The organism is Desertibaculum subflavum, assembly GCA_003576705.1.
Lineage (GTDB): Bacteria > Pseudomonadota > Alphaproteobacteria > Ferrovibrionales > Ferrovibrionaceae > Desertibaculum > Desertibaculum subflavum.
Genome location: QOZS01000016.1, coordinates 1 through 108,028, shown reverse-complemented (window position 1 = coordinate 108,028; position 108,028 = coordinate 1). Strand labels below are relative to the sequence as shown.

The following is a 108,028-nucleotide window of genomic DNA, read 5'->3' as shown; positions in this document are numbered from 1 at the left end:
GGCGGCGGCGCAGGGGCCGGCTCCGGCACCACGACCGGCTCGGGCTTGGGCGGCGGCGGCGCGGGCTCCGGCGGTGTCGGCTGAACCTTCGGCGGCTCCGGCGGCGGCGGCTCCGGCTTGGGCTCCGGCTTCGGCGCCTCGGCCTTGGGCGGCGGCGCCGGCTGCGGCTTCGGCGCCTCCACCTTCTCGGGCTCCGGCCGCGGATTGGTTTTCTCCGCCACCGGGGCGAGCTCGACCACCATCACCTGCGGCTCCGGCAACGGCGGATCGGGCGCCAGGAAGGGCAGCCCGACGAGGGCGAGAGCGATGACGACGACATGCAGCGCCGTGGAGGCGCCGAGTGCCGTTTTCATGCCCTGCTCGTCGAACATTGCCCGATCGCTCCTTGGCCTAGCGCGAACCCGTCTTGCGCGGCGCCGGCGTCGCGCCGGCAGGCCCGCCCGACGGACCGCCCTGGGGCAGCTGGTTAATCAGGGCGACCTTGTTGAAGCCGCCCTCGTTCAACGCGCCCATCACCTCCATCACGCGGCCATAGGCGATGCCTTTGTCGCCACGCACGAAAATCCGTCGCTCCAGGTCGTTCTTGGCGATCGCCTGCAGCCGGGCGGCCAGCTCGTCTAGCTCGACCTTGGTTTCCATCAGGTAGATTTGTCCCTGAAGGTCGATCGAGACGGTGATCGGCTCGTCGCTGCCCTTGATGTTGGGGGTGGCTGCTTTCGGCAGGTCGACGGTGACGCCGACCGTGAGCAGCGGCGCCGTCACCATGAACACGATCAGCAGCACCAGCATGACGTCGACGAACGGCGTCACGTTGATCTCGGCCATCGGCGGCCTTCGGCGGCCGTGGCGCGTCGGTTTCTGGATCGCCGCCGCCATGTCAGGCCGCCTCCTCGTCGATCTGACGGGAGAGGATGGCCTGGAACTCGCCGGCAAAGCCTTCCAGCCGCGTCGAATAGCGCCCGAGATCGGCGGTGATCTTGTTGTAGGCGATCACCGCCGGGATGGCGGCGACCAGGCCGAGCGCGGTAGCGAACAGCGCCTCGGCGATGCCCGGCGCGACCACGGCGAGCGAGGTGTTCTTCGACTGCGCGATCGAGTGGAAGCTGTTCATGATGCCCCAGACGGTGCCGAACAGGCCGACGAAGGGCGCGGTGGAGCCCACCGTCGCGAGGAAGCCGACATAGCGCTCGAGCCGCTCCATCTCGCGGTCGATGGTGACGCGCATGACCTGGGCGACGCGCTGCTGCACGCCGCCCATCATCGCTTCGGCGCGGGCGATGCCGCGCTCCGACGAGCGGCGCCATTCCCGCATGGCGGAGACGAACAGCACCGCCATCGGGTGGTCGGCGCGCACGCCGACCCGGTCGGCCAGCTGGTCGAGCGAGCCGCCCGACCAGAAGTCGTTCTCGAACTTGTCGGCGGCCTGGGCGACGCGGCGCAGCTTCAGCATCTTCTCGATGATGATGGCCCACGACCAGACCGAAGCGACGAACAGCATAACCATGACGATCTTCACGATGATGTCGGCCTGCAGGAACAGGCTCCAGATCGACAGATCGGCGCTGATCGGCATTGATCCCGCGAGCGGCGTCGCGGCAACTTCCCTATCCATTTCTCAACTGTCCCCGGATTGAGTTTCGATGAGCGGGTTGAGCGAAGCGCGCACCTCGGCGGGCAACCGCCGCGGCCGACCCGCGCGATCGATGCAGGCGATGCGAACCATGGCCCGGGCGAGGTCCTCCCCCTCGCGGCGGACGGTCTGCAGCGCTGACATGCTGGCGCCTCGAAGCTCGGTGAGGCGGGAGCGGACCTCGATCTCGTCGTCGAGACGGGCCGGCTTCAGATAGTCGAGATTGAGCGTGCGCACGGTGAGCGCGACGCCATCGCGGTCCCACATATCCTGCTGGCGCAGGCCCGCTAGGCGCAGGAGGTCGCTACGGCCGCGCTCGATGAAGCGCAGGTAGTTGGCGTAGTAGACGATGCCGGAGGCGTCCGTGTCCTCCCAATGCACGCGCATGGGCAGCACGTGCTCGCCACCTTCGATATGCCCCATAGTCGGCCGTTCACGCATCGGCCGCTTCCTCGTCCTCGAGCAGGCCGAGCTGCTCCGGCCCCCGCTTCGGCGCAGCAAGGCCGAGATGGCCGAAGGCACCGGCCGCCAGCACCCGCCCGCGCGGCGTCCGCTGCACCAGGGCGAGCTGGATCAGATAGGGCTCGATGATGTCTTCGATGGCGTCGCGCGGCTCCGACAGAGCCGCGGCGATGGTCTCGATGCCGACCGGACCGCCGCCGTAATTCTCGGCGATGCAGCGGAGATAGCGCCGGTCCATGGCGTCAAGGCCGAGGCGGTCGACTTCCAGCCGCTCCAGCGCCGCATCGGCCTTCGCCCGGTCGATCTCGGCGGCGCCGGCGACCAGTCCGAAATCGCGCACCCGGCGCAGCAGCCGGCCCGCCACGCGCGGCGTGCCGCGGGCGCGGCGCGCGATCTCGCTGGCGCCGTCCGGCGTCAGGCTCAGTCCGAAGATGCGGGCGCCGCGGCGCACGATGCTTTCCAATTCCTCCGGTGCGTAGAATTCCAGCCGGCAGGGAATGCCGAACCGCTCGCGCAAGGGCGTCGTGATCAACCCCGACCGCGTGGTCGCCCCGACCAGGGTGAAGGGCGGCAGGTCGATGCGCACCGAGCGCGCGGCCGGGCCCTCGCCGATGATCAGGTCGAGCTGGAAGTCCTCCATGGCAGGATAAAGAATCTCTTCTACGGCAGGATTAAGGCGGTGAATCTCGTCGATGAAGAGAACGTCGCGCGGCTCCAGATTGGTCAGCAGAGCGGCCAGATCGCCGGCTTTGGCGATCACCGGGCCGGAAGTCGCCCGGAAGCCGGCGCCCATTTCGCGGGCGACGATCTGCGCAAGCGTGGTCTTGCCGAGGCCCGGCGGCCCGTGGAACAGCACATGGTCCAGCGCTTCGCCGCGCTGTTTCGCGGCGTCGATGAAAACCCTGAGGTTCTCCCGCACGCGGCGCTGGCCGACGAAATCCTCCAGCACCTGCGGGCGGACCTGGGCTTCCAGCTCGTCGCCCTCACGCTTCTTTGAAGTGAGCAGCCGCTCCGCGCTCATCGGCCGAGCTCCCGGAGGCCGGCGCGGATCAGCTCGGCCACGCTGGCATTGCCGTTCGACTGTGTCGCTTTTGCCACGGCGGCGAAGGCCTCGGCACGGCGATAGCCGAGATTGACCAGGGCGGAGACGGCATCGCCCGCCGCGCCGGGCACCGCCACCACGTCCGCCGCGGCGGGTCCGAGCGCGACCTGGCCTGCCTTGTCCTTCAGCTCGGCCGCGATGCGCTGGGCCAGCTTCTGGCCGACGCCGGGCGCGCGGGCCAGCATCGCCTTGTCCTGCGCCGCGACCGCGCGCGCCAGCTCGTCCGGCGCGAAGGCCGAGAGCACGCCGAGCGCGAGCTTGGCGCCCACCCCCTGCACGCTCTGCAGATGTCCGAACCAGGCTTTCTCCCCCGCGTCACGGAAGCCGTAGAGCCGGATCGCGTCTTCCCGCATCTGCGTCTCGATCAGCAGCCGCGCCGGCTCGCCCGGCCGCATGTCGCGGAGTGTGCGGGCCGAGCAGGCGACGACATAGCCGACGCCGCCGACATCGACGATCGCCTCGGTCTCGCCGACGCTGTCGACGACACCGGAGAGCTTGCCGATCATGCCGAGGCTCCCGTCTTGGCTCCGGCGAGGACGGGCGCCGCATGCCAGCGGCTGAGGCTCGCCGCATGATGCGCATGGCAGATCGCCACCGCCAGCGCGTCGGCCGCATCGGCGCCGTTGATGCCGACACCCGGCAGCAGCCGGCGCACCATGGCGTGGATCTGGTCCTTGTCGGCATGGCCGGTGCCGACCACCGACTTCTTGATCAGGTTCGGCGAATATTCGTGCACCGGCAGTCCGGCCTGGGCCGGCGCCAGCAGCACCACGCCGCGCACCTGGCCGAGCTTGAGCGTGGAGCCGGGATTGCGGTTGACGAAGGTCTCCTCCACCGCCGCCGTGTCGGGTTTCTGCGCGCGCAGCACCGCGACCACGCCGGTATGGATCTGCAGCAGCCGCTCGGCGAGGGTTGCCGAGCCGTCCGAGGTGACGGCGCCGTTGGCCACATGGCGCAGCCGGTTCCCCTGCGCCTCGATCACGCCCCAGCCGGTCGAGCGCAAGCCGGGATCGAGGCCGATCAGGAGCATGACGTGGCACTCCCTCCCTCGCCTTGCGCAGCAAGGTGGGGGAGGGCTGGGGTGGGGGTGGTTGCCGCGAAAGTGGCCTTGCGCCAAGCCGGCGCCGCCCCCACCCAAACCCTCCCCCACGCCACTTGGTAGCGCGGGGGAGGGCTTATTGGGCGGAGGCGCATCGTCACGCCGAGAGCTTCCGCATGACGTCGTCGGCAATCTCGAAATTGGCGTAGACGTTCTGCACGTCGTCGCTGTCTTCCAGCACCTCCAGCATTTTGATGAGCGACTGGGCGCGCTCCTCGTCCACCGCGACCTGGTTCTGCGGCCGCCACACGACCTTGGCCTCGCCCGCCTCGCCGAAGCGCTTCTCCAGCGCGTCCTTCACGGCGAAGAAATCCTCTGCCTTGCAGGCGACGCGGTGGGTCTCGGTCTCGCTCACGCAATCGTCGGCGCCGGCTTCGATCGCCGCCTCCAGCACATCGTCGGCGGAGCCGACCTTGGCCGGATAGATGATCTCGCCCACACGGTCGAACATGAAGGCGACCGAGCCGGTCTCGCCGAGCGACCCGCCATGCTTGGAGAAAGCGGCCCGCACCTCGCCTGCGGTGCGGTTGCGATTGTCGGTCAGCGCCTCGACGATGACGGCGACGCCGCCCGGGCCATAGCCCTCGTAGCGGATCTCCTCGTAGTTATCGCCTTCGGTGCCGCCGGCGCCGCGCTTCACCGCCCGGTCGATGGTGTCCTTGGTCATGTTGGCCGCGCGCGCGGCAATGATGGCGGCGCGCAGCCGCGGATTGGCCGCCGGATCGGGCAGGCCGCTCCGCGCCGCGGTGGTGAGCTCGCGGATCAGCTTGGTGAACACCTTGGCGCGCTTGGCATCCTGCGCGCCTTTGCGGTGCATGATGTTCTTGAACTGCGAATGGCCTGCCATGGGGCGTGTCTGTCCTGCTGGTCGAGAGGCTCCCAGGGCACGAGTCGTCGACGGGATCTGGCCCGAAACCGGCGATCTATACCACATTTAGTAGCGCGCGAGCTTGGATCGCTAGCAGTGCTTTGTGGCAACAATTCGACTGGCGGGCCACGCCGGCGCTTCCGCCGCGGGTTGGCGGCGTTATAGCCGGGGCGGCGGGCCGGGCAAGGCCCGCGCGCGACGTCCCGCCCTCGCGGCCGACAATGTGACGTCTTTGCAGGCAATTGCTGTCGAGCGGGCAACCGCCCGCCGACATGGCCCGGCCATCGGCACCAATCCGGGCATGGCATGCCCCTTGCTGCATCGCGCCGGGAGATCCCGGTCGGGGGGCGCGTTGACGGCAACGGCGATGATCACCGGCGACAGGCTGGCTGCCAGTACAGCGGCGGGCAGCCGCGCGCGCGGCAATACCGTCGACCTGGAAGGCATCGTGCACCGCTATGGCGGGCTGAAAGCCGTCGACGACGTGTCGCTCAACATCGAGGCGGGGGAGATCGCCGCCCTGCTCGGCCCGTCCGGCTGCGGCAAGACCACCCTGCTCCGGGTCATCGCCGGCTTCGTGCGGCAGAGCGCCGGGCGCGTGCTGGTCGACGGGCGCAGCATCGACGACCTGCCGGCCAACCGGCGCAATGTCGGCATCGTGTTCCAGAACTATGCCCTGTTCCCGCACATGACGGTGGCGGAGAACGTGGCCTACGGCCTGGCGGCACGCGGCATCGGCCGGGCCGCGCGGGCGCCGCTGGTCGACCGCTTCCTCGATGTGGTCCAACTCAAGGCGCTGAAGGACCGGCTGCCGAAGCAGATCTCCGGCGGGCAGCAGCAGCGCGTGGCGCTGGCCCGCGCGCTGGCGGTGGAGCCGAGCGTGCTGTTGCTCGACGAGCCGTTCAGCGCGCTGGACAAGGGGCTGCGCCTCGACATGCAGATCGAGATCAAGCGGCTGCAGCGCCAGTTCGGCCTGACCGCGATCCTGGTCACCCACGATCAGGAGGAGGCGATGAGCGTCGCCGACCGCATCGCGGTGATGCACAAGGGCCGGGTCGAGCAATACGACACGCCGAGCGCGGTCTACGACCGCCCCGCCACGCCCTTCGTCAATAGCTTCATCGGCACCACCAACCTGCTGCCGGGCCGCGTGATCGGCCGCGAGGGCGGCAGCGCCTTGATCGAGCTGGATGCCGGTGCCGTGCTCGCCGTACCGGTGGAGGCAAGCATCGCGCACGGTATGCGGGTTCAGGTCTCGGCCCGACCGGAGCATCTGGAGCTGCACGCGACCGCGGCGCCGGATCGCCTGCCGGTGCAGGTCGGCCTGGTGGTGCCGCTCGGCCCGACCGCGGTGCTGGATCTGCGCATGCGCGACGGCGCCGGCATCAAACTGTCCGACCGCCGGACCGACAGCCTGCCGGCGGTCGGCGCGGCGCTCCATTGCGGCTTCCGGGCCGATGCCAGGCCCTCCGTCTTTCCGCTCGCAACCAACTGAACAAGGGGATGCCGATATGACCTTCTCTGCTTTCGATCGCCGCGCCTTCCTCGGCGCGATGGCTGCCGGGGGCAGCCTCGTGCTGGCGGGGCGGCCCGCCTTTGCCAAGGGCTCCGTCACCGCCGCGATGTATCCGGGATCCTGGGAGGAGGCTTTCCGCAAGATCGTGGTGCCGGCGCTGAAGACGTCCAAGGATGTCGAGCTGGAGATGCAGCCGCTCTATGCCGTGGACCAGATCGCCAAGGCCTCGGCCGCGCGCGGCGCGCCGCCCTTCGACACCTTCGTGCTGGATCCGGGGCCGCGCGTCTCGGGCCTCGACAAGGGCCTCTACGAGAAGTTCGACGCCAAGAAGCTGACCAATCTCGGCAAGCTGCCGGAAGGCCTCGTCGACGAGTGGGGCGCGACGGTCGCCGCCCAGGTGGTGGGCATGGCCTATAACCCGAAGAAGCTGCCGCCGCCGAAGAACTGGACCGACCTGTTGAAGGAGCCCTGGGTCTCCCGGCTCGGCCTGACCGGGTTCCAGACCACCTTCGGCACCGTCTCCATCATCGAGATCGCCAAGATGTATGGCGGCTCCGAGACCAACGTCGAGCCGTTCTTCACCGAGATCAAGAAGGTGCTGCCGAAGATCGCCACCATCGGCGCGCCGGCGGCGATGGCCGGCCTGTTCCAGCAGGGCCAGTGCGATGTGATCTATGCCAACACGCAGACCGTCTCGACCCTGAAGAGCCGCGGCGTCGACATCGCCTTCGCCAAGCCGGAGACCGGCGCGGTCGCCTTCTTCACCACCATGCACATCGCCAAGGGCGCGACCGAGGTGGAGAACGTCTACAAGTACATCGACACGGTGATCAGCGCCGGTGTGCAGACCGAGCTCGCCAAGTCGCCCTACAACTTCGTGCCGGTCAACAAGGATGTGGCGCTCGGGTCCGACCTGCCGATGAAGAACCTGGACGAGATGTCCAAGTTCGTGCGGCACGACTGGGCCAAGATCAATCCGCTGCGCGCCGGCTGGATCGAGCGCTTCAACAAGGAAGTGGCGAAGTGACCATTGCCATCGCCGGCGGCGCGCTCGACGCCGCCGGCACGGGCGGCCGGCGATGGCTCGCCGAGTGGCAGCTCGCGCTGCCGCTCGGCCTCGCCTTCACCGGCTTCTTCCTGGCACCGCTGCTGATCCTGGCGGTGGTCAGCGCCTTCGACGACGAGCAGATCACCCGGATCGGCTTCGCCCAGTGGATCAAGTTCCTGGGCGATCCGTTCTACTGGAAGGTGATCTTCGACACGCTCAAGCTCGGCCTGCTCACCGTCGGCGCCACGGTGCTGGTCGGCTATCCGCTGGCGCTGGTCTATCTCGGCGCACGGCCCGCCTTGCAGCGCATCCTGCTCTTCATCGTGGTGCTGCCGCTGCTCACCTCGGTCGTGGTGCGCACTTTCGCCTGGATCGTGATCCTGGGCCGCGAGGGCGTGATCAATGGCGTGGTCATGGCGCTCGGCCTCGCGCCGGCGCCGCTCCGCCTGCTGCAGACCGAGTTCGGCCTGGTGCTGGCGCTGACCCAGATCGAGATGCCGCTGATGCTGCTACCGCTGCTCAGCGTGATGAGCCGGATCGACCCCAACCTGATGAGCGCCTCGGCCGCGCTCGGCGCCTTGCGCTGGCGCACGCTGTTCCGCGTCATCCTGCCGCTCAGCGTTCCGGGCCTGATGGGGGGCTGCCTGCTGGTCTTCGCCAGCTCCACCACCGCCTTCATCTCGCAATCGGTGATCGGCGGCGCGCGGCTGGTCTATCTGCCGCTCCTGATCTGGCAGCAATCGCTGGTGGTCTACAACTGGCCGCTCGCCTCGGTCGCGGCGCTGACCCTGCTGATCTCGGTCACCGCCTGCATCGCGGCGATCTCGCTCATCGGCCGCAAGATCGCGAGGCATGTCGATGGGTAGGCGGATGAGCGTCGCCGACATTTCCTATGTGCTGGCGATCGGCGGCCTCGCCACCGTCGCGCTCACCATCCTGGTCGGGCCGGTCGTGATCGTGCTGCTGACCTCGTTCGGCGACAGCCAGAGCCTGAAATTCCCGCCGCCCGGCCTGACCACCAAGTGGTACGAGGCGCTGTTCGACGCGTCGCAATCGCGCCAGATCCACCGCGCCGCCGGCAACACGCTATGGGTGGCGGGCTGCGCCACCGCCGGTGCCATCCTGTTCGGCACGCTCGCCGCGCTCGGCCTGGCGCGCAGCCGCTCGCGCCTCGCCCGCATCGCCGACACCGCCTTCATGTCGCCGCTGGTGCTGCCCGGCCTCGCCTTCGGCCTGGCGGCGTTGATGTACTTCACCTTCCTCGGGCTCCGCCCCTCGCTCGAGCTGATCATGCTGGGCCATGCCGTCGTCATCGTGCCATTCGTGCTGCGCACCGCCTCGGCGAGCCTGAGCCAGCTCGACCCCGCCTTGCTCGAAAGCTCGGCCAGCCTCGGCGCCAGCTGGCTCTACACGCTTCGGCGCGTCACCCTGCCGATCATTGCGCCCGGCATCGTGGCCGGCGGCTTCCTCGCCTTCATCGCCTCGATGGACAACGTACCGGTCTCGCTGTTCCTGGCCGGGCCGCGCAGCGACATGCTGCCGATCCGGCTTTGGGGCATGATGGAGAGCACACTGGACGTCCGCGTCGCCGCGGTTTCGGGCATCATGGTGGCGAGCGTGCTGGGCCTGATGCTGATCATGGAGCGCTTGGTCGGCCTGACCCGGCGCATGCGGGACTGACGGGGCAGACAATGCGGATCGTGGCGGAACCCTTGAACGCGGCGGCCTTCGCGCCCTTCGGCGACGTGCTGGCGCCGCCGGCGGAACGTGGCCGCGACTATTTCGATGCCGGCCTCGGCAATGCCCGCGCGGGCGCGCGGCCGAGCCTGTCGATGAGCCGGGTCGCGCCGCTGGCGGCGCTGCCGCTCAAGGCGACCATGCTGGAGCGGCACGAATTCTCCTCCCAGAGCTTCGTGCCGCTCGACGTGGCGCGCTGGCTGGTGATCGTCGCGCCGGCGGCGCCTGGGGGCGGCCCGGATGCCGCCAGGGCGCGCGCCTTCGTCGCCGGCCCAGGCCAGGGCATCACCTATCATGTCGGCACCTGGCATCACGGCCTGACCGTGCTGGACCGCGAGGCACGCTTCGCCGTGTTCATGTGGCGCGACGGCAGCCACGGCGACGAGGAATTCGTGCCGCTGTCGACGCCGTTCGACGTCGTGCTGCCGGACTGAAGAGGAGCGCCGCATGCTGCCCGGCTATGACCGCGACCTGATCGGCTATGCCGGCAACCCGCCGGACCCGAAATGGCCGAACGGCGCCCGCCTCGCCGTCAACTTCGTGATGAACTACGAGGAAGGCTCCGAGCCCTCGGTGCAGGACGGCGAGGACCACAGCGAATGGGGCCTGACCGAAGGCGCCATGGCACAGATCCCGAAGGGCCGCGACCTCGCCGCCGAGAGCATGTTCGAATATGGCAGCCGGGTCGGCTTCTGGCGGCTCACCCGGCTGTTCCGCGAGCGCGGCCTGCCGATGACGGTGTTCGGCTGCGCGCTGGCGCTGGAGCGCAATCCCTCCGCCGCGCAGGCGATCCGCGATGCCGGTTTCGATGTGTGCAGCCATGGCTGGCGCTGGATCAAGCACTGGGAGCTCAGCGAAGAAGAGGAGCGCGACCATATCCGCAAGGCGGTGCAGAGCATCCAGCGCACCACGGGCGAGCGCCCGCTCGGCTGGTATTGCCGCTATGGGCCGAGCGTGAACACGCGGCGGCTGGTCGCCGAGGAAGGCGGCTTCCTCTACGATTCGGACGCCTATAACGACGAGCTGCCCTATTGGCGCACGGTGTCGGGCAAGCCGCATCTGGTGGTGCCGTATTCGCTGACCAACAACGACGGCAAGATGATGACCCAGGCCGGCACGGGCGAGCAGTGGTTCGGCTTCGTGCGCGACGCCTTCGACATGCTCTATGCCGAAGGTGCTGCGCAGCCGACGATGATGTCGGTCGGCCTGCACATGCGGCTGATCGGCCATCCGGCGCGCGCCAGCGGTCTGCAGCGCCTGCTCGATCACGTGATGAAGCATGACGGCGTCTGGATCACCCGCCGCCTCGACATCGCCCGCCACTGGATCGCGACGCATCCCTATCCGGGCAAGGGGCTGAACGAGTAGCGACGGCGTTTACTGCCGCGCCATCTCCGCCTTGCCGACGCCCTCGCCGTCGAGCGACTGGTCGTCGTCCATCGTCACCGTCACCTTGCGCAAGCGGCCGGTGAAGGCGAAGGGCGCGGGGTAGTCGGCGACCGGGCTGCCGCGGTCGAGGCCGATATCGAGGCCGGACCACGATATCAGCATGTTGAAGCCGATCTCGCTCTCGACGGTGCCGGCGGCGACGCCGTCGATCAACAGCGTGCCGATGCGCCTGCCCTTGACGTTGCGCATGCGGAAGCCGAGCCGGCGGTCGCCCGCCTCGACCTTGCGGTCCGAGACCACCGTCACATGCTTGCCGCCGATATTCATGTCGTGCGCCAGGCGGCCGTCGCGCAGGTAGAGGCTATAGCCCGATGTCGCATCGCCATGCGCGATCAGCACGCCCTCGCTGCCGGCATCGACCCGCGCGTCGGCCTCGATCGTGTAGCTGCGGCTGCGCACGTCGGGCGCCACATCGGTCGGCACATGGCCCATGCCGCGATGGAAGACGAACTTCTTGCGGTCGCCGTGGAAGCGCGCCGCGTTCTCGGCGAAGCGCGGGCCGAAGCGGTCGTCGAGCGGCAGCACCCGGCATTTCGCCGCCACCTCCCACCAGAGATCGATCATCGCCTTGAGCCGCTCCGGCTCGCGCTCGGCAAGATCGTCGACCTCGTTGAAATCGCGGTCGAGATGGAACAGCTCCCACTTGTCGCCCTCGAACGGGCTGCCGGAGGGATGGAAGGCGACCAGCTTCCAGCCCTGGTGCCAGAGCCCGCGATGGCCGAACATCTCGAAATACTGCGGACCCTTCCGCGGCGGCGCCTTGGCGTCCTTCAGCGAGGCGGCGAAGCTTTCGCCTTCGAGCGGCATCTGCCCGACGCCGGCAATCTGTGTCGGCGGCGCGACGCCGATGACATCGAGCAGGGTCGGCACCAGGTCGGAAGCATGGGCGAACTGGTGGCGCAGCTCGCCGCGCGCCGGCACGCCGCTTTTCCACGAGACCACCAGCGGGTCGCGGATGCCGCCGCCATGGGTGTTCTGCTTGTAGCGGCGGAGCGGCGTGTTCGCGGCCATGGCCCAGCCGAGCGGGAAGTTCGAATGCGTATCGGGCCCGCCGATATCGTCGATGCGGCGGATCTTCTCGTCCATGGGCTCCGGCTTGCCGTTGAACGGGCCCATGGCGTTGACGAAGCCGTTCGGGCCGCCTTCCTGGCTGGCGCCGTTATCGGACATGACGATGACCAGCGTGTCGTCGCGCAGCCCCGCGCTTTCCAGGAATCCGATCAGCCGCGCAAGATGCCGGTCGGCGTGATCGAGCATGGCCGCATAGGCGCCTTGCAGCCGCGCGAACAGGCGCCGCTCGTCGGCGCTGTGCTCGCTCCAGGCCTTCACGAAGTCGTTGCGCGGCGGCACCTTGGTTCCGGCCGGCACAATGCCGAGCTCGATCTGGCGCGCGAGGCGCTGCTCGCGCTCCGCGTCCCAGCCGTGCTGGAACAGCGCATCGTATTTCAGGATCAGCTCGCGCGGCGCTTGATGCGGCGCATGCGCCGCGCCGAAGGCGAGCCAGGTGAGCCAGGGCATGTCCGGGCGGTCGGCATTGTGGTCGGCGATGAAGCGGATCGCCTGGTCGACCAGATCCTCGGTCAGGTGATAGCCGGTCTCGTAGGTGCCGGGCGGCGTGACCGGGGTGTTGTCGCGCACGAGTTCCGGCGCGTATTGGTCGGTCTCCGCATCCATGAAGCCGTAGAAGCGGTCGAAGCCACGGCCGAGCGGCCAGCCGTCGAACGGCCCGGTCGAGCCGGTCTCGGTCAAGGGCGTCACATGCCACTTGCCGACCATGTAGCTCGTATAGCCGTGCGGCTTCAGCATTTCGGCAACGGTACCCGCCTCGCGCGCGATCTTGCCGCGATAGCCGGGAAAGCCGCTGTCGAAATTGGCCAGGCAGCCCATGCCGACGGAATGGTGGTTGCGCCCGGTCAGCAGTGCCGCGCGTGTGGTGGAGCACATCGCGGTGGTGTGGAAGCTGGTATAGCGGAGCCCTTCGGCGGCGAGCCGGTCGATGGTCGGCGTTGCGATCGGCGAGCCGTAGCAGCCGAAATCTGAGAACCCGACATCGTCGAACAACACCACCAGGATATTGGGCGCGCCCTGGGGCGGCTTCGCGCGCTCCGGCCACCAGCCGGTCGACTCGCGATAGGTGTTGCCGATCTTGCCTTTGAACTCGCCCATCGGTCGTTTCCCCCGGACCACTTTGTCGCGGTTCTAGCACGATGGCCGGCTCAGCCGTCCACCTCGCGCTCGCGCCAGATCAGGCCGGACAGGCCGACCGCCGCGATCAGCGCACCGCAGCCTGTCACCGTCGCGGCCGAGCCGATGCCGGCGAAGAGCCAGGTGCCAGCCGCGCTGCCCAGCATCATCGACCCTGCGATCAGCGAGATGCGCAGCCGCAGCACGCCGGCGAGGTCGATGCCGGCGAAGCGGGTCTGCACCAGGGTCGACATCGGCAGGAAAAAGATCGGCCCGCCGAAACCCGCCACCGCCGCCGCCAGCATCGCCAGCGGCAGGGCGAAGGGCTCCGGCGGCAGCAGCAAGGCCGGCGGCAGCAGCGCCAGCCCAATGCCCATGCCGACATAGCCCGCATGCATGAACGTCCAGGGCCGGCGCGGGCGGCGCGCCGAAACGATCAGGTTGGACAGGAGATCGGCGCCGCCATAGGCGCCGAGCAGCAGACCGACCGCGACGAGCCCGCCGGCGCCTTCGCTGCGGTGCTCCGCCACCAGCATCGGGATGCCGAGCGTGACGCCGAGCGCCCAGGCCATCACCGCCAGCGTATTGGCGGCGAGGATCCGGCGCATCAGCCGGTCGCGCCGGACCACGCCGAAGCCGTGCAGCATGCGGGCGATGGGCGAGGCCGGCAGCGCGACCGGCGCCACCGGGTCGAGCGCATTGCCCAACCTGAACAACGCGGCTGCCGATGCCAGGAAGGACAGCGCATTCAAGGTCAGGAGATGGATCACCGGCAGCACCGGCGCCAGCGCCCCGGCCAGCACCGGCGCGGCGAAGCGCGACAGGCGCACGGTCGCGTCGATCAGCCCGTTGGTCGCCTGGATGCGCTCCGGCGTGCGGGCGAGCCGGGGCACGCCGGCATAGAGCAGCGGATCGAAGATCGAATGCAGCGCCGACAGCACGACGACCGAGAGGACCAGTACCGGCATGGTGAGCCCGACGGTCAGCGCCAGCACCACCGGCGTGAGCGTCACCACGGCACGGGCGAGATCGGTCGCGATCATCGTCGCCCGGGGCGGCAGGCGGTCGACGAACAGGCCGGCGGTCAGGCTCATCAACACCACGGCGGCCTGGCCCGCCGCGGGCACGAAACCCGCATCGGTGCCGGCGATATCGATCGCCAGCCAGACGATGCCGATACCATAGAGCTGGCTGCCCAGCGCCGAGGTCGCGAGCCCCACCCATAATGTCCGCACCGGCCCGTCGCGGAGCAGGTCGATGAACGGGTGGCGCATCAATCAAACGGATGAGACATTGAATCCCCGGGATTAAGCATAACGGGCCGGGCCCTCCGGCGTGTGCGCCAATTCCCTCGGCCGGTGCTACGGTGTGACGCCCCGATCGCGAAGGGACAGCCGATGCGCCCGACTGCCTGTTTGCCGATCCTCGCCGCCCTTGTGCTGGCGGCGTCCGCCAATGCCCAGGTCAAGCTGAAGGAGATCGGCGACGAAGCGGGCGTCGGCCGCAACCTGTCGGGCGAGGAATGCAAGCTGCGCCTGACCGAGCGGCTGACCGTGGCCAACGTGCCGATCGAGCGGTTCGGCCTGTTCTGCGGCACCTGGCGGCAGCCGAGCGCGCTGGCGCAGAGCTTTCGCGGCAGCGACCGCTTCAATCCCATGGCCTTCATCGTCGACGGCAACTGGGCCCGCGCCTATCAGCAGCGGCTGGCCGATTGCGATCCGGCCCAGCCGGGCACGGTGCTGAGCGGCAACCCGGCCGCCTTCCGCACTTGCCGGAACCGCGATCTGGGATTTCCGGTCGTCGCCTTCACCACGCGGTTCGAAGGCAACATCTGGACCATGGAGACCCTGCCGACCAATCTCGCGGTCGCCGAGCGCGCCATCGCCGTGATGAGCGGCAAGCAACCGCCCAGCGAGGCCAGGGAAGGCTCGCGCACCGCTTTGATCCGCAGCTGGGAGACCATCCACAAGACCGAGGCCGCGCGCATCACCGCCTCCGACGCCAATGCCGTGCTGGAGCTGCGCGAGCTGGGTCTGTCGCAGGTCTATGCCCGACGGCTGGGCGATGCCGAGAAGACCTTCCGTCAACTGCTCGACGCCTGGGGCCGGTTGATCGGCAACGATCATCCCTCGCTCGGGCGCATCTATGGCGATCTGGGCCTGACCTATTACCTGATGAATCGCCTCGAAGATTCCGAGCGCGTGTTGGTCGAAGCCTCCAAGCGCGCGCGGCTGTCGCCCCGGGCCGACGACGAAGGCCTGGTGCTCACCTATCGCGGCGGCCTGGCGTTGCGCACGGGCGACAAGGAGGCTGCGCTGGCGCTGGTGCGCGAGGGCCTGCAGGTACGCCGCGACCGCAAGCTGAACGCGCGCGCACTCGGCCAGTCGGTGCTGTTCGAGCTGGAGGCGCTGAACGCGCTCGGCCGCTACGAGGAGGCGGTGACGGCCGGTGAGGAAACCCTGCGTCTGCTCATTCCGGGCTATGGCAATGCACATCCCCTGGTCGGCAATACGCATGTCGCGCTCGGCATCGCCAAGCTGCGCCTGGGCCGCCTGGCCGAGGCGCGAGCGGAGATGGAAAGGGCGGTGGCGCTGCGCGAGAAGCTGTTCGGCGACGGCAGCCGGCTCGGCCAGTCGCTGCTCGAACTGGCCCGCGTGGTTCGCGAGGAGCGGGGCGCCGCAGCCGCCTATCCGATCATCGATCGCGCCATCGCCGTCACCGCGAAGGAGAGCCCGGGCGGGCTCGGCATCACCGTCGAGCAGGCCGGCATGGCGATCGCAACCCTGCTGAAGGCGTCGGCCGAAGCGCCAGGCCAGACGCCGCACGCGCTGGAGCTCGCCGCCATCGTGGCCCAGCAGCCCGGCGCCGGCGTCACCTCCGACGCCATCAACAAGATGGCGGCGCGCCTCGAAGCCAGCGACGCCGCGACCGGCAATGCCGCCCGCGCCCTGCAGGATGCGATCAAGCGCGAGATCGAGATCCGCACCCGTCTTGCCCGGCTGCAGAACCCCGAGCAGGACGAAAAGCGCGACACGGTTCGGGAGAAGCAGCTGCAGGGCGAGTTGGAGAAGGCGGTGGCGCAGGTGGCGAATGCGGAGCAGCGCCTGCAGGCCGGCTTCCCGCGCTATGCCGCGCTGGTCGCAACCCAGCCGGCACAGCCGGCCGAGCTCGGCCAGCTGCTGAAGCCGGACGAGGCACTGGTGCAGATCCTGCCAACGCGGTTCGGCACCTACACGATCGTGATCCGCGCCGGCGGCAAGGTGACGGTGGGCGCCAGCCCGAGCCGCGACCAGGCGATCGAGGAGCAGGTGGCGCAGCTGCGCGCCGGGCTCGACTGGCAGGGTGGGCGCGAGCGGCCGTTCGATCTCGCGCTCGCCCATCGGCTCTACAAGGATCTGTTCGGCAGCGTGCAGCCGGCACTGGCGGGCGCCACGCGGCTGATCGTGGTGCCGGGCGGCGCGCTGCAGAGCCTGCCGCCCGGGGTGCTGCTGACCGAGCCGTCGAAGGGCACCGGCTATGCCGGCCAGCCATGGCTGGCACGGCGCCATGTCATCTCGGTCGCGACGTCGCTGCGGTCGTTCGCCCAGCTGCGCCGCGCCGGCGCGAAGCCGCCGGCGCCGGAGCCCTATATCGGCATCGGTGATCCGAGCTTTGCCGGCGCCGCCGGCGACCAGCGCGGCCTGGGCGAGGTGCTCGCCGCCTGCCGCATGGACGAGGGCATCGATGCGGCGGTGCTGCGCAAGCTGCCGCGCCTGCCGGAAACGCGCGACGAGGTGCAGGCGGTGGCGCGCGCCCTCGGCGCGCAATCCACGGCCACGATCACCGGCGCCAAGGCGACCGAAGCGGCGATCGTCACCACCGACCTCTCGCGCTATCGCGTGGTGCATTTCGCCACGCACGGCCTGCTGGCCGGCGAGGCGCGCTGCCTGAACGAACCGGCCCTGGCGCTGGCGCCGCCGGAACGGCGGGTCGGCCGGGTCGACGGCCTGCTGGAGGCGAGCGAGGTGGCCAATCTGCGCCTGGATGCAGATTGGGTGGTGCTGTCGGCCTGCAACACGGCGGGTCCCGGCGGCGATTTGGCCGGCGAGGCGCTGTCGGGCCTGGCCCGCGCGTTCTTCTACGCCGGCGCCCGCGCCGTGCTGGCATCGCACTGGCCGGTCTTCTCCAAGCCGACGACGGCCCTGATGGCCCGCACTTTCGATGCCTATGCGGGCAAGCGCGAGGCCGGCCGGGCGGCGGCGCTCCGCGCGGGCATGCTGACGCTGATGGACCAGCCGGCCACCGCCCATCCCGCGGTGTGGGCAGCTTTCGTCGTCGTCGCCGACAGCTGAGCGGCGACACCCCGACCGGCACGAGGCGACTTGGGCGCCGCGCCGATTGCTGTTAGGCTCAACAAATTCGCGACGGGTTCGGACAACAAATTGCCCGCGCGTACGAACCTTGGGGAGGTCTCGGATATGCAGCGGAAATCCGTCGCATTGTTGTTGGCCGCCTGCGCGGCGGCCACGTTGAGCATCGGCACCGCCTGGGCGCAGAAGCAGACCCTGCGGATGGCGCACTGGGCCGGGCCCAGCCATCACATGGTCAAGACCCAGGAAGCCTGGATCAAGACGATCGAGGAAGCCTCCGGCGGCAATCTCACCGTCGTGCTGGACAAGGCGCCGCTCGCCAAGCCGGACGGTCAGTACGACTTGGTGAAGAACGGCGTGCGCGACATGGTCTGGCACATCCCGGGCTACACGCCGGGCCGCCAGGAACTGATCCGCGCCGGCGAGATGCCGTTCCTGTGCCTGAACGCCACCACCTGCAGCCCGGCGCTGTGGAAGTGGTATGCGAAGAACAAGCTGGCGGAGAAGGAGTTCACCGACACCAGGCTGCTGACGGTGTTCATGCACGGCCCGGGCACCATCCACAGCCTGAAGCCGGCGGTGACGCTGGAGCAGCTGAAGGACCTGAAGATGCGGGTCGGCGGCTCCGGCGTGCCGATCGCCAAGGCGCTCGGCATGTCGGTTGTGTCGATGCCGGCGACCGAGGCGCATGAGGCGCTGCAGCGCGGCACGGTGGACGGCGTGTTCTTCCCCTGGGAGGCGATGGACAGCTTCCGCCTGACCGAGATGGTGAAGCACCACCTGGAGATCCCGGGCGGCCTCTATACTTCCGTCTTCGCCATCATCATCAACCCGGCCGCGCTCGGCAAATTGACGCCGGCGAACCAGGCGGCGCTGATGAAGGCGAGCGGCGAGGCCGGCTCGCGCTTCTTCGGCAAGGCCTGGGACGCCGCCGACACGGTGAGCCGCGACAGCGCCAAGAAGCGCGGCAACAAGATCGATACGCTGTCCGCCGCCGAGCTTGCGCGGTGGAAGCCGCTGCTCGAATTCGTGCGCAAGGACTGGCTGAAAAAGGCCAAGGAGTTGGGCGTCGACGGCGAGAAGCTGCTCGGCGACCTGGAGGCGGAGGTCAAGGCGGCTTCGAGCTGACCTGACGATGACGCCGGAGGGCGACGGGCCGACGTCCGACGAAGGATGGGCCCGCCGGTGCAACCGGCGGGCCTCTTCCCTGCTCGCCCATATCGCAGCGGCGGTTCTCGCCGCGCTTGCCGTGATGACGTTCTGCGATGTCGTCGCCCGCTATTTCTTCAACAAGCCGTTCATCTTCTCGGTGGAGATCACCGAGTTCGCGATGGGCCTGATCGTCTATCTCGGCCTCGGGCTGACCACGCATGAGAAGGGGCATGTCACCGTCGACATCGTCACCTTGCGCGTCGGCGAGCGCCTGCGCGCGGCGCTCGAGGCGACGACCGGCCTGCTCGCGCTCGGCTTCCTCACCCTGATGGTGTGGCAGATCTGGCTGCGCGCCGGGAGCCTCTATGCCAAGGGCGACTACACGCCGGTCTTCGCTATCCCGCTCTGGCCGGTCGCCTTCGCCATCGCGGCGGCATCGCTCTTGCTGCTGACCGGGCTCGCCGTGCACGCGCTCGGCGCGCTCAGGCGCACTCTCCACCGCTGACGAAAGCCGCATCGGAACAAGGCCGCCCGCATGGATCCGACGCTGCTCTCGATCCTGGTATTCGCTCTGCTGTTCGTGCTGCTCGCCGCCGGCATGCCGATCGGCTTCGCCATGGGGCTTTCCGCCTTCACCGGCATGGCGCTCCTGATCGACCTCAACGCGGCCCTCGCGCTGCTCGGCCAGACCGCCTACGAGACCGGCATCACCTACAACCTCTCCGTCGTGCCGATGTTCCTGCTGATGGGATTCATCGCCGGCGGCGCGGGCTTAAGCGAAGGCCTCTACCGCGCCTGCAACGCCTGGCTCGGCCATCGCCGCGGCGGGCTCGCGCTCGCCACCATCGGCGCCTGCGGCGCGTTCGCGGCGATCTGCGGCTCCAGCCTCGCCACCGCCGCGACCATGTGCCAGATCGCGTTGCCGGAGATGCGCCGGCACGGCTATGACGACCGGCTCGCCACCGGCGCCATCGCCGCCGGCGGCACCATCGGCATCCTGATTCCGCCGAGCGTGCTGATGGTGCTCTACGGCCTGCTCACCGAGACCAGCATCTCGCGCCTGTTCCTGGCCGGCATGCTGCCCGGCCTGCTGACGGTGGTCGTGTTCATGATCACCATCTCGATCACCATGCGCATCAATCCGGCGCTGGGCCCGCGGGGCCCTCGCGTCGCCCTGCGCCAGCGCGTCACCGTGCTGCGCGACGTGTGGGGCACCGTCGCGCTGTTCCTGCTGGTGATCGGCGGCATCTATACCGGCATCTTTTCGCCGACCGAGGCGGCGAGCGTCGGTGCCATCGGCGCCCTCGCCCTCGCGGTGATCAATCGCCGGTTCAGCCGCGGCCTGCTGCTCGGCTCGCTGATCGATACGGTGAAGACGACGGCGATGATCTTCACCATCCTGATCGGCGCCATCCTGCTCAACAACTTCCTGATCCTGGCGGCGATCCCCAACCTGGTCAGCGACTGGATCACCACCCTGCCGCTCGGGCCGACGGCGATCCTGGTGGTGATCCTGCTGCTCTACGTGGTGCTCGGCTGCGCGCTGGACTCGCTCGCCATGGTGTTGCTGACCATCCCGATCTTCTTCCCGATCATCAAGGAGCTCGGCTACGACCCGGTCTGGTTCGGCATCATCGTGGTGATGGTGGTCGAGCTCGGCCTGATCACGCCGCCGATCGGCATGAACGTCTTCGTCATCAAGGGCATTGCCGGCAACGTGCCACTGGAGCGGATTTTCGCCGGCGTCGCGCCCTTCGTGGTGGCGCAGGTCGTGCTGATCACGATCCTGGTGATCTTCCCCGAGATCGCGCTCTGGCTGCCCTCGACGATGGGGCGCTAGCTACTCCGCCGCGATCGCGAGCGGCGCGGCTTCGCCGACGGTCTCGTCCACCGGCACCGCCTGCAGGCGCGGCAGCACCTTCTCGGCGAACAGCTTCATATTGGCCCGCGCCATGTCGTGCGGCATGCCGCCATAGGAAAAGGCGGCCATGCAGCCCGAGGTGCCGGCCATTTTATGGTGCGCCAGCATCTTCTCGTAGACCTGGTCGGGCGTGCCCCAGACCTGCAGCTCGGACAGGAAGTTCACGAACGCGTCCATGCCGTGCTTTTTGATGTTCTGCGCGAGCTTGCCGTAATACTCGTACCCCTTGATGTCGGCGAGGCCCTCGTTGTGGAACTCGTAATGTTCCAGCGCCGAGCGGCTGTAGCCCTTGATGTAATTCTCGAACATCTGCCGCGCCACGTTCTCGTCCTCATGGACGGCGACGAAGCTGGCGATCAGGGGCTTCGGCGGCGCCGTGCCGTTCACTTCCCTGTAGCGCGCGCGGTACTCGCCGAGCTCCTTCACCGTGGTCTCCCACGGCTTCTGCGCGATGATCAGCAGGCCGACGCCGAGCTTGCACATGATCTCGAGCGATTGCGGCGAGACCGACGCGGCATAGGTGCGGCCGCGGAAGCTCTTGATCGGACGCGGCCGGATGCCGGCACGCGGCTGCTTGTAGAAGGTGCCGTCGGATTCGATCCAGCCGGTCTCGAGCCCACCCAGCAGCGCCGCGGCATATTCGGTGAAGCGCTCGCGGCTCTCGTTCATGGCGAGGCGGAAATTCTGGAACTCGATCCGCCCGAGCCCGCGGCCGATACCGAGGATGACGCGCCCGCCGGAGAGATGGTCGAGCACCGAGACCTCCTCGGCGACCCGCACCGGATCGTGCCAGGGCAGCACCATCACCATGGAGCCGAGCTTGACCTTCCTCGTCTTGGCGGCCATCCAGGTCAGGAACTGCGCCACGTTCGGGCACATCGTGTAGTGGTCGAAGTGATGCTCGGCCGACCACACGGAATCGAAGCCCATCGGCTCCGCCAGCTCGGCCAGCGACATCTCGTGCGCATAGACTTGCGCGTCGGAATGCCCGCCCAGGTTCTGGAAGAAGGTCGTCATTCCAACATGCATGGGGCGTTCCCTCCGGACTTTTCGCTCTGCTTCAGGCGGCCATCGCGTCGCGCAGCGCGCGGTGGAAGCCGATCAACGCCGGCTCGTTGCGGCCGAACACCACATGCGTCTGCGCGCCCGAAGTGGCGCCGGTCTGGATGCCGCGCGAGGTGGGGATGTCCTCGTCCTTCACCGTCGCCAGCACCAGGTCCATGTTGCGCCGCCAATGCTCATGCGCGCTTGGAGTCATGGCGGGCTCGGGCACGTAGAAGCCGAGATGGAAGGTGCATTCGTCGACCTTGCCGCCCGACGGATAGCAGTGCCAGGTCTCGATATGGTCGCCCTGCACGACGATCACCGTGTTGGGGAACAGCACGTAGATGATGGCGGTGTGGCGGACCAGGTCCCAGCTCTGTTCCGGCTGGCCCTGCATCTCCGGGAAGGAACGGCGCGGGATGATCATGCGCACGTTCGGGCCGTAGACCTCGGCCGAGCAATGCCGCGACAGGAAGATCGGCTCCACCGTCTTCTTGTGCAGCGAGCGCAGGTGATAGCCTTCGAGGAAGCCGTCGACGACCAGCTTCCAGTTGATCGGCACCGTCATGGTGCGGCGCTCGTGGAAGTGATAGCCGGCGAAGTTGTAGGCAGCGAGTTCGGCGTCGAGCGGGCCGAGCACGGCCTCCGCATCAAACGACGCCTTCGGATCGAACTGCACCCAGATGATGCCGTGCCGCTCGGCGACCGGCAGCGGCGTCAGGCCATGCGTCGCGCAATCGACGCCCTCGAACGCCTCCTGCTCCGGGATGCCGACCAGGCGGCCTTCGTTGTCGTAGGTCCAGGCGTGATAGGGGCAGATGAAGCGCCGCTTGTTCGAGCCCTTGCCTTCCGCCACGCGGGCGCCGCGATGGCGGCAGACATTGAGGAAGGCCTTCACCTCCCCCGCCACCGTGCGGGTGAGGATGAGCGGCGCGGGACCGAGATCGTCGGTCAGGAAATCGCCGGGCCGCGGCAGTTCGGCCGACATCGCAACGGCGAGCGGCCGGCCGCGGAACAGGATTTCCTGCTCGCGCGCCGCATGGGCGGGGTCGGCATAAACCGCCACCGGCTCGCGCCAGATTTCGGGCGCGAAATCGGTGGTGCCGCGCGCCATCAGGTCGAACAGCCGCCGGGTTTCCGCCACCTGTTTCTGGTGCTGCACCGTCGCCTCCCGCATCGGGGCTTGATTTCTATCTAATTTTAGTTAGAAAATAGGCCACGTCAAGGCGAGGAAGCGCTCAAGGCCGCCCGTCCCGGGGTCGCAGAATGCCTCGGGACAGGTGGCCGTCGGTAGAACGGGCGAGCGGAGAACCGGCGTGAACGAAGCATCGCCCGTCTTGCGGAAATCGGCGGCGACCCGGCAGCGGGTGCTGGACGCGGCGGCCCGCATTTTCCGCGAGCGCGGCTATGCCGCCACCACGCTCGGCGACATCGCCGAGGCGGCCGGCCTGAGAACTGCGAGCCTGTACTACCATTTCGAGTCGAAGGAAGAGCTGGTCGAGGAGGTGCTGCGCATCGGCACCACGCTCGTCTCCGACGCGGTGCGCCGGGCGGTCGAGGATCTGCCGGCGGAGGCGGATTTCCGCACGCGCCTCACTGTCGCCATCGCCACCCATCTCGACGCCCTGCTCCGCCTCACCGACTACACCTCGGCCGATATCCGCATCATCGGCCATGTGCCGCCGGAGGTGCGGGCCAAGGTCTGGCCCTTGCGCGAAGCCTACGGCGAGTTCTGGCAGGAATTGCTGCGGTCGGGCCGCGCGAACGGCGCGATCCGCGCCGGCGCCGATCTCGGCCTGCTCCGCGTGCTGATCCTCGGCACGCTGAACTACGCCAGCGAGTGGTACAAGCCCGGCCTCAAGCCGGTCGGCGCCATCGCCGCGGAAGCAACCGCGATGGTTCTGGACGGCATCCTCGCCCCCTCAGCCATGCATCGTCAGCCCGCCTGACACGCTGATCGTCTGGCCGGTGATGAAGCCGGCATCGTCGGACAGCAGGAAGGCGATGATGCCGGGATAGTCGGAGGGCTGGGCGAGGCGCCGCATCGGGATCGCCGCCTTCAGCGCTTCCGGCAGCTTGCCGGAAGGATCGAAGCTCGCCAGCAGCGGCGTATCGGTCGGGCCGGGGCAGACCGTGTTCAGCGTGATGCCGGCCTTGGCATGCTCGCGCGCCAGGGTCTTGGTGAAGGCGATGATGCCGCCCTTGCAGGCGGAATAGACGCCTTCGCCGGAGGAGCCGACCCGGCCCGCATCCGACGACACGCTGACGATGCGGCCGCGGCCGCGGCTCGCCATGCCCTGCAGCACCGCATGCGTCATGTTGAGCGGGCCGTAGAGGTTGATGTCGATGATCTTCTTCCAGTCGGCCGGCGCGGATTTGGCGAACGGACCGGCCTTGTCCCAGCCGGCATTGTTGACCAGCCCCTCGACCGGCCCCGCCGCCGCCTCGAACGCAGCCACCGCCTTCGCCACCGCGGCGTAGTCGGTGATGTCGACGGCATAGGGTGCCGCCTTCAGCCCGGCCTGACGGATCGAGCCCGCGGCCGCTTCGGCGCCCTGGGCGTTGAGATCGAAGATGCCGACCGCGGCGCCCTCCTCCGCCAGCCGCTCCGCCACCGCGCGGCCGATGCCGCTGGCCGCGCCGGTCACGATGATCGTCTTGCCGCGCAATCCGCGCATATCGGTTTCCTCCCGTGATTTTCTACGCCTCCGGCAGCGCCGCCTTCAGCCGGCCGCCGAGGCGGATCGGCTCGATGCGGCGGGCAAGGCCGGTCGCATCGTCGCTGTCGATCAGCACGCCGCACACGGTGGCGGGCCCCAGCGCCGCCTCGAACTTGCCGCCCGGCACCTTGCGCACGAAGCGGTTCATCGGCTCCGCCGGGTCCATACCGATCACCGAGTTGTAGTCGCCGCACATGCCGGCATCGGTCTGATAGGCGGTGCCGCCCGGCAGGATCTGCGCATCCGCGGTCGGGATATGGCTGTGGGTGCCGATCACGGCGGTGGCCTTGCCGTCGCAGAAATGCGCCATCGCCATCTTTTCCGACGTCGCCTCGGCATGGATGTCGACCAGCAGGAAATCGACCGACCCACCAAGCGTCATCTTCGGCAGCTCGCCGGCGACGGAAGCAAACGGATCGTCGAGCGGGTCCATGAACACCCGGCCCATAACATGGATGATGCCGAGCCGCTTGCCCTTGCCGTTCTTGAAGATCGCCGCGCCGCGCCCCGGCACTGCCTTGGGGAAGTTGTGCGGCCTGAGCAGCTTCGAGTCGCCGCCGATATAGCCGAGCGTCTCGCGCTGGTCGAAGGCGTGGTTGCCGAGCAGGATGACGTCGATCCCGGCGGCGTAGAGTTCCTCGCAGATCTTGCCCGTGATGCCGAAGCCGCCAGCGGCATTCTCGCCATTGGCGATGATGAAATCGGGCTTGAGCCGCGCGCGCAGATCGGATTGCGCCGCCAGCAGGGCGTCGCGCCCGGCCCGGCCCACCACATCGCCGAAATAGAGAACTCTCACGCCCGTATCGCCTCGCGTTCGGTCACGATCCAGTCGAGCCGCCGGTCCCAGGGCTCGACCGGCAGAACCTCGACCTCCTGAGCGGCGTAGGCAAGGCCTATGGCCAGCATGGTGCCCGCGGCCAATGTCCGGTCGTAGTAGCCGCCGCCCTGGCCGAGGCGATGGCCGCGCCGGTCGAAACCGAGCAGCGGCACCAGCGCGACCGAGGGCAGCACGCTCGGCGCTTCCGGCCGCGGCTCCTCGATGCCGAGGGCGCCTTTGACCAGCGGGTCGCCCGGCTGCCAGCTGCGGAACACCAGCACGGTCCCGAGCGGCCCGGTACAGGGCAGCGCTAACGGATGGCCGCCGGCCGCCAGGGCCGTCATCAGCGGCGCAGGGTCGAGTTCCGGCGGCACGGCGCTATAGCCGGCCACCACCGCGCCGGCGGCCAGCGAAAGGTGCGAGAGGAAAATCTGCGCCAGCCGCTCCGCCGCCGCCGGATCGGCCGCAGCGGCCGCCTTGCGGCGCACCCGCAAGCTCGCCCGCAGGGCCCGCTTCGTGGCCGCGCTCTCGTTCATCGGGAAGGGATAGGTGTGGACGGTGCCGGTACAACCGTCGGCCGATTCATCCCTCGCGGCCTGGTAAACCAGGTGGGCGCCACGTAACGAGACCAGGGCCTCGACAGAGGCAGCTCCCAGGAGAGATTCATTGGCCCCGGGGATTGATGGCCTAACGCGGGGACCAGCAAGCCGTCCACGCCATAGAACCTAGGTACCCTCCAGCCGTTCCGCAACCGTCTCCAGCCGACGGGCCAGGGCCTCCAATTCCGCCTTGGCATCGCCGACCGGGCCGTCCTTGGCCTTTTTCAGGGCGGCGCGGAGCTGATCGACCTCCTGCTGGGCCTCGGCCAGGTCGTCCGCCATGGTCAGGGAGGCCAGCAGCAGAAGCCGGGCCTCGCCCACCTGGCCGACCGCCTGGGCGATGCCGTGCACCCGCTCGTCGAGCAGCCGGCCGAGATCGCGGACCTTGTCTTCCTCGCCATCGTCGCAGCCGACCTCGTAGCTGCGGCCGTTGACGTTGATCTGGACCTGGCCCATTCGCACCCCTCGGCTTTGGCGGGCGGCTCAGCGACCGAGCAGCAGCTTGAGCTGCTCGATGGCGCGGTCGAGCCGCGCCGTCACCTGGTCCGCCACGGCGCGGAGCGCCGCGTTATCGGACTTCGCATGCACCAGGGCACGACCGAGACGGTCGCGCTCGGCCTGCAGCGCGGCGAGCTCGCCCCGGGCGGCAGCGGCGGTGGCGCCGGCAATGTCCGGCCGGGCCACGGCTTGCTCAACGCGCTCCACGGCGCGGCGCAGGCGATCCTGCACGGTCTCCATCTCGGTCATGCTACCCCAAGGCGCGCGGCGACGCTTCCTCCCCCATCGGGCGCGCCACAGCAGCCGAACATATAGAGACGCCTGTGAATGCGCGTCAACGAAGCGGTTGACGGGGGCGGCCGGCACCGTCATTTAGGCGCCGCCTGCGCATTTGAGAAATCCCCGATATGCCCGATTCCGCTGTGAAGACCCAGGTCGCCCACCGCGACATGGCCAATGCCATCGCCGCGCTCGCGATGGACGCGGTTCAGAAGGCCAATTCCGGCCATCCCGGCATGCCGATGGGCATGGCCGACGTGGCGACGGTCCTGTTCACCCGATTCCTGAAATTCGACCCCGCCGACCCTGCCTGGCCGGATCGCGACCGGTTCGTGCTCTCGGCCGGGCACGGCTCGATGCTGCTCTATGCGCTGCTGCACCTGACCGGCTATCCCGGCTGGGATATCGGCGTCCTGAAGAACTTCCGCCAGCTCGGCTCGCCCGCCGCCGGCCATCCGGAATTCGGCCATGGCGCCGGCATCGAGACGACGACCGGCCCGCTCGGCCAGGGCCTCGGCAACGCCGTCGGCATGGCGATCGCCGAACGGGTGCTGAACGCGCGCTTCGGCGACGCGCTGGTCGACCACCGCACCTATGCGATCGCCGGCGATGGCTGCCTGATGGAAGGCATCAGCCACGAGGCGATCGGCCTGGCCGGGCATCTGCGCTTGTCGAAGCTGATCGTGCTGTTCGACGACAACGGCATCTCGATCGACGGCCCGACCTCGCTCTCGACCAGCGAGGACCAGATCGGCCGCTTCAAGGCGGCCGGCTGGGCGACCTGGGCGGTCGACGGCCACGACCCGGAGGCGGTCGCCCAGGCGATCGCGGCGGCGCAGAAGAGCGATCGCCCCAACCTGATCGCCTGCAAGACGGTGATCGGTCGCGGCGCGCCGAAGAAGCAGGGCACCGCGGCGACGCATGGCTCGCCGCTCGGCGCCGACGAGGTGGCCGGGGCGCGGACCACGCTCGGCTGGAACGCGGCACCGTTCGAGATTCCGGCCGCCATCGCCGAAGCCTGGGCAACCGCCGGCCGCCGCGGCGCGCCGGCACGGGCAGACTGGACTCGCCGCCTGGCGGCATCGGAAGCCCGCGAGGCCTTCAATGCCGCCATGTCGGGCACGCTGCCGGCGGGCCTGGACACCGCGATCGAGGCCTACAAGGCCAAGCTCGCCACCGACAAGCCGGCCTGGGCGACCCGCAAATCGTCGCAGATGGCGCTGGAGGTGATCAACCCGGCGCTGCCCGAGACGCTCGGCGGCTCGGCCGACCTGACCGGCTCGAACAACACCAAGACCGGCAGCTTCAAGCCGATCACGGCGGCCGATTTCACCGGTCGCTACATCCATTACGGCATCCGCGAGCACGGCATGGCGGCGGCCATGAACGGCATGGCGCTGCATGGCGGCGTCATTCCTTATGGCGGCACGTTTCTGGTGTTCACCGATTATTGCCGCCCGTCGATCCGGCTGTCGGCGCTGATGGGCCAGCGTGTCGTCTATGTCATGACGCATGATTCGATCGGCCTCGGCGAGGACGGCCCGACGCACCAGCCGGTCGAGCACCTGGCGGCGCTGCGCGCCATCCCGAACCTGAACGTCTATCGGCCGGCCGATGCGGTTGAGACGGCGGAATGCTGGCAGCTCGCGCTGCAATCGGCGAAGACGCCCTCGATCCTGGCGCTGACCCGGCAGGACCTGCCCGCGGTCCGTCTCACCCACGCGGCCGAGAACCTCTGCGCCCGCGGCGCCTATGAGCTGAAGCCGGCCGAGGGCAAGGCGCGCGTGACCCTGCTCGCCACCGGTTCGGAGATCGCCATTGCACTCGCCGCGCGCGACCTGCTGCAGAAGGACGGCATCGGCACGCGCGTCGTCTCGGTGCCCTGCTTCGAGCTGTTCGATGCGCAGAGCGAGGACTACCAGCTGAAGACGCTCGGCGCCGACACGGTGCGCATCGCCGTCGAGGCCGGCGTGGCGCAGGGCTGGGAGCGCTATCTCCGCAAGAAGGACGGTTTCGTCGGCATGACGGGCTTCGGCGCCAGCGCGCCGCATCAGGACCTCTACCGCCATTTCGGCATCACGCCGGAGGCGGTGGCCGCGACGGCGAAAGCGCGGCTCGGTTGACGGCACCGTGATAAGGCCGGGACAATTCGTTCCGCGCCTCGTGCCGGTCGACCCGGAAGTTTGTGCAATTTCAGGGTAAACGGGCGGTTGCGCCGGAAACTTTTCGATTAACGCAACGCTTATATCCCGCGGCGACATTGCTCGCGCGAAGTCGAGCGACTAAAACCCGCCCCAACCGGGTCTCGGACCCTGAACCCTTGTTTCTCGGAGGAATCACCATGGCTGTGCGCGTTGGGATCAACGGTTTCGGACGCATCGGCCGGCTCGTCTTCCGCGCGCTCGCGGAAAGCCGCCGGACCGACCTCCAGGTTGTCGGCATCAACGACCTCGGCCCGGTCGAGACCAATGCCCATCTGCTGCGCTACGACAGCGTGCACGGCCGCTTCCCGCACGAGGTGAAGGTCAAGGGCGACAGCATGGATGTTGGCTATGGCCCGATCAAGGTGACCGCCGAGCGCGATCCGGCGAAGCTGCCGTGGAAGGAGCTCAAGGTCGACATCGCGATGGAATGCGTCGGCATCTTCACCGAGCGCGCCAAGGCGGCGGCGCATCTCGAGGCCGGCGCCAAGCGGGTGCTGATCTCAGGCCCGTCGGGCGATGCCGATCTCACCGTCGTCTACGGCGTGAACCACCAGAAGCTGACCAAGGATCACGTCGTCGTCTCCAACGCCTCCTGCACCACCAACTGCCTCGCCCCGGTCGCCTATGTGCTGAACAACGGCATCGGCATCGAGCAGGGCTTCATGACCACGGTGCATTCCTATACCGGCGACCAGCCGGTGCATGACATCCTGCACAAGGACCTGCACCGCGCCCGCGCTGCCAACGTCTCGATGATCCCGACCACCACCGGTGCGGCGAAGGCGGTCGGCCTGGTGTTGCCCGAACTGAAGGGCAAGCTGGACGGCACTTCGATCCGCGTGCCGACGCCGAACGTGTCGCTGATCGACTTCAAGTTCATCCCCAAACGCCCGACCAGCGTGGAGGAGGTGAACAAGCTGATCACCGAAGCGGCGAACGGCCCGCTGAAGGGCATCCTGGCCACCAACAGCGAGCCGCTTGTCTCGATCGACTTCAACCATAATCCCGCCAGCTCCACCTTCGACCTGAAGCAGACCCAGGTAATCGAGGGCAAGCTGGTGCGCGTGCTCTCCTGGTACGACAACGAGTGGGGCTTCTCCAATCGCATGTCGGACACCGCCATGGTGATGGCGAAGTTCCTCTGAGCCAGGAAACCTGAGGTACAGGCCATGCCGGGCTTCCGCACGCTCGACAGCGTCGACGTCAAGGGCAAACGGGCGCTGACCCGCGTCGACCTCAACCTGCCGATGAAGGACGGCAAGGTGACCGATGCGACGCGCATCGATCGCGTGCTGCCGACCATCCGGGAGCTGGCCGACAAGGGCGCCAAGGTGATCCTGCTCGCCCATTTCGGCCGGCCCGACGGCAAGCGGGACCCGAAACAGTCGCTGAAGCCGGTGGCCGAGGCGGTGGCGGGCCGGCTCGGGCGCCCGGTCGGCTTCGCCGAGGACTGCGTCGGCCCGGCGGCGGAGGGCGCGGTCGCCAAGCTGAAGGCGGGCGACATCCTGTTGCTCGAGAACACCCGCTTCCATGCCGGCGAGGAGAAGAACGAGCCCGCCTTCATCGACGGCCTCGCCAGGCTCGGCGACCTCTATGTCAACGACGCCTTCTCCTGCGCACACCGCGCGCATGCCTCGACCGAAGGACTGGCGCGCAAGCTGCCGGCGCTGGCCGGCCGCAACATGCAGGCCGAGCTCGATGCGCTCGCCAAGGCATTGGACAAGCCGGCGCGGCCCGTTGCCGCCATCGTCGGCGGCGCCAAGGTCTCGACCAAGCTCGACCTGCTCGGCAACCTGGTCGCCAGGGTCGACCGCCTGATCATCGGCGGCGGCATGGCCAACACCTTCCTGTTCGCGCAAGGGAAAGAGGTCGGCAAATCGCTCTGCGAGCGCGACCTCGCCGGCACCGCGCGCGAGATCCTGCAGAAGGCGAAGGCGAAGGGTTGCGAGGTGCTGTTGCCGGAGGACGCGGTGGTGGCGAACGAGTTCAAGGCGGGGGCCGCAAGCCGCGTCGTCGCCGCCGATGCGGTGCCGGCCGACGCGATGATCCTGGATATCGGGCCGAAATCCGTCGCCGCGCTGACCAGGGCGCTGGAAGGCTGCAAGACGCTGGTCTGGAACGGCCCGGTCGGCGCCTTCGAGACCCAGCCGTTCGATGCCGGCACCATGGCGCTCGCCAAGGCTGCCGCGGCGCTGACGCGGCAGGGCAAGCTGCTGACCGTCGCCGGCGGCGGCGACACCGTCGCGGCGCTGGCCGCTGCCGGCGTCACCGACGACTTCACCTACATATCGACCGCCGGCGGCGCCTTCCTCGAATGGATGGAGGGCAAGGTTCTGCCCGGCGTCAAGGCGCTGGAGCAGCCGTGACCATCTACTGGAACGCCAGCCATTCCGGACGAAAGAGCAGCAGCACACCGATACCGAGCAGCACAACGCCGCCGACGAGGCTCGCATATCGCGTGTAGCCGATACTTGCCGTGCTCAGGCTGAGCGTCGTCATCGCGGAGGCGAAAATCACCAGATCGTCCGCCATGAACACGATGATGTAGAGCGCGAGATACGCGTAGTACTGCCAGAGCGGCAGCCGGCTCTGCGCCAGCACCTCGGTATAGACGGCCGGCAACCCCGCCGAGCAAAGAAGGTCGATCAGGTTGACCGCCACCGCGAGGACGGCAACCGCGACCAGGGCAAGGCCGAGCTGGCGCTGTTGCGTCACCTCCTTCACGCGATCGATCAGTCGCCGGCGGGTTGCCGGCGCAGTCACCCTGCATGAAGGGTCACCGCGCGCGAACTCGCGCAGGTAATAGGCGCCGCCGGCCAGCGCGACCACGCCGACACCCACGCGGATCCAGAGCAACGCGCCGAGCAGCAGCAGAAGATTGAGCCAAGCGGCCATCATCGCGAAATAGACCAGCGCCGACACGGCCACGAAGACGCTGCCGAGCAGCCAAGCCCGTCGCCGGTCCGTCATCCCGATTAGCAGTCCGATCAGGAAGACCAGTCCCCACATGGCGCAGGGGTTGAAGCCGTCCACCGCCCCCATCGCCACGGTCAGCAAAGGCAGCGACAGACCCGCCGTCTCGATCTCCCCGACCAGCGGCAGGCGGATCGTCTTCGGTATCGGCGGGCGTTCGATCCGGGGCCCGGGTTTCCGGCGCTGCGGCTCGATCAATGGCTGGACGATATCGACGCATGCCCGGCCGCGGCATGCCCGCACATGGGCTGCAATGGATCTTCCGGTCGTGTCGTCGCTCCCATAACCGATCAGGACCGCATCGCCGACGATGATCATCGGCACCGCCGGCGCCGCGACACCGAGCTTCTCGTTGACGCGGCGGAACAGCGCCGCGCCGTCGTCGTCCTCATCGACTTCGAATGTGTGCAGGCGGAGCGCCGCCTGCTCCTCCTTCAGGCGGCCGAGGAAGTCGAGCGCCCGCTCACAATGTGGGCAGGCGCGGCTCCAGAAGACATAGATGTCGACCGGACCTGCGGGGTCACGCGGCTGCGCCGCGCCCCCCATGACGGTCGCGATCAACAGCATCGCCGCCAGGAGCAGCCGGCGCGCCGGCATCACGGCGCGCCGGCGGGCTTGACGGCGGCAAGCGCCAGAAATGCGGCCCCAATGCTGGTGAAACGACCGAAGGTTCGATCCCACGGCGTGAGGATCCGCGCCGCGAAGCCGCAACGGGGATAGTAGACCGCGCCGCGCACGATCTCCGTCTGCAAGCCAGCCATCGAGGCGAGCGCCCGAAGCTCGCCCGGCGTGCGAAACCTGGCCGCCCGCCACAGCGGCGACCCCAGCCACGCGCGGATGCGCCGCGCGGCGGCCCAGGAACTCCACTTTCCGAGCTCGCCGATGACCAGGCGGCCACCGGGCCGAAGAACCCGCGCGATTTCGCGGAAGACCGGCTGCGCATCCTCGATGAAGCAGAGGATGGTGATCGCCGTCACGACATCGAAACTGGCGTCCGGGAACGGCAGCTTGCGGGCATCCGCGATTTCGAAGGCGATATCGCCTCGCAGCCCGGCGGCGCGTCGCTTCGCCGCTTCGATCATGGCGGAGGATACGTCGATGCCCGTGACCTCCGCGCCACGCCGGAGCAGGTCCACGGCCAATGCCCCGTCACCACAGCCGACATCGAGAACACGGCGCCCGCCGACCTCACCAATGAGATCCAGGATCACGCCACGCTCGATCCGTTCGGTAATCTCGCCGATCGTCGATGCCCGCCACCGCGCGTATGCCGGCGGGCCCAGGGCTGGCAGTGGATTGTCCTGCGCCACTGCGCCCCCCCGATCGTTATTCGTGGGCGATCTGCTTCTCCGTAAAGAGATAGTCCTTCAGCTCCTTGGAGAAGGAATCGTCATTGCGTCGAATCCACTCCAGCAGCATGGCGGCATGCTCCTTCTCCTCGTCCCGGTTATGCGCGAGGATCGCCTTGAGCTCCTTGTTCCTGCACGCGTCGGCTCGCTGGTGATACCAGTCCACCGCCTCCAACTCTTCGATCAGGGACATGATCGCGCGGTGCATGTCGCGCGTTTCCTCGCTCAGCTCGCTCGCCGCTTCGTGCAGTCCTTCGTGTGCCACAGCAAATCTCCTTGTGTAGTAGGCGGTGTGCGTCGCCTTCGTTCGACCGGCGCTTGGATCAATGCCCGCCGGTCAACAGAGCAATCGTCGCAATGCCCGCGGCCAGCAGCGCAAGCTGACCTAGCGCAGCAGCTGCGCTCGCCCTGCGGTGCAGGGTCGGAATCAGGTCCGCCGCCGCGATATAGATGAAGCTGGCCGCGGAAGCGGCCAGCACATAGGGCAGGGCCTCCAGCGCCTCGACCAGCCAGTAGTAGGCGATGACGGCGCCCGGAAGTGTTGCGCTGGCGGACAGGCCGTTCAGCAGGAACGCCTTCCAAGGGCTATAGCCGCTTTCCAGCAGGATGGCGAAATCGCCCACCTCCTGGGGCAGCTCGTGTGCGACCACGGCGAGGGCGGTAGCTATGCCGACCGGAACGGAAATCAGAAATGCTGCGGCGATCACCACGCCATCGACGAAATTGTGCAAGGCATCGCCGATCAAGATCAGCGGACCGGCGGCGCCATGCACTTCGCAACGGTCTTCGTGGCAGTGACGCCAGATGACCAGCTTCTCCAGTGCAAAAAAGGCGACGATCCCCGCGAGAAGCGTGGCCGCCACGTCCCGCGCCGGTGCTTCGGCAAATGCTTTCGGGATCATGCCGAGAAAGGCTGCGCCAAGCAGCGTCCCCGTCGCATAGGCGAGCAGCCACGGCACGACGTTCCGGCGCGTCGATTTGGGCAGCGTCATAACCGCCGCCGATCCAGCCGTGGCGCCGGCGCTGCCGAGCGTGCCGAATATGAGGACCCACCAGATCACGCCTGCCCCGCTCCGATCCGCTGGAGAGTGGTCGCTGCCAGCGCACAGATGATGGCGTCTGGCCGGCGGGCGACATTGATGCACCGCAAGGCAGCCGGGCGGCACTTGCCTAACTTGGCTTCAGGAAGCGTATCCCGCTCGGTTGCCGATCACGGCTGACCGAGGCATGGCGCCGGTGCGGGAGGTCAACTCGCGAAGGAGGGACTGCATATGGCGCAGGCGAGCAAGCGGCAACCCCTGCTCCCGTGGATCATCGGCGTTGCTGTCGTCATTCTTGCCGACATATGGGTGGTGCAACGCATGTTTGCCACCGACTGCCCGGCACCCGGTATCGTCGAGGCGATCGTGGTGATCGTCATCCCGGTTGTGTACCTCGCGCTGATGTTCCTGACGTTCAAGAGCCAGGGTTAGCGCCTGGCGGCTGGACCGCGCTTCGCCCAGCCAGCAGCGCATAACCGATCACCGCGGCGATGACCGAGCCGGTGAGCACGCCGAGGCGGACCTGCGCCGCATGTTCCGGCGTGGTGAAGGCGAGCCCGCCGATGAACAGGCTCATGGTGAAGCCGATACCGCAGAGCACCGCGAGGCCGAGCAACTGGCGCGCCGATACTCCCTCCGGCATGCGGCCGAATCCGGTCATGACGGCAAGCTGAATAGCCCCGAACACGCCGATCGGCTTGCCGATCAAAAGGCCGAGCGCGATGCCGAGCGTCACCGTGTCGGTGAAGGCGCCGAAGCCGAGCCCCACGAAGGACACGCCGGCATTGGCGAAGGCGAAAGCCGGCAGCACCAGGAACGCCACCCAGGGGTGCAGCAGGTGCTCGAGATAGCGGAGCGGCGAATCATGCTGGTCGTCCGAGAGCCGGCCCTGCTCGTCGAAGCCCTTGAGCGGGATGGCGAGCGCCGTCGCCACGCCGGCCAAGGTCGCATGCACGCCGGATTTCAGCACGCAGACCCAGAGCAGTGCGCCCAGCAGCAGATAGGGCACGATCTGGCGCACGCCGGCCAGGTTGAGCGCGACCAGGCCGATCAGCGCCAACGCGGCGAATCCGAGCGACACCAGCGACAGGTCATAGGTGTAGAAGGCGGCGATGATCACGATGGCGCCGAGATCGTCGATGATGGCGATGGCGGTGAGCAGCACCTTCAGGCTGGCCGGCACGCGCGAGCCGAGCAGGCTCATCACCCCGAGCGCGAAGGCGATGTCGGTCGCGGTCGGGATGGCCCAGCCGCGCAGGTCGACGCCGCTTCCCAGGTTGAACAGCGCATAGATCAGGGCCGGCACCACCATGCCGCCGATCGCGCCGATGATGGGAAGGCCGGCCGCCTTGAGGTTGGAGAGCTCGCCATCGGCGAACTCGCGCTTGATCTCCAGGCCGACCAGGAAGAAGAACACCGCCATCCAGCCGTCGTTCAGCCAGAGCAGCAGCGGCTTCCGGATCTCGAAGGTGCCGATCTGCACCGCGCCGGGGATGGACAGGAAGGCATCGTAGAGCCAGACCAGCGGCGAGTTCGCCAGGATCAGCGCGACGACGGCGGCGATCACCAGCACGATGCCGCCGGCCGCCTCCAGCCGCATGAAATCCCGGATCGTCGATGCCAGGGCCATGGCCTGCTCCGAAGGTTCCGCTTGTCCGCGCGATCAGACGAAGAAGATCAGCGTGACCAGCACGAAGACGGGAATCAACACCACGCTCGACCAGGCCATATAGCCGAAGAAGGACGGCATTTTCACGCCGTTCTCCTCGGCGATGGCCTTGACCATGAAGTTTGGCGCGTTGCCGATATAGGTATTGGCGCCCATGAACACGGCGCCGGCGGAGATTGCCGTAAGCGTGGCGGCAAGCGGCCCCATCAGCGCCTGCGGATCGCCGCCGGCCATGTTGAAGAAGACGAGATAGGTCGGCGCGTTGTCGAGGAAGCTCGACAATGTGCCGGTCAGCCAGAAATACCAGATGTTGTTCGGCTCGCCGCCCGGACCGCTGACCAGCGAGACCAGCGGGCCGAGCGCGCCGCCGGTCCCGGCCTTCAGGATGGCGATCGCCGGGATGATGGTGAGGAAGATGCCCGCGAACAGCTTGGCGACTTCCAGGATCGGGCCCCAGGTGAAACCGTTGGCGGCCCGGATGTCGCGCCGCGTCAGCACCATCGAGGCGCCGGCGATGCCGAGCAGCAGCAGGTCGCGCACCAGGTTCTGCAGCTCGACCGTCACGTGGTAGACGGCGAAGCCGATGCCGGGCTTCCAGGCGCCGCTGAGCAGCACGGCGCCGACGATGCCGCCGAGCAGCAGGATATTGATGCCGCCTTCGATGCCGACGCGGTTGTCCGGCGTCGGGTCGGGCCGCGGCGGCAGGTTCTCCTCCCTGGCGTAGTACCAGCGGTCGAGCAGATAAAAGATCGCCAGCACGATGCTGCCGGCCACCAGCATCGGCAGGAAGAGATGCACGGTGGGCCAGAAGAAATCGACGCCCTTGAGGAAGCCGAGGAAGAGCGGCGGATCGCCGAGCGGCGTCAGCGAGCCGCCGATATTGGCGACCAGGAAGATGAAGAAGATCACCACATGCGCGTTGTGGCGCCGCGCGTCGTTCGCGCGCATCAGCGGCCGGATCAGCAGCATCGCGGCGCCGGTCGTCCCGGTCCAGCTCGCGATCACCGTGCCGACGGCGAGAAAGCCGGTATTGAGGCCCGGCGAGCCGTGCAGGTTGCCGCGCACATAGATGCCGCCCGCCACCGTGAACAGCGCAAACAGCAGGATGATGAACGGGATGTATTCCAGCAGCAGCGTGTGCAGCACCTCGTACAGCGCGAGATCGAAGCCGTAGATCAGCGCGAAGGGCAAAACGAAGGCGAGCGCCCAGGCGGCCGCGGCCTTGCCGTAATGGTGATGCCAGAAATGCGCCGCCGCCAGCGGCATGACGGCGATGGAGAGCAGTATGCCGACGAAGGGCAGCGTCCAGACGATGCCGAGCGTCGCGCCGTCGAGATGCGGGGCACCCTCCGCCGCGGCGAAAGCCGGCACAGCCGCGAAACCGAGCGCCAGACCGAGGATCGTCGGAATCAGGTGCTGCTTTATCGACAATTTATGCGCTCCCCGTGAAGCCGCCGCGCCGCGGGGGCGCTTGGATCTTGTGGTTGGGCGCGCACTGTAGAAAGCGGGGCGCGCAACGGCAACCCGCCGCGCACGTGACTTCGCCGGCCGGCAGCGCTAATTCACTGACGGCAGCAGGAGTGACCGGCATGGCAAGCAGGCTGACGGGCGAAGGGCGGCAGGCCGCCTTGGCGGGATTGCCCGGTTGGGCCGAGGTCCAGGGCCGCGACGCCATCGCCAAGAGCTTCAGGTTCGCGGATTTCAACGCCGCTTTCGGATTCATGGCGCGCGTGGCGCTGATGGCCGAGAAACTCGACCATCACCCGGAATGGTTCAACGTCTACAACAAGGTGGACGTGACGCTCTCGACCCACGATGCCGGCGGCGTGACCGAGAAGGACGTGACCCTGGCCGGCTTCATCGACAAGGCAGCCCGCGGCGCATGAGCTCGCCGCCCGTTCTCGCCCCCAGCCTGGAAGACATCGAGCGCCTGGCGCGGGATGCGCTCGCCACCATCCCCGAGGCGCTCCGCAGGCTGACCCAGGGCGTGGTGGTGCGCGTCGAGGAGTTTCCCGACGAGGAGACCGAGCGCGAGATGGAGATTGAGAGTCCGTTCGACCTGCTCGGCCTCTACCGCGGCGTCGGTATCGAAGGGCGCGACAATCCCCGCACCGGCACCGAGCCCGACATGGTTTTCCTGTATCGCCGGCCGCTGCTCGACTACTGGTGCGAGACCGGCGAGGATCTGGCTCATCTGGTGCGCCACGTGATGATCCACGAGATCGGCCATCATTTTGGCTTCTCCGACGACGACATGGAAGCGCTGGAGGCGGAGACCGAGTAGCGGCCTTTACCGGTTGACTCCCCGCATCGCCCGGTTCCAACCTTCGCAGGCGAGAAGAACGAGCGCGTGCAATCGCGCCACCACGCCCGAGGCGGGCAGCCACGCAGGAGGAAACCATGAAGCTCGGTTATTTCACCATGCCCTCGCATCCGCCCGAGAGACCGTTGAAGGCGGGACATGAATGGGATCTCCAGGTGATCCGCTGGCTCGACGAGCTGGGCTACGAGGAATGCTGGATCGGCGAGCACCACACCGCGCCGTGGGAGCCGCATCCCTCGCCCGACCTGCTGGTCGCGCAGGCGCTGATGCAGACCAAGAACATCCGCCTCGGTCCCGGCGGCTTCCTCTTGCCCTATCATCACCCGGCGGAGCTCGCCAACCGCGTCGCCATGCTAGATCACATCTCCGGCGGGCGGCTCAATTTCGGCGTCGCCGCGAGCGGACTGCCCTCCGATTGGGCGATGTTCAATGTCGACGGCATGTCGGGCGTGAACCGCGACATGACTCGCGAGGCGCTCGACATCATCCTGAAGCTGTGGTCGTCGAACGAGCCGTTCGACTACAAGGGCAAGTTCTGGCACGTGACCAAGCCGGACACGATGTTTGGCTTCCTGAAGCCGCACATCAAGCCGCTGCAGGCGCCGCACCCGCCGATCGGCGTCGCCGGCCTCTCCAAGGGCTCCGACACCTTGAAGCTCGCCGGCGAGCGCGGCTTCATCCCGATGAGCCTGAACCTCAACCCGGCCTATGTCGGCAGCCATTGGGAATCGGTCGAGATCGGCGCCGCCAGGACCGGGCGCACGCCCGATCGCGGCGAATGGCGCATGGTGCGCGAGGTGTTCGTCGCCGATACCGATGCCGAGGCGATGAAGCTCTCCGTCGGCTCGCATATGGGCCGGATGATGCGGGAATATTTCCTGCCGCTGCTGCAGCAATTCGGCTTCTTCGAATACCTGAAGCACGACCAATCGGTGCCCGACAGCGACGTGACGCCGGAATACTGCGCCCGGCACAACTGGATCGTCGGCTCGCCCGCGACCGTCGCCGAGAAGATCGCCGGCATCTACGACGAAGTGGGCGGCTTCGGCCAGCTGCTCGTCTTCGGCTTCGACTACTCGGAGACACCGGGCGCCTGGCGCCATTCGCTGGAGCTGCTGTCGAAGGAGGTTCTGCCCAAGGTGAAGCACCTCAAGCCGAAGGCAGCCGCGCGGGCAGCGGCGGAGTAATAAGGACTTACCGCCAAGGACACGACGAGCGCCAAGGTACGCGAAGCCGACATCCTTCTTTGCGTTCTTGGCGCTCTTCCCGGTGAGAAGGACTCTATTTCGCCAGCCGCTTCAGCTCGGCTTGGGCACTGTTCCATTCGACCAGCCAGGTCGCGTCCGTCGCGGCGGCCTTGCGCAGCAAGGCCTCGCCGGCTTCCACCCGGCCGGCGGCAAGCTCCGCCTCGGCGAGATAGAAATAGGCCTCGCAAAGCTGCTCGTTGCGCACGGCGCCTGCGGGCGCGGCTTCGGCGGCCACGAGTACGGATTCCGGGCTCGCCTCGCCCAGGAAATGGCGCAGGATCGGCCCCGGCCAGGCGCGAAGGTCGGCATCGCCCAGGCGCTTGCGCAGGTCGCCCGGTTCGGCGGCGCCGGCGCGCAGACGGGCCATGTGCAGCCACAGCGCCAGATAGGGATCGCGCCTTGCCTTCAGCGCCGCAGCGGCATCGGCAGCGACCAGATCGCTGACGGCGGCCGCGTAGTCGCCCTGCTCGAACCGCACCCGGCCGCGCAGCCGGAACGGTGCCGCCTCGGCCGGCACCAGGGCCTTGGCGCGCTCGATATCGGCCAGCGCCTCGGCATAGTCGCCGGCGCTGGCGCGCAGCGCGGCGCGGTCGAGCAACACTTCCGGCCGGTCGGCCGCCAGCCCGAGCGCCGCGTCGAAATCGCGCAGGGCCTGCACGCGGTCGCCGGCGGCGCTGTGGGACGCGCCGCGCTGGTGCAGCGCGACCGCGTCGTTCGGATGCAGGGCCACCACGCGCCCCCAGGTCTCCGCCGCATCGGCAAAGCGGCGCAGCTCGCCCAGCACGCGCGCGCGCGCCACGATGGCCGGCAGGAAGTCGGAGCGCACCGCCAGCACGCGGTCGAGATCCGGCAGCGCGCCCTGGAAATCCCGCAGCTCCGCCCGCAAGGCGGCGCGCGAGAGATAGGCGATCGCGTTGTCGGGCACGAGCGCGATGGCGGCGTCGTAATCGGCGGCGGCGCCCTTGAGGTCGCGCTTCTGGTAGCGCGCGCGGCCACGCATCAGCAGCGCGCCGGCGCGCTGATCCGGCTCGAGCTTGGTCTCGTCCGCCAGCAGCTTGTTGTAGATCTTCAAGGCCTGGTCGAGCTTGCCGGCCTGGTGCAGCTTGGCCGCCTCCTGCAGCTCGGGACTCACCTCCTGCCCGGAAGCGGGCGTGAACAGACCCAGCGCGAGAACGACGACCAGCAGGAAACGCAGCTTCATGATCTAAGGCTTCCCTCGGCAAGCTGCCGGCGATGGACGGATATGGCGGGCCGCGCGGCAGCGCGCGCTTCCAGCACGCGGCGCACCGCATTCCCCTGCCCGGAACGCAGGGCCGCGTCGAGCCAGGTCTGAACGAAGAGATCGCGCTGGGCATGGCTGCCGCCGATCTCGCCCCAGCGCGCGGCGAGCGGATCGAGCTTGGCGAAGGCGCCGCGCATATCGCCTTGCGCATGCGCCACCACGCCTTCCGCCGCCGGCAGCGCCACCTCGCGCCAGCGCGGCGGCGCCGCGACGGCATACCGGCGGAGTGACTCCATGAATGTCGCGAACGCCTCGCGCCGTTCCCCGCGCGCCAGCGCATAGACATAGTGCAGGTCGAGGAACGGCTCGACATGCTCCGCCCCGCGCGCCTCGACATGATCGGCAAGGTCGCGCCAGCGCTCGCCCACATCGGCGCCGCGGAGCTCGAGCCGCCAGAGCAGGCTCGCGGCGTTCACCTGGTCCTGGCTGTATTGCTTCCACACGCCCCAGACATGGCGATCGTAGATGTCGAGCGCCGCGCCCGGCTCCTCGCGATCGATGCGGAAGAGCGCGAGGTGCCACCAATTGTGCGTCAGCATGAAGGAATTGCAGCGCTGCCAGAGCGGCGCGAAGCCTTCGAGCCAGGCGATGCCCTCGTCCAGCCGTCCCTGCGTCTCCATCACATGCGCGACCGCGTGATGCGCCCAGGGCTCGTCGGCCATCATCTCGACGGCGCGGCGGCCGGCCCGCTCCGCCTCGGGCAGCCGATGGCATTGCTCCAGCCCGAAGGCCAGCATGCCGTGCGACCAGGCGACATCGCCGTTCGCCGCCGCCGCAATCTCGGCCACCGCGAGATGCTCGTCCAGGCGGCCGAGATTGAAGAAGTGGTACTGCGCGAACTTGGCGGCGAGCAGGTCGCGCGGATGCGCGCGGGCGACGGCCGCGTAGCGCTCGGCCGCCGTCGCCGTGTCGCCCGCCGCCCAGGCCCTAGCCGCGGCGAGATGTTCCCGCTCGCGCGCCGTCACATCCGCCGCCCCCGACTCGGCCGCCGCCAGGAACGGCGCGGCGAGCCGGGGCGCCTCGGCATTCTCCAGGAACAGATGCAAGGCACCGGCGAGCGTCTGCGCCAGGGCGCAACCGGGATCCGCCGATGCGGCCGGCACGATCACCCCGGCCTCCTGGCCGTAGCCCAGGAATTCCGCGGTGAAACGATCGATCGCCTCGACCGTTTCCGCGCGCCCTGTGGTTACCGGCAATCCCCGCCAGTCCTGCCGCATACCAGCTTTCAGCCCCCGTGGCCGGTTGACGAGCCCCCGTCCGGAGGCGTTCAATTCACGTGACAGACAGGTTACCTTGAGGAGGCGCGATGAGCGATATCGTCGACATCGAAGAGTGGCGCGGCGCCCGGTCGGCCGCCCCGCAGCGGCCGGCCCGGGCGCCGGATGTGTTCTTCGAGAGGCGCGAGCTCGACCTCATCCTCAACCTCTATTCCTTCATGGTGGCGCGCGGCGAGTGGCGCGACTATGCCATCGGCCGCGACCAGGAAAGCTGCTGCTTCGCGGTGTTCCGGCGCGCCGCCGACCAGCCGCTCTACCGCATCGTCAAGGCGCCGAAGCTGGCCAGAAAGCAGGGCGCCTATGCCGTCGTCGGCCTGGGCGGCCGGGTGCTGAAGCGCGGCAAGTCGCTCGCCCAATGCCTCGGCTTCTTCGACCGGCTGCGGCTGCAAGTCGTTTGATCGACTGCGCGATGTGAGAGCTCCCCGGACGGGGGCTCTCACATCGATACCTCCATCTATCGAAGCCATAGGGCATCGGCATTTCTCCGGGTGAACGGATCGGCGGAAGCTGCGCCGCATCCGAGACCCGGGGGAACCCGCCATGAACGCAGAGACCCAGGCGGTGCCGATCGTCGCGCGCCGCGTCGCCGCCCGCTCGCGTCTGATCGAGGCCGCGAGCCTGTTGCGCGACCTGTTCCGCTTCGCCGATCGCGGGCTCGGCCCCGTGCTCGATCTCGTGATCCGGATCGGGCTCGCGCAGATGTTCTGGATCTCCGGCATCCTCAAGGTTGCCAACTGGGACAACGCGCTGGAGCTCGCGCGCAGCGAATACCCGGTCGGCTGGATGGATCCGGTGAGCGCCGCCTATACCGGCGCGGCGATCGAGCTGATCGCGCCGGTGCTGCTGGCGGTCGGCCTGGCGACGCGGCTTGCCGCCATCCCGCTCCTCGTGCTCTCGCTGGTCATCCAGTTCGCCTACAAGGAGCTGCCGGAGCATCTGTTCTGGGCCATCCTGCTCGGCTGGTTCGTGGTCAAGGGGCCGGGCCGGCTCTCGCTCGACGCGCTGATCGCGCCGCATCTGGAGCGGCTGGCGCTGCCGCTAGCCGGAGTGGCCAAGCGCCTGGTCGGCTTGGTCACGACCTATGGCGGGCCGCTCTACCAGCTCTTCATCCGGCTGTGGATGGCGGAGATCTTCTTCGCCTCCGGGCTGACCAAGATTGCGAGCTGGGAAACCACCGTCGCGCTGTTCGAGGACGAGTACCAGGTGCCGCTCTTGCCGCCGGAGCTGGCGGCCTGGCTCGGCACCGCGGCGGAGCTTGCCTGCCCGGTGCTGCTCGCCATCGGCTTCGCCTCGCGCTTCGCCGCGCTGCCGCTGATCGTGATGACCCTGGTCATCCAGTTCACCTATCTCGACAAGGCGGAGCATTTCTTCTGGATCATGCTGCTGGCGCAGATCGCATTGCGCGGGCCCGGCGCGCTCTCCATCGACGCGCTGATCCACCGCTTCGCCGGCCGCTTCTTCGCCGGGCTGGACGGCCAGCCGCTCTTCCCGCTCGACCTCGCGCCCAAGGTGGTCATCGTCGGCGCCGGCTTCGGCGGCCTCGCCTGCGCCAAGGCATTGCGGCGTGTCGCCGCCAACGTCACGGTGATCGACCGCCGCAACTACCACCTGTTCCAGCCGCTGCTCTATCAGGTGGCGACGGCGAGCCTGTCGCCCGCCGATATCGCGGTACCGATCCGCGAGTTGCTGCGTGAGCAGCGCAACACGCGGGTGCTGATGGGCCGCGTCACCGGCATCGACACGGAAGCGCGCGAAGTCGTGCTCGGCGAGAAGCGCGTGGCTTACGACTACCTCGTGCTCGCCACCGGCGCGCGGCACAGCTATTTCGGCCGCGACGACTGGGCTGATCTCGCGCCGGGCCTGAAGAAGATCGACGACGCGACGGCGATCCGCGGCCGCATCCTCGCCGCCTTCGAAGCCGCCGAGGCGACCGAAGATCCGGCCGAGCGCCGCCGCCTGCTCACCTTCGTCCTGGTCGGCGCCGGACCGACCGGCGTCGAGCTGGCCGGCGCCATCGTCGAACTGGCGCGCTTCGGCATGGACCGCGACTTCCGCAATTTCGATCCGCGCCAGGCCCGCGTCATCCTGGTGCAGTCGGGCGGCCGCGTGCTGCCGGCCTTCGGCGAGGATCTCTCGGCCAAGGCGCTGGCCCAGCTCGAGGCGCTCGGCGTCGAGGTGCGGCTCAACGGCCGTGTCAAGGAGATCGACGCGCGCGGCGTCACGGTGAACGGCGAGCGCATCGACGCCGGCACCGTGCTGTGGTCGGCCGGCGTGATGGCCTCGCCGGCCGCCAAGTGGCTCGGCACGATCGCCGACAAGGCCGGCCGCGTCATCGTCGGCGCCGACCTGACGATCAAGGATCACCCGGAGGTGTTCGCGATCGGCGACACGGCGGCCGTGACCGGGCCCAACGGCGAGTCGGTGCCCGGCCTCGCCCCGGCGGCGAAGCAGGGCGGCGAATACGCGGCGCGCGTGATCCGCGCCCGCATCGAGGGCCGCGCGGCGTCAACGCCGTTCCGCTACCGCCATGTGGGCAGCATGGCGACGATCGGCCGCAAGGCGGCGATCGCCCAGCTCGGGCCAGTGAAGCTCTCCGGCATGCTCGCCTGGTGGTTCTGGGGCCTGGTCCATGTGGCGTTCCTCGCCGGCACGCGGAACCGCATCGGCGTGATACTCGACTGGGCCTGGGCCTATGTCACCTATCGCCGCGGCACGCGCCTGATCACCGGCGGGCCGTAGCAGGTTTCACGAGATCGCTGCCGCTCTGGCTCTCGCGCGGCAGTGATGGAGGGCGGCGGTCCGCGTCTCTTCCCCTTGGACGCACTTCCCCTGAAGCAGCCCCCTCCACTCACCCCCGCGCCTCACGGCGCGGGGGCTTTTTTTCGTTCCCTTCTCCCGTACCGCGGGAGAAGGGCCGGGGATGAGGGTTCGAGTTCAAAACTTGCGTTGCCCACACCAGCGTCGCGCGAGCGGATAGGAAACCCTCACCCGGTCGCTTCGCGACCACCCTCTCCCGCGATGCGGGCGAGGGTTACCCCACCGCCTTGAGCGCCACCGCCTTCTCGCCGAAGCGCATCTGGTAGCCGTCGGTCGCGAGCTCCTCGAGTTGGATGTCGCCGGCCAGCACCTGGCGCTTCCATTCGTCCTGCGCGGGGATGTTGGCGTGGAATTCGGGCATCACCTCTTGCGCGAACAGCTCCAGGCTGTCGCAGATGTCCTGGTGCGTGTTGCGGCCGGCCTGGTTGAGCAGGATGACCTGGTCGATATGCGAGCTCTCGAACTTGCGGAGCTTCTTGCGCAAGGTCTCGGGCGAGCCGATCAGGCCGCCGGACATCGCCTTCTCGGCCGCGTCCGGGTTCTCGCGCTTCCACTTCTCGTACTCGTCCCACATGTTCACCGTGCCGGGCGCCGGCCGCTGGCGGCCGGAGCTCGCGCCATAGAAGCGCAGGCAGAACTGGAAGAAGGTGGCGCCGTCGGCCTTGATGCGCGCCTCCTCGTCGGTGCGGCAGCACATGAACATGCTGACCAGCGCCATGTTCGGATTGGCCTGGTAGGCGGCCAGCTTCTGCTGGTGCCGGGTGAAGTTGTTGTAATAGGCATGCACCCAGGCATGCGCCGCATCGGCGCTGACGAACTGGAAGCCGAGCGCGCCGAAGCCGCAGCGCCCGGCATAGGCGATGGTCTCGAGCTGCGAGCAGGCGACCCACATCGGCGGATGCGGCTTCTGCCGCGATTTCGGCAAGACGTTGCGGAGCGGAAAATCGAAATGCGTGCCGTGATACTCGCAGCCGCCGTCGTTGAACATCGGCGTCAGGCAACGCACCGCATCCTCGAAATGCGCGCGCTTGCCTTCCATGGTCACGTTGTAGGGCTCGAGCTCGGTGATCGACGCGCTCTCGCCCATGCCGAACTCGACCCGGCCGTTGGAGAGCAGGTCGAGCACCGCGATGCGCTCGACGACGCGGGACGGATGGGCGGTCGTCAGCTGCATGATGCCGTGGCCGAGGCGGATGTTCTTGGTCCGCTGGCTGGCGGCGCCGAGAAAGACTTCCGGCGCCGGCGAGTGCGAATACTCCTCGAGGAAGTGGTGCTCGACCTCCCAGGCATAGTCGTAGCCGAGGCGGTCGGCGAGCTCGAGCTGGCCCAGCGCGTTGTTGTAGAGCTGCCATTCGCTGTCCGGCCCCCAGGGGCGCGGCAGCTGCAGCTCATAGAAGATCCCGAACTTCATCGGCGGGCCCCTTCGCTCGTTCCCTCGGGGCCATCATCACCGCAATTCAACGGGCGGCAAAGCCCCGCCCGCCATCATCATCAGCGTGATGGCTGCCCGGCCAAGGCCGGCGCCGTGCGGCGCGGTGGCAGGCCGAGCAAGGCGAGGCTCGTCCAGGGCGAGAGCAGGATCAGCCGGTCGAGCAGGATCGGCCCGAGGATGCCGGCCGCGAGGCCGAGCGGAAACAGCACCCATTCCGAGACCGGGCCGAGGAGGCGCGTCACCGCGATGCGCGTGCCCGCCGTGAAGAAGACGTGGAACAGGAAGATCGTGTAGGAGCGCGGCCCGATCCAGGCGAGCAGGCGGCTTTCCCAGCGCAGGCAGAACAGGCCGGCGCAGGTGGCAAGTGCCACGATCAGGCCGAGCGGCGTCTGCCGGCCGAAGGCCTCGCGCAGCCAGGGCTCCGGCCACGCCACCTGCACGGCGAGCACCGGCAGCACGACGGCGAAGCAGAAGAGCGCGATGGCGAGCCGCGCCCGCGGCATTTCGTTCAGTCGCTCGTCCAGCCGGTGGATGCGCGCGATCAGGCCGAGCAGGAGGAACGGCGCGAGATAGAAGGCGCGGCTGACCGAGAAGATGTCGTGGCCGAACTGCGCGTCCATCACGAAGAGAGCCAGCGCGGCGCCGAACAGGACGAAGACGGTGTAGCGGAAATCGGATCCCGCGATGAGGCTCATCGCGAAGACGAAGCACATCAGCAGGAAGGTCGCCTGCAGGAACCAGAAATGCTCATAGGGGTAGAGGTAGATCATCCAGAACGGATAGGCATTGCCGCCATAGACCGCGGTCTGCATCGCGTAGTGCAGGGCGGCGACGAAGATGAGCGGCAGCAAGAGGCGGCGCGCTTTCTTCTCCACCGCCTCGCGCAAGCCGCCGAGATCGCGGATGAAGGCCTGCAGCACAAAGCCCGAGATCAGGGAGAAGAGCGGCATCCGCACCGTGTCGAGGATGCCGTTCAGGATCGCCAGGACGTGGTCGTCCGGCAGGCGCAGGCCCTTCTCCGGCGAATTGCCGACCACGTGATAGGCGACCAGCAGAATGCAGGCGAGACCGCGAATGGTCTCGATATGGGCCAGACGACGGGGCGGAGAAACGGGCATACGGGCGCCATCCAATCAGCGCCTCACAAGTCCCTTCTGTCGGACCGAGGTGACGAAAATGTGGCGCCGGTCAGAACACCCGGTCGCCGTCCACCGTCACGCGGTGCATTTCGCGGCGGTAGCCGTGATAGTCGTTCAGCGCGTAGTGCTGGGTGCAGCGGTTGTCCCAGAACGCGAGGCTGTCCTTGGCCCAGCGGAACCGGCAGGTGAATTCCGGCTTGACGGCGTGCTTGTAGAGGAAGCTCAGGAGTGGCCGGCTCTCCTCCTTGGTCCAGCCCTCGAACCGGTCGGTGAAGGCGCCGTTGACGAACAGGGCCTTGCGCCCGGTCTCGGGATGCGTGCGCACCACCGGCTGAGCGAGCTCGGCCTTGGCGCTCTCCGACACGTTCGGCTTCATGCTGCGCTTCTCGTTGTTGCGCGCCGCCTCGCTGCCATCGATGCCGTATTGCTTGTTGGCCGAATGCACCGCCTTCAGGCCGTCGAGAATCTTCTTCAGGCCGTCGGACAGCGTCTCGTAGGCGAGGTACATGTTGGTCCACATGGTGTCGCCGCCGTGGGGCGGCACCTCGCGGGCATAGAGGATGGAGCCGAGCGGCGGCTTCTCCAGGAAGGTCAGGTCGGAATGCCAGCCGCCGCCGAAATTCACCCGGTCCTCCTTCTCCTTGAAGATGCGGAGAACCTCCGGATAGCCCTCGAGCGAGGGCGCATAGGGATGCACGTTGAGCGTGCCGAAGCGGCGCGCGAAGGCGAGCTGCTGCTCCGGCGTGATCCGCTGGTCGCGGAAGAAGATTACCTGATGGTCGAGGAAGGCCTGGTGCACCTCCGAGAAGATCTGGTTGTCGAGCGGCCTGGCGAGATCGACCCCCTCGATCTCGGCGCCGAGCGCGCCGGCGATCGGCTTCACCCCGATGCGGCTGTATTGGCCAGCCATAGGTTTCCTCCTGAATTCTCCTGCCGCTAGAGTGCCACGCCGCCGCGGCGTCCGACAACCTCGAGCCTCAAGCCGATGAACCGCCTCGACCAGATCAGCCTTAACAAACGTATCGACGCCCTGTTCGCCCGCTGGGCGACGCCCGGATCGCCGGGCGCGGTGGTCGCCGTGGCGCAGGGCGGCGAGGTGCTGCATCTCGCCGGCTACGGCCTCGCCAGCATCGAGCACGGCGTGCCGATCGGGCCGCGGACGCGGTTCCGCATCGCCTCGGTGACCAAGCAGTTCGTCGTCTCCGCCGCGCTGATGCTGGTGGCGGAAGGCCGGCTCGACCTTGGCGCACGGCCCTCGCGCTATCTGCGCGAACTGCCCGAGTTGCCGGTCAGCATCGACCAGATGATGCGCAATTGCAGCGGCCTGCCGGATTTCCTGGAGCTCTGCCGGCTCGGCGGAATCGGCCTCGACCATCCGCTGCGGCCGGCCGATATCGACGCCGTAGTCGCCCGCTCGCGCCATCTCAACTTCGAGCCGGGATCGCGCTTCCTCTATTCCAACACCAACTTCCTGCTGCTCGGCCGCATCATCGAGCAGATCGAGGATGCGCCGCTGCCCGAGGTGCTGGCGCGGCGCCTCTTCCGGCCGCTCGGCATGAGCGCGACCGAGCTCACGCCGACCGTCGACCAGGTAGTGGCGGACCTCGCCATCGGTTATCTCGGCGACGCGGCGCAGGGCTTTCGCCGCGCCATGCACGGATTTCCGCTGGCGGGCGAGGGCGGCCTCGTCTCCAATATCGAGGACCTGCTGATCTGGTCGCGCCATTACGACCGGCCGCGGCTCTCACCAGCCGACCTGCCAAAGCGACTCGCCGACCGGGCCCCGCTGAACGGCGGCACCGCCAATCCCTATGCCCGCGGTGTGGAGCATGGAACCCTGCGCGGTCTCGCCACGCTCGGTCATGGCGGGCTCTGGCCCGGCTATCGCACCGAGTTCCTGCGCATCGCCGAGACCGATCTCACCGTCATCGTGATCGCCAATCTCGGCAGCCTCGATCCCTATCGCCTGGCACGCGCCGCGGCCGTCGAGGCGCTGCAGGGCGACGAGCGCCTGGCGCCGGCTCTGCCGCCGGCCGACAAGTCCGTTGTCGAGGGCATTGCCGGCACCTGGTTCAACGATGGCGAGCTGGTCCTGTTCGATCTTGCCTGGAAGGATGGCGAGCCCGTGGTGACTCGGAACGGCGTGCCCTTCGCACTGGTCCCCGCCGCCGACGGATGGTTTGCCGCCGATCGCGGTGCCTATGAGATGGCCTTGCGCCCCGCCGGCAGGGACCAGCTCGACATCGATCTCGGCGCCGGCCGGATCGCGCGCTGCCGTCGCGTGGCCGCGCGCACGCCCTTGCCGGATGGGCTGGCCGGCACCTATGTCTCGGCCGATAGCGGGGTCACCTGGACCTTCGCCCCGGCATCCGGCGGCATGCGGATCGACATCGCCGGCCCGCTGCGCGCCGGCGGCCCCGGCGGGATGGCTCACGGCATCGCCGGCGACGCGATCGAAATCGAGATCACCACGTCATGGCTGCCCTTCGAGGCCGTCGCGCGGCTGGAGCGCGACCGCGTCGGCAAAGCGGTCGCGCTCACGGTCTCCAGCAGCCGGATCAAGAACCTGCGCTTCGAACGCGTCGCCACGTGATGGAAATCTATATCGATGCCGATGCCTGCCCGGTGAAGGAGGAGGTCTACCGCGTGGCGCGGCGCTATGCGCTGACCGTGCACGTCGTCTCCAATGGCGGCGTGCGGGTGCCGGCGGAGCCGGGCTTGCGCAACGTCATCGTGGAAGGCGGGCTCGACCGCGCCGATGATTGGATCGCCGAGCACATCGCGGCCGGCGACATCGCCGTCACGGCCGATATTCCACTCGCCGACCGCTGCGTGAAGCGCGGTGCCCGCGCGATCGCGCCCGATGGCCGGGTCTATACCGAGGCGACGATCGGCGCCGCGCTGGCGACGCGCAACCTGATGACCTCGTTGCGCGAGACCGGCACCATTACCGGCGGCGGCAGGCCGTTCGCCAAGCAGGACCGCTCGCGCTTCCTCAACGCGCTGGACGCGGCGGTGCAGGCAAGCCGAAGACAGGGAGGCGCCACATGACGAAGCCGCTGCAAGGCAAGGTCGCGCTGGTCACCGGCGCGGGCAAGAATATCGGCCGCGCCATCGCACTCGCATTGGCCCGCGACGGCGCCGCCGTCATCGTCAACGGCCGCAGCGACCGCGCCGCCATCGAGGCGGTGGCAACCGAGATCGTCGCCGCCGGCGGCCGCGCCACCGCGCATATCGCCGATGTCTCCGACCCGCGCGCCACGGCGCAGATGGTGGAGGCGGCGGCCGGCCAGATGGGCGGGCTCGACATCGTGGTGTCCAATGCCGGGCTGCGCCGACAGACGCCCTTCCTCGATATCAGCGCCGCGGAATGGCGCGAGATTCTCTCGGTCGCGCTCGACGGCGCCTTCCATCTCGCCCAGGCGGCGGTGCCGCATCTGATCCGCCGCGGCGGCGGCGCCATCGTCGCGCTCTCCGGCATCTCCAACCATGTCGGCACGCCGAACCGCGCGCATGTCTCGGCCTCCAAGGCCGGCCTCGAAGGCCTGATGCGGGCGCTGGCGATCGAGCTGGCGCCGCACCGGATCACCTGCAACTGCATCGCGCCCGGCGCCATCGACACGGCGCGCGGCGCCTCCGCCGGCGCCGCGCCCGGCACCATCACCGATCAGACGATCCCGCTGCGCCGCAAGGGCACGGTCGACGAGATCGCCGCCATGGTGCGGATGCTCGCCGGGCCGGAAGGCGCCTACACCACGGGTCAGACCATCCACGTCAACGGCGGCGCCTACCTCACCTGACGGTATCGCCGATAACCGCACGGTAACCCGCTCCCGACACGATCGCCCCATCCGGCCGGCTGGGAGACGACGCGGTGGAGAAAGTGCCGAATATCGAGGGCAGGCTCAGGCTGCTCGGCATCGACATGAGCGCGCGCATGGACGCGAAGCGCTTCCTTCCGGTATTCGAGGCGCATGTCGATCGCATCGTCGCACATTTCTACGACCACATGTATTCCTTCGCCGAGGCGCGCCGCCTGTTCGGCGACCCGCAGAACGTCTCTCGCCTGAGCGAGCGCCAGAAGCAGCACTGGCTGCGGCTGTTCTCCTGCCGGTTCGACGCCGAGTATGTCCGCGGCGCGTTGCATATCGGCGAGGTGCATTATGCGCGGCGTGTGCCGCCTTATCTCTACCTCGCCGGCTACAACTTCTTCCATTGCGAGCTGATCCGCCTTGCCTCGGCGACGATCACGGGCATCGAGGTGCCGCCGCTGCTCGCCGCCATCACCCGGCTGGTCACGCTCGACATGGACCTCGCGCTTTCCGCCTATACCCGCGAGCATTGGCGCGCCGTCGCGTCGGCGCCGGAAGACAAGGTCGAGGTGCTGAGCGGCTGAGGCCGATCAGGCCGGCGGTCGCCAATCCGCGGCGACGGTCGGCCCGATATCGCTCACCGTCGCCCGCCGCATCGAGCGGCGGGACCGCTCGTCGAAAGGCCGGCCGCGATGCATGGTGCAGCGGTTGTCCCACATCACCACATCGTCGGCTTTCCACTTGTGCTGATGCACGAAGCGCGGCTCGGTCGCCAAAGCCATCAGCTCGTCGATCAAGGCCCGGCTCGCGACCTCGTCCATGCCGTAGATGCGCTTGATATGCGCCGCCAGGTAGAGCGACTTGCGCCCCGTCACCGGGTGGGTGCGCACCAGAACCTGCGGCACCGGCGGGGTCAGCGCGCGGCGCTCCGGCGGGATCGTCGAGGCATCGAAGCCGGTGAGGCTGCGCGAATAGTAATAGTCATGCTCGGCGACCAGGCCTTCCAGGGCGCGCTGGCGCGCCGCCGGCAGCGCATCCCAGACGGCTCGCATGTCGGCAAACTCGGTTTCGCCGCCCTCCGGCGGGACCTCCTGTGCCGACAGCATCGACATCTTGGCGGGCGTCTTCTTGAACGAGCTGTCGGTGTGCCAGAGCTGGTTCGAGATGTTGATCAGCCGCCGCTCGTCGTCACGTGCGATGACGGCGCCGTCCTCGTCGAGATTGGAGATGTCGGACAGCTCCGGCCGCTCGAGGCGGCGCCGCTTGCCGACGCCATAGACATAGGTGCCGATCGAGCGCTCGAGCGGCCCGAAACGCTCGGCGAAGGCGAGTTGCTGTGCTTCCGTCAGTTTCTGGCCGTGGAATACCAGTACGGCATAGCGATCGAAGGCCTGTTCGACCGCCTGCCATTCGGCGGGGGCGAGCGGGCGCGAGATGTCCACCCCGCCGATCTCGGCGACGAAATCGGCATGGATGGGTGTCACGGTAACCATCGGCGTTCTTCCCCAAACTGTTCTTGGTTGGCCTGCGGCATCCGCGTCAGCCTAAGGCGGGGCGCCCGTCGTCGCGAGTGCACCCGGTGTCGCAGCGCGGTCAACCGAGCGCAAGGCGCTTCACAAATGCCTCGTCGCGCATCGAGGCCTCCTCGCCGATCAGGTCGTCCGCCGCGGCGGTGCAGAGGTAGACCACCGCCCGAGCGGGCCGGTCCACCGGCTGCAGGTCGCCGCGCGGGATCTTGCTGACCGGGTTGATACCGGAAGCGCGGATCTTGACCTGCATCTCGGTATCCACCGTGCCGGGCGAGAAGCCGAAGATGCGGATGCCGCGCCCTTTCGTTTCCTGCGCGATCGACCGGGTCAGCATCGCGAGCCCGGCCTTGGCCGAGCAATAGGCGCTCCAGCCTTCGAGCGGCCGGTGCGCCGCGCCGGAGGAGACGTTGATGATGGTGCCGCCGCCCGCCGCAACCATTGCCGGCAGCACGGCGCGCACGCCGTGGAAGGCGCCGGTCAGGTTGATGTCGATGTTGCGGGCCCAGTCCTGCGGATCGGCTTCCCAGACTGGCCCGATCGGCTGAATCACCCCGGCATTGTTGACCAGGATGTCGAGCCCGCCGAAGCGCTCGCGCGTCGCCGCGACGAGGCGGGTGACCGACGCGAAGTCCGACACGTCGCCGGCGAGGCCCGCGGCCCTGCCGCCAGCCGCCGCGATGCCGTCCGCCACTTTCGCCGCCAGCGCGCCGTCGCGCGCGGCCAGCATGACCGCGGCACCGGCTTGCGCCAAGGCTTCCGCGGCGGCCTGACCGATGCCCCGGCTGGCGCCGGTCACCAGCGCGATCTGTCCCTGCAACTTGACCATGCCACCGCACCCCGCGTCGATCCGATCGTCACGACGCGGAACTTAGCCGGGCACCGCCAGCTTGCGAACCGCCGAGGTCTTAGCGACGGGAGCGATCGGGATAGAGGACGATCGCCGCGAGCCCGAGACCAAGCAACAGGAGGCCGCTCGCCGGCTCCGGCACGGCACTGAAATTGCCGCGGATCTCGCCGCTGCCGACAAAGCTGGTGTGGACGTTGAAGTAGGCGGCTCCCGCCAGAAGATGGGTCAGAAGCGCCGCCTCCGCGCCGAGCGGCGTGCCGCCGTTGGCGGTGATGAAGGCGGCATTCCATGTCGAGGCCATCGTCGTGTCGAAGGTCATGTCGTAGCTGCCGGACGTGACGCCGGCCGGGAACCCGACGAAGGTCGGCAGCTGGGTCGTGACCCCAGCATTTACCCCCGGCAATCCCGGCGCGTGGATATGCGCGACAGTGACGGTGCCTGTCAGGCCGCTGAAGGTGGCAACCACCCGCATCGTGTGCGCAACCACGTCCAGTTCCACCAGCGCGTCGCCGGTACCGGAACTGCCGAGGACCGCCGGAACTTCGTTTTCAGGACCCAGAACGGCGGTGAAGGCAATCGGCGCCGCTTCCGCCCGCGGCAGGCTTGCCAGGAGGAAACCAGTGAGCACGCATGCCATGGCGAGTTTCATCGTTGCGGCCCTCCGCTGTTGTCCTCTGCTTGAAGAATCGGCATGCAAGAATCAGGGTAACAACGCCAAGTCGTTGATCTCTATTCCCGCGTTCGAGCGCGCTTCGGCGCGCTTGTATGTTTTCCTGACATCGCGCTTCGCGGAACCGCGCTTGGCCACTGGGCGTTGAACAGCGGCTCCGGGCAGCGGCGCCCGCCGGTGGAACTTGCGATGTCGATCAGCACGACCTTCACCCGCTTCGCCGCCGCCATCGCGCGCGCAGCCGGCAAACCGGTCACTTTCGCCATCTGTTGCCTGCTCGTCGTCCTGTGGGCGGTGAGCGGGCCGCTATTCGGCTTCTCCGATACCTGGCAGCTGGTCATCAACACCTCGACCACCATCGTCACCTTCCTGATGGTGTTCCTGATCCAGAACACGCAGAACCGCGACGGCGCCGCCCTGCAGGCCAAGCTCGACGAGCTGATCCGTACCACCGCGGAGGCGCGCAACTTCTTCGTCGGCCTGGAGCACATGGACGAGGAGGAGGTCGAGGCGGTGCGCCGCCAGTGCGAGGCGGATGCCGAGCGGGCGGAAGCGCGCGAAGGCGCGCGGCGCGGCCCGCCGCAGGAGACTCTGGCGCGCCTGTCGCGCAGCATCCGGACCCGCTAGCGCCGCCTCCCGGCGGCATCGGGCCTTGTCACGGCGGCTACAGGTTCTATTGCCATTTGGCGCAAAGTCATATATTCTCTCATAGAGCAAACTATTTGGGAAATCCGTCATGCATGAGAAGCCCGCCGCATTCGGGTCACAACCCGCCGTGCCCGCCCGCCGTACCATTCCCCAGCCGACATCGTCTCGGGACGTTCCCCTCAAGCCGTTGGACGAAATGACCGATGCCGAGCAGCAAGCGTTCTGGCGCCGACGGGTGCGCTGGCGCGAAGTGGCGGCGGAGCTGGCCTCCGGCAAGGGAATCAACGAGATTGCGCGCGAGCTCCAGATCGAACCCTATCGCATCCGGCGCAACCTGGTGCGGTCGGCGCGCTTCCGCCGCTGGATCTACGAAGAGCAGAGCGCCCTGATGGAAATGGCCCGCCGGCGCATGGCGGCGCTGCAGACCGGCCTGCCGGAGGCGCTGGCCCGGGCGCTGGCCGAAGGCAATCCGCGCCTCTTGGCCTGGTTCGCCGAACAGCTGGCGCGCGGCAATCTCGGCCTCGATACCGCCCGATGGAGTACCGCCCCGGGATGGGGCCCGGATTGCCGGCCGAACGCGCCCTCCAATTTCGATACCGGCCTGACCCATCTCGGCGGCGGCGTCGCCCATGGCCGGCGCCGCTGGTCCGGCCTGGAGGCGCTGCTCGCCAGCGCCGTGCCGGCCGAAACCGGGACGCGCAATCCGAAGCCGGATGGCAGTTGATGTGCTCCCCATTGGCCGGAATTGGTCTCGAACTGGCAACTCGACCGGCAAATCTGGCCAAAGCTGGCGGCGACCTGGCGGAATCCGGCGCCAAACGGTGCGGAGCCGGCTTGAATTCCGGGCTCCACCTCCTTCAAAATCAATTACTTAGCTGCTGGAACCCGCACGGATTCCCAACCGCTCCCGGGCCTCCGTTTCGGCTTGCGGCTTGGTTGACGGCCGGCCCCTGCCTGCCTATAAGCGCGGCCCTGTCCGCGGCGCGAACTATGGCGCCGCCACCTCGGAGTTACCGCCGTGAAACGCACCTATCAGCCGAGCCGCCTTGTGCGGAAGCGCCGCCATGGGTTCCGCGCGCGCATGGCGACCGCGGGCGGCCGCAAGGTCATCGCGGCGCGCCGCGCCCGCGGGCGCAAGCGCCTCTCGGCCTGAATCCGATGCCCGGCCGCGTCGGACGCCTGGTCCGGCGCGCGGAATATCTCCGCGTGGCGGCGGCACGGCGGCGGGCGGCGATGCCCGGCCTGATCCTGCAGGCCGCGCCGAGCGAGCTGGGGCCCGAGGCCGCGCCGCGCATCGGCTTCACCGCCAGCAAGCGGGTCGGCAACGCGGTACGGCGCAACCGGGCGCGCCGGCGGCTCAAGGCCGCGGCGGCGCTGGTCATGCCGGCGCAGGCGGCGGCGGGCCGCGATTATGTGGTGATCGCGCGCGAGGCGACGGCGGATCTGCCGTGGGCCGCGCTGGTGGAAGACTTCCGCAAGGCGCTCGGCCGGCTGGGCGCCTTGGCCGAAGGGCGCTAGGTAGCATTCGATGAACCTGCTCGCCCGAGCCGCCGTCCTCTTCCTGCGAGGCCTGATCCAGGCCTATCGCTGGTTCGTCTCGCCGATTCTTGGCGTCAACTGTCGCTTTGCGCCCAGTTGCAGCGAATACGCGCTGGAGGCGGTGACGCGCCACGGCGCGCTCGGCGGCGGCGCGCTGGCCGCCCGGCGGCTCTGCCGCTGCCATCCTTGGGGCGGATCGGGCTTCGACCCTGTCCCCGAGACTTTTTCCTTCACACCTTCTTCCGCGCGCCGGACGAGGGCCAAGATCTCCTGCGACCCTGCCCGATGACCGATCAGAGAAACCTCGTCCTCGCCATCGCGCTCAGCATCGCCATCCTGCTGGGCTTCCAGTACTTCGTGCCCTCGGCACCGCAAAAGCCGCCGCCCGAGGCACAGAAGGCCGGGGAGACCACCGCGCCGGGCCAACAGGCCGCCCCGGCGCAGGTCCCGGGAACCGTGCCGGGCGCGCCGATCGCGCCCGTGATCACGGTGCGCGAACGCGCCGCCGTGCTGGCCGAAAGCCCGCGCGTCGCGATCGACGGCAAGCGCGTCGCCGGCTCGATCAACCTGAAGGGCGCGCGGATCGATGACGTGGTGCTGAAGGACTATCACGTCACCGTCGACAAGAAGAGCGCCAACATCACCCTGTTCTCGCCGCCGGGCACCGAGCATCCCTATTACGCCGAGGCCGGCATCGCCCAGACGAACGGCCTGAAGACGCCGGGACCCGACACGGTATGGACCGCCGACAAGCAAAAGCTCACGTCGGGCGACAGGGTCACGCTCAGCTGGGACAACGGGGAAGGACAGGTGTTCAAGCGCACCATCGCGCTCGACGACAACTACATGTTCACCATCACCCAGAGCGTCGAGAACAAGGGCGCGGCGCCGATCGCGGTGACGCCCTATGCGCTGGTCTCGCGCCACGGCACGCCGGTGACACGTGGCTTCTACATCCTGCACGAGGGGCCGATCGGCGTGATCGGCGGCTCGCTGCAGGAGCCGAGCTATTCCGACATCGCCGAGGCGCGCGAGAAGGCGGTGAAGAGCACCGGCGGCTGGATCGGCATCACGGACGATTACTGGCTGGCCGCGCTGGTGCCGCCGCAAGATGCCGAAGTGACAGCTTCGTTCAAGCATTTCGCCGGCGGCGCCAAGAAAGACATCTACCAGTCGGACATCCTGGCACAGACCCGCGAAGTGGCGCCGGGCGCAAGCACCGAGAGCGTGGTGCGCCTGTTCGCCGGCGCCAAGGAGACCTACACGATCGACGCCTATGCCGAGAAGCTCGGCATCGACCGCTTTGACCGTGCCATCGACTGGGGCTGGTTCTACTGGCTGACCAAGCCGATCTTCCAGGCGATGCACTGGCTGAACGGCGTGCTCGGCAATTTCGGCCTCGCCATCCTCGCCCTCACCGTCGTCATCAAGCTGATCTTCTTCCCGCTCGCCCAGACCTCGTACAAGGCGATGAGCAAGATGAAGATCCTGCAGCCCGAGCTGATGAAGCTGCGCGAGCGCTACAAGGACGACACCCAGCGCATCAACCAGGAGATGATGGCGCTGTACAAGAAGCACAAGGTCAACCCGGCGGCGGGCTGCCTGCCGATCGTGGTGCAGATCCCGGTCTTCTTCGCGCTCTACAAGGTGATCTTCACCACCATCGAGATGCGGCACGCGCCGTTCTACGGCTGGATCAAGGATCTCTCGGCACCCGATCCGACCAGCTGGATCAACCTGTTCGGCCTGCTGCCCTACGACGTGCCCAATCTCGGGCCGCTCTACTTCTTCTCGCTCGGCGTGTGGCCGATCCTGATGGGCATCTCGATGTTCCTGCAGCAGAAGCTGAACCCGCAGCCGGCCGACCCCGTGCAGGCCAAGATGTTCATGCTGATGCCGATCTTCTTCACCTTCCTGCTCGGCAGCTTCGCGGCGGGCCTGGTCATCTATTGGACCTGGAACAACCTGCTGTCGATCGCCCAGCAATGGACGATCATGCGCCGCATCCCGCAGCCGAAGACGACGTGACGGAGACGGCCGCGGATATCTCGGCGGGGGCCATTGAGGCCGGCCGCAAGCTGTTCGCGCAGGAATGCCGCTTCATCTTCGGCGCCACGCGGCTGGACGCGCTGCCGCCCGACGACCTGCCGGAGGTCGCTTTCGTCGGCCGTTCCAACGTGGGCAAGTCGAGCCTGGTCAACGCCCTGACCGGGCGCCACATGCTGGCCCGCACCTCCGACACGCCGGGCCGCACGCAGCAGCTCAACTTCTTCGATCTCGGCGGCCGGCTGATCCTGGTCGACCTGCCGGGCTATGGCTATGCCAAGGCGCCGAAGGACAAGGTCGAGGCCTGGAACCGCCTGGTGCGCGCCTTCCTGCGCGGGCGCGCGCCGATCCGCCGCGTGCTCGTGCTGGTCGACGCGCGGCACGGCGTCAAGGATGTCGACCGCGAGGTGATGAAGCTGCTCGACCAGGCCGCGGTCGTCTTTCAGGTCGTGCTGACCAAGGCCGACAAGGTGAAGCCGGCCGCGCTCGAGGCCGTGCTTGCCGCGACGGTCGCCGAGACGCGCAAGCATGTCGCCGGGCATCCGGATATCGCCGTTACCTCGTCGGAGACAGGGGCCGGCATTCCGGCCCTGCGCGCCGTGCTGGCCGAACTCGCCGCGCCCGCTATGGTGGCGGCTCAAGCCTGATTGCTCTATAAGCCCGCCGCCATGACCGAGCCTCAGCATCCGAGCCTGCCGAGCCAGAAGATCCTGGACACCGCCAAGACCCTGTCGGAGGCGCTGCCCTATATGCGCCGCTTCGCCGGGCAGACCTTCGTGGTCAAGTACGGCGGCCATGCCATGGGCGAGGATGCGGCGGCCGAGCTCTTCGCCCGCGACGTGGTGCTGCTGAAGCAGGTCGGCATCAATCCTGTCGTGGTGCACGGCGGCGGCCCGCAGATCGGCGCCATGCTCGATCGTCTCAAGATCAAGACCGCCTTCATCGACGGATTGCGCGTCACCGACCGCGACACGATGGACGTGGTCGAGATGGTGCTGGCCGGGTCGATCAACAAGCAGATCGTCTCCGCCATCAACCAGCAGGGCGGCATGGCGATCGGCCTCTCCGGCAAGGACGGCAAGCTGATCGAGGCGCGCAAGCTGCGCCGCGCCAAGAGGGACGAGAATTCCAATGTCGAGAAGATCCTCGACCTCGGCTATGTCGGCGAGCCGTCGAAGATCAATACCGACATCCTGAAGCCGTTCCAGAATTCCAACGTCATCCCGGTGATTGCGCCGATCGGGGTCGGCGATCACGGCGAGAGCTACAACATCAATGCCGACACCGTGGCCGGCGCCATCGCCGCGGCGCTCGGCGCCTCGAAGATGATCATGATGACCGACGTCGCCGGCGTGCTGGACAAGGAGAAGCGGCTGATCGCCAGTCTCTCGCCCAAGGACGCCTATATCCTGCTCGGCGACGGCACCATTTCGGGCGGCATGATTCCGAAGGTCGAATGCTGCCTCAATGCGGTGCGCGACGGGGTCGGCGCGGCCCATATCCTGGATGGCCGGCTGCCGCACGTGCTGCTGCTCGAGATCTTCACCGAGCACGGCATCGGCACGATGATCAGCCGCTCTAAGCAGCCCTGAAGAAGTCGAGCTGCTGGGTCAGCTCCTCCGGTGCGAAGGGATAATCCGTGCCGTTCCGGGCATAGACCATCTCGCGCGGGCCGATGCCGGCGATCTCCGACTGCAGGCGCAGCGCCAGCCGCATCGACAGCTTCGCCGACCAGGCCAGCGCCACGATGCCGCGCGGGCTGCGCAGCGCGAAGACGCGCTCCACGCCCGGCACCGGCAGGCCGGATTTCTGCGAGAGATAGTTCATGACGAAGGAACGGTCGCCGCGATCGAGCGCCGCCGCGACCTCGTCGCCGTCGCCGCCCACCGGCAGGTCCGGCTCCTCCTCGGCGAGCTTGCGCTTGGTCTGCGCGCGCAGCTCGCCCTGTACCGTCTCGTCGAGGCCGTGCCGCTCGCTCAGGCGCTCGAGCAGCGCCGCCGAGACGAACTCGGCGATGCGGCGGATCGCCCGTATGGAAAGCTCGGGGCGGAATACCAGCGGCCGGTGCAGCGCATCCACGCCCTTGGCCGTCTCGATGATGCGGTCGAGGGTCTCCTCCCGCACCTGGGCCGAGCGGTTGGCGAGCAGCGTGGCGATCGCCGGCACGTCGATGGTGGCGACGATGGCGTCGGAAAGATCGGCCGAGAGCTCGCGCCGACGCGCGATGGCCGAGAGTGCGGCGCTGGCGATGCCGCTCGCGATGATCTCCCGCAGGTCGGCATCGCCGAGCAGCGGCGAGAATTCCAGGATCGGGGCCGCGACCTCGGCCTCGATGTCGCGCGCCAGCTTCAGCGCGATCGATTTGGGGATGTACGGACTTTCCTTGATCGCCTCGGCCAGGATGGCGCGCACGCGGGGCAGCTGGTCGCGCGCCAGGGTGTCGATCGTCCTAACCGTCAGGTCGCGCAGGCGCTCGGTCTGGGACGGCGCCAGGTCGGGCAGCAGCTTCTGGATCTTGCCGGCGAGCTCGATCCTGACATCGTCATCGCCGTCGGCGGTCAGCAGCAGGTCGGCCTGCCGCGGCGCCGCCGCGTTGCCGGCCACCGCGCGGCGGACCGCCGGATCGGCGTCCTCGGCGAGGTAGTAGAGGATCTCCGGCTTGGTATCCTCGCGTCGTGCGAGGTCGCGCTTCGCCTTCGCGCCGCCGACTTCCGCCGCCTGCTTCTGCTTCTCGTAATCGGGCGTCGGCGCGCTGCCGAACATGCCCCTGATCACCCTGCCCAGCATCAGCCCCCTCCCTGCTCCTTCCTGGCACGCTTCGCCGCGTACATCGCGGCATCCGCCGCCACGATCAGCTCCTCCGGATCGACCTCGCCATCGGTCCCGACCACGCCGATCGAGGCTCCGAAGCCTCCGGCCGCCGGATAGTCGCATCCGGCTCCGGCGATCGCCGTCTTCAGCGCCGCGATCCGCTCGCCCTGGTCGACCGTGCCGACACGGTCGAGCCAGACGACGAACTCGTCGCCGCCGATGCGGCCGACCAGGTCCGTCTCGCGCACGTTCTCGCGCAGGACCTCGGCAACCTGGCGCAGCACGGCATCGCCGGCGGCATGGCCATAGCCGTCGTTGACCGCCTTGAAGCTGTCGAGGTCGAGGTAGAGCAGAAGGCCGCGGTCGCCGTGCCGACGCGCCTGGGCCAGGCGGACGGAAAGATCCTCGAAGAAGGCGCGACGGTTCAACGCACCGGTCAGCGGATCGATGCGCGCCATCTCCTGCAGCCGATCGGTCGCCCGGCGCAGCGCCTCCGCCTGACGGCGCGCCTCGGTGACGTCGCGGCAGACCCCACGCGCGCCTTGCCAGAGCCCGGCTTCGTCGTAGCAGGGCACGGCGGACACCTCGAAGATGCCGATCTCGTCGGCGGCCAGGGCAAGCCTGACCTCGACCGCCTCGCAGGGAGAGCGGCTCTCGAACGGCGAGGCCTCGCCGCCGCGCCAGTGGCGCAGGAAGTCGAGCACGGGCCGACCGGCCACTTCGCGCGCCGGACGGCCGAGCGCGCCCTTGGGCGAGACATAGGCGAACCGACCGCTGGCGTCGGTCTCCCAGGCGAAATCGACCGAGCAGCGCACGAAATCGTTGAGCCGGCTGCGCGATTCCGCGAGCGCGTTGATTAGGCTGCGTTCCGCCGTGACGTCGTGCAGAAGCACCAGCGCGCCGCCATCGTCGACATTGCGAAACACCTGGACCACGCGCTCGACGCCGCCGGACCGTAGCCGCACCGAGGACGGCCCGGCGGCATCGCCGAGCAGCGACGGCAGGCCGGCGGTTGCCAGCAGCGCATCGAGCAGCCCTTCGGCCAGCCGGTTGACGGCCATGACCGCCGTTCCCTGCACGCGCAGCGCCGGCAGCGGCAGATCGTTCAAGCCGACGGCCACATCGTCGGCCGGCAGCTCGCGATGGGCAACGGTTCGGGGGATGATGACGGCGCTCACGGCTGGCGTACGATCAATGGCGGCCCTGCCCGCCTGGACATCAAGCGGGCCTTGGTGGACGATCACGCAGCCGAGTTAACATTTGTTGTAGCAAATGCCGCCAAGACCGCCCGACGGAAATGACAGGATCGATCCCGCGGCGATCGATACCTGGATCTTCGATCTGGACAACACGCTCTATCCGGCGCGCTGCAACCTGTTCGCGCAGATCGACCAGCGCATGGGCGAGTTCATCCAGGCCCTGCTCGGGCTCGACGCGGTCGCCGCCAAGGCCTTGCAGAAGCAGTATTTCCGCCAACACGGCACCACCATGCGCGGCCTGATGAACGAGCACGGTGTCGACCCGCATGCGTTCATGGAACATGTGCACGCGATCGACCTGGAGCCGGTGCCGCCCTCGCCCGCGCTGGCCGCGGCTTTGGTCCGCCTGCCGGGCCGCAAGATTGTGTTTACCAACGGCTCGGTCGCCCATGCCGAGCGTGTGCTGGCCCGGCGCGGCATCGCCGAGGCCTTCGGCGGGGTGTTCGACATCGTCGCATCCGAGTTCCGGCCGAAGCCGGATCCGGAGCCCTATCGCGTGCTGTGCGCCCACTACGGCGTGACGCCGGCCCGTGCGGTGATGGTGGAGGACATGGTGCGCAACCTGCTGCCGGCGCATGCCATGGGCATGCGCACGGTGTGGGTGCCGACCGCGGCCGAGTGGAGCCGCGACGGCGCCGATCTCGACCACGTGCACCACATCGCCGAGGATCTGGAAGCCTGGCTGATCGCGCTGGCGGAGGGCGCTGCCGTCACACCGTGATCAGCAGGTTGCCAAGCCTGTCGATTTCGACCCGGCAACCCGGCTCGACCACGGTGGTCGCATCGAGCTGCTCGACGATGGCCGGGCCGTCGAAGCGGGCGGCGCGCGGCATCCTCTCGCGGCGGTAGATCGGCGTCGTCACGAATCCACCTTCGAACCAGACCTCGCGCAGGCCGGTCTGGGCCGCTTCCAGGCTCGCGCCCGCCTCGATCAGCCGCTCGAGATCGACCGCCGGACGCAGCCCGATCACCGCCGTGTGCAGGTTGACCAGGACCGGGCGAAGCTCCGCCAGCTCCACCTCGAAGCGGCGCCAATAGGCGCTCGCGAAGGCCTCGGCGAGGCCGGCCCGCGTGACCGTCGCATCGGCGAGGTCGACCGACAGAATGTGACTCTGGCCCTGGAACTGCATGTCGGCACGGTGCACCACGCGAACGCCCTCGATCGGCACCGCCTCGCGCTGCAGCAGCGCGCGGCCTTCCGCCACCTGCTCGGCGAGGATGCCGCGCGCGAGGCTTTCGTCGAGTTCCGGCAGAGGCTGGTTCACTGTGCGCACGAAATCGTGGCGCAGATCGGCGACCACGCAGCCGAGCGCATTGGTGATGCCGGGCCGCGCCGGAATCAGGACGTGCGGAATGCCGAGTTCGCGCGCCAGCGCCACCGCGTGCAAGGGCCCGGCGCCGCCGAACGCGAACAGCGCGAAGTCGCGCGGGTCGTGGCCGCGGGCGAGCGACACCATGCGGATCGCGCCGGCCATCCGGTCGTTGGCGATGCGCAGGATCGCGGCCGCCGTCGCCTCCGCGTCGAGGCCGAGCGTTGCGCCCGGCTCGGCCGCCAGCCGATCGCGCACATGCGCCACCGTCACCTTCCGGCCGACCGCCAGCAGGCCGTCCGGATTGAGGCGGCCGAGCACCAGATTGGCGTCGGTGATGGTGGGACGCGTGCCGCCGCGGCCATAGGCGATCGGGCCGGGCACGGCGCCGGCGCTTTCCGGGCCGACCTGCAGCAGCCCCGCCTCGTTCAGATGAGCGATGGAGCCGCCGCCGGCGCCGATTGTGTGCACGTCGACCATCGGCACGTGAATCGGCATCGCATATTCGAGCTCGAGCTCGGCCGAGAGCGAGGGCAAGCCGCCCATGATCAGCCCGACATCGGAGGACGTGCCGCCCATGTCGTAGGTGATGACATTGGGGAAGCCGGCGGCGGTGGCGACCCGCGCCGCCGCCATGACGCCGCTGGCCGGCCCGGACATCACCGTGTTGACCGCCGATTCCGCGACCAGTCCGGCGGCGACGGTGCCGCCATTGCCCTGCATCACCAGCAGGTCGCGTGCGAAGCCGCGGGCGGCAAGCTCGCCCCGCAGCCGCGCGATGTAGCGATGCAGCACCGGCTGGATGGCGGCATTCACCATCGCGGTCACGCCGCGTTCGTATTCGCGGTACTCGGACAGGACGGCGTGGCCCGCCGTGACATGCCCGTCCGGCCACAGGCTTTCGACGATCTCGACCGCACGTTTCTCGTGCGCGGGATTGCGATAGGCGTGCAGGAAATGGATGACGATGGCCTCGCAGCCCGCCGCGATCAGCGCTTTCGCCGCCGTCGCAACGCCGGCCTCATCCAGGGGGCGCACCACTTCCCCATCCGCATCCATGCGCTCAGCCACTTCGAGGCGCAGCTCGCGCGGCACCAGCGGCTCGAAATGCCCGGTCATGCCATAGGGCTTGGGCCGGGTGCGGCGGCCCAGCTCCAGCACGTCGCGGAAGCCCTTGGTGGTGATCAGGCCGACGCGCGCGATCTTGCGCTCCAGCAGCGCGTTGGTCGTCGCCGTGGTCCCGTGCACGATCGCCGCGACATCGGCGAGCGCGAGACCGGCGGCCTCGATGGCGTGGAGTACGCCGAAGGCCTGGTTCTCCACCGTGGTCGGCACCTTGGCGATGCGAGTCTCGCCGCCGCCGACCGCGATCAGGTCGGTGAAGGTGCCACCCACATCGATACCGACCACCAGCGCCATCAGCTCACCACGCCATGTCGAGAATCTGCAGCACGTCGTCCTCGCTCTTGATCGGGCGCGGGTTGGTGCGCACCCACATATTGCCGAGCGCGCCCTTGGCGATGTCGGGGAACTGGTCGCGTGTCACCCCGCAATCGCGCAGGCGGCGCGGCTGGCCCAGCGCCTCGACCAGTCCCGCTACGGCCGCCGCCGCGTCGCCGTCCTTGCGGCCGAAGGCCTCGGCGATCCAGCGCTGCCGCTCGGTGGTGTGGTCGCGATTCCAGGCCAGCACCGCCGGCAGCATGATGCAGGAAGTGTGCCCGTGGCCGATGCCGGTGACCGCGCCGAGCGAATGCCCGATGCCGTGGCTGGCGCCATATTGCGCGCGGCCGATGCCGAGGCCGGACAGCCAGGCCGCTTCCTGGCAGGCCAGCCGCGCTTCGAGGTCATTCGGCCCGGATTTCGTGCGCGGCAGGGCTTCCTTGAACAGGCGCAGCGCATGCAGCGACGTGCCGTCGACGATGGCCGAGGGCGTGATCGAGCAGATGCCTTCCACCGCATGGTCGACGCCGCGGATGCCGGTGGAGAACCAGAGATCGCCCGGCGTGTAGAGCGTCGCCGCCGGGTCCATGATCACCGCGAGCGGCCCGATCTCGCGCGCGGTGAAGGCGTCCTTCACCTTGCGCTTGGGATCGGTGCAGCCGCCGATATTGCTGAACTCCGCCGCCGAGAGCGTGGTGGGCACGGCGATCTGGCGATAGGGCGGCGGCTTGATCGCGGGCACGAAGCGACTGCCATCGGGATTGAGCCTTGGATGCCACTCGCCCATCGCGTCGACATCGCGCACATCCTGGGCGAGGCAGACCAGCATCACTTTCACGGTGTCGATCACCGTGCCGCCGCCGAGGCTGACGATCAGGTCAGGCCTGGCAGCCCGCGCCGCCTCGGCCGCGGCGATGACCGTGGCGCGCGGCGTATGCTCCTGGCATTCGTCGAACGTGCCGGCGCAGCGCGGCCCGAGCGCATCGCGCACGGCGGCGACCACCGGCGTCTTCCGGTTGAGGCTGCGGCTCGCCACCAGGAAAACGCGTTGCGCGCCCAGGCGATCGGCCTCCGCCACGGCGGCCTCCGCCGCCGGCTTGCCCCAGATGATCCGTTCCTGCGCGAGGAAATCGTAGGTTCCGCTGCGCATGCGTGCCTCCCTGCTCACACGCTGAGATAGGCGGCCCTAACCGCCTCGTCGGCGGCGAGCTCGGCCATGCTACCCGAATATCGGATACCGCCCTTCTCGATCACATAGGCGCGGTCGGCGACCAGGCCGGCGAAATGCAGGTTCTGCTCGGCCAGCAGCACGGCGACGCCATGTGCCTTGAGGTCGCGGATGGTCGCCGCCATCTGTTCGATGATCACCGGGGCCAGGCCCTCGGACGGCTCGTCGAGCAGGATGCAGGCGGGGTTGCCCATCAGGGTGCGGGCGATGGTCAGCATCTGCTGCTCGCCGCCCGACATGCGCCCGCCGGGCCGGCCGCGCATCTCGCCGAGATTGGGGAACAGGCGGAACAGCCGCTCCGGTGTCCAGGGCTCAAGACCCTGGCGCGGCGGCCGGCGGCCGACCTCCAGGTTCTCCGCGACGGTCAGGTCGGTGAAGATGCGCCGCTCCTCCGGCACGTAGCCGAGGCCGAGACGCGCGATGGCATGCGGCGCGAGCCTCTCGGTCCTGTACCCGGCGAACTCGATCTCGCCGGCGGCAGGCCGCACCAACCCGATCAGGCATTTCATCGTGGTCGACTTGCCGGCCCCGTTGCGGCCGATCAGCACCACGACTTCGCCCGCGCCCACCTCCAGCGCCACATCGGCCAGGATATGCGCGCGCCCGTAATAGGCGTGCAGGCCGCGCGCGATGAGCATAGCCTCAGCCATGTCCGAACGTCGTCCCGCCGCCGAGATAGACCTGCTGCACGCGCGGGTCGGCGCGCACCTGGGCGGGCACGCCGTCGGCGATCAGCTCGCCCCGGTTCAGCACGATGATACGGTCGGCATGGGCGAAGACGACATCCATGTCGTGTTCGGTGAACAGCACCGCGATGCCCTCGACGCGGACGATGCCGGCGACCAGCGCCATCAGCTCGACCCGCTCCCGCGGCGCCATGCCGGCGGTCGGCTCGTCCATCAGCAGGAGGCGTGGCGTGTTGGCAAGCGCGACGGCGAGCTCCAGCCGCTTGAGGTCGCCATAGGCGAGCACCGCGGCGGCACGCTCCGCCTGGTCGGCCATACCGACCCGGGCGAGCAGTGCCTCCGCCTCCGCGCGGTAGAGATCGCGGGCGCGCGGCCACAGGCCGAGCGTGCGGCGGTGATGCGAGATCAGCGCCACCTGCACGTTCTCACGCACCGTCATCGAGCCGAAGGTGGCGGTGATCTGGAAGGTGCGACCGACGCCGAGGCGCCAGATCTGCCGCGGCTTGAGGCCCACGATCTCGCGCCCGTCGAGGCGCACGCTGCCGCGGTCGGGCGCCAACTGGCCGTTCAGCATGTTGAAGCAGGTGGTCTTGCCGGCGCCGTTGGGGCCGATCAGGGCGAGCAGGTGGCCGGCCTCGACGGCGAAGGAGACGCCCTGCACCGCGGCGACGCCGCCGAACGACTTGGCGAGACCCTCGACCTGCAGCACCGTCATGTGACTTCGCGCATGAAGCGGCCGCGGATGAAGCCGACGATGCCCTGCGGGAAGGCAATCACCAGCAGAATGATCACGCCGCCGAGGATGGCGCGCCAGAACTCGACCCGGCGGGCGATCTCGTCCTGCAGCCAGGTGAGAACGGCGGCGCCGACCACCGGGCCCGTAAGAGTCTGCACGCCGCCGAGCAGCACCATGACCAGGCCGTCGACCGAGCGGGCGATGGCGAGCGTTTCCGGCGAGATCGAGCCCTTGGAGAAGGCGTGCAGCACGCCGGCCAGGCCGGCGAAGCCGCCGATCAGGGCAAAGGCGAACCACTGATGCCGGCGCACGTCGATGCCGATGGCGTCAGCGCGCAGCGGCGAATCGCGGCCCGCGCGCAACACCGCGCCGAACGGCGCGAAAACGAGATGGCGAAGCGCGACGATCGCCACGACGCAGAGGATCAGCGTCACGTGATAGAAGGCCGATTTCGAGGCGAGCCAGGCAGGCGGCCAGAGCCCGATCAGGCCGTTGGAGCCGCCGGTGAAGCTGTCCCACTGGAAGGCGACCGACCAGACGATTTGCGCGAAGGCGAGCGTCAGCATGGCGAGATAGACGCCGGACAGGCGGACCACGAACCAGCCGAACAGCAGACCGCCGGCAAGCGCAACCAGCGGCCCCAGCACGATCGTCGTCTCCATCGGCAGGCCGGCACGCAGCACCAGCAGCGCCGCCCCATAGGCGCCGAGCCCGAAATAGGCGGCATGGCCGAACGACACCATGCCGCCCGGCCCCATCAGGAAATGCAGGCTGACGGCGAACAGCGCGAAGACGAAGATGTCGATCAGCAGCACCAGGACATAGCCGTCGGTCGCGACCGGCAGCACCAGCAACGCCGCGCCGAGGCCGGCCGCGGCAAGCTTCAGATAGCCGTGCAGCGGCCGGAGCGGCGGCTCCGTCGCGGCGGCATGGCGCGGCTCGCCGCCCGGCCGGCCGAGCAGGCCCCAGGGCCGGACCACCAGCACGATGGCCATGACGATGAACTCGACCACTAAGGTCAGTTTGGAGAACGAGATCTCGAAGCCGCCGAAGGAGACATCGCCGAGCCCGATGCAGAGGGCCTTGATCTCGCCAATCAGCAGCGCCGCGAGGAAGGCGCCTGGAATGGAGCCGAGGCCGCCAACCACCACCACGACGAAAGCGTCGGAGATCACCGTGATGTCGAGGAAGAGCTGGGCCGGCTCGCGCGGCACCTGCAGCGCGCCGCCGAGGCCGGCGAGCGCCGCGCCGAGGGCGAACACGCCGGTGAACAGCCAGGCCTGGTTGACGCCGAGCGCCGCCACCATGTCGCGGTCCTGCGTCGCCGCGCGCACCAGCACGCCGAACCGCGTCCGGTTGAGCACCAGCCAGAGCAGGCCGAGGACGAGCGGGCCGATGGCGATCAGCACCAGGTCATATTCCGGAAACGGCCGGCCGAGGATGGACACCGCGCCGCGCAGGCCCGGCGCGCGGGGGCCGAGCAGATCCTCCGGGCCCCAGATGGCCAGCGTCGCGTCCTTGATCACCAGCACCAAGCCGAAGGTGGCCAGCAGCTGGAACAGCTCCGGCGCCTTGTAGATCCGCCGCAGCAACAGGATCTCGACCACGAAGCCGAGCGCGCCGACCGCCACGGCCGCGGCCAGCACCGAGGCCCAGAAGCCGAGCGCCGAGCCGCGGCCGAAGCTTTCGGTCAGCGTATAGGCGATGTAGATGCCGACCATGAAGAACGAGCCGTGCGCGAAATTGACGATCCGCGTCACGCCGAAGATCAGCGACAGCCCCGCTGCCACCAGAAACAGCGACGATGCGCCGGCAAGGCCGTTGAGCAGCTGGATGACGAAGGTGGCGAGGGTCACGGGTCAGGCTTGATAGCCCTCCCTCGTGCGCAGCACGGGGGAGGGTTGGGTGGGGGCGGTGGGGGAAAGGCGCATGGCATCAATTGCGGCCACCACCCCCACTCCGGCCCTCCCCCGCGCCGCTTCGCGCCACGAGGGAGGGAGTCGATCTCACTCCGCCGGGCGGAGCTTCTTCACCTCGGCGTCCGGCGGCAGGTAGTCCTTGCCGTCGGCGAACTTCCAGTCGACCATCACGCCCTTGCCGTCCTTCAGCGCGAGCTTGCCGACATAGGCGCCCATGGTCGATTGATGGTCGAGCGCGCGGTAGGTGATCTGGCCGATCGGCGTGCCGAGCTGGAGGCCCTTCATCGCCGCGACCATCTTTTCGGTATCGACCGCGCCCGCCTTCTTCAGCGCCGCCACCACGCTCTGCACGGTCGCATAGCCGACCACCGAGCCGAGCCTGGGATAGTCGCTCCACTTCTTCTGATAGGCGGCGACGAAGGCCTTGTGCTCCGGCGTCGCGATCTGCTCCCAGGGATAGCCGGTGACGATCCAGCCGGGCGGCGTCTCGTCCTTCAGCGGATCGAGATATTCCGGCTCGCCGGCGAGCAGGTTCAGCACCACCTTGTCCTTGAACAGGCCGCGGGTGTTGCCTTCGCGCACGAACTTGGCGAGGTCGGGCCCGAACAGCGAGGAGAAGATCGCGTCGGGCTTGGCCTGGGCGATGGCGTCGACCACGGCGCCGGCCTCGATCTTGCCGAGCGGCGGCGCCTGCTCGACCACGAACTCGACGCCGGGCAGCTTCTCGGCCAAGAGCTTCTTGAACGCCGCCGTGGCCGACTGGCCGTACTCGTAGTTCGGATAGACGATGGCCCACTTCTTCTTGCCGGACTTCGCCGCTTCCGGCACCAGCATCGCCGTCTGCATGTAGGTCGAGGGCCGCAGACGGAAGGTGTACTTGTTGCCGTTGTCCCAGACGATCTTGTCGGTCAGCGGCTCGGCGGCGACGAACAGCACCTTGCGCTGCGCCGCCAGGTTCGAGACCGCGAGGCCGATATGGCTGGCGAAGGTGCCCATCAGCAGCGAGACGTTCTCGCGCGTCAGCAGCTCCTCGGCGACGCGCACGGCATCGCCCGGCGTGCCGTTGTCGTCGCGGCTGATCACCTCGAGCTTGCGGCCCAGCACGCCGCCGGCGGCATTGGCCTCCTCCACCGCCAGCTGCCAGCCCTTCTTGTAGGGCTCCAGGAAGGCCGGGAAGTTCTTGTAGGAGTTGAGTTCGCCGATCTTGATCGGCTCCTGCGCCGCCGCACCGGTCGCCGCCATCGCGCCGAGCGCGAGGCCGAGTATGAGCTTCCGCATATTGCCGTCTCCCCAGAGATGCCCGAAACGCACGCCAGACGCCACGCTATCGCTGCCGCAAAGCCGGGGTCAACACAGCGCATTTCTCGCCCTGCAATGCAAGCCATGCGCCATGGATCAGCCCGCGCCGGATCAGCCCGCGCGCCCGCGCCGCGCCACGGTCGAGCGCGGCGCGGATCGCCGCCTTGGGCAAATGGCCGACATCGACGGTGACCGGCAGATCGCCGAGATCGCTGTCGTCGCGCAAGCTTCGCGCCGGGCGGCGGATGATCGCCGGATGATCGACGTTGACGGCGTTGGCCACCATGGTGGCGGCGGCATCGGCGGTTGCCGCGGTGGTGGCCAGGATGGTCACCGCGTCGGCAATGCCGAGCGACTGCGAGCGGCCGCGCCAGCCCGAGGTGGCGATACCGCGGACAGGGTCCTCGGCCCGGATCTCGGCCCGCGCGTCGATCATCGGCCGGTCCTGGTTCGCCACCACGCCGAGGCTCAGGCTCTCGCCCGGCGCCAGGTGCAGCGCGATGTCGCCGCCATTGTTGACATAGGCGCGGGCGAGCTGGCGGCCGGCCAGCATGGCGGCCAGCACCTCGTCCGCCACGGCTCCGGCCACCGCCGCCATCGGCGTGATGTAGACGCGGCGATAGGGCCACACGGCCTTGACCATGCGCCGCGCGATCGGGCCCTCGACCTTTCGCACGGTGCGGCCGACCGGCATACGCAGGATCGCGAGCTCGTCCACCAGGCCCTGCAGCACGGTTTGGAAGCGCTCGCCGGCTTGCTGGTAGGCAGAAATGACTTCGCGCGGCGCACCAAATGCCTCGGCGATGATGTCGATCGGGCCGTGCTGCAGGTGCAGCCGGCCATCGGGGAGCAGGACAGAAAGCCTTCCCCCGCCGCCAGGTGGGGGAAGGTTTGGATGGGGGCGGTTGCCGGTGGGCGCCGCGCCTCGCGGAACCGCCCCCACCCCGACCTTCTCCCGGCTTTCGCCGAGGGAGGGAGTCATCCGCTCTGCCTCGATTTCGGCTCGATCGGCCAGGGGTTGTCGGGGCGCCAGGCCTCGCGGGCAAGGTTGCGGCCGCGCAGTACTTCCTCCAGCGGCACGGCGCGGTCGGCATAGCCGCCGAGCGCGGCATAGTCGGCCAGAGGTAGCGTGAACTCGATCGGCGCCACCAGCGCCGGTGTCGGCACATAGCCAAACGACTTGTCCGGCATGCGCATCACATCGACCATGTAGGTGATGCCGCCGCCCGGCCAGATATAGACCGGCGCGCCGCCGGAGGTGACGCGGGTCAGGCTCTGCTTCACCGAGCGGGTCAGGCGCACCGGGTTCTCGGTCACCCCGGCGCGGAGCGAGCCGCCGGCGCCGGCCATGAACAGCACGGTGCAGAGCGCCGGCTCGCAATTCTCGGCGATGCGCTCGACCACATTGCGGATCGGCGCCGGCATCTCGGCCGGCTGCGGCTTGAGCTTGTCGTCGAGCACGAACCAGGCGGCATGCTCGCCGGTGGTCGAGACCATGAGGAGCCGCATGCCGGGCCAGGCCGTCTTCGGATCGATCCTGGCGATGATCTCCAGCGGGTCGGTGATGTCGGTGCCGCCCCAGCCGAGACCCGGCTCCGCCACCTGGAAATAGCGCCCCGGCGTCGACTTGCGCCCGCGCACCCGGATGCCGCCGGGCCGCATGTCGAGGAAGCGGCCGGCCTGGTGCTCGGTCAGCACGCCGGTGATGTGGTCGTCGACCACGATCACCTCGTCGGCATGGCCCAGCCATTGCGGTGCGAAGATGCCGATGGTGGCGGAGCCGCAGCCGACCCGCATGCGCTCCTCCAGCTTGTCGTCGACCACCGGCGGCTGGCCCGCCTGCACCACGACGCGGGCGCCGCCATCGATCGCAAGCTCCACCGCTTCCTTGTTGCAGAGCGCCAGCAACGTGTCGCAGGTGACCGTGCCTTCCTTCTTGGAGCCGCCGGTCAGGTGGCGCACGCCGCCGAGCGAGAGCATCTGCGAGCCGTATTCGGCGGTGGTGACATGGCCGACCTGCTCGCCCTTGGCTCTGACAGCCGCCGTCTCGGGGCCGAGATAGCGGTCGGTGTCGATCTTCAGCTTGAGGCCGCAATAGCTGAAGATGCCCTCCGACACGACGGTCACCATGTCGATGCCGTCGTGCTTGCTGGAAACGATGAACGGCGCCGGCTTGTAATCGGGATAGGTGGTGCCGGAGCCGATGCCGGTGACGAAGGTCGCTTGGGGGCGCAGCAGGCTGCCGTCCCAATCGGTGCCGCCGGCAAAGGGCACCATCGGCTGGCCGCTCTCCGCGGCGCGATGGGCGATCACCAGCGGATCGCAGCGGGTCAGGATGCCGTCGATATTGGCGTAGCGATCACAGGCGCCGGTCCTGCCCGGCCGGATGCGGCACAGCACCGGGCAGGCATCGCAGCGGATCGTGTCGTCGCCGGCCGCTTCTTCGGCCCCGGTAGCACCCATCGGCCCCTCGCGGAATGCGGCCATGATCTTACGGCATGGCCGGCCGCTCCGCGATGTTGCAGGATGCGTGCCGGAGGAGCGCTCATTGCTCGAAAAGCTCAGGCAGTTCGCCCGCGACCGCGCGGCGGGCCATCCGGGATTGTTTCATCCCCAGGACTTCCCGTCCGACTTGTTCCGGGCGATGGGCGAGGCGCGCCTGCTCGGCGCGACCGATCTCGGCACCATTGCCCGCGGCGACGCGATCATTGCCGAAGCGACCGGCTCTCTCGGCTTCGCCTCTGCCTGGGCCGGCCAGTCGATGGTGCCGCTGGTGCTCGACAAGCGGGCCGGGCTGCCCGCCGCGGTGAAGGCCGGCGTCGCAACCGGCGAGACGATCATCTCGCTCGCCATCTCCGAGCCCAAGGCGGGCGCCCATCCGAAGCACCTTGCCGCTACGGCAACCAGGGTTTCCGGCGGCTGGCGGCTGGACGGCGAGAAGGCCTATGTCACCAACGGCCCGATTGCCAGCCACCTCGCCGTCCTCGCCATCACCGAGGCGGGCGGCTGGCGCAAGCAGTTCTCCTTCTTCCTGGTGCCGACCGGCACGCCGGGCCTGAACCGCGTCGACCATCCGCAATTCGACTTCCTGCGCCCGGCGCAGCATTGCGGCTTCCGGCTGGAAGGCTGCGTGGTGCCGGAGAGCGCGCTGATCGGCACCCCCGGCAAAGGCTTCGCCGAGATCGCGCTGCCGTTCCGCAACCTGGAGGATGCCGCCGGGATCGGTGGCCTGATCGCGGTGCTGAAGCACGCATCCCGCCGGCTGGTCGCCCGGCTCCCCGCACCTATCACGGATGAGATCGCACTCGTCCTGGGCGAGATCGCCGGCCTGGAAACCGCCATGCAGGCGCTGGACGACCGGCTGATCGGCATGCTGGAAGCCTGGAATACCGAGACGGATGAAGCGGGTATCCGGCTGGTCGCGATCCGCGACCTGGCCCGGCGTCAGGCGGCGGCCTTGCGCGAGCTCGGCCCGCACGGCGACGAGCACATTAACCGCATCCTGCGCGACGTCGAAAAATCCCTGGATATCGCCCGTGTCGCCCGGCAGATAAGGAAGGCGCGGCTGGGTCGGTCCCATTTCACCCCTGGCCAGAGTCCTTCCGGAAAGTCCGCAGAATGAACGCTCCTTTCGATCGCAAGCTGGCCTCGGTGGACGCCGTGGCCGAGGGCCTGGTCTCGGTCGGCTACATCCCGAACCGGCAGATTTCCACCGCCGTGTTCCTGGCCGAGCGGCTCTCGAAGCCGATCCTGGTGGAAGGCCCGGCCGGCGTCGGCAAGACCGAGCTCGCCAAAGCCGTCGCCAGCCACCTGTCGCTGCCGCTGATACGCATGCAGTGCTACGAGGGCCTGGACGAGAGCAAGGCCCTCTACGAGTGGAAATACGGCAAGCAGCTGCTGTACACGCAGATCCTCAAGGACAAGCTCGGCGAGGAGATGCGCGGCACCGCCAGCCTGAAGGACGCGTTGGTCAAGCTCGACGCCGTCGACGACATCTTCTTCTCCGAGCGCTTCCTCGACGAACGCCCGCTGCTCAAGGCGCTGCGCCATCCCGGCGGCGCCGTGCTGCTGATCGACGAGGTCGACAAGGCCGACCAGGAATTCGAGGCCTTCCTGCTCGAGATCCTGTCGGATTTCCAGGTGACCATTCCGGAGCTCGGCACCGTCTCCGCCGTGGTGCCGCCGCTGGTCTTCCTCACCTCGAACTCGACCCGCGACATGGGCGATGCGCTGAAGCGCCGCTGCCTGCACCTGCATATCGGCTTCCCCGACCCGAAGCTGGAGCGCCGCATCATCGAGGTGCGGGTGCCCGGTGTCGGCGAGCGGCTGCGCCGCCAGCTGGTCAGCTACGTGCAGCAGCTGCGCGGCATGGACCTGAAGAAGCTGCCCTCGGTCAGCGAGACGATCGACTGGGCGCGGGTGCTGGTGCTGCTGCACGCGGAATCGCTGGAGCCCGACATGGTGCGAGACACGCTCAACGTGCTGCTGAAGTTCGAGGAGGACGTGGAAGCCGCCGGCATCCAGGTCCCGGCCTTCGTGCACCAGGCGCTGCGCGATGCGGAAGCCGGGATCTAACAACTGCCCCGGAGCGTCATGCCCGGGCTTGACCCGGGCATCCACGGCTCTCCGGCGCTCTGAGGCCAAGGCGTGGATGGCCGGGTCAAGCCCGGCCATGACGGTTTCGGTTGGCTCCACGCCATGACCGCGCACGAGCCCATGGTCCGTTTCCTCGGCACCTTGCGCACGGCGGGCGTGCGCATTTCGGTCGCCGAGGGGCTGGACGCCATGCTGGCGGCGGAGATGGTGGGCTATGAGGACCGCCAGCTGCTCAAGGATGCGCTGGGGCTGACCGTCGCCAAGTCGGCGGAGGAGAAGGCGCTCTACGACGTCTGCTTCGACGACTTCTTCCGCCGCGACGAGTTCAAGGGCCAGGCCCTGGGCAACAGCGAGGAGGGCGAAGGCGAGGAGAGCGACGGCCCGAGCGAGGCCGGCGAGAGCGGCACCGCGCTCGGCCAGATGCTGCTCGGCGGCGACGGTGCCGCGCTGGCCCAGGCGATGGAGCGCGCCGCCAACGACGTCGGCATCAGCCAGATCCGCATCTTCACCCAGGTGAACCTCTACGCGCGGCGCATCATGGAGCAGATGGGCCTGGACGAGCTGGAGGCGGAGATCGGCGGCATGCGCCGCATGGGAACGCCGCAGGCGAGCCAGCAGGCCGACCAGCTGGACGCCGCGCGCGAGGGCTTGCGCGAGCAGGTGCGCGATTTCGTGCAACGCCAGCTCGAAGTCTATGCCCGCGGCGAGACCAGCCGGCTGCGCGACGAGTTCCTGCGCCAGATGCGCCTTGGCACCATGGGCCCGCGCGACAAGGCGCGCATGCGCATCCTGGTGCGCCAGATCGCACGGCGGCTGGCGACCCGGCACGCCCGGGTGATGCGCAAGAAGCGCAAGGGCCAGCTCGACACGCGGCGCACCATCCGCAAGAACATGCCGAACGACGGCGTGCTGTTCCGCACCTTCTTCCGTTTCAAGAAGATCGACCGGCCAAAGATCGTGGCGATCTGCGACGTGTCCGGCTCGGTCGCCGCCTCGGCCGAGTTCCTGCTGCTGTTCCTGTGGAGCCTGCGCGAAGTGCTGTCGGGCGTGCGCGCCTTCGCCTTCTCCAGCGACCTGATGGAAGTGACCGAGACCTTGGACAAGCAGGAGCCGGAGGAAGCGACCAAGCACATCCTGCGCACCATCGGCTTCGGCTCCACCAATTACGGCAACTCGCTCGCCACCTTCCGCAAGAACTGGCTCGGCATCCTCGACCGCAAGACCACGGTGATCATCCTGGGGGATGCCCGCGGCAACCGGACGGAGCCGCGCGCCGACATCGTGCGCGAGCTGTCGGAGCGCTCGAAGCGGCTGATCTGGCTGAACCCGGAGGGGCGGCCGGTCTGGGGCAGCGGCGACAGCGACATGCTGCGCTACAAGCCCTATTGCCACCTCGCCATGGTCTGCAACAGCCTGCAGCACCTGGAGGAGGTCGTCTCCGACCTGCTGGAGGCCGAGCGCAGCGGCTGAACCCCTTCCCTCGCCCGCGCCTTCGCGGTTAGAGTGCGCCCCGCGCAAGAATCAAGGGGAGGCAAGCGCCATGCAGGGATACCTGCGCTATATCGCCATTGCGGCCGGCCTGGTCATGATCGCCGGAACCGCCGCTGCGGATGTCCAGACCAAGCAGTTCAAGGTGGTCGGCACCTTCGGCAACCTGACCAACTGGCAGAAGCTGGAAAAGCCGCTCTGGGAGGAGACGCTGCCCAAGGCCTCCGGCGGCAAGCTCACCGCCCAGGCGCAGCCCTCGACCGAACTCGGCCTCAAGGGCTTCGAGATCATGCGCTTGCTCAAGCAGGGCATCTTCGACTTCGCCCATGCGCTGCCGATCTATGTGGCGGAAGACGCTGTGCTGGAAGGCGTCGACCTTTCCGGCGTCGCCCGCGATTTCGCGACCGCGCGCAAGATCACCGAGGTCTATCGCAACATCCTGCAGGAAGCGATCGGCAAGCAGTACGGCGCACGACTGCTCAACATGTACCCCTACCCCACCCAGGCGTTCTACTGCCGCAATGAGGTGAAGAGCGTCGCCGACCTGAAAGGCAGGAAGATCCGCGTGCAGGGCGCGAGCCAAGGCGATTTCGTCGAGGGCCTCGGCGGCACCTCGGTCACCATTGCCTTCGCCGAGGTGGTACCGGCGCTGGAGAAGGGCGTGGTCGATTGCGGCATCACCGGCACCATGCCGGCCTACAAGGCCAAGTGGTACGAAGTGGCGAAGCACGCCTTCTACCTGCCGGTCGGCTACACCGTCGCCTTCACCGCGGTGAACCAGCGCACCTGGGCCGGCCTGAACAAGGAAACCCAGGACCTGATCACCAAGGAGATGACCGCCTGGGAGGATCTCGCCTGGAAGACCATCGAAGCGGAGAACGACGAAGGCCTTGCCTGTTCCACCAACGGCAAGTGCAGCCAAGGCCCGAACGGCAACATCACGCTGGTGAAGCCCTCCGAAGCCGACTTCAAGGCGCGCGAGAAGATCCTGACCGAGGTGGTGCTGAAGCGCTGGGCCAAGCGTTGCGGCGAGGCCTGCGCCAAGCAGTGGAACGACACCGTCGGCAAGGTGGTCGGCCTCACGGCGAGCGGGAGCTGAGGCGCCGCCTTCTCGCCAGCGTCGAATTGAGAGCGGGGCGGCATGCAGCAGCGGTCGAAAGCCGTCATGGCCGGGCTTGACCCGGCCATCCACGCCGGTGGGCAACGCGAAGGAAAGCCGTGGATGCCCGGGTCAAGCCCGGGCATGACGAACTCGGCACGCGGCGAGATCTTTCGAGTTCTCAGTCGCTGCTGATGCTCGATCATCTCGACCGCATCGCCGAGCGGATGGCCCGCGTCACCGTCTGGATCGGCGGTGCCATGCTGCTCGCCGCCGCGATCCTGGTCACCATCGACGTGCTCGGCCGCAAGACCGGCCTGCTCAACATGGGCGGCTCCGACGAGCTTGCCTCCTATGCCTTTGCCGTCGGCACGGCCTGGGCTTTTTCCTTCGTGCTGCTGCAACGCGGCAATGTCCGCATCGATGCGGTGTACCAGCTTCTGCCGCTCTGGCTGCGCAGCGCGCTCGATGTCGTGAGCCTCGCCTCGCTCGCGACCTTCGTCGGCTTCCTGGTCTGGCGCGCCGGCGTCCTGGTGCAGACCACGATCGAGCTCGGCGCGCGCTCGGTGACGCCGATGCGGACGCCGCTGATCGTGCCCCAGGGCCTGTGGCTGTTCGGCCTGGTCGTGTTTCTGATCGTTATCCTGTTGACCCTGGCGCGCGCGGTCGTGGCGCTGGCACAACGCGACTTTCTCGCGGTGCAGCGGACCGCCGGCGCGGCCGGCGTGCAGGACGAGATCGAGGGCGAGATCAGAAGCCTCGCCGGCGGGCCGCCGGCGAGCGGCCGGCCCTGACGATGCTCGGCGCGACCCTCGGCGTTCTTCTCCTGCTGCTCGCGATCAGCGTGCCGGTCGCGGCGGCGCTCGGCGTGCTCGGCCTCGTGCTGTCGAACTTCTTCTCGTTCATGCCGCTGCATCTCGCGCTCGGCGACACGGCATGGCAGACCTCGGTCGAATACATCCTGATCGCCATCCCGCTCTTCGTGCTGCTGGGCGAGATCCTGCTGCGCTCCGGCATTGCCGCCGGCGTCTATGCCGCGATCGCCGAATGGGTGTCCTGGCTGCCCGGCGGGCTGATGCACGCCAATATCGGCACCTGCACGATGTTCGCGGCGACATCCGGCTCCAGCGTGGCGACGGCGGCGACGATCGGCACCGTGGCGATCCCCGAGATCGAGAAGCGGCGCTATGACGAGGCGCTGTTCCTCGGCACCATCGCCGCCGGCGGCACCCTCGGCATCCTGGTGCCGCCTTCGATCAACATCATCATCTACGGCATTCTGACCGACACTTCGGTGCCGCAGCTCTATCTCGCCGGTTTCATCCCGGGCTTTCTGCTGGCGGCGCTGTTCTCGCTGACCGTGATCCTGTTCTGCCTGTTCGACCCAAAGAAAGGCGGGATCAAGGTGCAGACCAGCTGGCAGCGGCGCATCGCGACGCTGCCGAACCTGCTGCCGCCGTTCGGCATTTTCCTGATCGTCGTCGGTTCCATCTATGCCGGCATCGCGACGCCGACCGAGGCGGCTTCGCTCGGCGTGGTCGCCGCGCTGATCCTCGCCGCCGCGCGCGGCCGGCTCTCCCTCGCCATGCTGAAGCTCGCGCTGGAAGGCACCATGCGGACCACGGCGATGATCATGCTGATCATCCTGGCGGCCGGCTTCCTGAACTTCGTGTTGGCCGGCATCGGCCTGACCACCCAGCTCGCCGATTTCCTGAAGGGCCTCGGCCTCGGCCCGCTCGGCATGATGATGGCCGTGATCGTGTTCTACATGATCCTCGGCTGCTTCATGGAGACACTCTCCATGATGATCACCACGACGCCGCTGATCGCGCCGATCGTGTTCCATCTCGGCTACGACCCGGTCTGGTACGGCATCCTGATGACGGTGCTGATGGAGATGGCGCTGATCACCCCGCCGGTCGGCGTCAACCTATACGTCGTGCACGGCCTGCGCGGCCGCGGCTCGATGAACGAGGTGATCCGCGGCGCCACGCCTTTCGTGCTGGCGATGGGCGGATTGATCGTGCTGCTGATGATATTCCCCGATATCGCGCTCTGGCTGCCGGCCCAGTTCAAGTAGCTACATCACCGCCAGCGTGCTGTTCCGAACATCGGTGATCAGCATCGCACCCGGCGCGTGGGTGATGCAGAAGGGCAGCCTGGCCGCCGCCACCACCGCCTGGGGCGTAACCCCGCAGGCCCAGAAGACCGGCACCTCGCCGGCCAGGATCTCGACCCGGTCGCCGTAATCGGGCTTGTCGATGTCCTGGATGCCGATCGCCGCCGGGTCGCCGAAATGCACCGGCGCGCCGTGCACGCGGGGGAAGCGCGTGGTGATCTGGATGGCGCGGATCGCATCCGCCGGCACGAAGGGCCGCATGGAGACGACCAGCGGCCCATGGAACGGCCCGGCCGGCGCGGTCGCCACATTGGTGCGGTACATGGCGACGTTCTGATTGCGCTCGATATGGCGGATGCGGAGCCCGTCCGCCACCAGCGCCTCCTCGAAGGAGAACGAGCAGCCGAGCACGAAGGCGACCAGGTCGTCGCGCCAGAGGGCACGGATGTCGGTCGGCTCCTCCGCCAGCTGGCCGTCGCGCCAGACGCGGTAGCGCGGCACGTCGGTGCGGATGTCGATATCGCCGCCCAGCATCGGCAGCATGGGATCGCCCGGTTGCGACATGCCGATCACCGGGCACGGCTTGGGGTTCAGGTCGCAAAAGCGCAGGAAGTCGTGGGCCACGGCCTTCGGCAGGATGGCGAGGTTGCCCTGCACCATGCCCGGCGCCAGGCCCGCCGTGGGGCCGGCATGCCGGCCGCTGCGGATTGCCGCGCGGGCCGCCAGGGCCGCCGCCTCCGGACCACCCGTTACCGTTGCACCCGAGACTTTCGGCACTGCCGACATGACCGCCTCCATCCGCCGGGTGCAGAATACCAGTCCCCGCGGAAACGCGCGAAGCCGTGTTCGCGCACGGGCGCGGAAGCCCGCTATGGTGCGGTGATGAGCGATGTCTTGACGCCCGATCTTTGCGTGATCGGTGCCGGGTCGGGCGGCCTGTCGGTCGCCGCCGGCGCCGTGCAGATGGGCGCCTCCGTGGTGCTGATCGAGCGCCACCTGATGGGCGGCGACTGCTTGAATTTCGGCTGCGTGCCGTCGAAATCGCTGATCGCCGCCGCCCACGCCGTGGCCGGCATGCGCGGCGCCCGGCGCTTTGGCATCGCCGCCGCCGAACCGCGCGTCGACGCCGCGGGCGTGCGCGACCATATCCGCGGCGTGATCGAGGCGATCCGACCGCATGATTCGCCGGAGCGCTTCGAAGGCCTGGGCTGCACTGTGATCCTGGCTGCCGCACGCTTCGCGGCGGCGGATACCTTGGTCGCCGGCGACCGCATCATCAAGGCACGACGCTTCGTCGTCGCCACCGGATCGGTACCGGCAGTGCCGCCGATCCCGGGTCTGGCGGAAGCGCCCCATCTGACCAACGAGACGGTGTTCGATCTCGACGTCACGCCGGCGCATCTGATCGTGATCGGTGGCGGGCCGATCGGGCTCGAGATCGCGCAGGCGCATCGCCGCCTGGGCGCCAGAGTCACCGTGCTGGAAGCGGCGCGCATCCTGCCGAAGGACGATCCCGACCTGGTCAAGGTCGTGCGCCAGCGGCTGGCGGAGGAAGGCGTCGATATCCTCGAAGGCGCCAACGTCAGCCGCGTCGAGCGCGGACCGGATGGCGTCGTCGCCGTAGTCGGCGAGAGGCGGATCGAGGGCTCTCACCTTCTCGTCGCCGCTGGGCGCAGACCCCAATTCGACGGTTTGGGACTCGATGCCGCGGGCGTCGAGCACACGCCGAAGGGGATCACGGTCGACCGGCGGCTGCGCACGTCCAATCGACGCATCTTCGCCATAGGTGATGCCGCCGGCGGGCCGGCTTTCACCCATATGGCGGGACATCATGCGAGCGTGGTGATCCAGAACGCGCTGTTCCGGCTGCCCGCCAAGGTGAACCAGAGCTCGGTGCCCTGGGTCACCTATACCGATCCGGAGCTGGCCCAGATCGGCCTGACCGAGGCGGAGGCGCGCAAGCACCACGGCGACAGCGTGCGGGTCGTGTGGGAGCCGTTCACCGGCAACGACCGCGCCCGGGCAGAACGCGCGACGGAGGGCGGTATCAAGCTGGTCGCCAGCAGCCGCGGCCGCGTTCTGGGCGTCGGCATCGTCGGCGCGCATGCCGGCGAGCTGCTGCTGCCCTGGGCGATCGCCATCGACCAGGGCCTGAAGTTGAAGGCGCTCGCCTCGGCCATCGTGCCCTATCCGACCCTGAGCGAGATCTCCAAGCGGGCCGCCGGCCAGTTCTACGCGCCCGCGCTGTTCGGCCCGCGGGTCAAATGGCTGGTCCGCCTTCTGAGCAAGCTCGGCTGAGATGCGCCGATATGTGAAGCACTTCCTGCCGCTCGGCATGCTGGTCGTGGCGCTGGTTCTGGCAATCGTCTTCGACCTGCCGCGCTATGCCCGCCTGGATGCGCTGCGCGAGCACCGCGAGGCGCTGCTCGCCTTCGTCGCCGCGCGCCCGCTGGCGGCACCGCTGGCCTTCCTCGGCGTCTATGCCGGCTGGGTCGCGCTGTCGATCCCTGGCGCCTTCCTGCTGACCGTCGTGGCGGGCTTCCTGTTCGGCACGCTGCTTGGGGGCGCGGTGGTGGTGATCGCGGGCACGCTCGGCGCCACCATCATCTTCCTCGCCGTGCGCTATGCCTTTGCCGATCTGCTGCGCGCCTATGCCGGGCGCTGGCTCGGCAAGCTGCAGGCCGGGTTCAACCGCAATGCGTTCAGCTATCTGCTGGTGCTGCGGCTGGCGCCGGTGTTTCCCTTCTTCGCCGTCAATATCGCGCCGGCCTTCCTCGACGTGCGGGCCGGAACGTTCTTCGCGGCGACCTTCATCGGCATCATTCCGGCCTGCTTCGTCTATGCCTCGGTCGGCGCCGGGCTCGGCTCGATCCTGGATGCCGGCGGCGAGCTCGATGCCGGCAGCGTGCTGACGCCGGAGGTCATTCTGGCGCTGTCGGCGCTCGCCGCGTTGTCCTTGCTCCCGGTCGTGCTGAAGCGCTTCCGCCGCGATTGAGGCCCCGCCCTTGCGGCGGGTATGGCCCCGGAGTAAGCAATTTCGAGAATCCGTTCATCCCAGGAGGAAATGCCCCATGGCCAACGAGCTGTACCACTTCGTCGGGGGCAAGAAGGTCAAAGGCAAGAGCGGCCGGTTCGGCGACGTCTACAACCCGACCACCGGGGAGCTCGCCTCCAGGGCGCCCTTCGCCACCGCCGACGAGGTGCGCGAGGTGATCGCCAATTCCGCCGCCGCCTTCCCGGATTGGGCCGCCACCTCGCCGCTCGCCCGCGCCCGGGTGATGTTCAAGTTCAAGGAGCTCTGCGAGGCGCATGCCGACGAGCTGGCCCGCCTGATCTCCAACGAGCACGGCAAGGTGCTGTCGGACGCCAAGGGCAGCCTGCAGCGCGGGTTGGAAGTGGTGGAATTCGCCTGCGGCATCCCGCATCTGTTGAAGGGCGAATATTCCGAGGGCGTGTCGCGCGGCATCGATCTCTATTCCATGCGCCAGCCGCTCGGCGTCGTCGCCGGCATCACGCCGTTCAACTTTCCGGCCATGGTGCCGATGTGGATGTTCGCGGTCGGCATCGCCTGCGGCAACACCTTCGTGCTGAAGCCGTCGGAGAAGGATCCGTCCTGCCCGCTGCGCCTGGCCGAGCTGATGCTCGAGGCCGGCGCGCCTCCGGGCGTGCTGAACTGCGTGATCGGCGACAAGGTGGCGGTCGACACCATCCTGACCGACCCGAACGTGAAGGCGGTCAGCTTCGTCGGCTCGACCCCGATCGCGCAATACGTCTACACGACCGCGGCCCAGCACGGTAAGCGCGTGCAGGCGATGGGCGGCGCCAAGAACCACATGATCGTCATGCCCGATGCCGATCTCGACCAGGCGACCGACGCGCTGATCGGCGCCGCCTACGGCTCCGCCGGCGAGCGCTGCATGGCGGTCTCGGTCGCCGTGCCGGTCGGGCAGAAGACGGCCGACGCGCTGATCGAGCGGCTGGTGCCGCGCGTCCGCGCGCTGAAAGTCGGCCCTTCGACCGCGCCGGATTCCGAGATGGGTCCGCTGGTCACCAAGGAGCATCTCGCCAAGGTGAAGGGCTATGTCGACCATGGCGTCAAGGAAGGCGCCAAGCTGGTCGTCGACGGCCGCGACCTCAAGCTGCAGGGCTACGAGAACGGCTATTTCATGGGCGGCTGCCTGTTCGACAACGTGAAGGACGGCATGAAGATCTACGAAGAGGAGATCTTCGGGCCCGTGCTCTCGACAGTACGCGCCGAGACCTTCGAGGAGGCGATCCGGCTGCCCTCCGACCATGCCTTCGGCAACGGCGTCGCCATCTTCACCCGCGACGGCGACGCGGCGCGCGATTTCGCCAGCCGCGTTCAGGTCGGCATGGTCGGCGTCAACGTGCCGATCCCGGTGCCGCTCGCCTTCCACACCTTCGGCGGCTGGAAGGGCTCGGCCTTCGGCGATACCAACCAGCATGGGCCGGAAGGCGTCCGCTTCTACACCAAGATCAAGACGGTCACCTCGCGCTGGCCGACCGGCATCCGCGCCGGCGCCGATTTCAACATCCCGACGATGCGTTAACTGGCATTGGAATAGTCTGTGCAAGCGGGCGGCCCAGCGCCGCCCGCTTCACGTTTGGACGCGATGACGACCGAGCCCCCGATCGCCGCCTATCGCCGCCTGCGCAAGCAAGGCGCGCTGAAGCATGACCAGGCGCAGGAGCTGGCGGCGGAGAAGCTCGACGCGCTGCACCACCAGCTCACCGGCTACGATCCGAACGCCACCGAGGGCGGCTGGCTCGGCTTCTTCGGGCTCTCCCGCAAGAAGGGCGAGGAGCCGCCGCAGGGCCTCTACATCTATGGCGATGTCGGCCGCGGCAAGTCCATGCTGATGGACCTGTTCTTCGCCGGCGCGCCGGTCCAGAAGAAGCGCCGCGTGCATTTCCACGCCTTCATGCAGGAAGTGCATCGCGAGATCTTCAAGTTCCGCCGGGAGGAGAAGAGCCAGGGGGACAAGGGTAGGAACGGTAACGTCAATCACGACCCGATCCGCCCGGTCGCCAAGGGCATCGCGAAGAGCGCCTGGCTGCTCTGCTTCGACGAGTTCCAGGTGACCGACGTCGCCGACGCCATGATCCTCGGCCGCCTGTTCGAGAAGCTGTTCCGGCGCGGCGTGGTCGTGGTCGCGACCTCGAACCGGCCGCCGGACGACCTCTATGCCGGCGGCCTCAACCGCCAGCTCTTCCTGCCCTTCATCGCCATGCTGAAGGAGAGGCTCGACGTGTTGGAGCTGGAGGGCGAGCAGGATTACCGCCTCGCGCGCCTCGTGGGCCGGCCGGTCTATCACACCCCGCTCGGGCGCGCGGCCGAGGCGAAGCTCGACGAAGCCTTCCGCGATCTGACCGACGGCGTCGAGGCCGGTCCCGACGAGATCGAGGTGCTCGGCCGCAAGCTCGTCATTCCGAAGGCGGCCAAGGGCGCGGCGCGGGCGAGCTTCGACGAGCTCTGCGCCGCCGCCCTCGGCCCGGCCGACTACCTCGCCATCGCCGACCGGTATCACTCGCTCGTGTTGTCCGGCATTCCCGAGCTCGGGCCGGCGCGGCGCAACGAGGCGAAGCGCTTCGTCACCCTGATCGACGCACTCTACGAGGCGAAAGTGAAGCTCGTCTGCTCGGCGGAAGTGGGACCGAACGAGATCTACCCGGCCGGCGACGGCAGCTTCGAATTCCACCGCACCGCGTCACGCCTGATGGAGATGCAGTCCGCCGAATACTGGGCCCTGCCGCACAAGCATGTGGGACCGGCCGCTTAGCCCTGCTTCATCCGATACCGGAAATCGCAATAGGCGGCGCCCTTCATGATGGTCTGGGTGCGCTTGAATTCCAGCGTGTCGCCGGCGACATCGGCGATGTGGAAATCGATGTCGCAGAGCAGCACGGTGCCGAGCTCCGGCTCGCCCAGCGCCTTGAAGAACTCGGCATAGGCGCAGCGCGTCACGTTGTAGTTCCGCACCACGCCGTCGTCCTGCAGCATGTCGCGGTCGACAGCGTTGCCGATGCGCGGCCTGAGATCGGCCCAGATCGCATCGAACCGCTCGCGCGGATTGCCGCCCTTCTGCTCGCCGATGCGCTTGTACAGCCCCTTCGACCATTCGGTCAGCGCTTGGCCGACGATGCGATCGGCCTTCTCCTTGCCGATCTCGGCGCGCAGTGCCTTCAGGATCGGGACCAGGACCTGCGCCTGGAGCTTCACCTCTTCAAGCAGCGACAGGTCCTGGCTCATCGGGAGCTCTCCCTCTGAATTAATAGCCCGCGGCCATGCCGTCCTTGCGCGGGTCGGAGCCGGCGGCGAGGGTGCCCTTCTTCCAGTCGATGGCGATCATCTGGCCGCCGCCCCAGGGCATTTCCGGCGTGGTGATGGTGTGGCCCATCTTCTCCAGCGCCGAAGCGGTGGCGGCCGGGATGCCGCGCTCCAGCTCCAGCTTGCCGGCGAGGTGGAAGGCGCGGGCGCAGTCCAGCGCCTCCTGCGGATCCATGCCGTAATCGAACATGTTGGTCAGCACATGCGTGTGGCCGACCGGCTGGAAGGCGCCGCCCATCACGCCATAGGCGACGGTGGCCTTGCCCTTCTCGGTCACCATGCCGGGGATGATGGTGTGCATCGGCCGCTTGCCGCCCTCGATATTGTTCGGGTGGCCGGGCTGCACGCGGAAGCCGGCGCCGCGGTTCTGGAACAAGACGCCGGTCTTGTCGGAGGTGATGGTCGAGCCGAAGCCGAAATAGAGCGAGTTGATGAAGGAGCAGACGTTGCGGTCCTTGTCGACCACGGAGAGATAGATCGTGTCGCGGTAGATCGGCAGCGCGCTGCCCTCCTCCGGACCCATCGCCTTCTTCATGTCGATCTTGGCGCGCAGCTCGTCGGCATATCTGGCCGACAGCATCTTCTTCAGCGGCACGTCGCTGAAACGGGGATCGGCCACGTACATGTCGCGCATCGAATAGGCGAGGCGCGTCGCCTCCGCCTCCAGGTGGATGCGCTCGGGGCTGAGCGGCGGGTATTTCGAGAGATCGAAGCCCTGCAGGATGTTGAGCATGACCAGCGCGGTCACGCCCTGGCCGTTCGGCGGGATCTGGCGGATGGTGCGGCCGCGATACTTGGTGCCGATCGGCTCGACGATCTCGGCCTCCGCATCGGCGAAATCCTCCAGCGCATGGGTGCCGCCGTGGCTCTTCAGGTGCTTCACCATGTCGGCGGCGATCGCGCCATAATAGAAGGCGTCGCGCCCCTTCTTCGCCACCGCCTTCAGGGTCTTGGCGAGCTCCGGCAGGTAGTGGATGTCGCCCGCCTTCGGCGCCTGCCCCTTCACCAGATACTTCTTCGCGGTCGAAGGATCGTTCTTCAGCTTGGCCGCCATGCGGCCCCAATCGTGCGCGACGCGCGGCGTGATCGCGAAGCCCTTCTCGGCATAGTGGATGGCCGGCTGCAGGCAGGCTTCCAGGCCGAGCTTGCCGTATTTCTTGAGCAGCTTGTCCCAGCCGTCGATCGCGCCGGGGATGGTGACGGCGTGGACGCTCTCGGTCTCGATCTTGTTGATCTGCCGTTCCATCAGGTACTCGGCCGAGATCGCCTTCGGCGCCTTGCCGGAGGCGTTCAGGCCCCAGACCTTGTCGGTGCCCTTGGGCGCGTAAAGCACGAAATTGTCGCCGCCGATGCCGGTCGACATCGGTTCCACCACGCATTGCACGGCGCAGGCCGCAACCGCGGCATCGGCCGCGGAGCCGCCCCGCTTCAGGATGTCGATCGCCGTCATGGTCGAGAGCGGGTGCGAGGTCGAGGCGGCGCCGTTCACGGCATGGACGACGGAACGGCCGGGCAGCTGAAGATCGCGCATGATGTCCTTGGGGTTTTATCGATAAGGCGGCAGCTGGCCGCAAATCTAGACAGCTTCGCCCCGGCTGGATACCCCGCGGGGCGCAAGGCAGGCATCACAGCCCCGCGATAGGCAGATCTCAAGCCCCGCGATGCGCCGGCAGCCAATCACAGGCGAAATCGACCAGCGCGCGCTGATACATCAGCCGCCCCCTTCCGCCGCCGACCGGGCCGTCGGCCACCTGGCCGGTCGCCGCGAAGGCCTCGCCGATGGCCGAAAAGTCGCTGTCGTCATATTCGGTCTCGGTGAAGGTCGCCCAGGTCCGGGCGCCACCCTGCAGCACGGGCGAACCCTGCTCACGCCGGCGCTTGCCCGGCCAGGCGGCGCGATGCTCGGCCAGATGCAGCGAGGTGTTGTTCTCGTGCCCGACGCCGAGCAGCAGGACCTTGGCATCAAGGTCATAGAGGCGCGCCAGCGGCGAGCCGTCGCCGAAACCGTCGCCCAGGGCGTGACCGGCAACGATCCGCGCCGCCGCCGGCCCGCGCGCCGCGAACGACATCTGCGGATGCGCGCTGCGCAGAACGCCCGGCAGGCTGCGGAAGCACTCGGCGACCGCGCCCACATTGTAGGTCGGCGTCACCGCCGGATCGAAAGCCGGCAGCTCGGCACGGATCACCGGCCACCAACTCTCCGGCACCGGCGGCGTCCGCCAGCGCGAGGGCTCCGAAAGATCGCCGGTGAAGCTCGGCATCACCAACGTCCCGGTGGAGCCGACCGCGCGTTCGAGCGCGGCGATCACCGCCGGCGCGCCGCCACAGACCCAACCGAGCCGGCTGAGCGAGCAATGCACCAGCACCACGGCGCCCCATCTGAGGCCGAGTTGCGCAAAATCCCGCGCCAGGCTGGCAATGGTCACCGGCCGTTCGCCGGTCCTGGCGATTGCCGCCGCTTCCCCCTCGCTCATGGCGCTCGCCTCCCGCCGCCTTGTCGATATCCTGACAGACGAGAATGCGGGAGGACACGATGACGAAAGCGACAGAAGAGGCGGGGCCGCAGGCGCTGGAAGGCATCCGGGTGATCGACATCGCGACCGTGCTGGGCGCGCCGGTGGCGGCGACCTTGCTGGCCGAATTCGGTGCCGAGGTGATCAAGGTCGAGGAGCCCAAGACCGGTGACCTGCTGCGCCAGTTCGGCGCTCAGAAGAACGGCGTGCCGCTCGCCTGGCTGCAGGAGGCCCGCAATAAAAAGTCCGTCACGCTCGACCTGCGCCACCCCGAGGGCCAGAAGCTGCTGCAGCGCCTGCTCAAGGATGCCGATGTGCTGGTGGAGAATTTTCGCCCCGGCACGCTGGACAAATGGGACCTCGGCCGCGAGGCGCTCAAGGCGATCAACCCGCGGCTGGTCGTGCTCCGCATCTCGGGCTACGGCCAGACCGGCCCCTACGCGCACAAAGGCGCCTTCGACCGTGTCGCGTCCGCCTTTGCTGGCCTCACCGGCAGCTCCGGCTATGCCGACCGGCCGCCGGTCAGGCAGAGCTTCGCGCTGGCCGATTTCCTGGCCGCGTCCTACGGCGCCTTTGCGGTGATGATGGCGCTCTATCACCGCGACGTGCATGGCGGGCCGGGGCAGGAGATCGATCTCGCGCTCTACGACCCGATCCTGCGCTCATCGGAGAGCATGCTGACGATCTACCAGCAGCTCGGCCAGATCCGCGGACGGACCGGCAACCGCAATCCGGGCGTGGTGCCGGCCGGACAATACGCGACGCGCGACGGCCGCTTCGTCGTCGCCCATGCCGGCACCGATGCGCTGTGGGCGAAGCTGAGCCGTCTGATCGGGGGCGCGGCGCTCGATCCTGCGTTCAAGTCGGCCGAGGGCCGCCGCCAGGCCGGCGACAAGGTGGAGGCGCTGGTCGAGCAATGGTGCCTCGGCCACGACGCCGCCGAGCTGATAACGAAACTCGAAGCCGCCGGCATCCCCGCCGCGCGCCTCAACGACGCCAAGGACCTGATCCAGGACCCGCATATCCGCGCCCGCAACCTGGTCGAATGGGACGATGCGCGGCTCGGCAGGGTAGCGATGGTCGACGTCGTGCCGAAGCTTTCCGCCACGCCCGGCCGCATGCGCTGGGCCGGCCCCGACAAAGGCGCTCACAACGCCGAGATCTGGTCCCGCCTCGGCCTCGACGCGGCGGAGATCGCGCGGCTGAAGGATCAGGGCATCATCTGAACACACCGTGGCGCCCCGTGCCGCCGGCGAAGCGGCCGGCGCCGGCCTGGGTCTCGGCGCGGAAAGCCTCCTGGCCGAGCTCGACCTCGAGACGGATCGCATCCTCCTCCGCCAGATCCCATTGCCGCAGCATCGCCTCGCGGTCGGAGCGCATACAGACTTGCGGGAACGCGGCGAGCTCAGCTGCGAGCTGTTCGGCGGCGACACGTGCCGTGCCCTTCAGCACCAGGCGGTTGGCGAGGCCGATCTCGTAGGCCTCCTTGGCAGCGACCGGACGGCCGGTCAGGAACATGTCGAGCGCGCGGCTTTGGCCGATCAGGCGCGGCAGGCGCACCGCGGCGCCGTTGGTCATCGGCGCGCCGAAGCGGCGGCAGAACACGCCGAACACCGCGCTCTCGTCCACGACACGGAGATCGGCCCAGATGGCGAGCGCGAGGCCCGCCGCTACCGCATGGCCTTCGACGGCGGCGATCACCGGTTTCGAGGGCTGGCGCCGTGTCAGGCCGCGATCCGGCCCGGCCCAGGCGAAGCCGATGCCGACACCCGTCGAGAGCTCCTTCAAGTCCGCGCCGGCGCAGAAGGCACCGCCCGCGCCGGTCAGCACCGCGACGCTCTGCGCCGGATCGGCGTCGAAGTCCTGGAACGCGTCCCACAGCAGCGCGAGCGTTTCCTGGTCGCAGGCATTGCGCGCCTCGGGGCGGTTGATGACGACGGTGGTAATCGGCCCTTTGCGCTCGACCAGCACTTTCGACATGGACGCTTCCTCCCGAATTATCCGCCGGCTGTTGTACCCATCGGCCGGCCAGGGCGGTAGGCTGCCGCCAAAGACCCATCCCTTCGGAGGAGACAACCATGCCGGAAGCCTTCATCTGCGACGCGGTGCGCACCCCGATCGGGCGCTATGCCGGCACGCTGGCGGCCGTGCGCCCCGACGATCTCGGCGCGGTGCCGCTGAAGGCGCTGATGGCGCGCAATCCCAAGGTCGACTGGCAGGCGCTGGACGACGTGATCTTCGGCTGCGCCAACCAGGCCGGCGAGGACAACCGCAATGTCGCGCGCATGGCGCTGCTGCTCGCCGGTCTGCCGACCGAAGTGCCCGGCGCCACCATCAACCGGCTCTGCGGCTCCGGCATGGACGCGGCGGGCACGGCGGCGCGGGCAATCCGGGCCGGCGATACCGAGCTGATGATCGCCGGCGGCGTCGAGAGCATGAGCCGCGCGCCCTTCGTGATGGGCAAGGCGGAGCAGGCCTTCGCCCGCGCGGCCGAGATCTACGACACCACCATCGGCTGGCGCTTCGTCAACAAGCTGATGAAGGAGAAATACGGCACCGATTCCATGCCGGAGACGGCGGAGAACGTCGCCGAGGAATTCCAGATCAAGCGCGAGGACCAGGACGCCTTCGCCGCTCGCAGCCAGGCGCGCGCCTCGGCGGCGCAGAAGAACGGCCGGCTCGCCAAGGAGATCGTCGCGGTCGAGATCGCCGGCCGCAAGGGCGAGGTGACGCGCGTCGAGAAGGACGAGCATCCGCGCGAGACCTCGATCGAGGCGCTGGCCAAGCTGCCGGCCCCGTTCCGCAAGGGCGGCTCGGTCACCGCCGGCAACGCCTCCGGCGTGAACGACGGCGCCGCGGCGATGATCATCGCCAGCGAGGCGGCGGCGAAGAAATACGGCCTGACCCCGCGTGCGCGCATCGTCGCCATGGCGACCGCCGGCGTGGCGCCGCGCATCATGGGCATCGGCCCGGCGCCGGCGAGCAAGAAGCTGCTCGACCGGCTCGGCCTCAAGATCGGCGAGATCGACGTGATCGAGCTGAACGAGGCCTTCGCCGCCCAGGCGCTGGCCGTCACCCGCCAGCTCGGCCTGGCCGACGACGCCGAGCATGTGAACCCGAATGGCGGCGCCATCGCGCTCGGCCACCCGCTCGGCATGAGCGGCGCGCGCCTGCTCGCCACCGCGCTGATCGAGCTGGAGGAGCGCAAAGCCAAGCGCGCGCTCTGCACCATGTGCATCGGCGTCGGCCAGGGCATCGCCGCGGTGATCGAGCGGGTCTGACCCGGCCTCGGCCCGGTTGCGCCGCGCAAACGATCAGGCCGGCCGGCGCAGCATTCGCCACAAGGCGACGCCACCGGCCAGCGCGCCGGCAATGGCGGCACCGATGGCGCCCTTGATCAGCAGGCGCTGCCAGTCGATCAGGTCGTCCGAGGCCGCGGCGCCGGTCTCCAGTGCGCGCATGCCGGCCGGCAAGTCGCCATCCCGCGCGACCGGCGTGGCATTGGCCGCCACCAGCGCCACCATCACCTGCTTGGTCTGTGCCAGCAGTTCGTCATAAGTGCCCTGCCCGCCATACTCGCCATAGAGATTGAAGGTCAGGCCGCGCTGACGGATCGTGGTGATGGCGACGACGCCGGCGGAGTGGCGCGGATCCGCGCCGGCCACCGCGACGCTGGCGAGGATGCCCAGATAGACCGCGTCGTCGTTGCGGTCGATCACGCCGATCTTCTGCAGGCTGAGATCGAGCTGCTCGCGGCGCGCCCGCTGTCCCATTTCCGCGGCAAGCTTGCCGGATTCGACCTTGGGCAAGGCCGCTGCCACCTCGTCGAGGAAAGCGCTCCGCCGCTGGTTGGCCGGCACGCGCACCACCTGCCCGTTCGGCGCGCTGAGCAGCCACATGCCATGCCGGCTGGCCGGCATGCCCTGGCGCATGGTTTCGATCTCGCCGCAGGGCGCGAAGATGGCGATCACCTGATTGTGCGCGCTCTGCATCCGGTCCTGCTGCTCGTGCAGCGCGCGGTCGTAAGGATGCTCGCGCGTCAGCTCGCAGAAGCCCGGCGGCATCGGCAATTCCATGCTGATCCCGTCCACCGTGTGCGGTGCCGCCGAGGCGGGGCCCGCGCCGATCGTGACGGCCGCAGCCATGCACAGCACGGCGGCCGCCGCGGCCGCGCGATTGAACTGGTTCGACATGTGCCCCACCTTCCCCCATACCGGCCGGCCGTCGGCGCCGATCAGCAGTTGTCCAGTCTAGCAGGCCACCGACCGGCGGAATGTGACAGATCGCGCCGCAGGGCGATCCGGCCTGGGCCGTGGAAAGGACGTCGTGCCGATCGTTCCGGAGTCCCCCGCATGAGCCGCCTGTTGACCCGCCGCGCCGCCCTGATCATCGCCGCGCCGGCGGTCCTGACCCTGTCGCGCGCCGCGCTCGCCGCCTGCGATCCCCGGCCGACGCCGGCGGAAACGGCAGGCCCCTACTACAAGGCCGGCGCGCCGGAGCGGCAGATGCTGGTCGGCCACGAAGGCGGCAAGCGGCTGGTCCTCTCCGGCCAGGTGACCGGCGCCGATTGCCGGCCGGTGCCCGGCGCCCTGCTCGATTTCTGGCAGGCCGACGAGGCCGGCCGCTACGACAACCAGGGCTGGGCCTTGCGCGGCTGGCAGCGCGCCGACGGCGAAGGCCGCTTTCGGCTGGAAACGGTGGTGCCTGGCCTCTATCCCGGCCGTACTCGCCACCTGCATGTCAAGGTGGGCCGCCCCGACGGACCGCGCATGACCACCCAGCTCTATTTCCCGGACGAACCTGGCAACCGTCGCGACGGCCTGTTCCGTCCGGAGCTTCTGATGCGCGTCGCCGACGCCCGTGACGGCAAGGAAGCAAGCTTCGATTTCATGCTGAGCCCCTGAATACGCGCCGCGGCACTCATCGTCGGTCCGAGAGACCCAGAAATTGCCATCGGAATCGCGGCCGTCGCGGCGCGGAAGGCCACCGGCATGCTGCGGGCGAACAGCATGACGGGCGCCAGACTCATAGGCCTCGCCCCTCCGCGGAACCGAGTTCCGAATTCGGGCAGCAGGGCAGCACGAATCGATTTTTTTGCCTATAGGCAACTGGACTTCACCACAGCCGGACCATGCTCGCCTCGCTCCTCGCCTTCACCGTCGCCGCCGCGCTGTTGACCATGGCGCCCGGGCTCGACACCGCGCTGGTGCTGCGCACCGCCGCGGTCGAAGGGCCGAGGCGCGCCTATGCCGCGGCGCTCGGCATCGGGGCGGGCTGTTTCGTCTGGGGCATGCTGGCGGTGGCGGGGCTCGGCGTCGTGCTGCTGGCCTCCGAGCTTGCCTATCGCGCGTTGCAGATGGCCGGCGCCCTGTACCTCGGCTGGCTCGGCCTCAAGCTGATCTTCGGGCCGCGCGCGGCGGCCGACGCAGCAGCAAGCTCTGCCGCGCCGCGCGGCGGCTCCGCCTGGGCCTGGTTCGGCCGCGGGCTGATGACCAACCTGCTGAACCCCAAGGCCGGCCTGTTCTACGTGACCTTCATGCCGCAGTTCATCCCGGCCGACGCCAACGTGTTCCTGTTCGGCGCGGCGCTCGTGCTGATCCACGACGTCGAAGGCATCCTCTGGTTCACCCTGCTGATCGCCGCGACCCGGCCGCTCGCCGCCTGGCTGCGCCGGCCGGCGGTGACCCTGTGGCTCGACCGCGCGACCGGCGGCCTGTTCCTCGCCTTCGGGGCCAAACTCGCGCTGGACCAGCGGGCCTGAGCCGACGCGCTGGCTTCTTGGCGCCTCCCTCTCTAAGAGGGGCGCCCCATGCAGGTAAGCGCCGAACTCAGCCGGCCGCGCGCGGCCCACAGCGAGACGCGTCCCTGGCGCGCGGAAACGCGCGCCACGCTGGCGCTCGCCTGGCCGATCGTCGCCACCAACCTGGCGCAGATGGCGATCGGCACCACCGAGGTGATCCTGCTCGGCTGGTATTCGCCGCCGGCGATGGCGGCCGGTGTGCTGGGCATGAACCTGTTCTTTGCCTTCGCCATGGTCGGCATCGGCATCGCCGCCGGCACCTCGCCGATGCTGGCGCAGGCGGTCGGCCGCGGCCGGCATGTGGTGCGCGATCTGCGCCGCACCGTGCGCCAGGGCCTGTGGCTGACCACCGCGATCGCCCTGGTGGCCTGGGTCGTGCTCTGGCACACGGAGGCGATCTTCCTCGCCATGGGCCAGGCGCCGGCGATGGCGGCCGGCGCCGGCGACTACATGCGCGGCATGCAGTGGGGCATATTGCCCTTCCTCTGGTACATGGTGCTGCGCGCCTTCGTCTCGGCGCGCGAGCGGCCGCGCGCTGCGCTGGTCGTCAGCCTGCTCAGCATCGCGATCAACGCGGTGCTGGGCTGGGCGCTGATCTTCGGCCGGCTCGGCCTGCCCGAGCTCGGCCTGGTCGGCGCCGGCATCGCCGGCACCGTCGCCGAGACCTTCATGTTCCTGGCGCTCGCGGCCTTCATCGCCTGCGAGCGCCGCTTTCGCCGCCATCACCTGGCCGGCCGGTTCTGGCGGCCCGACTGGCCGCGCCTGGCCGAGCTCGCCCGCATCGGCGGGCCGATCGCCGGCGCACTGCTGTTCGAGGTCGGCGTGTTCAACGCCGCGGTGTTCATCATGGGCCTGATCGATGTCGACCAGCTGGCCGCGCATGCCATCGCCATCCAGATCGCCTCCATCACCTTCATGGTGCCGATGGGCATCGCCCAGGCGACCACGGTCAGGGTCGGGCTCGCCGTCGGCGGCGGCGACCGGCCGGGGCAGGTGCGCGCCGGCTGGGTCGGCATCGCGCTCGGCACCGGCTTCATGGCCGGCATGGCGGCGCTGCTGATCGGCATGCCCGGCCCCTTCATCCGGGCCTTCCTGGATACCGACGGGCCGCAGGCGGCGACGGTGGTCGCGCACGCGACCGTGTTCCTGGCCGTCGCCGGCCTGTTCCAGCTGGTCGACGGCCTGCAGGTGACCGCCGCCGGCGCGCTGCGCGGCCTGAAGGACACCCGCCTGCCGATGATCTATGCCGGCATCGGCTACTGGATCATCGGCCTGCCACTCGGCGCCGCGCTCGCCTTCTGGGGCGGGCTGGGCGGGCTCGGCATCTGGATCGGCCTCGCCCTCGGCATCGGCCTCGTCTCGCTCCTCATGCTCCGCCGCTGGATCCGGCGGATGCGCTGATAACACTTCAACACGGAGAGCACGGGGGACACGGAGGCACGCGGAGATTCTTCTTTGAGGCGCTTCGCGCCTCTATCCCTTTTCTCCGTGTGCCTCCGTGGTCTTTGTGTTCTCCGTGGTGGTATTCATTTGGTTCCAGCCGCAGGCCTTCAGTGCCGAGCGCATGTGCGCAGGCGGCGGCGCTGTCACGTCGACGGGCGGGATTCCTTCCCGGAGCGGCAGGACGAGGCGGCGGGCATGCAGCATCAGCGGGCCGCGCGACCAGACCTCGCCCGGCCGGCCGTATTGCCGGTCGCCTAGGACCGGGCAGCCGAGCGCCGCCGCGTGGACCCGGATCTGGTGGGTGCGCCCGCTCTCGGGGCGGAACTCCACCCAGCACATCCCCTCGCCCCGGCCCAGCACCTGCCAGCTGGTCGCCGCCGCCTGGCCCTTGGGATCGACCGCGACGTGCCAGCCTTCCTTGCGGGTGACCTTGCGCAGCGGCCGGTCGATCCGGCCCTGGTCCTCTGGTGGGGCACCGGCCACCACCGCCCAGTAGGTCTTTTCCGCCCGCCCCTCGCGGAACAGGGCGCCGAGGCGGGCCAGGCCCTTGCGGTTGCGCCCCAGCGCCAGGCAGCCCGAGGTGTCGCGGTCGAGCCGGTGGCCGAGCTCCGGCCGCTCCTTGTAACCGAAGCGCAACAGGTCGAGCGCGGCTTCCAGGTTGGGGCCGCCGCCGGGGCCGCGATGCACCGCCACACCGGCCGGCTTGTCGATCACCAGGATCTGGGCGTCCCGATACAGCACGCGGTCGGCCAGGTCGTCGGAAGCATGCCGGTTCATCATGCCCGTGATTGTGCCAGATAGTGGCACCGAGGATGCATGCGACGCCCCGAATTGGTTACACTGGGCCCGGGCGGCCGATGGGCGGCCCATTCACATCGGATGGCAGGGCGAGGGACGTGCTGGAGCTGAGGGTGCTCGGCGGGCTCGCGATCTGGCGCGAGGGCGAGGAACTGCGGTTGCCGCAGTCGAAGAAGACGCGCGCCCTGCTCGCCTATCTCGCGCTGGAGGCGCGGCCGATCCGGCGCGAGCGGCTGACCGCCATGCTCTGGGAGGTGCCGGACGACCCGCGCGGGGCGCTGCGCTGGAGCCTGAGCAAGCTGCGCGAGACGGTGGAGGCGACCCGCATCGTCTCCGATCGCGACACCGTCGCCTTCGACGCCGCCGATGCGGCGATCGACCTGGCCGAGATCCGCGGGCTCGACCGCACCGGCTTCGACGCCGCCCCGGCCGCCGCGCTGGCCAAGGCGGCCGAGGCGTTCCGCGGCGAGCTGCTGGCCGGCCTCGACCTGCCGGATTGCCACGACTTCCAGGCCTGGCTGGTGGCGATGCGCGAGGAGGCCACCGCGCTGCATCGCCGGCTGCTGCAGGCCCTGGTCCGGCGCGAGGCGAATCAGCCCGAACACGCCGTGCCGCATGCCCGGCGACTGGTCGGGCTCGACCCGCAGGATGCGGCGGCCCGCATCGAGCTGATCCGCCTGCTGATCGCCGCCGGTCATGGCCGCGAGGCCGAAGAGCAGTACCGGCTCGGCAGCCGCCTGCTGGACGAGGCCGGCGCCGCCGGCGCCCAGGCCTTGCGCAAGGCCTGGATCGAGCTGCGCGACGCGCGCCCGGCCGCCGCGCGCGAGGCCGGCCTTGCGGTGGCGGCCAGCCCCGCCATCCTGCTCAACCGGCCGGCCGTCGCCGTGCTGCCCTTCGATAACATGAGCGGCGATCCGGAGCAGGAATATTTCGCCGACGGCATCACCGACGACCTGATCACCGCGCTGTCGCAATGGCGCTGGTTCCCGGTCATCGCGCGCAGCTCCACCTTCGCCTTCAAGCAGCGCGGCGGCGATGCCGTCGCCTTCAGCCGCGAACTCGGCGCCCGCTATGCCGTGCTGGGCAGCGTGCGCCGCTCCGGCGAGCGGCTGCGCGTCAGCACCCAGCTGGTCGATGCGGTCGGCGGCCACCAGCTCTGGGCCGAGCGCTACGACCGCCGGATCGGCGACGTCTTCGCGCTGCAGGACGAGCTGACCGAGAGCATCGTCACCCAGGTGGCGCCCGAAGTCGCCCGCGTCGAGGGCTACCGCGCCGAGCGCAAGGCGGAAGCGGACCTGACCGTCTGGGACCTCAACCTGCGGGCGCTGGCGCTGATCAACAAGGGCACGCCGGAAGGCTTCACCGAGGCCAAGGGCGTGCTGGAGCGCAGCCTGGCGCTCAATGCCGGCGCCAGCCATACGCATGCGCTGATGGCGCTGCGCAACTACCATGAAGCGCTGCTGGTCTGGGCGCGCGACCCGATCGATACCAGCGGCGAGGTGCTGGCGGCGGCGCAGGCCGCGGTCAGCCTGGACGAGCGCAACTGGCTCGCCCATGCGATGCACGGCATCTCGGTGATGTGGCACCGGCGCGACTACGACACCGCCGCAGCGGCCGAGCGGCGCGCCCTGGCGCTGAACCCGAGTGCCACGCTCGCCCATCAGTTCCAGGGCTGCGTCCTGATCTTCGCCGGCGCGCCGCGCGAGGCGCTGGTGCATCTCGACGCCGCGCTCCGGCTCAATCCGCAGGGCAGCAACATGACCATGCTGCTGTCCGACATGGCACTCGCCTACATGCTGATCGGCGAGCACGAGAGCGCGGTCGGCAGCGCGCAGCGCGCCATCGGCAACTTCCCCGGCGATATCCGCGCCCAGCAGCGGCTGATCGCCGCGCTCGGCCATCTCGGCCGGCGCGACGAGGCCCAGGCGGCGCTGGCCGAACTGGCCCGCTGGCAGCGCCGGCTGAGCCGGCGCTATATCGAGCTGACCTATCCGTTCCGGGACTCGGCCGATTTCGAGATGTTCGTCGCCGGCCTGAAACGCGCCGGCTGGCGCGACGACTGAGGCTTCCCGCGGACCGGCCCCGCGCCGCCCGCCCTCCCCGACCGGCCGTTTGAAGGAAAAAGCGCGGAAATGCGTGGTTTCGACGCTGGTTCCAACGCTTTCTTCCACGACCGCTTGAGATCTTCCATGCAGAGGCCATAGCCCAGGGGAGCATATGCGGGCCATGGCAGGGGATGGAGGACCGCATGTTTCACCAGTTCACCTATCGGGAGGCATTACGGGCCTCTGAGCGGATTTCCTGGCGGGTGGAGGACCTGATCGGCGACGGCAAGCAGCTCGATTTCCGGCGCCCGTTCCTGCCGGAAAGCTTGGCCGGCACCGCCACGCTTGGGTTTCTGTCGGCCGAGGAGCGGGTGATCCTCAACCAGATCCGCGGCCACGGCTATCTCTACATGTTCGGCATGGTGGAGGAGTTCATCCTTCCCTTCGTGCTGGACCATGCCCGGCCGATGCTGGGCATGGACGATTACCGCACCCGCGCGCTGCTCGAATTCGCCGCCGAGGAGGCCAAGCACATCCAGCTGTTCCGCCGCTTCCGCGAGGCCTTCGCCGCGGGCTTCGGCATTCCCTGCGAGATGATCGGCCCGCCCGAGGCGCTCGCCAAGGCGGTGCTGTCGCACCAGCCGCTGGCTGTCGCTCTGGCCATCCTGCAGATCGAATGGATGACGCAGCGGCACTATCTGGAAAGCGTGCGCGAGGATCCCGGCATCGACCCGCAGTTCAAGAGCCTGCTACAGCACCATTGGATGGAGGAGGCCGGCCACGCCAAGCTCGACACCTTGATGGTGGGCGCGCTCGCCGATGGGCTGGACCAGGCGGCGATCGGCCGCGCCGTCGACGAGTATCTCGCCATCATCGGCATGCTGGATGTCGGGCTGACCCAGCAGGTCGCCTTCGACCTTGCGGTCTTCGCCCGCGCCAGCGGCCGCAAGCTCGCCTGCGACGAGCGGGCCGCGTTCGTGGCGGCGCAGCAGAAGGCCATCCGCTGGACCTTCCTCGGCTCCGGCATGACGCATCCGAACTTCCTGGCGACGGTAGAGACCCTGTCGCCGGCCGCGCGCCAGCGCATCGAGTGCATAGCGCCCACCTTCTGCTGAAGCACCCTGGTGATTGTCGGAGTTGGAACAAGATGTCGGACGGCAAGGCCAGGCCTGTAGTGCCGGAGAGCGAACCCCTCAACGGCATCGACCTTCAGGCGCTGGGCGGCGTGGTGGAGGAGATCGGCCAGGACCCGGGCAAGGCCAAGGTCGGCTTTCGCGTGAAATCGGCCTGGCAGGGCCGCACGCGCAGCCGCACCGAAGTCACCTCCTACACGATCGGCGGCGAGCGCGTGGCGCGCCGGTTCTCGATCGACGTCGACGAGCCGTTCGAGCTGCTGGGCGAAAACACGGCACCGAATCCGCAGGAAATGCTGATGAGCGCACTCAATGCCTGCGTGATGGTGGGCTATGTCGTCGGCGCCTCGGCGCGCGGCATCCGGCTCGCCAGCGTCGAGATCGAGACCGAGGGCGAACTCGACCTGCGCGGCTTTCTGGGCCTCGATCCGAACGTGGCGCCGGGCTACGACCGGCTCCGCTACACGGTGCGCATAAGGGGCAACGGTACGGCGGCGCAGTTCCGCGAAATCCACGAGACGGTGATGCGGACCTCGCCCAACTATTTCAACCTGTCGCAGCCGATGCCGGTCGAAGCCCGGCTGGAGCTGCTCGATTGACCTTCGTCATTTGAGACGCTTTCGAGACTTCCCAGCCGGGCCGGAATCGCCTATGCCAGCGGCCCCAAACGGGCCCGACAGGGCAAAAGGGAGAGGAAAATGGCCCAGACGCTGTACGAGCGGCTCGGCGGCATGGACGCGATCCGGCCTCTGGTGGCGGCGTTCTACGGCAGGGTCACCGCCTCGCCGGCGCTGAGCCGCTATTTCACGCGCACCGACATGATGTCGCTGGCCGAGCATCAGGCGATCTTCGTCGCCGGGGCGACCGGCGGCCCGTTCGGCTTCGACGACACGACACTCTGGCATGCCCACGCTGCCCTGCGCATCACCCGCGAGGAATTCGAAGAGGTGGTGGAGCACCTGCGCCTGACCCTGGTGGAATTCAGCGTCGGTGCCGCCGAGATCGAGCAGATCCTCGGCGCCGTGCGCAGCAAGGCGGCGCTGATCGTGATCGATGCAGGGGCGCCGCCGCCGCGCTAACATCCGGTTCCCCCCGCGGCAGCACAACAGGAGGAACCAGGAATGGGCGCTGTGATCGAATTCGGCCGTCCCGACGGCGGCAAGACCAAGGGGTTCTACGCCGAGGCCGGCAAGGGCAAGCCCGGCATCATCGTCATCCAGGAATGGTGGGGCCTGAACGACCAGATCTGCGGCGTCGCCGACCGCTTCGCCCGCGCCGGCTTCAACGCGCTGGCGCCGGATCTCTACCAGGGCCGGGTCACCCAGAAGCCGGACGAGGCCAACCACCTGATGACTGGCCTCGATTTCCCCGGCGCGACGCACCAGGACATCCGCGGCGCCGCGCTGTACCTGAAAGGCACGTCGTCGAAAGTGGCGGTGATGGGCTATTGCATGGGCGGCGCGCTGACCATCGCGACCGCGGTGCATGTGCCGGAGGCGAGCTCGGCCGTGTGCTTCTACGGCATCCCGCCCAAGGAGTTCGCCGACCCCGCCAACATCAAGATCCCGTTCCAGGGCCATTTCGCCAATCGCGACGACTGGTGCACGCCGGCGGCGGCGAACGATCTCGAGGCGGCGCTGAAGAAGGCCGGCAAAGCCAAGTTCGAGATCCATCGCTACGAGGCCAATCACGGCTTCTGCAACGAGCGCAGCGAGCAGAACTACGACGTGAAGTCGGCCAACCTCGCCTGGGACCGCATGGTCGAGTTCCTGAAGGCGACGCTCTGAGCGAGGCGTCCTCACCCTTCGAGACGGTCGCCTTCGGCGCCCTCCTCAGGATGAGGACGGCTGTTGCGGTTCATTCGAGCACCTCATCCTGAGGAGCACGCGAAGCGTGCGTCTCGAAGGGTGAGGTGTTCGTCTCTCACGGAATACATCGAATGCCCTACGACTCCGTCTTCCGCCCCGACCTGTTCCGCGACCGGGTGATCGTCGTCACCGGCGGCGGCAGCGGCATCGGCCGCTGCATCGCGCACGAGCTGGCGAGCCTCGGCGCCCGCGTGGCCTTGGTCGGGCGCACGCGGGAGAAGCTCGAAGCCGTCATGGCCGAGCTTGGCGGCGACGCCGCGCGCGTCTTCATCCATGCCTGCGACCTGCGCCAGGAAGCGCCGGTCGTCGCGATGGTGGAGGCGGTGCTCGCCTGGGCCGGGCGGATCGACGGGCTGGTCAACAATGCCGGCGGCCAGTTCCCGGCCCAGCTCCGCGATATCAGCCTGAACGGCTGGAACGCCGTGGTGGCGAACAACCTGACCGCCACCTTCCTGGTCTCGCGCGAGATCTATCGCCGCTGCATGGAGACGCATGGCGGCAACATCGTCTCGATCGGCGCCGATTGGGAGCTCGGCATGCCCGGCATGGGCCATAGCGGCGCCGCCCGCGCCGGACAGGAGACCTTCACCCGCACCGCCGCGGTGGAATGGGCGCATGCCGGCGTGCGCGTCAACCACGTGGTGCCGGGCTTCATCGCCTCCTCCGGCCTCGACCGCTATCCGGCGAGCGCGCACGACGTGCTGCGCAACGTGACGCGCCGGGTGCCGCTGAAGCGTCACGGCACCGAATCCGAGATCGCCGCCGCGGTGGTGTTCCTGCTCTCGGACGCCGCCGCCTATGTCACCGGCGCGACCATCCGGGTCGATGGCGGGCTGCACAACAATGCCCGCTCCTCGTTTTACGAAGTGCCCGACCACGACCGGTCGCGGCCGTTCAATGGCTTCCCTCTCTACCGTCGGCCCGCCGTATTGCAGGCCGACGACTAGTTTTTGTGCACAGCGCGCCGTGCACGGCCCGGCGCGCAAATATCACATCGATTGTGCTCGCGAGCGCTGCGAAGCACGGCGACGATCGATGTCCAACTCGCCTAAGCTCGCGCCGGCGAGTCGAAGCCTGCGCTTCGGCGGGTGAGGGATTGATCGCGGCGATGACGCCCATCCGGAAGTTCCGACAAGGCGAGTCCGAAAGCGCGCGCGCGCCGGGCGACAGCGAGCGCGTCTATCACTCGTTCTTCCAGCATGCCGTAGAAGGCATCTTCCAGACCACCCCGGACGGGCGCTTCCTGCTGGCCAACCCTGCGCTCGCCCGCATCTACGGCTATGACACGCCGGAACGGCTGGTGGCGGAGCTGACCGACATCCAGACCATGCTCTATGTCGATCCCGACCAGCGCGACCGGTTCGCCGAATTGATGCAGGCGCAGGACGCGGTGCGCGGTTTCGAATCGCAGATCCGCCGGCGCGACGGGGCGGTGATCTGGATTTCCGAGAACGCGCGGCCGGTGCACGACGAGCAGGGCCGGCTGCTGCACTATGAAGGCACCGTCGAGGACATCACCCGCCGCAAGGTCGCCGAGATCGAGCTGCGCCGGGCGCGCGACGACGCCGAGGCGGCAAACCGTGCCAAGAGCGCCTTTCTCGCCAATATGAGCCACGAGCTGCGCACGCCGCTCAACGCCATCATCGGCTTTTCCGAGGTGCTGAAGGCCCAGATGCTCGGCCCGCTCGGCGTGCCGCAATATCACGCCTATGCGGCCGACATCCATGCCAGCGGCCAGCATCTGCTCGCCATCATCAACGACATCCTGGACCTGGCGAAGATCGAGAGCGGCAACACCCCGCCGCAGGCGGAGGCGGTGGAGCTGCCCGACGTCGTCGACGCCGCCTGCCGCCTGCTCGCGCCGAAAGCCAAGGCCGCGGGCATCGCGCTCGAGCGCGAACTGGCCGCGGCGCTGCCGCGCCTGCTCGCCGATCAGCGGATGACGCGGCAGATCCTGATCAACCTGCTGTCCAATGCCGTGAAGTTCACCCCCGCGGGCGGGCGCATCACCGTCCGCGTCGCGCTCGACGCGGCGGAACAGCTGACACTGTCGGTTGCCGATACCGGCATCGGCATGGCGCCGGAACACATCCCGCTGGCGCTGGAGCCGTTCAAGCAGGTCGATTCCTCGCTTGCCCGACGCTACGAGGGCACCGGGCTCGGCCTGCCGCTGGTCAAGTCGATGACCGCCATCCACGGCGCCGAGCTCGCCATCGAAAGCGCGGTCGGCCGGGGCACCACCGTTACCGTGACCTATCCGGCGAGCCGGACCGCGCCCGCCTGAGCCCCGGCCTCATGCCGGCCTCGGCTCGGCCCGCGCCGCGCCGATCAGCCAGCGCCGGAAGGCGACGAAATCCGGCTGGTCGCGGCGGTAGGCGCGATAGACCAGATACCATTGCCGGCCCTTCGGCACCCTCAGCGCGAACGGCGCAACCAGCCTTCGGGCGCGGATGTCGTCGTCGATATAGGGCCGGATGCCCATGGCGATGCCGACGCCGTCGGCCGCCGCCTGCAGGGCTTGGCCGTAATAGTCGAAGGCCGGCCCGCGCGCCTGGATGCGCGCCGCCCCCGCCGCCCGAAGCCAGAGCGGCCAATCGTCCGGCGCATGCGCGACGCGCAGCAGGCTCGGCCCCTTCAGGTCGCCCGGCTGACGCAGCCGCACCGCCATCCGCGGAGCGCAGACCGGCTGCAGGTCGGCGGCGAAGAGCTGCTCGGCGACCAGCCCCGGCCAGTTGCCGTCGCCGAGCGTGACGCCGCAGGTCCAGTCTTCGGCGAACGGCGCCGCGGCACCGCCGGTGGTGAAGCGGACTTCGATCTCCGGCTCGCGGCGCTGGAAATCGGCGAGGCGCGGGATCAGCCAGCGCACCGCGAAGGTCGGGCCGACGCCGACCGTCAGCATCCGCCTCTCCGCCTGCGCCGTGACCTGGGCGGTGAGGCTTGCCAGGGCGTCGAACAGCGGGGTCAGACCGGCCTGATAGGCGCGGCCGGCCGCGGTGACCACGAGCCCGTTCGCCCGGCGCTCGAACAAGGCGGTGCCGAGGCGGGCCTCGAGCAGCCGCACCAGGCGGCTGACCGCGGCCGGCGACACGTTGAGCTCGGCGCCCGCCGCGGCAAATCCGCCACAGCGCGCCGCCGCCTCGAAGGCCTTGATGCCGTTGAGGAATGGCAATTGCCGCACGCCGACCCTCAAGAAAACTGAGGCTAGGCCCATGATAAGTCGGCTTGCAGCGCCGCTGCAAGCAGAGCAGACACCCTCATATTGAAAGGGGTGGACCATGCCAGGCCATGTGGTGACGCCGATCGGCGAGGTGCGCTCGCCGCGCGCCGATCTGAGTGACGATTTCTGGGGCCGGGTGGAGGCCGAGATTGCGCTGGACCCGGCCCAATTCGGCCCCGACGCGCTGTATGGCCTTGCCGACTTCTCCCATGTCGAGGTGCTGTTCCTGATGCACCGCGTCGACCCGGCCAAGGTCGAGACCGGCGCGCGGCATCCGCGCGAGCGCCAGGACTGGCCGCTGGTCGGTATCTTCGCCCAGCGGGGCAAGGGCCGGCCGAACCGCATCGGGCTCAGCCGCGCCGAGATCGTGCGAGTCGAAGGGCGAAGCCTCTACGTGCGCGGGCTCGACGCGATCGACGGCACGCCGGTGCTGGACATCAAGCCGTGGATGGCGGAGTTCGCCCCGCGCGGGGCCACGCGCCAGCCCGGCTGGGTGGCCGAGCTGATGGCCGACTACTACAAGGACCAGGCGTGACGCCCCTCCTCATCACCGCGCTCGGCCTCGCCATGGTGGCGACGTCGTTCCTGTCCGGCCTGTTCGGCATGGCCGGCGGCATGATCCTGATCGGCATCCTGCTCGCCGTGATGCCGGTGCCGGCGGCGATGGTGCTGCATGCGGTGACGCAGATGGCCTCGAACGGCTGGCGCGGCCTGCTGTGGCGCCGGCATGCGCGGTGGAGCGCGGTCGGCGCCTATGTCGCGGGCTGCGCGCTGGCGCTGGGACTCTGGTCGCTTGTCCTCTACGTGCCGAGCAAGCCGCTCGCCTTCATCCTGCTCGGCCTGACGCCGTTCCTGGCGCGCATCGTGCCGGTGCGCCTGCGCCCCGACCCGGAAAGCCCGCTGCAGGGCACGATCTACGGCACGGTCTGCATGTCGTCGATGCTGCTGACCGGCGTGTCCGGCCCCCTGCTCGACACCTACTTCCTCGGCGGCCGGCTCGACCGGCGCGAGATCGTCGCCACCAAGGCGGTGTGCCAGGTCGCCGGACACGCCATGAAGCTCGCCTATTTCGGCAGCATCGTCGACCAGGCGGCGATGCTCGACCCCTGGCTCGGCGTGATCGCCATCGTCGCCTCGGTGGCCGGCACGACGCTGGCCCGGCGCTATCTCGAGGCGATGACCGACCAGCAATACCGGCTCTGGGCCGGGCGCGTGATCACGGCGATTGCGCTGTTCTATGTCGGACAGGGCGGCTGGCTGCTGGCGACCGCCCCGGCCTGAACGGAGGGTGAAGGAGAGAGCAATGCAGGACCGACCCGATCCCCTGGTGCTCGACCTGGTCGAATGGGTCGCGCGCGGCCCCCGTCCCTATGCCGAGGTGATGGAGCTCTGGCGCACTTCCTGTCCGCGTCTGACCGTGTGGGAGGACGCGCTGGAGCGTGGCCTGGTGGCTCGCGGCGCCGGCGGCGCCGTGGTCGCGGTGACCGCAAGAGGGCAGCGCTATCTCCGCGCCCATCGCGGAGATCACTAGGCAGGCGGCGTGCTGGTCGAGCGCCAGGGCCCCGGCACATTGCCGACCATGAAATGGTTCGGCTCGCCCGCCGCATCGGCGAAGGGCAGCAGCAGGCGGTGCCAGACCTTCACCGCGACCGAGGGCGGCGGCGTGTTCTCGGTGTAGAGCGGCGCACGGCGCTGCCGCACCGCCCGGTAACAGGCAATGTAAAAATGCGTGATGTAGTCATGACCGGCCATCACCAGCTCTGACGTGCGCATGCCCGTGTAGTCGCGCACCACATGCGGCGCGATTTCCGAGCCGTAGAGCCGATAGACGTAGTCCCAGCCATCATCCACCGCATCCAGCAGCATGATGAAGCCGAGCGCGGGCTTGAGCGCGACCGGATCGATCGCCTTGCGCGGCGGCAATGCCGCCTCGCCGCGCAGCGCATTCCAGTGTTCGAGCAGGAATTTGAGCTGCGGCTTCGGCAGGTCGTCGACATCCGGCGCCCAGCGCAGCAGCGGCGGATTGTTGCCGTTGGCCCGGAACACGGCATCGATCGGCCCTCCTTCGCCTGTCAAGATGGCGTTGGTGAAGCGGTCGATCTCGGCACGGTCGAGCATGATGGCGGCGGCGAAGAAAGTGATATGCAAAATCGGCGGCGGCGGCGCGGCGGCACAGAAGTGCCGTTGCCGCCGCCGCCGGCGCTCTGTATCAGAAGATGCGTCGTCAGTGTGTTAATTCAGGCGTACGCAATGCAGCAATCCGGGCGGCAATCCGGTGTTCCGGCCAGGCTTCGGGTCGGCCTTCTGTTCGGCGGGCGCTCGGCGGAGCACGACGTGTCGCGCGCCTCGGCCGCCAACGTGCTGCGCGCCCTCGATCCCGAACGCTACGACGTGGTGCCGATCGGCCTCGACCGCGACGGCCGCTGGCGGCTCTGCGATGCCGGCAACGGCGCCGGCCGCGGCGAAAGCGCGCTCGCCATTGCCGAGGACGCGCCGGCGGTGGCGCCGGTGCCGGCCGGCGGCGGGCAGCTGCTCCGCTGCGATGGCGGCGCCGC

Annotated in this window: 107 protein-coding genes, 1 other RNA gene and 2 pseudogenes; 59 read left to right on the top strand and 51 right to left on the bottom strand. The window is 68.7% G+C overall.

From position 1 onward, the window contains the following. From DT074_RS28025 to DT074_RS10835, 8 genes and pseudogenes are all read right to left on the bottom strand, one after another. A pseudogene (locus DT074_RS28025) lies at positions 1–371 on the bottom strand (hypothetical protein); the annotation flags it as partial. 19 nt (positions 372–390) lie between these two features. Then, on the bottom strand, positions 391–876 hold the full coding sequence (tolR, locus tag DT074_RS10865; protein ID WP_119419863.1) for a protein TolR: 486 nt from the start codon (positions 874–876) through the stop codon (positions 391–393). A 1-nt stretch (position 877) separates the two neighbouring features. After that, a complete protein-coding gene (tolQ, locus tag DT074_RS10860) occupies positions 878–1,612 on the bottom strand; it encodes a protein TolQ (protein WP_119419862.1) in 735 nt (244 codons plus the stop codon). Positions 1,613–1,615: 3 nt separating this feature from the next. Continuing rightward, positions 1,616–2,071, bottom strand: coding sequence for a tol-pal system-associated acyl-CoA thioesterase (ybgC, locus tag DT074_RS10855; protein WP_119419861.1), 456 nt, complete (start codon positions 2,069–2,071; stop codon positions 1,616–1,618). Next, entirely contained in the window at positions 2,064–3,113 is a 1,050-nt protein-coding gene (gene ruvB, locus DT074_RS10850) for a Holliday junction branch migration DNA helicase RuvB (protein ID WP_119419860.1), read from the bottom strand. Before ruvB ends, ybgC begins: the two co-directional genes overlap by 8 nt. Beyond that, positions 3,110–3,700 (bottom strand): Holliday junction branch migration protein RuvA, encoded by a 591-nt coding sequence (ruvA, locus tag DT074_RS10845; protein ID WP_119419859.1) that lies wholly within the window; start codon positions 3,698–3,700, stop codon positions 3,110–3,112. Before ruvA ends, ruvB begins: the two co-directional genes overlap by 4 nt. Further along, a complete protein-coding gene (gene ruvC / locus DT074_RS10840; protein WP_119419858.1) occupies positions 3,697–4,224 on the bottom strand; it encodes a crossover junction endodeoxyribonuclease RuvC in 528 nt (175 codons plus the stop codon). The genes ruvA and ruvC overlap by 4 nt, the downstream gene beginning before the upstream one ends. Before the next feature lie 166 nt (positions 4,225–4,390). Continuing rightward, positions 4,391–5,140, bottom strand: coding sequence for a YebC/PmpR family DNA-binding transcriptional regulator (locus tag DT074_RS10835; protein WP_119419857.1), 750 nt, complete (start codon positions 5,138–5,140; stop codon positions 4,391–4,393). A gap of 388 nt (positions 5,141–5,528) precedes the next feature. On the opposite strand from DT074_RS10835, the gene DT074_RS10830 reads away from it, so the two are divergent. From DT074_RS10830 to DT074_RS10805, 6 genes are read left to right on the top strand one after another with little or no spacing between them, the layout of a single operon-like run. Then, on the top strand, positions 5,529–6,656 hold the full coding sequence (locus DT074_RS10830; RefSeq protein WP_119419856.1) for an ABC transporter ATP-binding protein: 1,128 nt from the start codon (positions 5,529–5,531) through the stop codon (positions 6,654–6,656). Positions 6,657–6,672: 16 nt separating this feature from the next. Further along, on the top strand, positions 6,673–7,704 hold the full coding sequence (locus DT074_RS10825) for an extracellular solute-binding protein (protein ID WP_119419855.1): 1,032 nt from the start codon (positions 6,673–6,675) through the stop codon (positions 7,702–7,704). Next, a complete protein-coding gene (locus DT074_RS10820) occupies positions 7,701–8,591 on the top strand; it encodes an ABC transporter permease (RefSeq protein WP_368744599.1) in 891 nt (296 codons plus the stop codon). Before DT074_RS10825 ends, DT074_RS10820 begins: the two co-directional genes overlap by 4 nt. 4 nt (positions 8,592–8,595) lie before the next feature. Beyond that, positions 8,596–9,405, top strand: coding sequence for an ABC transporter permease (locus DT074_RS10815; protein ID WP_368744598.1), 810 nt, complete (start codon positions 8,596–8,598; stop codon positions 9,403–9,405). Positions 9,406–9,425: 20 nt separating this feature from the next. Next, on the top strand, positions 9,426–9,896 hold the full coding sequence (locus DT074_RS10810) for an ureidoglycolate lyase (RefSeq protein WP_162914807.1): 471 nt from the start codon (positions 9,426–9,428) through the stop codon (positions 9,894–9,896). Positions 9,897–9,909: 13 nt separating this feature from the next. After that, a complete protein-coding gene (locus tag DT074_RS10805) occupies positions 9,910–10,830 on the top strand; it encodes an allantoinase PuuE (protein WP_368744597.1) in 921 nt (306 codons plus the stop codon). A gap of 9 nt (positions 10,831–10,839) precedes the next feature. Here DT074_RS10805 and DT074_RS10800 read toward each other — a convergent pair whose 3' ends face one another. Both DT074_RS10800 and DT074_RS10795 read right to left on the bottom strand, forming a co-directional pair. Continuing rightward, positions 10,840–13,077 (bottom strand): arylsulfatase, encoded by a 2,238-nt coding sequence (locus tag DT074_RS10800; protein ID WP_119419852.1) that lies wholly within the window; start codon positions 13,075–13,077, stop codon positions 10,840–10,842. A 50-nt stretch (positions 13,078–13,127) separates the two neighbouring features. Beyond that, complete coding sequence (locus DT074_RS10795; protein ID WP_119419851.1) at positions 13,128–14,369, bottom strand: MFS transporter; 1,242 nt, start codon at positions 14,367–14,369, stop codon at positions 13,128–13,130. A 123-nt stretch (positions 14,370–14,492) separates the two neighbouring features. On the opposite strand from DT074_RS10795, the gene DT074_RS10790 reads away from it, so the two are divergent. The 4 genes from DT074_RS10790 to DT074_RS10775 all read left to right on the top strand — a co-directional run bounded on the left by DT074_RS10790 (position 14,493) and on the right by DT074_RS10775 (position 20,436). Beyond that, positions 14,493–17,426 (top strand): CHAT domain-containing tetratricopeptide repeat protein, encoded by a 2,934-nt coding sequence (locus tag DT074_RS10790; protein WP_119419850.1) that lies wholly within the window; start codon positions 14,493–14,495, stop codon positions 17,424–17,426. 126 nt (positions 17,427–17,552) lie between these two features. Beyond that, positions 17,553–18,572, top strand: coding sequence for a TRAP transporter substrate-binding protein (locus DT074_RS10785; RefSeq protein ID WP_119419849.1), 1,020 nt, complete (start codon positions 17,553–17,555; stop codon positions 18,570–18,572). Between the two features lie 7 nt (positions 18,573–18,579). After that, positions 18,580–19,101, top strand: a complete 522-nt coding sequence (locus DT074_RS10780) for a TRAP transporter small permease (protein ID WP_119419848.1) — start codon at positions 18,580–18,582, stop codon at positions 19,099–19,101. Between the two features lie 30 nt (positions 19,102–19,131). Then, positions 19,132–20,436 (top strand): TRAP transporter large permease, encoded by a 1,305-nt coding sequence (locus DT074_RS10775; RefSeq protein WP_119419847.1) that lies wholly within the window; start codon positions 19,132–19,134, stop codon positions 20,434–20,436. On the opposite strand, the gene DT074_RS10770 is transcribed toward DT074_RS10775, so the two are convergent. Continuing rightward, the gene (locus tag DT074_RS10770) at positions 20,437–21,534 is read right to left on the bottom strand and encodes an LLM class flavin-dependent oxidoreductase (RefSeq protein ID WP_368744596.1); all 1,098 of its coding nucleotides are present in this window, start codon (positions 21,532–21,534) and stop codon (positions 20,437–20,439) included. A 43-nt stretch (positions 21,535–21,577) separates the two neighbouring features. Then, positions 21,578–22,723, bottom strand: coding sequence for an aromatic ring-hydroxylating oxygenase subunit alpha (locus DT074_RS10765; protein WP_162914806.1), 1,146 nt, complete (start codon positions 22,721–22,723; stop codon positions 21,578–21,580). A gap of 154 nt (positions 22,724–22,877) precedes the next feature. On the opposite strand from DT074_RS10765, the gene DT074_RS10760 reads away from it, so the two are divergent. After that, on the top strand, positions 22,878–23,510 hold the full coding sequence (locus DT074_RS10760; RefSeq protein ID WP_162914805.1) for a TetR/AcrR family transcriptional regulator: 633 nt from the start codon (positions 22,878–22,880) through the stop codon (positions 23,508–23,510). On the opposite strand, the gene DT074_RS10755 is transcribed toward DT074_RS10760, so the two are convergent. The 6 genes from DT074_RS10755 to DT074_RS10730 all read right to left on the bottom strand — a co-directional run bounded on the left by DT074_RS10755 (position 23,484) and on the right by DT074_RS10730 (position 26,444). Then, positions 23,484–24,239, bottom strand: a complete 756-nt coding sequence (locus DT074_RS10755) for an SDR family oxidoreductase (RefSeq protein ID WP_119419843.1) — start codon at positions 24,237–24,239, stop codon at positions 23,484–23,486. The genes DT074_RS10760 and DT074_RS10755 overlap by 27 nt on opposite strands. A gap of 22 nt (positions 24,240–24,261) precedes the next feature. Next, positions 24,262–25,077, bottom strand: coding sequence for a TIGR00282 family metallophosphoesterase (locus DT074_RS10750; protein WP_119419842.1), 816 nt, complete (start codon positions 25,075–25,077; stop codon positions 24,262–24,264). Beyond that, positions 25,074–25,634, bottom strand: a complete 561-nt coding sequence (locus tag DT074_RS10745) for a 5-formyltetrahydrofolate cyclo-ligase (protein ID WP_119419872.1) — start codon at positions 25,632–25,634, stop codon at positions 25,074–25,076. Before DT074_RS10745 ends, DT074_RS10750 begins: the two co-directional genes overlap by 4 nt. 18 nt (positions 25,635–25,652) lie before the next feature. Beyond that, positions 25,653–25,807, bottom strand: a non-coding RNA gene (gene ssrS, locus DT074_RS10740) — 6S RNA. Between the two features lie 16 nt (positions 25,808–25,823). Further along, complete coding sequence (locus tag DT074_RS10735) at positions 25,824–26,153, bottom strand: cell division protein ZapA (protein WP_119419841.1); 330 nt, start codon at positions 26,151–26,153, stop codon at positions 25,824–25,826. 27 nt (positions 26,154–26,180) lie between these two features. Next, complete coding sequence (locus DT074_RS10730) at positions 26,181–26,444, bottom strand: DUF4164 family protein (RefSeq protein WP_162914804.1); 264 nt, start codon at positions 26,442–26,444, stop codon at positions 26,181–26,183. A gap of 158 nt (positions 26,445–26,602) precedes the next feature. Between DT074_RS10730 and tkt the strand changes: the two genes are divergently transcribed. The 3 genes from tkt (at position 26,603) to DT074_RS10715 (ending at position 31,044) form a co-directional block, all read left to right on the top strand. Then, positions 26,603–28,597, top strand: coding sequence for a transketolase (gene tkt, locus DT074_RS10725; protein ID WP_119419839.1), 1,995 nt, complete (start codon positions 26,603–26,605; stop codon positions 28,595–28,597). A gap of 218 nt (positions 28,598–28,815) precedes the next feature. Further along, positions 28,816–29,823, top strand: coding sequence for a type I glyceraldehyde-3-phosphate dehydrogenase (gene gap / locus DT074_RS10720; RefSeq protein WP_119419838.1), 1,008 nt, complete (start codon positions 28,816–28,818; stop codon positions 29,821–29,823). A 24-nt stretch (positions 29,824–29,847) separates the two neighbouring features. Further along, a complete protein-coding gene (locus tag DT074_RS10715) occupies positions 29,848–31,044 on the top strand; it encodes a phosphoglycerate kinase (protein ID WP_119419837.1) in 1,197 nt (398 codons plus the stop codon). 4 nt (positions 31,045–31,048) lie between these two features. Here DT074_RS10715 and DT074_RS10710 read toward each other — a convergent pair whose 3' ends face one another. Genes DT074_RS10710 through DT074_RS10695 form a run of 4 tightly spaced genes read right to left on the bottom strand, consistent with a single transcriptional unit; the run spans position 31,049 to position 34,061 of the window. Then, positions 31,049–32,248, bottom strand: coding sequence for a glutaredoxin domain-containing protein (locus tag DT074_RS10710; RefSeq protein WP_162914803.1), 1,200 nt, complete (start codon positions 32,246–32,248; stop codon positions 31,049–31,051). Further along, positions 32,248–32,961: a class I SAM-dependent methyltransferase gene (locus DT074_RS10705; RefSeq protein WP_368744595.1), complete on the bottom strand. Its 714-nt coding sequence runs from the start codon at positions 32,959–32,961 to the stop codon at positions 32,248–32,250. The genes DT074_RS10710 and DT074_RS10705 overlap by 1 nt, the downstream gene beginning before the upstream one ends. A gap of 16 nt (positions 32,962–32,977) precedes the next feature. After that, a complete protein-coding gene (locus DT074_RS10700; protein ID WP_119419835.1) occupies positions 32,978–33,265 on the bottom strand; it encodes an encapsulin-associated ferritin-like protein in 288 nt (95 codons plus the stop codon). Between the two features lie 58 nt (positions 33,266–33,323). Beyond that, entirely contained in the window at positions 33,324–34,061 is a 738-nt protein-coding gene (locus tag DT074_RS10695) for a ZIP family metal transporter (RefSeq protein ID WP_368744594.1), read from the bottom strand. A 210-nt stretch (positions 34,062–34,271) separates the two neighbouring features. Here DT074_RS10695 and DT074_RS10690 point away from each other — a divergent pair, with 210 nt between their 5' ends. Next, positions 34,272–34,472, top strand: a complete 201-nt coding sequence (locus tag DT074_RS10690) for a hypothetical protein (RefSeq protein ID WP_119419834.1) — start codon at positions 34,272–34,274, stop codon at positions 34,470–34,472. Here the strand turns inward: DT074_RS10690 and nhaA are convergent. Then, positions 34,456–35,670, bottom strand: coding sequence for a Na+/H+ antiporter NhaA (nhaA, locus tag DT074_RS10685; protein ID WP_119419833.1), 1,215 nt, complete (start codon positions 35,668–35,670; stop codon positions 34,456–34,458). The two genes, DT074_RS10690 and nhaA, sit on opposite strands and share 17 nt — an antisense overlap. Positions 35,671–35,703: 33 nt before the next feature. Next, complete coding sequence (locus DT074_RS10680) at positions 35,704–37,134, bottom strand: sodium:proton antiporter (protein ID WP_438503677.1); 1,431 nt, start codon at positions 37,132–37,134, stop codon at positions 35,704–35,706. Positions 37,135–37,298: 164 nt separating this feature from the next. On the opposite strand from DT074_RS10680, the gene DT074_RS10675 reads away from it, so the two are divergent. The 3 genes from DT074_RS10675 to DT074_RS10665 all read left to right on the top strand — a co-directional run bounded on the left by DT074_RS10675 (position 37,299) and on the right by DT074_RS10665 (position 39,219). Beyond that, a complete protein-coding gene (locus tag DT074_RS10675) occupies positions 37,299–37,595 on the top strand; it encodes a 4a-hydroxytetrahydrobiopterin dehydratase (RefSeq protein WP_119419832.1) in 297 nt (98 codons plus the stop codon). Then, positions 37,592–37,993, top strand: a complete 402-nt coding sequence (locus tag DT074_RS10670) for a metallopeptidase family protein (RefSeq protein ID WP_119419831.1) — start codon at positions 37,592–37,594, stop codon at positions 37,991–37,993. The genes DT074_RS10675 and DT074_RS10670 overlap by 4 nt, the downstream gene beginning before the upstream one ends. A gap of 116 nt (positions 37,994–38,109) precedes the next feature. Further along, entirely contained in the window at positions 38,110–39,219 is a 1,110-nt protein-coding gene (locus tag DT074_RS10665) for an LLM class flavin-dependent oxidoreductase (protein WP_119419830.1), read from the top strand. Between the two features lie 94 nt (positions 39,220–39,313). Here the strand turns inward: DT074_RS10665 and DT074_RS10660 are convergent, their stop codons facing one another. Further along, positions 39,314–40,480, bottom strand: coding sequence for a tetratricopeptide repeat protein (locus DT074_RS10660; RefSeq protein WP_119419829.1), 1,167 nt, complete (start codon positions 40,478–40,480; stop codon positions 39,314–39,316). After that, positions 40,477–41,757: a tetratricopeptide repeat protein gene (locus DT074_RS10655; RefSeq protein WP_162914802.1), complete on the bottom strand. Its 1,281-nt coding sequence runs from the start codon at positions 41,755–41,757 to the stop codon at positions 40,477–40,479. The genes DT074_RS10660 and DT074_RS10655 overlap by 4 nt, the downstream gene beginning before the upstream one ends. 110 nt (positions 41,758–41,867) lie before the next feature. On the opposite strand from DT074_RS10655, the gene DT074_RS10650 reads away from it, so the two are divergent. Both DT074_RS10650 and DT074_RS10645 read left to right on the top strand, forming a co-directional pair. Next, on the top strand, positions 41,868–42,236 hold the full coding sequence (locus DT074_RS10650) for a DUF2794 domain-containing protein (protein WP_119419827.1): 369 nt from the start codon (positions 41,868–41,870) through the stop codon (positions 42,234–42,236). 142 nt (positions 42,237–42,378) lie between these two features. After that, positions 42,379–44,577, top strand: coding sequence for an FAD-dependent oxidoreductase (locus DT074_RS10645; protein WP_119419826.1), 2,199 nt, complete (start codon positions 42,379–42,381; stop codon positions 44,575–44,577). A gap of 292 nt (positions 44,578–44,869) precedes the next feature. On the opposite strand, the gene DT074_RS10640 is transcribed toward DT074_RS10645, so the two are convergent. The 3 genes from DT074_RS10640 to DT074_RS10630 all read right to left on the bottom strand — a co-directional run bounded on the left by DT074_RS10640 (position 44,870) and on the right by DT074_RS10630 (position 48,136). Continuing rightward, entirely contained in the window at positions 44,870–46,066 is a 1,197-nt protein-coding gene (locus DT074_RS10640; protein ID WP_119419825.1) for an LLM class flavin-dependent oxidoreductase, read from the bottom strand. Between the two features lie 80 nt (positions 46,067–46,146). Further along, on the bottom strand, positions 46,147–47,205 hold the full coding sequence (locus DT074_RS10635) for an acyltransferase family protein (RefSeq protein ID WP_119419824.1): 1,059 nt from the start codon (positions 47,203–47,205) through the stop codon (positions 46,147–46,149). A gap of 70 nt (positions 47,206–47,275) precedes the next feature. Next, positions 47,276–48,136, bottom strand: coding sequence for a TauD/TfdA dioxygenase family protein (locus DT074_RS10630; RefSeq protein ID WP_119419823.1), 861 nt, complete (start codon positions 48,134–48,136; stop codon positions 47,276–47,278). 75 nt (positions 48,137–48,211) lie between these two features. Here DT074_RS10630 and DT074_RS10625 point away from each other — a divergent pair, with 75 nt between their 5' ends. The 4 genes from DT074_RS10625 to DT074_RS10610 all read left to right on the top strand — a co-directional run bounded on the left by DT074_RS10625 (position 48,212) and on the right by DT074_RS10610 (position 51,622). Further along, positions 48,212–49,819, top strand: a complete 1,608-nt coding sequence (locus DT074_RS10625; protein WP_119419822.1) for a serine hydrolase domain-containing protein — start codon at positions 48,212–48,214, stop codon at positions 49,817–49,819. Next, positions 49,819–50,277 carry a YaiI/YqxD family protein gene (locus DT074_RS10620; RefSeq protein WP_119419821.1) on the top strand — a complete coding sequence of 153 codons (459 nt, stop codon included), beginning with the start codon at positions 49,819–49,821 and terminating at the stop codon, positions 50,275–50,277. The genes DT074_RS10625 and DT074_RS10620 overlap by 1 nt, the downstream gene beginning before the upstream one ends. Continuing rightward, the gene (locus DT074_RS10615) at positions 50,274–51,026 is read left to right on the top strand and encodes an SDR family NAD(P)-dependent oxidoreductase (RefSeq protein ID WP_119419820.1); all 753 of its coding nucleotides are present in this window, start codon (positions 50,274–50,276) and stop codon (positions 51,024–51,026) included. The genes DT074_RS10620 and DT074_RS10615 overlap by 4 nt, the downstream gene beginning before the upstream one ends. 74 nt (positions 51,027–51,100) lie before the next feature. Next, entirely contained in the window at positions 51,101–51,622 is a 522-nt protein-coding gene (locus tag DT074_RS10610) for a protoglobin domain-containing protein (RefSeq protein WP_119419819.1), read from the top strand. Positions 51,623–51,628: 6 nt separating this feature from the next. On the opposite strand, the gene DT074_RS10605 is transcribed toward DT074_RS10610, so the two are convergent. The 3 genes from DT074_RS10605 to DT074_RS10595 all read right to left on the bottom strand — a co-directional run bounded on the left by DT074_RS10605 (position 51,629) and on the right by DT074_RS10595 (position 54,063). Further along, entirely contained in the window at positions 51,629–52,531 is a 903-nt protein-coding gene (locus DT074_RS10605; protein WP_119419818.1) for a TauD/TfdA dioxygenase family protein, read from the bottom strand. Positions 52,532–52,631: 100 nt separating this feature from the next. Further along, positions 52,632–53,393, bottom strand: coding sequence for an SDR family oxidoreductase (locus DT074_RS10600; protein ID WP_119419817.1), 762 nt, complete (start codon positions 53,391–53,393; stop codon positions 52,632–52,634). Positions 53,394–53,472: 79 nt separating this feature from the next. Beyond that, positions 53,473–54,063: a CHRD domain-containing protein gene (locus DT074_RS10595; protein ID WP_119419816.1), complete on the bottom strand. Its 591-nt coding sequence runs from the start codon at positions 54,061–54,063 to the stop codon at positions 53,473–53,475. A gap of 210 nt (positions 54,064–54,273) precedes the next feature. Here DT074_RS10595 and DT074_RS10590 point away from each other — a divergent pair, with 210 nt between their 5' ends. From DT074_RS10590 to argB, 8 genes are all read left to right on the top strand, one after another. Further along, a complete protein-coding gene (locus tag DT074_RS10590; protein ID WP_119419868.1) occupies positions 54,274–54,711 on the top strand; it encodes a low affinity iron permease family protein in 438 nt (145 codons plus the stop codon). Positions 54,712–54,928: 217 nt separating this feature from the next. After that, entirely contained in the window at positions 54,929–55,456 is a 528-nt protein-coding gene (locus tag DT074_RS10585; protein WP_119419815.1) for a hypothetical protein, read from the top strand. 294 nt (positions 55,457–55,750) lie between these two features. Next, entirely contained in the window at positions 55,751–55,885 is a 135-nt protein-coding gene (rpmH, locus tag DT074_RS10580; protein WP_119419814.1) for a 50S ribosomal protein L34, read from the top strand. Positions 55,886–55,890: 5 nt separating this feature from the next. Continuing rightward, entirely contained in the window at positions 55,891–56,250 is a 360-nt protein-coding gene (gene rnpA, locus DT074_RS10575) for a ribonuclease P protein component (RefSeq protein ID WP_119419813.1), read from the top strand. Between the two features lie 10 nt (positions 56,251–56,260). Next, positions 56,261–56,560 (top strand): membrane protein insertion efficiency factor YidD, encoded by a 300-nt coding sequence (gene yidD, locus DT074_RS10570; RefSeq protein WP_119419812.1) that lies wholly within the window; start codon positions 56,261–56,263, stop codon positions 56,558–56,560. Then, a complete protein-coding gene (gene yidC, locus DT074_RS10565) occupies positions 56,557–58,299 on the top strand; it encodes a membrane protein insertase YidC (RefSeq protein WP_119419811.1) in 1,743 nt (580 codons plus the stop codon). The genes yidD and yidC overlap by 4 nt, the downstream gene beginning before the upstream one ends. Continuing rightward, a complete protein-coding gene (gene yihA, locus DT074_RS10560) occupies positions 58,257–58,964 on the top strand; it encodes a ribosome biogenesis GTP-binding protein YihA/YsxC (protein WP_119419810.1) in 708 nt (235 codons plus the stop codon). The genes yidC and yihA overlap by 43 nt, the downstream gene beginning before the upstream one ends. Before the next feature lie 21 nt (positions 58,965–58,985). Continuing rightward, on the top strand, positions 58,986–59,909 hold the full coding sequence (gene argB / locus DT074_RS10555) for an acetylglutamate kinase (RefSeq protein WP_119419809.1): 924 nt from the start codon (positions 58,986–58,988) through the stop codon (positions 59,907–59,909). On the opposite strand, the gene DT074_RS10550 is transcribed toward argB, so the two are convergent. Next, complete coding sequence (locus tag DT074_RS10550; protein ID WP_119419808.1) at positions 59,896–61,104, bottom strand: DUF2336 domain-containing protein; 1,209 nt, start codon at positions 61,102–61,104, stop codon at positions 59,896–59,898. The genes argB and DT074_RS10550 overlap by 14 nt on opposite strands. Continuing rightward, positions 61,104–62,306, bottom strand: coding sequence for a diguanylate cyclase (locus DT074_RS10545; RefSeq protein ID WP_119419807.1), 1,203 nt, complete (start codon positions 62,304–62,306; stop codon positions 61,104–61,106). Before DT074_RS10545 ends, DT074_RS10550 begins: the two co-directional genes overlap by 1 nt. A 94-nt stretch (positions 62,307–62,400) precedes the next feature. Between DT074_RS10545 and DT074_RS10540 the strand changes: the two genes are divergently transcribed. Continuing rightward, positions 62,401–63,108, top strand: coding sequence for a pyrimidine 5'-nucleotidase (locus DT074_RS10540; RefSeq protein WP_119419806.1), 708 nt, complete (start codon positions 62,401–62,403; stop codon positions 63,106–63,108). Here DT074_RS10540 and DT074_RS10535 read toward each other — a convergent pair. The 8 genes from DT074_RS10535 to DT074_RS10500 form a co-directional block, all read right to left on the bottom strand. Beyond that, a complete protein-coding gene (locus DT074_RS10535; protein WP_119419805.1) occupies positions 63,098–65,116 on the bottom strand; it encodes a hydantoinase/oxoprolinase family protein in 2,019 nt (672 codons plus the stop codon). The genes DT074_RS10540 and DT074_RS10535 overlap by 11 nt on opposite strands. Positions 65,117–65,120: 4 nt before the next feature. Next, entirely contained in the window at positions 65,121–66,287 is a 1,167-nt protein-coding gene (locus DT074_RS10530) for an iron-containing alcohol dehydrogenase (protein ID WP_119419804.1), read from the bottom strand. A gap of 14 nt (positions 66,288–66,301) precedes the next feature. Continuing rightward, the gene (locus DT074_RS10525; RefSeq protein WP_162914801.1) at positions 66,302–67,015 is read right to left on the bottom strand and encodes an ABC transporter ATP-binding protein; all 714 of its coding nucleotides are present in this window, start codon (positions 67,013–67,015) and stop codon (positions 66,302–66,304) included. Continuing rightward, on the bottom strand, positions 67,008–67,766 hold the full coding sequence (locus DT074_RS10520) for an ABC transporter ATP-binding protein (protein ID WP_119419802.1): 759 nt from the start codon (positions 67,764–67,766) through the stop codon (positions 67,008–67,010). The genes DT074_RS10525 and DT074_RS10520 overlap by 8 nt, the downstream gene beginning before the upstream one ends. Continuing rightward, a complete protein-coding gene (locus tag DT074_RS10515; RefSeq protein WP_119419801.1) occupies positions 67,763–69,643 on the bottom strand; it encodes an ABC transporter permease in 1,881 nt (626 codons plus the stop codon). The genes DT074_RS10520 and DT074_RS10515 overlap by 4 nt, the downstream gene beginning before the upstream one ends. 150 nt (positions 69,644–69,793) lie before the next feature. Further along, positions 69,794–70,984, bottom strand: a complete 1,191-nt coding sequence (locus DT074_RS10510) for an ABC transporter substrate-binding protein (protein WP_119419800.1) — start codon at positions 70,982–70,984, stop codon at positions 69,794–69,796. Between the two features lie 46 nt (positions 70,985–71,030). Further along, positions 71,031–71,948 (bottom strand): UPF0280 family protein, encoded by a 918-nt coding sequence (locus DT074_RS10505; RefSeq protein ID WP_368744592.1) that lies wholly within the window; start codon positions 71,946–71,948, stop codon positions 71,031–71,033. A 35-nt stretch (positions 71,949–71,983) separates the two neighbouring features. Beyond that, entirely contained in the window at positions 71,984–73,468 is a 1,485-nt protein-coding gene (locus DT074_RS10500) for a 6-hydroxynicotinate reductase (protein ID WP_119419798.1), read from the bottom strand. Between the two features lie 22 nt (positions 73,469–73,490). Between DT074_RS10500 and DT074_RS10495 the strand changes: the two genes are divergently transcribed. The 6 genes from DT074_RS10495 (at position 73,491) to DT074_RS10465 (ending at position 80,268) form a co-directional block, all read left to right on the top strand. Beyond that, on the top strand, positions 73,491–74,627 hold the full coding sequence (locus tag DT074_RS10495) for an acyl-CoA dehydrogenase family protein (protein WP_162914799.1): 1,137 nt from the start codon (positions 73,491–73,493) through the stop codon (positions 74,625–74,627). Then, positions 74,624–75,580: an AAA family ATPase gene (locus DT074_RS10490; RefSeq protein WP_119419796.1), complete on the top strand. Its 957-nt coding sequence runs from the start codon at positions 74,624–74,626 to the stop codon at positions 75,578–75,580. The genes DT074_RS10495 and DT074_RS10490 overlap by 4 nt, the downstream gene beginning before the upstream one ends. A gap of 72 nt (positions 75,581–75,652) precedes the next feature. After that, on the top strand, positions 75,653–77,071 hold the full coding sequence (locus DT074_RS10480) for a vWA domain-containing protein (protein WP_119419795.1): 1,419 nt from the start codon (positions 75,653–75,655) through the stop codon (positions 77,069–77,071). Between the two features lie 70 nt (positions 77,072–77,141). After that, a complete protein-coding gene (locus DT074_RS10475; RefSeq protein WP_368744591.1) occupies positions 77,142–78,188 on the top strand; it encodes a TRAP transporter substrate-binding protein in 1,047 nt (348 codons plus the stop codon). Positions 78,189–78,307: 119 nt separating this feature from the next. Next, complete coding sequence (locus tag DT074_RS10470) at positions 78,308–78,982, top strand: TRAP transporter small permease (protein WP_162914798.1); 675 nt, start codon at positions 78,308–78,310, stop codon at positions 78,980–78,982. A gap of 2 nt (positions 78,983–78,984) precedes the next feature. After that, the gene (locus DT074_RS10465; protein ID WP_119419793.1) at positions 78,985–80,268 is read left to right on the top strand and encodes a TRAP transporter large permease; all 1,284 of its coding nucleotides are present in this window, start codon (positions 78,985–78,987) and stop codon (positions 80,266–80,268) included. Here the strand turns inward: DT074_RS10465 and DT074_RS10460 are convergent, their stop codons facing one another. Beyond that, positions 80,269–81,093 carry a putative hydro-lyase gene (locus DT074_RS10460; protein WP_119419866.1) on the bottom strand — a complete coding sequence of 275 codons (825 nt, stop codon included), beginning with the start codon at positions 81,091–81,093 and terminating at the stop codon, positions 80,269–80,271. Between the two features lie 96 nt (positions 81,094–81,189). On the opposite strand from DT074_RS10460, the gene DT074_RS10455 reads away from it, so the two are divergent. The 4 genes from DT074_RS10455 to zapE all read left to right on the top strand — a co-directional run bounded on the left by DT074_RS10455 (position 81,190) and on the right by zapE (position 86,108). Further along, on the top strand, positions 81,190–82,605 hold the full coding sequence (locus DT074_RS10455) for a dihydrolipoyl dehydrogenase family protein (RefSeq protein ID WP_119419792.1): 1,416 nt from the start codon (positions 81,190–81,192) through the stop codon (positions 82,603–82,605). A gap of 1 nt (position 82,606) precedes the next feature. Then, positions 82,607–83,302, top strand: coding sequence for a TVP38/TMEM64 family protein (locus DT074_RS10450; protein WP_119419791.1), 696 nt, complete (start codon positions 82,607–82,609; stop codon positions 83,300–83,302). Between the two features lie 76 nt (positions 83,303–83,378). Further along, positions 83,379–84,878, top strand: coding sequence for a CoA-acylating methylmalonate-semialdehyde dehydrogenase (locus DT074_RS10445; RefSeq protein WP_119419790.1), 1,500 nt, complete (start codon positions 83,379–83,381; stop codon positions 84,876–84,878). A gap of 63 nt (positions 84,879–84,941) precedes the next feature. Then, positions 84,942–86,108, top strand: a complete 1,167-nt coding sequence (gene zapE, locus DT074_RS10440) for a cell division protein ZapE (protein ID WP_119419789.1) — start codon at positions 84,942–84,944, stop codon at positions 86,106–86,108. On the opposite strand, the gene DT074_RS10435 is transcribed toward zapE, so the two are convergent. From DT074_RS10435 to DT074_RS10425, 3 genes are all read right to left on the bottom strand, one after another. After that, a complete protein-coding gene (locus DT074_RS10435) occupies positions 86,105–86,578 on the bottom strand; it encodes an L-2-amino-thiazoline-4-carboxylic acid hydrolase (protein WP_119419788.1) in 474 nt (157 codons plus the stop codon). The genes zapE and DT074_RS10435 overlap by 4 nt on opposite strands. Positions 86,579–86,597: 19 nt before the next feature. Further along, complete coding sequence (gene ggt / locus DT074_RS10430) at positions 86,598–88,187, bottom strand: gamma-glutamyltransferase (protein ID WP_119419787.1); 1,590 nt, start codon at positions 88,185–88,187, stop codon at positions 86,598–86,600. A gap of 118 nt (positions 88,188–88,305) precedes the next feature. Beyond that, the gene (locus DT074_RS10425; RefSeq protein WP_119419786.1) at positions 88,306–89,130 is read right to left on the bottom strand and encodes an AAC(3) family N-acetyltransferase; all 825 of its coding nucleotides are present in this window, start codon (positions 89,128–89,130) and stop codon (positions 88,306–88,308) included. A 59-nt stretch (positions 89,131–89,189) separates the two neighbouring features. On the opposite strand from DT074_RS10425, the gene DT074_RS10420 reads away from it, so the two are divergent. Continuing rightward, a complete protein-coding gene (locus DT074_RS10420) occupies positions 89,190–90,395 on the top strand; it encodes a CaiB/BaiF CoA transferase family protein (RefSeq protein ID WP_162914796.1) in 1,206 nt (401 codons plus the stop codon). Here the strand turns inward: DT074_RS10420 and DT074_RS10415 are convergent. Beyond that, positions 90,388–91,149, bottom strand: a complete 762-nt coding sequence (locus tag DT074_RS10415) for a crotonase/enoyl-CoA hydratase family protein (RefSeq protein ID WP_119419784.1) — start codon at positions 91,147–91,149, stop codon at positions 90,388–90,390. The genes DT074_RS10420 and DT074_RS10415 overlap by 8 nt on opposite strands. Positions 91,150–91,247: 98 nt before the next feature. Here DT074_RS10415 and pcaF point away from each other — a divergent pair, with 98 nt between their 5' ends. Beyond that, positions 91,248–92,450, top strand: coding sequence for a 3-oxoadipyl-CoA thiolase (gene pcaF, locus DT074_RS10410; RefSeq protein ID WP_119419783.1), 1,203 nt, complete (start codon positions 91,248–91,250; stop codon positions 92,448–92,450). A 33-nt stretch (positions 92,451–92,483) separates the two neighbouring features. Here pcaF and DT074_RS10405 read toward each other — a convergent pair whose 3' ends face one another. Further along, a complete protein-coding gene (locus tag DT074_RS10405) occupies positions 92,484–93,362 on the bottom strand; it encodes a hypothetical protein (RefSeq protein WP_119419782.1) in 879 nt (292 codons plus the stop codon). A 159-nt stretch (positions 93,363–93,521) separates the two neighbouring features. Here DT074_RS10405 and DT074_RS10400 point away from each other — a divergent pair, with 159 nt between their 5' ends. The 3 genes from DT074_RS10400 to DT074_RS10390 all read left to right on the top strand — a co-directional run bounded on the left by DT074_RS10400 (position 93,522) and on the right by DT074_RS10390 (position 96,370). Continuing rightward, positions 93,522–94,073, top strand: a complete 552-nt coding sequence (locus DT074_RS10400; RefSeq protein WP_119419781.1) for a dioxygenase family protein — start codon at positions 93,522–93,524, stop codon at positions 94,071–94,073. Positions 94,074–94,300: 227 nt separating this feature from the next. Beyond that, on the top strand, positions 94,301–94,930 hold the full coding sequence (locus DT074_RS10395) for a LysE family translocator (protein ID WP_119419780.1): 630 nt from the start codon (positions 94,301–94,303) through the stop codon (positions 94,928–94,930). A gap of 48 nt (positions 94,931–94,978) precedes the next feature. Beyond that, positions 94,979–96,370, top strand: coding sequence for an MATE family efflux transporter (locus DT074_RS10390; protein WP_119419779.1), 1,392 nt, complete (start codon positions 94,979–94,981; stop codon positions 96,368–96,370). A gap of 72 nt (positions 96,371–96,442) precedes the next feature. Here DT074_RS10390 and DT074_RS10385 read toward each other — a convergent pair whose 3' ends face one another. Beyond that, positions 96,443–97,192 (bottom strand): RluA family pseudouridine synthase, encoded by a 750-nt coding sequence (locus tag DT074_RS10385; RefSeq protein WP_368744590.1) that lies wholly within the window; start codon positions 97,190–97,192, stop codon positions 96,443–96,445. Between the two features lie 116 nt (positions 97,193–97,308). Here DT074_RS10385 and DT074_RS10380 point away from each other — a divergent pair, with 116 nt between their 5' ends. The 7 genes from DT074_RS10380 to DT074_RS10350 all read left to right on the top strand — a co-directional run bounded on the left by DT074_RS10380 (position 97,309) and on the right by DT074_RS10350 (position 104,540). Further along, complete coding sequence (locus DT074_RS10380) at positions 97,309–99,273, top strand: BTAD domain-containing putative transcriptional regulator (protein WP_119419778.1); 1,965 nt, start codon at positions 97,309–97,311, stop codon at positions 99,271–99,273. Positions 99,274–99,458: 185 nt separating this feature from the next. Next, the gene (locus tag DT074_RS10375) at positions 99,459–100,370 is read left to right on the top strand and encodes a diiron oxygenase (RefSeq protein ID WP_119419864.1); all 912 of its coding nucleotides are present in this window, start codon (positions 99,459–99,461) and stop codon (positions 100,368–100,370) included. Between the two features lie 32 nt (positions 100,371–100,402). Then, complete coding sequence (locus DT074_RS10370) at positions 100,403–100,987, top strand: OsmC family protein (protein WP_119419777.1); 585 nt, start codon at positions 100,403–100,405, stop codon at positions 100,985–100,987. 99 nt (positions 100,988–101,086) lie between these two features. Then, entirely contained in the window at positions 101,087–101,467 is a 381-nt protein-coding gene (locus DT074_RS10365) for a truncated hemoglobin (protein WP_119419776.1), read from the top strand. 42 nt (positions 101,468–101,509) lie between these two features. Continuing rightward, positions 101,510–102,175 carry a dienelactone hydrolase family protein gene (locus tag DT074_RS10360; protein ID WP_119419775.1) on the top strand — a complete coding sequence of 222 codons (666 nt, stop codon included), beginning with the start codon at positions 101,510–101,512 and terminating at the stop codon, positions 102,173–102,175. 152 nt (positions 102,176–102,327) lie between these two features. Continuing rightward, positions 102,328–103,203 (top strand): SDR family oxidoreductase, encoded by an 876-nt coding sequence (locus tag DT074_RS10355; RefSeq protein ID WP_119419774.1) that lies wholly within the window; start codon positions 102,328–102,330, stop codon positions 103,201–103,203. Between the two features lie 161 nt (positions 103,204–103,364). Continuing rightward, a complete protein-coding gene (locus tag DT074_RS10350; RefSeq protein WP_162914795.1) occupies positions 103,365–104,540 on the top strand; it encodes a sensor histidine kinase in 1,176 nt (391 codons plus the stop codon). Between the two features lie 9 nt (positions 104,541–104,549). On the opposite strand, the gene DT074_RS10345 is transcribed toward DT074_RS10350, so the two are convergent. Further along, the gene (locus DT074_RS10345) at positions 104,550–105,434 is read right to left on the bottom strand and encodes a LysR substrate-binding domain-containing protein (protein ID WP_119419772.1); all 885 of its coding nucleotides are present in this window, start codon (positions 105,432–105,434) and stop codon (positions 104,550–104,552) included. Positions 105,435–105,531: 97 nt separating this feature from the next. Here DT074_RS10345 and DT074_RS10340 point away from each other — a divergent pair, with 97 nt between their 5' ends. From DT074_RS10340 to DT074_RS10330, 3 genes are read left to right on the top strand one after another with little or no spacing between them, the layout of a single operon-like run. Beyond that, positions 105,532–106,008: an SAM-dependent methyltransferase gene (locus DT074_RS10340; RefSeq protein ID WP_119419771.1), complete on the top strand. Its 477-nt coding sequence runs from the start codon at positions 105,532–105,534 to the stop codon at positions 106,006–106,008. Beyond that, positions 106,005–106,754 carry a TSUP family transporter gene (locus DT074_RS10335; protein WP_119419770.1) on the top strand — a complete coding sequence of 250 codons (750 nt, stop codon included), beginning with the start codon at positions 106,005–106,007 and terminating at the stop codon, positions 106,752–106,754. Before DT074_RS10340 ends, DT074_RS10335 begins: the two co-directional genes overlap by 4 nt. Positions 106,755–106,776: 22 nt before the next feature. Beyond that, the gene (locus tag DT074_RS10330) at positions 106,777–107,004 is read left to right on the top strand and encodes a hypothetical protein (RefSeq protein WP_119419769.1); all 228 of its coding nucleotides are present in this window, start codon (positions 106,777–106,779) and stop codon (positions 107,002–107,004) included. Here DT074_RS10330 and DT074_RS10325 read toward each other — a convergent pair. Beyond that, positions 107,001–107,591, bottom strand: coding sequence for a PAS domain-containing protein (locus DT074_RS10325; RefSeq protein ID WP_162914794.1), 591 nt, complete (start codon positions 107,589–107,591; stop codon positions 107,001–107,003). The two genes, DT074_RS10330 and DT074_RS10325, sit on opposite strands and share 4 nt — an antisense overlap. Before the next feature lie 132 nt (positions 107,592–107,723). Here DT074_RS10325 and DT074_RS10320 point away from each other — a divergent pair. Beyond that, positions 107,724–108,028 (top strand): annotated as a pseudogene (locus DT074_RS10320) (hypothetical protein); the annotation flags it as partial.

Excerpts from the sequence above, each read along its gene's own strand:
- DT074_RS10795 (WP_119419851.1), bottom strand. The coding sequence starts at position 14,369 with ATGCGCCACCCGTTCATCGACCTGCTCCGCGACGGGCCGGTGCGGACA.
- DT074_RS10420 (WP_162914796.1), top strand. The coding sequence starts at position 89,190 with ATGACGAAAGCGACAGAAGAGGCGGGGCCGCAGGCGCTGGAAGGCATC.
- tolQ (WP_119419862.1), bottom strand. The coding sequence starts at position 1,612 with ATGGATAGGGAAGTTGCCGCGACGCCGCTCGCGGGATCAATGCCGATC.
- rnpA (WP_119419813.1), top strand. The coding sequence starts at position 55,891 with ATGCCCGGCCGCGTCGGACGCCTGGTCCGGCGCGCGGAATATCTCCGC.
- DT074_RS10390 (WP_119419779.1), top strand. The coding sequence starts at position 94,979 with ATGCAGGTAAGCGCCGAACTCAGCCGGCCGCGCGCGGCCCACAGCGAG.
- DT074_RS10525 (WP_162914801.1), bottom strand. The coding sequence starts at position 67,015 with ATGGCTGAGGCTATGCTCATCGCGCGCGGCCTGCACGCCTATTACGGG.
- DT074_RS10640 (WP_119419825.1), bottom strand. The coding sequence starts at position 46,066 with ATGAAGTTCGGGATCTTCTATGAGCTGCAGCTGCCGCGCCCCTGGGGG.
- DT074_RS10660 (WP_119419829.1), bottom strand. The coding sequence starts at position 40,480 with ATGAAGCTGCGTTTCCTGCTGGTCGTCGTTCTCGCGCTGGGTCTGTTC.
- DT074_RS10815 (WP_368744598.1), top strand. The coding sequence starts at position 8,596 with ATGAGCGTCGCCGACATTTCCTATGTGCTGGCGATCGGCGGCCTCGCC.
- DT074_RS10830 (WP_119419856.1), top strand. The coding sequence starts at position 5,529 with ATGATCACCGGCGACAGGCTGGCTGCCAGTACAGCGGCGGGCAGCCGC.
- ggt (WP_119419787.1), bottom strand. The coding sequence starts at position 88,187 with ATGCGCGATCTTCAGCTGCCCGGCCGTTCCGTCGTCCATGCCGTGAAC.
- DT074_RS10715 (WP_119419837.1), top strand. The coding sequence starts at position 29,848 with ATGCCGGGCTTCCGCACGCTCGACAGCGTCGACGTCAAGGGCAAACGG.
- DT074_RS10450 (WP_119419791.1), top strand. The coding sequence starts at position 82,607 with ATGCGCCGATATGTGAAGCACTTCCTGCCGCTCGGCATGCTGGTCGTG.
- gap (WP_119419838.1), top strand. The coding sequence starts at position 28,816 with ATGGCTGTGCGCGTTGGGATCAACGGTTTCGGACGCATCGGCCGGCTC.
- DT074_RS10330 (WP_119419769.1), top strand. The coding sequence starts at position 106,777 with ATGCAGGACCGACCCGATCCCCTGGTGCTCGACCTGGTCGAATGGGTC.
- DT074_RS10625 (WP_119419822.1), top strand. The coding sequence starts at position 48,212 with ATGAACCGCCTCGACCAGATCAGCCTTAACAAACGTATCGACGCCCTG.
- DT074_RS10355 (WP_119419774.1), top strand. The coding sequence starts at position 102,328 with ATGCCCTACGACTCCGTCTTCCGCCCCGACCTGTTCCGCGACCGGGTG.
- zapE (WP_119419789.1), top strand. The coding sequence starts at position 84,942 with ATGACGACCGAGCCCCCGATCGCCGCCTATCGCCGCCTGCGCAAGCAA.
- DT074_RS10630 (WP_119419823.1), bottom strand. The coding sequence starts at position 48,136 with ATGGCTGGCCAATACAGCCGCATCGGGGTGAAGCCGATCGCCGGCGCG.
- pcaF (WP_119419783.1), top strand. The coding sequence starts at position 91,248 with ATGCCGGAAGCCTTCATCTGCGACGCGGTGCGCACCCCGATCGGGCGC.
- DT074_RS10710 (WP_162914803.1), bottom strand. The coding sequence starts at position 32,248 with ATGCCGGCGCGCCGGCTGCTCCTGGCGGCGATGCTGTTGATCGCGACC.
- DT074_RS10800 (WP_119419852.1), bottom strand. The coding sequence starts at position 13,077 with ATGGGCGAGTTCAAAGGCAAGATCGGCAACACCTATCGCGAGTCGACC.
- DT074_RS10365 (WP_119419776.1), top strand. The coding sequence starts at position 101,087 with ATGGCCCAGACGCTGTACGAGCGGCTCGGCGGCATGGACGCGATCCGG.
- DT074_RS10785 (WP_119419849.1), top strand. The coding sequence starts at position 17,553 with ATGCAGCGGAAATCCGTCGCATTGTTGTTGGCCGCCTGCGCGGCGGCC.
- DT074_RS10465 (WP_119419793.1), top strand. The coding sequence starts at position 78,985 with ATGCTCGGCGCGACCCTCGGCGTTCTTCTCCTGCTGCTCGCGATCAGC.
- DT074_RS10435 (WP_119419788.1), bottom strand. The coding sequence starts at position 86,578 with ATGAGCCAGGACCTGTCGCTGCTTGAAGAGGTGAAGCTCCAGGCGCAG.
- ruvA (WP_119419859.1), bottom strand. The coding sequence starts at position 3,700 with ATGATCGGCAAGCTCTCCGGTGTCGTCGACAGCGTCGGCGAGACCGAG.
- DT074_RS10455 (WP_119419792.1), top strand. The coding sequence starts at position 81,190 with ATGAGCGATGTCTTGACGCCCGATCTTTGCGTGATCGGTGCCGGGTCG.
- DT074_RS10605 (WP_119419818.1), bottom strand. The coding sequence starts at position 52,531 with ATGGTTACCGTGACACCCATCCATGCCGATTTCGTCGCCGAGATCGGC.
- DT074_RS10360 (WP_119419775.1), top strand. The coding sequence starts at position 101,510 with ATGGGCGCTGTGATCGAATTCGGCCGTCCCGACGGCGGCAAGACCAAG.
- DT074_RS10730 (WP_162914804.1), bottom strand. The coding sequence starts at position 26,444 with ATGACCGAGATGGAGACCGTGCAGGATCGCCTGCGCCGCGCCGTGGAG.
- DT074_RS10535 (WP_119419805.1), bottom strand. The coding sequence starts at position 65,116 with ATGGCGCTGGTGGTCGGTATCGATGTGGGTGGCACCTTCACCGACCTG.
- tolR (WP_119419863.1), bottom strand. The coding sequence starts at position 876 with ATGGCGGCGGCGATCCAGAAACCGACGCGCCACGGCCGCCGAAGGCCG.
- DT074_RS10825 (WP_119419855.1), top strand. The coding sequence starts at position 6,673 with ATGACCTTCTCTGCTTTCGATCGCCGCGCCTTCCTCGGCGCGATGGCT.
- DT074_RS10540 (WP_119419806.1), top strand. The coding sequence starts at position 62,401 with ATGCCGCCAAGACCGCCCGACGGAAATGACAGGATCGATCCCGCGGCG.
- DT074_RS10645 (WP_119419826.1), top strand. The coding sequence starts at position 42,379 with ATGAACGCAGAGACCCAGGCGGTGCCGATCGTCGCGCGCCGCGTCGCC.
- DT074_RS10690 (WP_119419834.1), top strand. The coding sequence starts at position 34,272 with ATGGCGCAGGCGAGCAAGCGGCAACCCCTGCTCCCGTGGATCATCGGC.
- DT074_RS10735 (WP_119419841.1), bottom strand. The coding sequence starts at position 26,153 with ATGGGCCAGGTCCAGATCAACGTCAACGGCCGCAGCTACGAGGTCGGC.
- DT074_RS10805 (WP_368744597.1), top strand. The coding sequence starts at position 9,910 with ATGCTGCCCGGCTATGACCGCGACCTGATCGGCTATGCCGGCAACCCG.
- yihA (WP_119419810.1), top strand. The coding sequence starts at position 58,257 with ATGGACGATCATGCGCCGCATCCCGCAGCCGAAGACGACGTGACGGAG.
- DT074_RS10445 (WP_119419790.1), top strand. The coding sequence starts at position 83,379 with ATGGCCAACGAGCTGTACCACTTCGTCGGGGGCAAGAAGGTCAAAGGC.
- DT074_RS10775 (WP_119419847.1), top strand. The coding sequence starts at position 19,132 with ATGGATCCGACGCTGCTCTCGATCCTGGTATTCGCTCTGCTGTTCGTG.
- DT074_RS10790 (WP_119419850.1), top strand. The coding sequence starts at position 14,493 with ATGCGCCCGACTGCCTGTTTGCCGATCCTCGCCGCCCTTGTGCTGGCG.
- DT074_RS10635 (WP_119419824.1), bottom strand. The coding sequence starts at position 47,205 with ATGCCCGTTTCTCCGCCCCGTCGTCTGGCCCATATCGAGACCATTCGC.
- DT074_RS10675 (WP_119419832.1), top strand. The coding sequence starts at position 37,299 with ATGGCAAGCAGGCTGACGGGCGAAGGGCGGCAGGCCGCCTTGGCGGGA.
- DT074_RS10340 (WP_119419771.1), top strand. The coding sequence starts at position 105,532 with ATGCCAGGCCATGTGGTGACGCCGATCGGCGAGGTGCGCTCGCCGCGC.
- DT074_RS10755 (WP_119419843.1), bottom strand. The coding sequence starts at position 24,239 with ATGCGCGGATTGCGCGGCAAGACGATCATCGTGACCGGCGCGGCCAGC.
- DT074_RS10375 (WP_119419864.1), top strand. The coding sequence starts at position 99,459 with ATGTTTCACCAGTTCACCTATCGGGAGGCATTACGGGCCTCTGAGCGG.
- ruvB (WP_119419860.1), bottom strand. The coding sequence starts at position 3,113 with ATGAGCGCGGAGCGGCTGCTCACTTCAAAGAAGCGTGAGGGCGACGAG.
- DT074_RS10475 (WP_368744591.1), top strand. The coding sequence starts at position 77,142 with ATGCAGGGATACCTGCGCTATATCGCCATTGCGGCCGGCCTGGTCATG.
- DT074_RS10550 (WP_119419808.1), bottom strand. The coding sequence starts at position 61,104 with ATGCTGGGCAGGGTGATCAGGGGCATGTTCGGCAGCGCGCCGACGCCC.
- DT074_RS10600 (WP_119419817.1), bottom strand. The coding sequence starts at position 53,393 with ATGGTCAAGTTGCAGGGACAGATCGCGCTGGTGACCGGCGCCAGCCGG.
- DT074_RS10415 (WP_119419784.1), bottom strand. The coding sequence starts at position 91,149 with ATGTCGAAAGTGCTGGTCGAGCGCAAAGGGCCGATTACCACCGTCGTC.
- DT074_RS10350 (WP_162914795.1), top strand. The coding sequence starts at position 103,365 with ATGACGCCCATCCGGAAGTTCCGACAAGGCGAGTCCGAAAGCGCGCGC.
- DT074_RS10615 (WP_119419820.1), top strand. The coding sequence starts at position 50,274 with ATGACGAAGCCGCTGCAAGGCAAGGTCGCGCTGGTCACCGGCGCGGGC.
- DT074_RS10400 (WP_119419781.1), top strand. The coding sequence starts at position 93,522 with ATGAGCCGCCTGTTGACCCGCCGCGCCGCCCTGATCATCGCCGCGCCG.
- DT074_RS10670 (WP_119419831.1), top strand. The coding sequence starts at position 37,592 with ATGAGCTCGCCGCCCGTTCTCGCCCCCAGCCTGGAAGACATCGAGCGC.
- DT074_RS10385 (WP_368744590.1), bottom strand. The coding sequence starts at position 97,192 with ATGATGAACCGGCATGCTTCCGACGACCTGGCCGACCGCGTGCTGTAT.
- tkt (WP_119419839.1), top strand. The coding sequence starts at position 26,603 with ATGCCCGATTCCGCTGTGAAGACCCAGGTCGCCCACCGCGACATGGCC.
- DT074_RS10510 (WP_119419800.1), bottom strand. The coding sequence starts at position 70,984 with ATGCGGAAGCTCATACTCGGCCTCGCGCTCGGCGCGATGGCGGCGACC.
- DT074_RS10530 (WP_119419804.1), bottom strand. The coding sequence starts at position 66,287 with ATGCGCAGCGGAACCTACGATTTCCTCGCGCAGGAACGGATCATCTGG.
- DT074_RS10395 (WP_119419780.1), top strand. The coding sequence starts at position 94,301 with ATGCTCGCCTCGCTCCTCGCCTTCACCGTCGCCGCCGCGCTGTTGACC.
- nhaA (WP_119419833.1), bottom strand. The coding sequence starts at position 35,670 with ATGGCCCTGGCATCGACGATCCGGGATTTCATGCGGCTGGAGGCGGCC.
- DT074_RS10490 (WP_119419796.1), top strand. The coding sequence starts at position 74,624 with ATGAACGCTCCTTTCGATCGCAAGCTGGCCTCGGTGGACGCCGTGGCC.
- DT074_RS10780 (WP_119419848.1), top strand. The coding sequence starts at position 18,580 with ATGACGCCGGAGGGCGACGGGCCGACGTCCGACGAAGGATGGGCCCGC.
- DT074_RS10425 (WP_119419786.1), bottom strand. The coding sequence starts at position 89,130 with ATGAGCGAGGGGGAAGCGGCGGCAATCGCCAGGACCGGCGAACGGCCG.
- DT074_RS10620 (WP_119419821.1), top strand. The coding sequence starts at position 49,819 with ATGGAAATCTATATCGATGCCGATGCCTGCCCGGTGAAGGAGGAGGTC.
- DT074_RS10590 (WP_119419868.1), top strand. The coding sequence starts at position 54,274 with ATGTCGATCAGCACGACCTTCACCCGCTTCGCCGCCGCCATCGCGCGC.
- DT074_RS10405 (WP_119419782.1), bottom strand. The coding sequence starts at position 93,362 with ATGTCGAACCAGTTCAATCGCGCGGCCGCGGCGGCCGCCGTGCTGTGC.
- DT074_RS10520 (WP_119419802.1), bottom strand. The coding sequence starts at position 67,766 with ATGACGGTGCTGCAGGTCGAGGGTCTCGCCAAGTCGTTCGGCGGCGTC.
- DT074_RS10595 (WP_119419816.1), bottom strand. The coding sequence starts at position 54,063 with ATGAAACTCGCCATGGCATGCGTGCTCACTGGTTTCCTCCTGGCAAGC.
- ruvC (WP_119419858.1), bottom strand. The coding sequence starts at position 4,224 with ATGCTCCTGATCGGCCTCGATCCCGGCTTGCGCTCGACCGGCTGGGGC.
- ybgC (WP_119419861.1), bottom strand. The coding sequence starts at position 2,071 with ATGCGTGAACGGCCGACTATGGGGCATATCGAAGGTGGCGAGCACGTG.
- argB (WP_119419809.1), top strand. The coding sequence starts at position 58,986 with ATGACCGAGCCTCAGCATCCGAGCCTGCCGAGCCAGAAGATCCTGGAC.
- DT074_RS10745 (WP_119419872.1), bottom strand. The coding sequence starts at position 25,634 with ATGAACGAGAGCGCGGCCACGAAGCGGGCCCTGCGGGCGAGCTTGCGG.
- DT074_RS10650 (WP_119419827.1), top strand. The coding sequence starts at position 41,868 with ATGAGCGATATCGTCGACATCGAAGAGTGGCGCGGCGCCCGGTCGGCC.
- DT074_RS10460 (WP_119419866.1), bottom strand. The coding sequence starts at position 81,093 with ATGTCGGCAGTGCCGAAAGTCTCGGGTGCAACGGTAACGGGTGGTCCG.
- DT074_RS10500 (WP_119419798.1), bottom strand. The coding sequence starts at position 73,468 with ATGGGTGCTACCGGGGCCGAAGAAGCGGCCGGCGACGACACGATCCGC.
- DT074_RS10585 (WP_119419815.1), top strand. The coding sequence starts at position 54,929 with ATGACCGATGCCGAGCAGCAAGCGTTCTGGCGCCGACGGGTGCGCTGG.
- DT074_RS10835 (WP_119419857.1), bottom strand. The coding sequence starts at position 5,140 with ATGGCAGGCCATTCGCAGTTCAAGAACATCATGCACCGCAAAGGCGCG.
- yidD (WP_119419812.1), top strand. The coding sequence starts at position 56,261 with ATGAACCTGCTCGCCCGAGCCGCCGTCCTCTTCCTGCGAGGCCTGATC.
- DT074_RS10370 (WP_119419777.1), top strand. The coding sequence starts at position 100,403 with ATGTCGGACGGCAAGGCCAGGCCTGTAGTGCCGGAGAGCGAACCCCTC.
- DT074_RS10665 (WP_119419830.1), top strand. The coding sequence starts at position 38,110 with ATGAAGCTCGGTTATTTCACCATGCCCTCGCATCCGCCCGAGAGACCG.
- DT074_RS10325 (WP_162914794.1), bottom strand. The coding sequence starts at position 107,591 with ATGCTCGACCGTGCCGAGATCGACCGCTTCACCAACGCCATCTTGACA.
- DT074_RS10770 (WP_368744596.1), bottom strand. The coding sequence starts at position 21,534 with ATGACGACCTTCTTCCAGAACCTGGGCGGGCATTCCGACGCGCAAGTC.
- DT074_RS10495 (WP_162914799.1), top strand. The coding sequence starts at position 73,491 with ATGATCTTACGGCATGGCCGGCCGCTCCGCGATGTTGCAGGATGCGTG.
- yidC (WP_119419811.1), top strand. The coding sequence starts at position 56,557 with ATGACCGATCAGAGAAACCTCGTCCTCGCCATCGCGCTCAGCATCGCC.